We start from the raw sequence: 115,343 nt of genomic DNA, 5'->3' as shown, positions 1-115,343 counted from the left end.
CCTGCCTACGCCGGCCACCCCGTCCGTCTCGACGCCGAGCCCGAGCCCGACGAGCGGCTTTCGCGCTGGCTGTGGCTGGTCAAATGGTTCCTCATCATCCCGCACTCGATCATCCTGGTGTTTCTCTGGATCGCGTTCGTCCTGCTCACGGTCTTCGCCTTCTTCGCGATCCTGTTCACCGGCCGCTACCCACGCGGAATCTTCCGGTTCAATGTCGGTGTCCTGCGCTGGACCTGGCGGGTCCGGTACTACGCGTATGGCGCCCTGGGAACCGACCGGTATCCGCCGTTCACGCTCGGTGACGTGCCGGACTATCCGGCCCGTTTCGACGTCGCGTATCCGGAGCGCCTTTCGCGCCGCCTCGTCCTGGTGAAGTGGTGGCTGTTCGCGATCCCGCAGTACCTCGTGCTCGCGGCGCTCACCGGGACCGGCGGCTGGGGCGGCGGCCACCGGATCCTGCACGGTGACCACGGGCTCGGCGGGTCGCCGGGGCTGCTCGGCCTCCTGATCGCGGTCGCCGCCGTGCTTCTGCTGTTCAGGGGCCGCTACCCGCGGCCGCTGTACGACCTGATCATCGGCCTGGATCGGTGGACCGCCAGGGTCATCGCCTACGCGGCCCTGCTGACCGACGTCTACCCGCCGTTCCGGCTCGACCAGGGCGGCCCGGACCCCTCGCCCACGTCCACACCCCCGGCGCCGGACTGGCCGGCCGCGTCCACGGCCACCGTCACCGGCTCTTAACCGCTGCAGGACAGCGGGAACGGAACGTCTCAGCGCGGCCGCCGACCCGTATCGGGCCGGCGGCCGGGCGCGTGCGGAGAGGTTCAACCCCGCCCGGAGCGGCGCGATTTCCGGCTAGTCTGACAGCGCACAGAAGATCATAGACACGGCGGCGACCGCGCGTCCCGGAGGCGAGCCCGGTGTGATCATCAGGGTGACGGTGCGACACGCGACCACCGGGGCGAGCCGTGACGTCGAGATCACCGTGGAGCCCGCCACGCCCGTCGCGTCCATCCTGGCCGCGTTGCCGCTGCCGGCCGCCGGCCGTCCGTGCTACGTCGGTGAGCAGCTGCTCGACCCGGCGGCCACTGTGGGGGAGAGCCCGCTGCTCCAGGGCGCGACGGTCAGCATCGGCGCGCCCGGCCCGCGTCAGCGAGCGACGGAGCCGGGAGCAGTCGGTGCGCTGAGGGTCGTCGACGGCCATGACGCGGGGCTCGTCGCCTGGCTCGCGCCCGGCCGGCGCACGGCGGCCCGCGCCGGTGACGCCGACCTCGTCCTGCACTGCGAACAGGCGTCCCGCGAGCACGTCGAGATCGAGATCGACGTCCTCGGCCGAGCGGCAGCCGTCGACGCCGGGTCCTTCAACGGCACCTTCCTCGGCGGCGAGCGGCTGACCGAGCCTGCGTCACTGCCGGCCGGCGCGTTACTCACGGTCGGCTCCGACCGGATGGAATGGGTTCCGCTTCCGGCCGCCGGCCTGGTCACGAAGCCGGGTGGTGACGGCCGGCTTGACTTCGACCGGACGTTCGTCTCCCCACCGGCCGTCCAGCCAGCCGAGATCGTGCTGCCGACGCCACCGACCCGGCCGGCCACCTCACGGCTGGGTACGTGGCTCTCGGCGCTGCTGCCGGTGGCGATGGGCCTGGTGCTCGCGGTGGTCACGCACCGGACGCTGGTCCTGCTGATGTGCCTGCTGGGGCCGATCGGGGTGATCGGCACCCAGTTCAGCGACCGGCGCCAACGCCGGCTCGACCGCGAGCGTTATGACGAAGCCACGGCCGCCGTGGCCCGTGATCTCGCCGTGCGGCTCGCCGACGAGGAGAGGGTCCGCCGGGCGCAGGCACCCGATCTGGTCGACCTCACACTTGCGGCGACGGGCGCCAGCCGGCAGCTGTGGCCGCGCAACGCGGACTCGCCGGATGGGTTGTGCTTACGGCTCGGTGTCGGCACCGCCACGCCTTCGTTCGCGATCCGGGGCGAGCGCTGGGCCGGCTTCCGGGAGCCCGCGCTACGCGGGATCCCCCTGACGGTGGACCTGCGTACCGTCGGAGTGTTTGGAATCGTCGGGTCGACGGCTGAGGCGGCCTCGCTCGCCCGATGGCTGCTGATCCAGCTCGGCACGCTGCGCAGCCCCGATGACCTGCGCCTCGTGCTCATCACCTCGAACGACGACGCCGACCTCGCCTGGGCGACCTGGCTACCGCACGCAGGCGACGGCGAGGCCGGCGATCTCCCCTGCTGGCTGGGGAACACGGCCACGACCCGGGCCGACCGGGTCCGCGAGCTCCGCGAGCTGATCTCGATCCGGCTGGCCGAAAGACGCGGGAACACCCAGGTCCGCTACCAGGAGGACGTCGTCGTCCTGCTGGACGGCGCTCTCGCCTTGCGCAACCTGCCTGGCATGAAGGCGATCCTTCGCGACGGTCCCGAGGCCGGGGTCTACGTCCTCGCGGTCGACCGGACCGCGCCGAACGAATGCCGCGGCACCTGCGTCGTCGACGACCAGCTCGCCCTGGAGCTCACCCGCGGGCGCGGCGAGCCGCCGATCCGTGGCCGCGCGGAGGGCCTCGGCGCCGACCTGGCAGCGGAGCTCGCCCGCGCCGTCGCGCCGATGCGGGACCGGCTGAGCCTGGGTGGCACCTCGGCGAGCATTCCCCGGGAGGTCCGGCTTCTCGACCTGCTCGGCATCCAACGGCCGACCGCCCGTGCCGTCGCCGAGCTGTGGGCCACGTGCCCGGGACCGGCCACCCGCGTCGTGCTCGGCGCGGGCGCCGACGGACCCGTCACCGTCGACCTCGCCGCGCAGGGACCGCACGCCATGCTCGCCGGCGCGACCGGCACGGGCAAGAGCATCCTGCTGCAGACGCTGGTGACCTCCCTGTTGCTGGCGAACACGCCAGACGAGCTGAATCTGGTGCTCATCGACTTCAAAGGCGGCAGCGCGTTCCTTCCGTTCGAGAACTGTCCCCATGTGGTCGCGTTGCTGCGCTCGACCGGGGAGACGGCTGCCGAGGTGTTCGACGAGGCGGCCGCCCGGCGCGTGCTCGCCTCGGTCCGAGCCGAGGTCCACCGGCGGGAACGGCTGCTCGCCCGGTACGGCGGCGAGATCGACGAGTACTGGCGCGCCCTCCGCGTCGGAGGCCCGTCGACGCCCCTACCGCGGCTCGTCCTTGTGTTCGACGAGTTCGCCCGGGTGCTGGAGACGTCCCCGGACTTCCTGAGTGAGCTGGTCAACGTCGCCGCCAAGGGCCGGTCGCTCGGAATGCACCTCGTACTGGCCACCCAGTCGCTGCAGGGAAAGCTGTCCGCCGAGCTGAAGAACAACATCGACCTGCGGATCACCCTCCGGCAGAACGAGCCGGCCGACAGCGTCGAGGTCCTCGGCGTCCCCGACGCGGCGGCCATCCCTGGCCGGCTGCGTGGCCGCGGCTTGATCCTTTTCACCAAGGACGAGACCCGCGCGCCGCGGCCGTTCCAGTCCGGCTACCTCGGCGACCCGCCCCCCGCCGACGGCGCGCCGCCGGCCCGAGTCCGCGTCGTCGACTGGGGCGCGCTCGGCCTCCCGCGGCCGGAGGCGAAGATCGACCACCGTGGTGCCGCCACCGATCAGACCCTGACCATCCGCGCCATCGAGGAAGCGGCCGTCCACGCAGCCCTACCGGCGCCGTTTCGGCCCCTGCTGCCGCCGTTGCCCGCCGACCTGACGATCGCCGATCTGGCCGCCGCCGCGACGACACCGGTGGGCGCCACCGAGATCCCGCTCGGGCTGGCCGACGAACCGGCCGCCCAGGCGCAACCGCCGCTGGTCTTCGACCTTGCCGGCACGGATCGACTCCTCGTCGCCGGGGGACCGCAAAGCGGCCGCACCACGCTGGCCGGCGCCCTCGTCGCGGGCGTTGCCTCCCGATTTCGGCCCGACGAGGCTCATATCTACGTGATCGAGCGCCAACCGGCCGGACTAGACGCCTATGCGGCCCTGCCGCACTGCGGCGCCGTCGTCTCCATCGCGGAACCCGACCGCGTGCGCCGGCTGGCCGCCTGGCTGCACGAAGAGGTGAGCATCCGCCGGACCGCCCGGGTTGGCCCGGCTGGTCTCGCCGACGCAGGCCAGGCGCCCCTGACCGGGCGGCCAGGTGCGAGTTCGCGGTGGCCGTGGATCCTCCTGATCGTTGACGGCTGGGAGCACTTCGAGAATCGGGCCGACCCGAACTTCGTCGAGACGACCCCGCTGCAGGAGCTACGGGAGGTGATCGCGGCCGGTCCACCCGTCGGCATCCATGTCGTCCTGCTCGGCGGCCAGGACCTCGCCGGCAGCCGAACCGCGGCCCTGTACACCCGCCGGCTCCTGCTGCCGTTCGGAAAGGAGGAACTCCGCCGGCTGCACTATCCGACCGGCACCGCCAGCCCACCCGACCTGCCCGGCCGGGCCGTCGACGCCGCGACCGGCACGCACGTCCACCTGGCCCGCTCCCACCTCTCGGCGGGCCGCCTGACCGAGTACGTCACCCAGCTCCAGCTCGGCCCCGCACCTCGCGATGCCCGCGCATCGGGGCTACGACCGGCGCCTGGCCGGTCCGGTACCGGAAAGCCGGCCAGGACGGATCGTCCATCCCGGAGCAACCCTGCCGCCAACGGCCGACCCCCGGCCGGGGCCGGATCGGGCACCCACCGCAACGCATTCCTGCCACCGGCGGCGGTCGTTCCGTTGGCCGTTGGACTGCCGCGCGCGTTCCCGTCGATGCCGATCCGCGTGCGAGCCGACGAGCTACCGCCGCCGCATCCTGCGCCTTCCGCGACCTGGCTGCCGCTCGGTGTCGGAGGCAAGGAGGTGACGGCCGTCGGTGTCGACCTGTTCGGTCCGGGCCCGCACGCGCTGCTCGTGTCAGGCTCGCCCGGATCGGGCCGGACCACCGCGGCCGCGACCATCATCAGGGTCCTTCGGCGCGCCGGCGTCGGCGCGCTGGTCGTCGCGCCGCCGAGATCGCCACTGCCCGCCCTGCTCGGCGACGGTGATCAGGGCATCCGCCTCGTCCGCGCCGGCGACGTGAAGGACACCTGGCTCCGCGAAGCCGCCGCGGCCTTCGACGGTGGCCGGTTCGCCGTCATCGTCGACGACTGCGACCACCTCACCATCGAGCCCACGGTCGTCAACTTCGCCGACGCGCGCACGTTGCTGGAAGAAGCCGCCAGCCCAGCCGCCGCCGGACACCAAGCCCTCGTTCTCTGCGGCGACGCCGTTCCCATCCTCAACGGCCAGCGCCGCGCCCTGCTCAAGGTGACCAACGAGATCAGGACCTCCGGCGGCGTCCTCCTGCTAACTCCGACTTCGCCGCACACCGCCCGCGACCACAACCTCCGCCTGGAACCCGACCAACTCTTCGCCACCCCACCCGGCCGCGGCTACCTCACCATCCGGGGAGCCACAACCCTGATCCAGCTGGCAACCTGACGGCCGCACCTCATGTCCGCACCCGCACGACCAGCGAATCAACGGGCCGCGTGCGGGCCGTGAATCAACCCGATCACGAAGGCGGACTCTCGAGGGGCCTCCTACGAATGCCATTCAATGAGGTCCTCGACCGCCTGGCGGAGCCAGCCGAAGAAATTGTCAAACGTGGCACGGTCCGGCGCCCTGGGATCGCCGAAGTCGTGAACGATGACGACCCTCTCCGACTGTACATCCCAGCAGGCAACGTCGTCATTGTCCTGTCGCTCGGCGAAGGGCACCAGGTCTCGCCCCGTGAATCGCTCCCGCAGCCCGCTGTAGCGGTCTTGCAGCATTTCTCCGGTCGGAATCCACCACGGAGTTAGATCGGTCATCCCAATATTCAGGATGGCAATAAACTCCCGTGGGTAGGAGAATCCTGTGGGTAGCGTGCTCTCGTCGATGAGTTCGGCCATCGCACTAGCTTCCGTTCCATCTGGGCATGTCGAACGTCCCGTAGGGGTTTGTATCTCGAAAGCCCTCCCGCTGGCGCCCGATCCTGGCGAGGATCGCGTCTCCCCAGTTCGGAGCCGATCCTCTCGGGAACCTGAATCGTCGGATATTGTCCACCGGAAGTGTCTCGTTGAATTCGTGAATCTCGGCCTGGACGTCGATGCCTGCGTGGCGCGCGGCGAGAACTCTGGTGTTGTCGACGCTTGTCAGGACGCCGTCCGGCATGCGGACGGCGTCTATCGCGCCGCCGACCCAGCCGACAGTCCTCATGCTGTCGATGATTTCTCGGGCATCGTTGACGGATGACTGGCTGAAGCGAATGGTGTTGGGGTTCAGGCTGCAGGGGGCAAGGCCGTACGGGTCGAGCCAGGACAGCGGGTTCCTGACGTAGCTTCGCGGGTTCGGGGCCGCCGCCAGGCCGAGCGGGTCCGGGGTCTGATAGCCGGCGGTGAACGGATCGTAATAGCGGTGGAAGTTGTAGTTCAGGCCGGTTTCGGGGTCGTGGTACTGGCCGGGAAAGCGTAGCGGGCAGTCGGTCGTGGCGGGGGCCGGTGGTGGGGAGACGCCCCAGAGGGTTGTGCGGGAGTGCCAGGCCAGGTGGCCGTCGGGGTTGACCAGTTCGGTGGGGGTACCGATCAGGTCGGTGATGATGGCGTGGAACTGGGCGTCGTACCAGGCCTGACCGGGATCGTCTGGCCCACAGTCCAGGGACAGCGTCTGGTGGTCGATGGGGTGGCGTTCCGACTGGGTGAGGGGGCGGAAGGTGTTCGGTTCCCAGTCCCAGGTGGTGACCGTCGTGGCCGGGTCACCGGTGCCGTCCGACTTGGCGTGGACCGTGTGGTGCTGCTCGGCGAGGACGAGGCCGTCCCAGACGAACGCGGTCTGTTCGACGATGTCGTCGGCGCCGTTGAGTCGTTGTTTGGCGACGCGCCGACCGAAGGCGTCATACCGGTAGCGCCAGCGGGTGCCGTCCGCCGTGGTGACGCCGGTCAGGTGATCGTCGGCATCCCAGCTGTATCGCCAGGTGCCGGTCTCCTCGCTGTCGTAGGACTGCTGGCGAAGAATGACCCGGCTTTGGGCGTCGTGCTCGTACCGGGTCGCGCCGGCCTGGCGGATCAGCGTGCCGGAGTGCTCGCGCGCGCCCTGCTCGTCGGCGGTGCCGGGGCCGAGGGACGCCGGCCATGAGGCGCCGACGAGGTTGCCGGCCGGGTCATAGGCGTAACGCTCGGCCCAGGCCGCGCCCTGGACGCCGGTGACGCGGCGCATCGCGTCGAGCTCGAAGCGGTGGAAGCCGGCGCCGAGATCGTCGATCTCGGCGAGGTAGCCGTCCGAGGTGTAGGCGAAGTCGCGGCGCTGCAGAAGCGTGGCGGCGCCGCCTGGCTGACCGACGGCCGGGCGCCGGGACGAGCCGGCGACGAGCGTCTGGGAGCGCAGCCGGTCCCGGGTGTCCCAACGCTGGGTGAGCAGGACCTCGGCGCCGCCCGGGGCGTCGCGGGCGAGGAGGCGTTCGAGCTCCCGCCCGGCGGCGTCGTGGGTGAAGGTCAGTACCTGGCCGGCGGTGCGCAGCGTCAGCGGCCGGCCAGCCGGGTCGTACTCCCAGGCGCTCTGGACGCCCGACGGGGTGACCCGCCGGGTCCGGCGGCCGAGCGGGTCATACCGCGACGTCAGGCGGCGCCCGTCGCAGGTCTCCGCCGTGACCCGACCGAGAAGGTCGCGTTCGAGGACGACCTCGGCGTCGGGGCTGGTGGCACGTACAACTCGGCCGCGGGCGTCATAGGCGAACGTTGTGAGGCCGCTCGGACCGGATTTGCCGACGACGCGGCCGAGCGGGTCCCGGGTGTAGGTGACGGTCTCGCCCGCGCCGTTGGTGCGCTCCACCAGGTGACCGGCGGCGTCGTAGCCGTAGCGGACCGTCCGGCCGTCGAAGTCGCTTTCGGCGACGAGCTGGCCGGCGGCGTCGTACTCGTAGCGCCAGACCAGCCCCTGCGGGCTGGTGACGCTGGTCAACCGGAGTTCGGTGTCGTAGCCGAAGGCCATCCGGGTGCCGTCAGGACTCGTGCGCGCGGCCGGCAGGTCGAAGTGGGTGTACTCGGTGCTGGCGACGAAGCCGGCCGGGTCGACCTGTTCGACGAGGTTCCCCTCCGCGTCGTACCGGTAGGCGTCGGTGGCGCCGTCGGGGTGGATGCGGGCCGCCAGCTGGCCCTCAGGTGTCCAGGACAGACGGGTGACGTCGCCGAGCGGGCCGGTCGTCGCGACCACGCGGCCGAGGGCATCCCGGTCCCAGGAGGTGACCGCGCCGGTGGGGTCGGTCACGGCGATCGGCAGGCCCGCGCCATCGGTCTCGAGCTGGGTCAGCTGGCCGAGGGCATCGGTGACGGCGACCAGCCGGCCGTGGTCGTCGTGGACGAGCTCGGTGCGGCCGCCGGCCGGGTCGACGACGGCGACCAGGTTGCCGCGGGTGTCGTACTCGCGTTCCCAGCGGGTGCCGTCGGCGTCGACGGATGCCAGCGGCAGGCGCTGCGAGTTCCAGACCGTGCTGGTTCGGCTGCCATCCGGTCGTTCCACCGCGACGAGGTTGCCAACGTCGTCGTAGTGGTAGCGGACTGTGCGGCCAAGGGGATCGGTGACCGCGGTCCGGTTGTCGAAGCGGTCCCAGGTGAAGGTGGTTGTTCGCCCGAGGGGGTCGACTCGGCGCCCGGGGCGCAGCCGGTCGGTGAAGTGGTGCGTGGTGACGTGCCCGAGGGAGTCTGTCTCCGTCGTGACGTGGTGTTCGTCGTCGTAGGCGAGTGTTCCGGCGAGGAAGCCGTTCGAGCCGGCGGTGCGCACGACCCGGCCGGTGGCGTCGTAGGTGTACCGGTACTCGGTGCCATTGCGGTCAAGCCAGCGGACGATCCGTCCGTCGGGGTCGTAGTCGAACCGCAGCGCCCGGCCGGACGAGTTGATGACGTGCGTGAGCTGGCCGGTCGCGTCGTAGCCGTAGCGGACCACGGTCTGCTCGCCCTCGGCCGTGACCGCGCCGACGGCCACGATCCGCTGGCCGTCGGTGCGCACGGTGAGCTGGTAACCACCGGAGTGGCTGATCTGGGCGAGGTCACCGTCGGCGTCGTAGCCGAGCTCGACTCGGTTGCCGTTGCGGTCGTCCATCGCGGCCAGCGGTAACGCGACCCCGCGCTGGCCGTCGGCGGGAACGGCGAACCGGTAACTGTGCCCGGCCGCCGCGTCCAGCACCGTGTACTGGCCGGCCTCGTCGAGCGTCAGCTCCAGTCCTGGCCCCGCCGCGGGCAGCACGGGCGGGCCGCCGGGTGCCGGATGCGGGAACGCGAGCGCCATCCCGTCCGCCGCCGCGAAGCAGACGCCTTCGTCGTCGACCTCCAGGCGCAGGTCCACCGTCGAGCTCCAGCCGGCGCCGAACCAGCGGCCGGCGGTGTAGCCCGACTGGTAGGTGCGCCGCAACGCCCACCGCAGGACGCCGGGCAGCTCGACGTCCTCCTGGTCGAGAATCATCTGGCCGCTGGCCAGGTCGATGGGGTCGCGGCCGGTGACCCGGCACCACGCCGCCTTCGCGTACACCTCCGCGCGCCGCAGCGGGCCGCGGATCCGGCTTCCCTCCTCGATGCCGCGGGGCGTGGCGGTCCCGAGCCGCCGGCTGAGCGGACCCAGCCGCCGGCCGAGGCGCAGGGCCGTGGTAACGACCCGTGACCCGCCGCGGCCGGCGCGGACGGCCCGCGCGGCCTCGCCCAGCCCACGCGCGCCTCCGGCCGCGCCCCGGCCACCGGGGATGACGCCGACCGCGTCGATCAGCACCTCGCCGAGTGACGCCTGGCCGCGGCCATAGCGGCGCAGCGCGTCCGTCAGGACGACGGCGCCCGCGCCCAGGACGACGGCGCCCAGGGCCCAGCCGGCCGGGCCGGAGACGACCAGGACGGCGAGGCCGGCGACAAGCGCGACGTCCGCGCAGAACCCGACGAAGTTGTGCCAGGACGTGAACGGCTCGGTGACGACGTGGCGGGTGCTGTCCCAGGCCTTGAGGTACCAGGGCCGGTTCTTGATCCCGCTGTCCCGCAGCGCGGTGTCGATGCCGTCGGCGCAGGTTCTCGCCGCGCCGTCGCGGAGGCTGGCGGCGTCCCGGGCCAGCCGGGCCGCGAGATCACGGTCGTGCCGGGCGTCCTCACCCTGCCTGGCGACCGCCCGGACCTGGTCGGCGACGCCGGGGACGGCCAGCTCCGCGGTCGCCGCCGCGATCGAGCCTGGACTGAGCTCGTCGTTGGGCCACAGCAGCAGCGCCCGCTCGGCCGGCAGCATCGACTCGACGCGAGCCAGCGCGCCCTGGTAGCGGGTATGGGCGTCGAGCCCCTGGCGCAGCGCGGCACCGGCCTGGGCCTTCGCGCGGCCGAGCGTGGTGCCGTAGGCGGACAGCGCCGTGCCGCAGCCGCGGTAGGCCCGGGCGAGCTTGGCCAGCTGGCCCGGTAGGTCGTCGAACGCTCCGGCGTAGCTGGCCGCGTAGTCACCGCGCATCGCCAGGTCGCCGCCCCCGGCGGCGACGGAGCGCAGACGGCGGGTCCCGTCGTCCGCCGTCGTCGCGTCGCGCCCCAACCGGGTGGCGAGGGCCTGTACCGCCGCCGGATCTCCGGGTGTGGGATCGGCGTCGAGCCCCAGCACCTGCCAGTCGCTGCTCATCGGGTGCTCCCCTCGTGCGGGTGTGCGGGCTATCCGCCGGCGGCCTGGCCGAGGGCCGTGTCGAGCTGCTGGTGCTGGGCGATGGCGTCGGTGAGGAACCGGCTCATCCCCGCGAGCCCGGTGATGGCCTGGCGGGTTCCGGTGTCCCAGCTGCCGTATGACTCATGGAAACGACCAGATGCCAGTTCGGTACTGAAACCGCTGGTCACCAGGTTGTCGATCAGGCCTTTGAGGGTGGTCAGCTGGTTTTCCATATCGGTCTGCGCGCGAGACAGCGCGGTCGCCGTTGACCGGATGGCCTCGTAGTCAACCTGGATGTTTGGCACCGGAGATCTCCCATCGGCACGGAAAAGGGCAGGAGAGGGTAGGGACGGCCGTAAAGGCTGGAGGTGTCGGACAGGCAGACGGCGCCCGGCGCGTCGTCGGCGGTCGGGAAAGATGCCAGAAAGGGGGTACTAGACCGGTAGATCGCTGGTGGACCACTGAAGCGTGTCGCTGATGGCCTCGAACAGGTCGAGCAACGGGTCGGCGAGACCAACGTGTGGGCTGGTCAGAACGACGTTCAGCACGCCGGCTCGCAATTCCTCGTGATCGGTGGCAGGCACTGGAATGAGGGTCTGCATCGTGACGGTGTCGACCGTCGCGCCGCCGTCGAGCGCGGCGGGCTCGACGGCGCGGACCCGGACCGCCTCGCCGGCCGGGGTGGTGGCGATCTCGACGGTGCGCCACGGGCCACCCGGCCGGGACGGCGCGCGGGCGACCAGTGCCCCGGCGATCGCGCCGACGGTGTTGCCCGCTGGACCGTCGGCGCCGACGGTCTGGAACACCAGCAGCGTGGCGATCGCGCCGCCGCCCGGGTCGTCCCCTGGCGCCGCCGCGCAGTACACCGCGCCGCGACGTTCGGCCCGGTCGGCGGCCTCGCGCAGGAGCTTGAGCAGCGCGGAACGATACGGGCGCAGGCGTGGCTGGGCCGCCGTGCGCGCGTCTACCAGCCGGGCCAGATCCCCGGTCCGCGTCGCGCGGCGCACGTCGAACGCGAACCAGGAGTCCGGAACCCGCAGGCTGAACCCGCGCTGCCCGGTCGCCATCGTGGTCACGGCGCACCCGCCGCCGCCAGGCCGAGGGCGCCGCCCAGCCCGCCCGCGAGATCTGGCGCGGCGGACAGGGGTGCGCCGGCCGGGCCCAGCGCCCGCGCAAGACCCGCGTCGACGGCGCCGGTGCCGTCGATCAGCCCGTTCACGAGCCCGATTGCCCTGGCCAGCAACTGGTCGAGATTTCCCCGGCTGTCCGCGGAACCGTGCACGAACCTTACCAACGCGCCCTCAACCTCGGGTGCGCCGGTATTGCTGCGCGCCTCGTCGATATCGGAGCCGAGCGACGCCAATGACGCTCGAATGGAGGTCAGCTCGCCCGACAGCGCGATCGCTGCTTTCCTGTCGAGCCCGAATACGCTGGCCATCACGGCCCAGCCTTCATGCACTTCATAGACGACCTAGCACCCCCGCCGTGGCCGGAAACCCGGCACCGGTTGACGAAATGGGCCCGACAAGATGTCGGCAGATCTGCGTCCGATCAGAGAATAGCGCGGGCCGGGCCTCCTCATCGGCGCCCGCAACCGCTGCTCCGGCGGCCCAAAGCCGTGGCGGGCGTCGCGCCAACGGGCGCTCCGGTAGCCGACCGGCGCGACTCGGCGGCGGGAAACCGCTGGTAGACATGCCATTTCTGCCCGACGGGCGATCATCGTCGAACCCGCCGGACCCGGTCGAAACAGCCCCGCGGCGGGCCTGCCACTCCAACGCACGGGTCCGCCCGTGGGGCCCGTCTGGAGGCAGGTGGCCGTCGCGAGCCAACCGGCGCCCTCGAACGTGGGCCAGCGTCGGGCCGAGACGACGGACGGACGGGCGGGACCGGCACCAGGTGCCGGTCCCGCCCGTCGAGCGCCGGGTCAGGCGTGGGACGTCAGGCGTAGACGCCGTCGAGCCAGGCGCGCAGGGCCTTGTCGACGATGGGCTCGTCCGCGTCCGGGCTGAACAGGTGGACGGCGACCGCCACCGGGGCGCCGAACGCGTTGCGACCGAAGACCCGGTACATCGCGTCCTCGGTGTGGAACCCGAGGAAATGCGGAGTCAGGTAGTCGACGGCCGCGTCCAGCGTGGGAAGGCCCGGAATCGTTAGCTGAACCCGGTCGCCGACCGTGGCGTCCGCGAGGCCGGCGGCGCGGCGCAGCGCGTCGAAGCCGTCGGGCGTGACCGACGCCGCCGGGGCGTCGACGCTGACGTACCTGGCCGGCCGGCCGTTGTAGTAGCGCAGGTACCGGCCCAGGGTGTGCAGGTAGAAGTCGGTGTGCTTGCCCGCGCCGTCGTACTGGTTGTCCCAGTCGTCGACGAGCACGCCGCTGTGTACGTACCGGACCCAGGTGGTGCCACCGTCCCGGGCCTCGATCAGGTGCTCGAGCTGGTTGAACCAGCCGTCCGGGCCCTCGCTGCGCATGATCAGGTGATGCGGCGGCTCCCAGGCCAGCACGGTGCCGCCGAACGCGGCGGCGCCGCCGACCCGCGGCTCAGGAGCCTCCATCGGCCAGAGCCAGGCCGCGTTGCCGGTGGTGACCGCGTCCCAGTAGTCCTCGGGTGTGGTCCGCAGCTCGACCTCGCGCTCGATCGCGAACTCCCGCCCGCCGGCGGCGGGCTTGTCGTCTGGCGCGTCGTTGGTCGGCTCGTTCGGCATGTCAGCTCTCCTCGGTGCGGCCGGGCTCGGCCGGGTCTGGATCGGGATGCGCATCGGTGGCGACGTTCGGGGGCCTGAGGCTGGGATGCAGAGCGATCACGAGCCGGTGCGGCCTGCCGCCGGCGGCCGTCTCGTCGTGATACCTCGAGACCAGCGCCGTGACCGTGTCGGACAGCTCCGCCGCGAACGCCGCCCGGTCCGCGGCGGTGGCGAAACGGATCTCGCTGTCGACCGCGAAGGTGGCCAGCCGCTTGCGGGCGGCCGTCGCGCCGGCGAGCAACTGCCCCACCTCGTGGATGAGCCGCGCGGCAAGGGCAAGCATCCAGCGCGCCGAGCCCTCGTCGCGCGCTCGGTCGGGATCCGGGGCGACGTCGGCCAGCGCGGCCGGTGAGATCACGTACGAGCTGGCGGTCGCCTGAAGGACCCGTTCGGTGCAGTTCCCCTTGCGCCGCTCCTCGACCAGCTCCAGCAGCCCGTGCTGCTCCAGCGCGTGCAGGTGATAGTTCACCTTCTGCCTGGTCAGCCCGGTCCTGGCGGCGACGCTCGTCGCGGAGCCCGGCTCCGCGAGCGCGGCCAACAGCCGCGCCCGGACCGGGTCGAGCGAGGCCTCGGCCGCGCCCGGACTATCGATGACCGCTACGTCGAGCATGGAGCCATCGTCGGACCGACAAGAAATTTTGTCAACAAGCCCAAACTTGTCGGCTGCCGGGAAACGGGCCTGAGGTCACGGCGGCAGCGCCCCGGTGCGGGCCGGCACGCCCCGAAGTGTCGGTGGCGTGGGGCAGCATGGCAGCGTGGTCTCGTCCAGGACGGCTGATGGTCCGGCTCAGCAGCCGGCGGGCCGGGTGGCCACGACGGTACTGGCGCTGCGGGCCGGCGGCGTCGGTGCCGGGACCGCGGTCGCGGTGGTCGCCGTGCCCGGCGTCGGCGTGGCGCTGGCATTTGGGGACGGCGGCTGGGCCGGCCCCGCGGACCCGCAGGTGGTGCTGGCCGACGTGGAGGGGGCGATCGGCCCGCGGTGGGTGTGGTGGTCGGCGGGTGGCGCCGGGTCGCCGTTGGCCGGCGGATGGCGCCGGACGACGGAGCGCGGCCCGGCGCTGAGCTGGGACCTCGCCGCGGTGCACCGGATCCTGCGCGGCGGCCACCGTGACGACCCGGGCGCGGTCTGGGCGGCCGCGCGTGGCCTCCCGGCGCCGCCGCCGCCTCGACGTGCCCGCGGAGATGGCCAGCTGGACCTGCTGGCGATGGTCGAACAGCCAGACGATGACGACGTCGACGCGGACGGCCCGGTCGGGCCCGACGGGCAGCTGCGGCCCGGCTGGGTCGATGAGACGCTGCGCGCCGGCGCGCCCGGTGCGCCGGGCGCCCTGCTGGCCCGGGCGGCACGGTTCGCCCGGCTCGCCCTCGTCGTGATGGCGGCGCAGGAGCAGGCGTTGAGCGCGCTGCCGGACCCGCGCCAGCGGCCCGGGCGGCTGCCGCTGGCGCTGCTGACCGCGCGCGCCGAGTCCGCGGCCGAGGTGCTGGCCCGCGAGCTGGAACGCCACGGCCTGCCGGTCGACCGGCAGGCCGCGACGGCGACGATCAGCGAGATCATCGGCCCGCCGCCCGTCGGCGACGCGGGCGAGGCCGCGGCCAGACGGGCGCGGGACGCCCCGGTGCTGCGCCACCTGAGCTCATCAGTCGACCTGCGCAGCCCGGCGTCGGTCCGAGCCGGGCTCGCCTCGGTCGGGATCGACGTGCCGGACACGAGGTCCGGGCGGCTGCGTGCCCTGAGCGCCGCCCATCCGGTGATCGACGAGCTGCTCGCCTGGCGCAAGGCGGAGCGGATCGCGACGACCTACGGGCACCGGTGGCTCGCGGCCCACGTGGGCGCCGACGGCCGGCTGCGCGGCCGGTGGCATGGCAGCGACGGCGCGGCCGGCCGGATGACGGCCGACGCCGGGCTGCACAACCTGCCCGCCGAGATGCGGGTCGCCGTCGTGGCCGAGCCCGGCCACCGGTTCGTGCGCGCCGACCTGGGCCAGATCGAGCCGCGGGTGCTCGCCGTCGTCTCCGGTGACCCGGAGCTGACCAGGGCGACCAGGCAGGACGACCTGTACGCCCCGGTCGCGACCCGGCTCGGCGTCGACCGGCCGACGGCCAAGGTCGCGGTCCTCGCCGCGATGTACGGCCAGACCACCGGCGCGGCCGGTCAGGCGTTGCGCCAGATGCGCGAGACCTATCCTGTCGCGCTGGCCTACCTCGACACGGCGGACGCCGCCGGTCGCGCCGCCGCTCTCGGCGCCACGCCCACCGCGCCGCTGCGGACGTTCGGCGGACGGCGAATCCCGCTGCGCGCGCTGCCGGCCGGCGCGGACGGCGACATCGGCCGCGCGGCGGCGGCCTACGGCCGGTTCGCCCGCAACGCCGTCGTCCAGGGCGCTGCCGCGGAGCTGTTCAAGGCCTGGGCCGTGACGGTCCGCCAGGCGCTGATCCCGCTCGGCGCCGCGATCGTCCTGTGCCTGCACGACGAACTGCTGCTCCAGGTTCCCGAGCCGGCCGCCGAGGTGGCCGCCGCCGCCACACACCGGGCTCTCGACGCGACCGCCGCGTACTGGGCCGCCGGCAGTGCGGTCCGGTTCGTCGCCGACATCGCCGTCATCAGCCGCTGGTCCGACGCGAAGCCCGTCCTCCCAGTGCCGCTGTAACGCGGTGACGACCTTGTCCTCGATCATGGCGGGTCCCCTCGTCGCTCGGCGTGTACGCCGCCTCAGCCAGCCAGCCAGGCCTCCGAGCGGCGGATGAGGCACGGGACACACCAGGTCCGCCCCTAGGCTCGTGACGAGAACTTAGTAAGCACTTGCTCTCGTCTTTATCGTCGGCGGGGGCCGGCGGGGCCGGGCCTAGAGGGAAGCGGACCGCATCCGCGCCCGCGCCGCCGGGTGGGCCAGTCCCGCGAGAACGCCGGCCCGGTCGGCGTCGGACCGGTTCTGGCTCCACTTGGCCTTCGCGTCGAGGGACGTGACCCGCAGGCACACCCCGACGATGGCACGCAGCTGGCCGTCGATGAACCGCTCGGGCGCGTCGGTCACCGCCCACGGGTCGGCCCGCCCGGCCTCGTGGCGGTCGGTGAGCCGGGTGACGACCCCGCGCAGCCACTCCGGGTCGTCATGCACCGTGATCGTGCCGCGCAGCTGGACGGCCGAGTAGTTCCACGTCGGCACCACCCGGCCGTGCTCCGCCTTGCTCGGGTACCAGGACGGCGAGACGTAGGCCTGCGGCCCGGTCACCACGGCCAGCCCGGGGGAGCCGTCCCGGATCCGGCGCCAGTGCTCGCCCGCGCGGGCCAGGTGGCCGACGACCTCGCCGGACTCCCAGAGCACCGGCAGCAGGGTCGCGTCCGGCTCCCCGTCCGGGCCGACCGTCACGAGGGTCGCGGCCCCGCACGCGGCGACGAAGTCGCTGACCAGAGTCTCATCCTCGACTCTGTTCACCCTGGGCACATACATGCGGCCAGCGTACGAACCGCCGGGCGCGATCCCGACCACAAGGCCTGATTGGGCTGCGCCGGCGGCCCGGAGCCCGGCTCCCCGCCCAGTAGGGCCGGTCGACGGGAACCACGATTGGGAGGGACGGGCTGATGCCGGAGCCGGCCGCCGAGGTGCTGCGCGCGGACGGGGTGGACCTCGTCCGCGGCCTGTTTCGCGCATCCGATCCGGGCGGCCCGCCCCGAAGGTCGTTTCGTGGCCCGCGTCCAGCGGGCCCGCTCGCTCACCCGCGGCCGGTAACGGCGCGGCAGGCCAGGCCCGCTCGGGTGCGCCGGGCGGCGGGGCGGGTGGTCAGCTCCCGTTGCCGACGGCGTCGCCGAGCTGGTCGGCCGGCAGGTCCGTGGTGAGGCTGATCAGCTCGATCCGGTTGCGCGCCTGGTAGCGCTCCATCAGGCGGCTCACCTCGCGCTGGACGGTGCGGGTCGAGACGCCGAGATTCTTGCCGATGAGGTCGTTCGTCGCACCGGTCGCGATCAGGTGCAGGATCTGGGACTCGCGCTGCGGGTCGAACGTGTGCTCCGCCGGCGGCGGGGGCACGTTCGGTGACAGCGGCTGCCCGGCCCGGAACAGCGCGTCGATGAGGTGCGCGTACAGCGCCACCGTCGGATGGTGCGTGATGACGAGGGCACCCAGGCTCGGATCGTCGGGCTCGCGCTGCACGAGGACCGCCCGCCCGTCGGCGACCACGGCGCGGTAGGGCACGTCACGGCTGGCATGCACCTGGCCCAGCGGTGGTAACCGCCCGTTCGGCGCTCCGCGCGCGGCGGCGATGCATTCGGGCGTCCAGACGCTGGTCAGCCGTACCCCGCGCTTCGCCGCGCTGACGAAGGCCCGGATGACATGCGGGTTGGGGCCGAATCCCGCGTTGCCGTTGAGCATGAACCGCAGCGTGTCGGTGGACTGTTCGGCGAGCTCCGCGATCCGGATGCTCACCTCCCCGTGGGTGACGAGCTCGGTGCCGTCGTTGCCCACGAGTTTTCGGGTGCCCTGCCGATGTGCCGCCGGAAGACGACTGCGCAGCAGTCGGGAACGCTGCCGGGCCCGTTCGGCCGCGGCGGTCGCCTGTTCTGCCTGCTGACGGGCGTGCTCGGTGTCCAGCCACTGGGTCAGGTCCTCGGCCAGCCAGGCGCCTCCCACCGAGCGGATCTGGCCGCGGTTCGCCTGATCGCGCAGTTCGGCGGCCACGGCGGCGACGTCGGCGCCAAGGAAGCCCGCTATGCCGTCGGTGTCGGCATATGGGTGCAGGGCCACCTGTTCGTAGACCTGTTGGCCGAACGGGGTCAGGCCCAGAAAATCGAGGTTGGTCAACGTGGCGTCCGTGTTTCGCGTCGTTCGTTGGCTTCCGTGGTTCGTTGGCTTCCGTGGTTCGTCAGCTACCCGGCGTCGTAGTACAGGGGTGGCGGAATCGTGCCCCGTGCGCGTGATCCAGGGAAGGGGGAGTTGTCCCGATCTGGTCCCACCCAAGACGATCAATAGCACTAATAGGCCTATTGCGCACACCGTTCTCGGCCTGACTGCGCAGCGCCAGGGCAATTGTTACGAACAGGTTTCCGAGGCTTGGCCACATGTGGACAGGTGGCCAAAGCTGGCCACGCCCAAAACCTTCCCCTGAAGGGCAGGGCCGGGCTACTTTTCTGCGACGCGCCGGGACGGGCCTGGCACTCCCGGTAGAAATCCCCACGGATGGGTGCCGGCCGCCGCGACCCCCTCGACTGACCCTGACGGAAGGGACCACCCCTCGTGTCCCTGGTCCGGCCTGGCGCGCCTCTGCCCTTTTGCGGCCTTTGCCGTAATGGCGGCGGGCCGTCGAACGGGAGTTGAAGATGGAGCGCTGGCCGGTTCGGTACCGACTCGCGGCCGCGCTGGTCGTGCCGCTGCTGGCGGTCGCCGGCCTGAGCGCGGCCCTCGTGGTCGGCCAGCTGCAGGCGGCGCACGCCGCCGGGCGAACCCGGACCGCGGCCCAGCTCACGATCAAGGTGAACGTCCTGGTCCGCGCGCTCGCCCAGGAGCGGTACGCCACGTCGTCGTTCGTCGCCTCCGGCTATGTCGTGATGCAGGCCGACACCGCGGCGGCCCGCGGCCCGGTTGACGAGGCCTACCGCCAGGTCACGGCCGCCGCCTCGGGCGCGCCCGACGACGCGCGGCTGCACGCGTCCCTGGCCGCGGCCCAGCAGCAGATGAGCCAGCTGCCCGGCCTGCGCAGCCAGGTCGATGCCCGTACCGCCACGATCAGCCCGGTCTCGGACGGCTACGACAACATCGTCGGCGCGTGGCTCGGGGTGTCCTCGGCCCAGATCGGCCTCGGCACCGCGAGCTCGCAGCTCGTGCGGACGGCCACCGCGCTCGCCGCGATCAGCGCCGTCACGGAGCAGACCGCCCAGCAGCGCGGCTACGTCTCGCTCACCGTGTTCCTGCACGACCGGGTCGCCGACAACGTCGGGCGCATCCGGACCGCGACCGGCGCAGAGGCGGCCTGGCTGGCCGAGTTCGACGCCGCGGCCAGTGACGACCAGCGCCGCCTCTACGACCAGCGCGTCGGGCCGACCATCGACCCGGTCAACGCGCTGCGCGACCAGGTTCTGGCCGCGGCCGCGGCCGGGCGGCCCATCGACGTCCAGCCCGCCGTCTGGCTCGGCAACGTCAACTCGAAGATCGACCAGCTGCGGGCCGTCGAGGCTCAGATCAACCTGAGTCTGGCGGACCAGAGCAGCTCGCTGGTCTCCGCCGCCCGCGGGCGCGCCGCGCTCGTCGGTGGCGCGGCGGCCGCGGTCATGCTGCTGGCGATCGTCGTGTCCGTGGTGATCGCGCGGCGGCTCGTCCGGCAGCTGCGCGCCCTGCGGGCCGACGCGGTGACCGTCGCCGAGCAGCGGCTTCCCTCGGTCACGGCCGCGATCCGGGACCGTCGCCCGGTGGACCCGGCCGGCCTGGCCGGCGACCCGGACGAGCGGGCCGGCCTGGTTCCCGAGGACGAGATCGGTGACGTCTCCCGCGCGCTGCGCTCCGTCTACGCCGCCGCCGTGCTGGCGGCGACCGAGGTGGCCGCGCAGAACTCGCTGTCGTCGTCGATGCAGAGCCTGGCCCGCCGCAGCCAGACGCTGATCCACCGCCAACTCAAGCTGATCACGGTTCTGGAGCGCGACCAGCAGGATCCCGACATGCTGGAGCGGCTCTTCCGCCTCGACCACCTGGCCACCAGGATGCGCCGGGAGGTCGAGGGCCAGATCGCGCTGTCCGGCGGCCAGCCGAGCCGGGTCTTCCGCCAGCCGGTCAAGCTGATCGACACGATGCGGGCCGCCGTGGCGGAGGTCGAGGCCTACACCCGGGTCGAGGCGAGCGCGACCGTCGACGCCTGGATCGCCGGCCCGGTGGTCGGCGACGTCATCCACCTGCTCGCCGAGCTCATCGAGAACGCGTGCCAGATGTCGCCCGAGCAGACCCCGGTCGTCGTCACCGGCAACCCGGTCGGGGCGGGCATCGCGGTCGAGGTCTCCGACCGCGGCATCGGCATCGAGCCGGCCGCGCTGGCCGGACTCAACCAGCGGCTGGCCGACCCGCCGCCGTTCCACCCCGAGTCGGAGGCGGAAAAGCTCGGGCTCTGGGTGGTCGCGAACCTCGCCCGCCGGCACGGGATCGACGTGTCTCTCGCCCGCAGTGCCTATGGCGGGGTCAGCGCGGTCGTGGTGCTTCCGGCGAGTGTCCTCGCCGAGGCCGACGCCCCCGTCCTGGCCGGGCCGCCCGACGACGAGCCGCTGCGGGCCGCGCTGGCCCGGATGGGCGCGTTCGACCGGCTCGACGTCGTCGGCTCCGGCTACGACGAGACGCCGGCACCTGCCGCGGCCGCAGCCGGGTCGCCCGCTGACCCGCGTGCTGACCTCGGCGGTCACGATGATCTCGACAGTGAGGTCGACTTCGCCGGCTACGGCCACGACGCCCGGTACACCCACGACAGCGACTACGGCCACGACGCCGGCTACGACTACGGCCACGACGCCGGCTACGACTACGGCCACGACGCCGGCTACGACTACGGCCACGACGCCGGCTTCGGCGGTGCCGGCGGCCACGGCGATGACGGCGGCTGCGGCCACGACGGCGGCCACGGCGGTGCCGGCGGTGCCGGCGGTGCCGGCGGCGACGGCCTCGGCCGCCGTCGGGCGACCGGGCCGCTGGTCCCCGCGGCGGTCCGGGACAGCTTCTTCCTGCCCCCGCCGGTCCGCCACCCGGACCGGGACGACGCCCGCGCCACCGGCCCTGCCCCGGACACCCACTCCTGGCAGCCGGGACGGCCCGGGCTGCCGGCCCGCGCCGTCGCGTCGCCGCGGCCCGAACGGCCGGCGGCCTGGTCCGCCGCCCCGGTGCCGGAGCCGGACGACTGGCCCGAAGACGAGCCGAGGATCGGGCACCTACCGCGACGGAGCCGGGGCGAGAGCCTGAACGCCGAGCTGCGCGGCGGCCGGTATGCCACCAGCGGTGTCGCCGGGGGCGGACCCAGGGCCGGCGGCCCCGACCCGGAGAAGGCCCGCCGCCTCGTCACGGCCTTCCGCGCTGGCTTCCAACAAGGGCTCCCTGCCAGGTCGCCCCGCGACGACGAAAGGATCGGCGATGCCACCCACCGGTAACCTCGACTTCCTGCTGAACGACCTGGAACGCCGGATCGTCGACGTCCACTGGGCCGTCGCGCTGTCCGCCGACGGCCTGCAGCTGGCCCGCTCGGCCGCGCTCACCAGGGAGGGCGGCGACCACATCTCCGCCGTCGCCTCCGGGTTCCGCTCGCTGGCGCTCGGCGCGTCGCGGTATATGGACGGTGGCGACGTCCGCCAGACGATCGTCGAGATGGACAGCGGCTACCTGTTCGTCTCCGCGATCGGCGACGGCTCCTGCCTCGCGGTCGCCGCGAGCCCGGCCGCGGATCCGGGGGTCATCGCGTTCGAGATGGCCCGGCTCGTGACCCGCGCCGGGCAGGTCCTCTCCCCGCCGATGCGCGCGCACGCCTAGAGGCCGCGGTGACCCGGGACGAGGAACTGCCCGACGAGGAGGCGGGCCCGGTCGTACGCCCGTACGCCGTCACCGGCGGGCGGACCCGGCCCACCGCCCCGCTGGAGCTGGTCGCTCTGGTGGCCACCACCAGCCGCGGCGTGATGACCGCACGCAACCCGCCGCCCGGCATGCCCCCCGAGCAGCGCGACATCGCCTTCCTGTGCCGGCACCTGCAGTCGGTCGCGGAGATCTCGGCGCATCTGGACCTGCCCCTGGGCGTCGCCCAGGTGCTGGTCGCCGACATGGCCGCCGACGGCCTGGTCGCGGTGCACCGGCCCGAGCGCCCCGACTGGCGCCCCGACTCCGCCCTGTTGCGAAAGGTCCTCGATGGACTTCAGCGGCTCTAGCCCCGGCCACCTCGGCGGCCCTGGACGCCTCGGCAGCTCAAGCCCGCTCGGCTCCGACACCGTCCAGGAGCCGACCACGACCCCCTTGAAGATCATTATCGCCGGCGGCTTCGGGGTGGGGAAGACAACCTTCGTCGGCGCGGTCAGCGAGATCCCCCCGCTGACCACCGAGGCCCACATGACGGCGGCCGCGCTCGGCGTCGACGACACCTCCAAGGTCGCGGGCAAGACGACGACGACCGTGGCGATGGACTTCGGCCGGATCACCCTGCCCGAACAGGATGTGGTGCTGTACCTGTTCGGCACTCCCGGCCAGGACCGCTTCTGGTTCATGTGGGACGAGCTGACGCTCGGCGCCGTCGGCGCGATCGTGCTCGCCGACACCCGGCGGCTTGAGGACAGCTTCACGGCGATCGACTTCTTCGAGGACCGGCGGGTGCCGTTCGTCGTCGCCGTCAACCGGTTCGACGGCGCGATCGAGCACCCCGTCGGGGACGTCCGCAGTGCCCTCGACATCGACCATCCCGTGCTGTCCTGCGACGCCCGCAGCCGGTTCACCTCCCGAGCCGCCCTGATCGAACTCGTCCGCCATGCCCTCGACGCGACCCTCGCCGAGGAGGCGCGCGCGGCTCGGGCACCTCTCCCGACGCCACCCCTGCCAACGAGGACCTGACATGCGCCGCTGCACCCGCCCGTCCCCGGAGGGCTGAGCGATGAGCTCCGGCATCCGGGTCGCCGACCTCGAGCTCGAGATCCGCGTCGACCGCGCCCAGCGGATGGTCGTCGAAGACCCGCCGGGGGCCACCCTGCCGGCGGTCGTGCTGCGCATGCCGCCGTACCGGGCCGCCGAGCTCGCCCACCTGCTCGACCGGTGGGCCGCCGTCTGCGTGACCGCCGGCGGGTGTGTCCCCGAATGGGTGCTGGCCGCGCACGCGCTGCTCGACGTGGCCCGCGCGGCTGTTCCCGGCGCCAGTTACCCGGAGCTGGCCGACCTGCTGCACAGCCCGGCCCACGACGTGCTGCCGGACGGCTGGGTCGGGCCCGCTTGAGCGGGCAGCCAGACCGGCGTCCGCCGCTGTTCTTCGTGGGCGGGCTGGAAGGCCCGCCTCATCCGGGACAGGCACTGGCGAGCGCGCTGATCGACACGATGCCGTGCCGGGGACTGGATCTCCCGGGCCGCGACGGCGCCCGTCCGCCGCTGGACGACGTCCGGGCGATGGCGTCCTACTTCCTGCCCGGGGTGCTGCTCGTCCAGCCGTGGGGCGGGCCGTTCCAGCTGGCCGGGTACGGCTTCGGCGGCATCCTCGCCTACGAGCTGGGCCGGCTGCTGCGCGGGATCGGCCAGCCGGTCGCCCCGGTGATCCTGTTCGACGCCGCCCTGCCGCTGCCGGGCCAGCCGCCGCCGCGGCCGAACCCCCAGCTGGCGATCCGGGAGCTGGCCCGGATGCGGCACCTGCCCTGCCTGTGGCACGGCACCTGCCGCTGCGGCATCGACCACGCGACCCCGCTGTCCGAGCAGGGCGCCCGGATCGCCCGCGCGCTCGGTGCCCGGGACCCGGCGGGCTATGAGGACCACCTGCTCGCGGCGATCGGCACCTACACCGCCGCCCTGCGCGCCTACGCCGCCTACCGCCCGGGACCGTCGGACCTGCCCGTCGTGCTGGCCCGTCCCGCCGACCGGACGAGCAACTGGGGCCTGCCGTCCCAGCTGGCCCTGCACGACTCCCGCTGCCTCGGCTGGGAACGCGCCCCGGTGGCCGAGCTGCACCTGGCCGTCATCCCGACTGACCGCGGCTCGTTCTTCGCCGACCCGCACCACTGGGACCTGGCCAGCCTCGTCCACCGCCACCTGGCCACCCCGACCCCGCCGCCACCCCCCGGCCCGCCGCCACCCCCCGGCCCGCCGGCCCCTGAGCCGCCGCCTCGAGCCCGCCAGCCGACCACCGACCCCGGCGGGCGCGCCTTCTCCATCCCCTGACCACTCCCTGCGTCGACAGATCGGGCTGGTAGCTCGGCCGTACTCCACGATGTCGCCGCCCTGCACCCCCTTTTCCCGGAGGAGGCCGAGGGCGTCCTAGCCATTCCGGTGGCCCGGCTCGACGAGCGCGGCGACGGCACCGCTCACGTTGGCGGCGGCGAACGACGTTCCACTCCAACGGGCGTAGCCGTCGAACTTGGCGGTCGCGCAGCACAACGACAGGTTGAGGACCGCGATGTCGAAGTCGAGAACGTCGACAATCGCGTTCGCCACGGCCCAGGACGAGACGTTGAGGCCGTCATGGTCGAGCACGGTGCGCGCGACCAGCTCGGCCGTTGGCGCCCGCTGCGCGACAAGTCCCCCTATGGAAGTCCTGCGGAAACTGCGAGAGAACCAAAAGGAAAAGCGGTTGGGTGAACGCCGAGTCGAGGAGGGCCGGGTTGTCCGCGTAGGCCCGCGACTGGACGCCGTCTACCAGCGGATGGCCGGCGAGGCGGACCGCTACGAGGCGGACCGTGCCTGGACGAAACGGACCCGCGCGGACGTCGTCGAGTGGATCCTGCAGATGGCCCCCTTCAACCAGACGGATGGCTGCTGGCTACGAGGGACAGCGCCGGTCGGCCCGATGGACGAGGTGCGGGCCCTGCTGTTCGGCATCTACGCGGACGAGCTGGGCGGCGGTGACCCGGACCTCAACCATCCGAACATCTATACCGAGCTCCTGCGCAGCGTCGGCGTGGACCTGCCCGACCTGAGTCGCCCGTCGAGATCGCCGGCTCTGGCCGCCGGCGAGCAGCGCGTCCCCGGGGCGGAGGTGGAAGGCGGCTTCTTTCAGGTGGTCCTCGTCGGGATCGAGGGCCAAGGGGGGGTGTCGGCGAGGAGCGCGCCGAGGCGGCGGGCCTGTTCGGGGGCGTTGCCGAGGGTGAACTCCAGCCGCTTGGCGTGCAGGAAGTAGCGGTGGACGAAGTACTCCTCGGCGACGCCCATGCCGCCGTGGACGTGGACGACGGCGCTGGCGACCCGGTGCCCGCCGTCGGCCGCCCAGAACTTCGCGGTGGCGACCGCCTCCGTCGCGTCCTGCCCTTCGGCGAGCCGCCAGGCCGCCTGCCACAGGGTCAGCCGGATCGCCTCGACGTCGATGAAGCAGTCGGCCAGCCGGTGCCCGACGGCCTGGAAGGACCCGATCGGGCGGCCGAACTGGACCCGGTTGGTGGTGTACTCGGCGGCGGCCCGCATCGCCCGCTCGGTGACGCCGAGCTGGAGGGCGCACAGCCCGAGCGTCGCCCGGTCGCGCAGCGCCAGGGCGACATCGGTGCCAACCGCGCCGTCGGGCCCGCCGAGCAGCGCCTCGTCGTCGACGAGGACGCCGTCCAGCGTGAGCAGCCCGACGGCCTCGCGCGCCGTGGTGAGCTGGCGCTCGACCCGCACGCCGCCCGCTGCCGGGTCGACCAGGAAGACCGCGACCCCGCGCTCGGTCCTGGCCGGGACGAGGACCGCGTCGGCGACCGTGGCGAACGGCACCGCGGTCTTCACGCCGTCCAGCCGCCAGCCCGCCGGCGTCCGGGCCGCCGCCGTGGTGGGGCCGGCCGCGTCCGGGCCGCCTGGCTCGGCGAGCGCGACGGTGACGATCTTCTCGCCGCGTACGACGGCCGGCAGCCAGGCGTCGCGCTGCTCGGGTGTGCCGTGGGCGGCGATCGTGCCGGCGGCGGCCGACGCCGAGGCCCACAGCGGCACCGGGGCCAGCACCCGGCCCGCCGCCTCCAGCACGAGGCACTCCTCGAACACGCCGTAGCCGAGGCCGCCGAACTCCTCCGGGGCGCCGACACCCAGCAGGTTCGCCTTCGCGAGCTCCGCCCACAGGTCCCGGTCGAAGCCGTCGCCGTGGCCAGCGAGCACGTCGGCCTCGATCGCGGTGAGCCGCTCGGGGGTGACCATCCTGTCGAGGATCTGGGCCGCCAGGGCGGTCAGCTCCCGCTGTTCCTCGGTGTGGGCGAAATCCATGGCGGGCGCTCCTCGGTCAGCAGCGATGGCCTCTAAAGCTAGAACTTGTTCTAGCGCACGCGCTAGCATCGGTCACCACAGTCTGACGGCCCATCAGGTGGGTACCGCGTCGCTCGCGTCGCGGCGCCGCCTGCCGAGGAGCCGGGCCGGGCCGGCCGGACGGGAGAGCCGATGCGCGTCGCGTACAGCCAGGAGCAGGAGCGGCTGCGCCAGGAGCTGCGGGGCTACTTCGCCCAGCTGGTCACGCCGGAGCTCGGCGCCGAGCTCGCCACCGGCGAGACGACGCTGCTGGGAAAGGACGGCGCCTACTGCCGGGTGATCCGCCAGATGGGCAAGGACGGCTGGCTGGGTATCGGCTGGCCGGCCGAGTACGGCGGCCAGGGCCGGACCATGCTCGAACAGCTGGTCTTCGGCGACGAGGCGACGCTCGCCGGCGTCCCGATCCCGCTGCTGACGATGAACAGCGTCGGTCCGACGATCATGGAGTACGGCACCCAGGACCAGAAGGACTTCTTCCTGCCGAAGATCCTGGCCGGCGAGCTGCACTTCTCCATCGGCTACTCCGAGCCCGGTGCTGGGACCGACCTGGCGAGCCTGCGGACCAGGGCCGACCGGGACGGCGACGGCTGGGTGATCAACGGGCAGAAGATGTGGACGTCGGTCATCCAGGCCGCCGACTACGTCTGGCTCGCCGCCCGCACCGACCAGTCCCAGGCCCGCCACCGCGGCCTGTCGGTGTTCTGCGTGCCGACGGACGCACCGGGCTTCTCCTGGACGCCGGTCCCGACGATCTCCGGCGGGATCACCAGCCAGACCTTCTACACCGACGTCCACGTGCCGGCCGAGGCGCTGGTCGGCGAGGTCAACGGCGGCTGGAAGCTGATCACAGGCCAGCTCAACCACGAGCGGGTCGCGCTGTGCTCGGCGGCGGGCATCCAGCAGCTGCTGCTGTGGACCCGGCGGTGGGCGCAGGAGACGCCGGCCCCGGAGGGCGGCCGGATCATCGACCGGCCACTGGTGCGGCGCAATCTCGGGACCGTGTACGCCAAGGCCGAGTTCCTCAAGCTGATCAACTGGAAGATCGCCTGGGGAGTCGACCACGGGGCGCGGCTCGGGCCGGCGCAGGCGAGCGCGACGAAGATCTTCGGCACCGAGTTCGCGGTCGAGGCCTACCGGCTGCTGATGGAGTGCCTCGACGACGACGCCTACCTGGCCCGGCCAGGGCCGGGTGAAGGCCGGGACTCGCCAGGCGCGGTGCTCGCCGGCCGGCTGGAGCGGGCCTACCGGCAGATCCTGATGCTCACCTTCGGCGGCGGCACCAACGAGATCCAACGCGACATGATCGCGATGCTCGGCCTCGGCCTGCCCCGGCCGCCGCGGTGACCGCGCCGGACTCGGGTCCCGACGGCTCGTCGACAGGAGCGCCCGTGACCGGATCCCAGCCGCATGCCCTCGTCGAGCGGGACGGGCACGTCCTGACCGTCACGCTCAACCGGCCGCACGCCCGCAACGCCGTCACCCCCGAGATGATCGGCATTCTGGAGAAGGCGTGGGACGAGGTGAACGCCGACCCGGACATCCGGGTCGCGATCCTCACCGGGGCCGGCGGAGCCTTCTGCGCCGGCGCCGACCTGAAACAGATGTCCCGGCGGCCGCCCGGCGAGGCGTTCACCGGCGGCGGTGACGGGACCCGGCTCGCGATGGACATGTCCGTCATGAAGTGGGTCCTGAAGGGCTTCACCCTGGCCAAGCCGCTGATCGCGGCGGTCGAGGGGCCGGCGATCGCGGGCGGCACCGAGATCCTGCAGGGAACCGACATCCGGGTGGCCGGTGAGTCGGCCCGGTTCGGGGTCTCCGAGGTGCGCTGGGGGCTGTTCCCGCTGGGCGGGTCCGCGGTGAAGCTGCGCCGACAGGTTCCCTACGCGGTCGCCGCGGACCTGCTGTTGACCGGTCGTCACCTCGGGGCGGCTGAGGCCAAGGAGATCGGCCTGGTCAACTACGTCGTCCCCGACGGCACCGCGCTGGCCAGGGCACGGGAGATCGCCGACGCGATCGCCGCGAACGGGCCGGTCGCCGTGCAGGCCGTGCTGCGGACGCTGCGCGAGACCGAGTCGCTGCCGGAGGACGAGGCGTTCCGGATCGAGTCCGAGATCGGCATGCGGGTCTACCTGTCGGCCGACGCGAAGATCGGCCCGCGTGCCTTCGCCGACAAGCAGACCCCGCGTTTCACCGGGCGCTGACCGACGACGGAGAGGGCTCAGCCATGGAGTTCAACCTCGCAGACCTCTTCGAGCACGCGGCGGACCGTTTCCCGGAACGGGACGCCCTCGTCGCCGGCCCGGCCCGGCGCACCTTCCCCGAGCTGGAGGAGCGCGCGAACCGGATGGCGCACCACTTACGCGGCGCCGGGGTGGGACCCGGCGCGCACGTCGCCATCTACGCCTACAACGCCGCCGAGTGGGTCGAGACGATGGTCGCGATCTACAAGATCCGCGCGGTCTGCGTGAACGTGAACTTCCGGTATGTCGCCGAGGAGCTCGCCTACCTGCTCGACAACGCCTCGCCCGTCGCACTGGTCTTCCAGCGCCAGTTCACCGGCCGGGTCGCCGAGGTCGCGCCGAAGGTCGCCAGCCTGCGCCACCTCGTCGTCGTCGAGGACGGCACCGATCCCGCCGGGGCCGACGCCGAGGCGCTCGGCGCGGTCCGCTACGAGGACGCGCTGGCCGCCTCCCGGCCGGGCCGGGACTTCGAGCCGCGCTCCGGTGACGACCACTACCTGCTCTACACCGGTGGGACGACTGGCCTGCCCAAGGGCGTGCTCTGGCGCCAGGAGGACGTCATCTTCGCCCTGGGCGGCGGCATCGACCTGATGACGGGGGAGCGGGCCAGCAGGCCGGCCGACCTGACCGAGAAGGGCGCCGGCGGTGTCGTCACCTCGCTGCCGATCGCGCCGCTCATGCACGGTGCCACCCAGTGGTGCCTGAACACCGGGCTGAGCAAGGGCCAGCGCACGGTCCTCGTCGACGCGTTCGACCCGGTGGAGGTCTGGCGCCTCGTCGAGGCGGAGCGCGTCAACATGGTCATGATCACCGGGGATGCGATGGCCCGGCCGTTGCTCGACACCCTGGACGACGCCCAGCGTGCCGGGCTGGACCTTTCCTCGCTGTACGCGCTCTCGTCGAGCGCCGCGCTGTTCTCGCCGGTGCTCAAGGAGGCGTTCATGGAACGCCTCGGGTTGGTCGTCACCGACGGTGTCGGCGCCTCCGAGGCCGGGTCACACGGGGTGAGTATCTCGGCGAAGGGGCAGGCCGGCGAGCAGGCCGGCGTCCGGGTGAAGGCGATTGACGACGCGCTGGTCGTCGACGAGAACCTCCGGCCGTTGCCGGCCGGCGAGATCGGCCGGCTGGCCCGCCGGGGCAACATCCCGATCGGCTATCTAGGCGACCCGGAACGGTCCGCCCAGGTGTTCCGCGTCGGCCCGGACGGGCGTCGCTACTCGGTTCCCGGCGACTTCGCCCGCCTGGAGGCCGACGGCGGCATCACCTTGCTCGGGCGCGGCTCGGCCACCATCAACTCCGGTGGGGAGAAGATTTTCCCCGAGGAGGTCGAGAGTGCGCTCAAGAGTCATCCGGACGTGTACGACGTGATCGTCGTCGGAGTGCCACACGAGCGCTGGGGCGAGACGGTGGCCGCCATCGTCGCGCCCCGGCCGGGGAAGGCGCCGACGCTCGGCGAGCTGCAGACGCACTGCCGTGCCCACGTCGCCGGCTACAAGGTGCCGCGGGTGCTGCGGCTCGTCGAGGCCGTCCGGCGCACGCCGTCCGGGAAGGCCGACCTCGCCTGGGCCAAGCAGGCCGCCGGCGCCGCGCCGCCGGCCGCATGAGCGTCCCGCCGGCCGCATGAGCGTCCCGCCGGACACGCCCGTCCTCGTCGGCGCCGCCGCGGCGGCCCGGCTGCCCGACGCGATCGAGCTGATGGCGGCCGCCGCCGAGGCCGCGGCGCTCGACGCGGGCGTCCCTGGCCTGCTCGCCCGCGTCGACCGGGTGTACGTCGCGCGCGGCTCCTGGACCGGCCCGGACCCGGCCCGTTCGGTCGCGGCGCGGTTCGGCGCGGCGAAGGTCCACTCGGTCGTCGCCGAGCTCGGCGTGCTGCAGCAGACCCTCGTCACCAGGGGCTGCCTGGACGTCGCGGCCGGCCGGGCCGACGTCGTGCTGGTGCTCGGGGCCGAGGCGGCCCACAGCGCCGGCGGGGTCCGGCTCTCCGCCGGCCGGCTCAGCGCGGAGGGCCGCGGCGGGTGCAGCGAGGAAGGGCCAGACGAGGTGCTGGCCCCGCACGGCGACATCCTGCACCGGCTGGAGGTCCGCCGCGGCCTCTACCTGCCGGTCTGGCAGTACGCGGTGCTGGAGTCGGCGCTGCGGGCGGCCGACGGCCTCGGCCTCGCCGCGCACGCGGACGAGGTCGCGGAACTGTGGGCCGGCTTCTCCCGCGTCGCCGCCGGCAACGAGGACGCCTGGGCGCGCCATCCGGTGACCCCGGGGGATCTGGTCGCTTCGGACCGCAACCCGATGATGTCCTGGCCCTACACCCGTTCGCACTGCTCCCGGGCCGGGGTCGACCAGGGCGCGGCGATGCTGTTGTGCTCGGCTCGGACCGCGCTGCGCCTCCGGGTGCCGCGGGACAGGTGGGTCTTCCCGGTGGCGGCCGCCGAGTCCAACGTCATGACGCCGGTCTCGGCGCGGCCGGACCTGGCTCGCTCGCCCGGGTTCGCCGCCGTCGGACGCCGGCTCACCGAGCTCACCGGGGCCGCGCCGGCCGACGCCGAGCTCGTGGACCTCTACAGCTGTTTCCCGGCCGCGGTCCGTCTGCAGATCCGCGAGCTCGGTCTCGCCGGCCGCGCCGACCTCACCGTGACCGGCGGCATGACCTTCGCCGGCGGGCCGCTGAACAACTACGCCTTCCAGTCGACGGTGAAGATGGCCCAGCTCCTGCGGGCCGCCGAGCCGGGCGCCCACGGGCTGGTCACCTGCGTCTCGGGCCTGGTCACCAAGCAGGGCGGCCTGCTGTGGAGCACCGCCCCACCACCGGCCGGCTTCCGCGCCGAGGACGTCTCCGCCGAGGTCCGCGCCGCCGAGCCGCCGCTTCCGGTCGCCGAGGACGTCGTGACGGGCACCGGCCGGGTCGCCGGCTTCACCGTCGCCTGCGAGAAGGGGGCATCGGCGCGGGCCTTCGCCGTCGTGACCCTCGTCGACGGCACCCGCACCGTGGCGGCGAGTACCGCCCCTGATCTCCTCGACGCGATGACCTCGCAGGACTGGGCCGGACGTGTCGTGACCGTCCACGGTGACACGTTCGGTCCCTAGCCGGGGAGGGCGACGAGGCGCAGCGTGTCCGGGGTCAGATCGGCCAGGGCCGCGGGAGGCGCCGATCTCTACCCGTTGGGGCCGAACCGCGATCAACGGCCGGCGGGCCGCGCCTCGGCCGGCGGCGATCTCCGTCGCAGCGCGTCCCTCCACTACGGACGATCCCCGGGATCCTTCGTCGATCGTGGCGGAGCGGGTGACGCCCGATCGCCTACGCAGACGGAGATCTTCGGCCCTTCGCTCCCCGGCTGGCATGACATGATCGCCCGTTGCGCAGGGATAAAAGGCACGAAATCGGACACCGAACGCCCGCTTCCCTGCCCGGTTCGCGATCATGGCGGCTAAGGCCGCCGAAAGTCGCTGGAGATCGCCAGTTGGGTAGGGAGGCTGGCGTTGAGCCGGCCGGCGGCGCGGTGGGTTTCCGGGCGCGCGGTGCCGGCGCGGGCGCCACGAGGGCCGGCTCACGCCTTTCGGCGCCGCGCGCCAATCGGATGGCCGCCTCGGGCACAAGCCGGCGGTCACTTCCGCCTGGGAGATCATCAGGCTCCGCTGGGCCTAGCCGGGCAGGACGACCCGTCGCAGTGTGTCGGGGGTCAGGTCGGCCAAGGTCGCGTAGCCGTCCACGGCCATGATCAGGTCGGCCTCGGCCAGCAGTGTGCGCAGGACGTGGACGATGCCGTCGACGCCGCCGAGCGCGAGGCCGTAGGCGTAAGGCCGGCCGATCCCGACCGCCGAGGCGCCGAGGGCGAGCGCCTTCACCACGTCGGCGCCGGACCGGATGCCCGAGTCGAACAGGACGGGCAGGCCATCCGCCGCCTCGACCACACCCGGGAGGCACTGGATGGCGGGCAGGCCGCCGTTGGCCTGCCGACCGCCGTGGTTCGAGCAGTAGATCCCGTCCGCCCCGGCGTCCCGGGCCCGGCGGGCGTCGTCCGGATGCTGGATGCCCTTGAGGATCAGCGGCAGGCCGGTGAGCGAGCGCAGCCAGGCCAGGTCGTCCCAGGTGACGGCGTGCCCGAAGGTCGTGGCCCACTGCAGGACGGCCGCCTGGGCCGCCTCGGCCGGGTCGGCGCCGAGCATCTCGCGGAACCGCGGGTCGGTGAAGTAGTTCGCCAGGCAGTGGCCGCGTAGCTGCGGGAAGTTCGACGTCGCCAGGTCGCGGGGCCGCCAGCCGGTGACCCAGGTGTCCAGGGTGACGACGATCCCGGCGAAGCCGGCGCGTTCGGCCCGGGCCACCAGGCTCTCGGCGAGTTCCCGGTCCTTCGGCGTGTAGAGCTGGAAGAAGCCCGGCGTCTCGCCCAGCTCGGCGGCCACGTCCTCCATCGGGTCGACGGTCAGCGTCGAGGCGACCATCGGGATGTCGGCGCTTGCGGCGGCTTGTGCCGTCTCCAGGTCACCGTGGCCGCTCTGCGCGCACAGCCCGATGACCCCGATCGGCGCGAGGAAGACCGGCGCCGGCCAGCGCCGGCCCCACAGCTCGACGGACAGGTCCCGCTCGACCGCGCCGACCAGCATCCGCGGGATCAGTCCCCAGGTCTGGAACGCGGCCACGTTGGCCCGCTGCGTCGCCTCGTCGCCCGCGCCGCCGGCCACATAGGCCCAGACCGGCGCCGGCAACGCGCTCTGTGCCCGGCGTTCAAGCTCGTCGAACACCATCGGCAACGTCGGAACGACCCCGCTGAGCCCCTGCAGGTAGATCTCAAGCTGAAAGTCACCAAACGGCTGAGGAAGCCCCATCACGCCCCAGTTCCCGTTCGATCACGCCGCGAGCCCGCAAAGGTGCCGGCCAGACTCACTCGTCCAGCCAGGACCACACGGTCTGGGCAAGGCCTGGGATTTCGACGGTGACCGCGATCCACAGCAGATCCGTGTCGACTGCGAAGTAGCCGTGTACCAGGTGGTTTCGCATGCCGGCGATGGCGGCCCACGGACCGCTGGGTGGGCGGCTCGCTGAGCGTTACCTTTCGGCGACGCTCCATGTCTGCCGTCACGATCATCCCTCCAGGCGGAAGACCGACCTGTATCAGGATGACACAACGGCCGCCACGAACATCTGGCCGTTTGCCGGCTCGGCCGCGATTAGTCGGCCGTCTCGGGCTGGGGCTGCGGCACGCGTGGATAGGGGAGCCGCTCGGCCGACGCGAAGTGTTCGACGGCGATCTCGTCCGGGCCGGGGGCCAGGCGGTGGACGCGGCCGCGGCCGAGGACGGTCACCGCGCCGTCGGTCAGGTGGACGGCGGTGTCCTCGTCGATGCCCCAGCCCTCGGTGGGGCGCCCGGCGGCGGCCTCGGCCCGGGCCGCGGCGAGCAGGCGAGGGAGGGTACCCCACTGGGCGCAGTGGACGTCGACGAGGGCGGGCACGAGGCCGAGGCCGTCGGTGACGGTGACCTCGTCCAGGCGCTCCCCGGCCTCCTCGTCACAGATCGGCACGCCGTCTGAACGCCAGCCACCGATGACGGCCCGGTCGGCCGCGATGGCCGCGCCGGCGGAGTAACCCGCGAACGGGGCGCCGGTGCGGGCGAGCCAGGCGAGCACGTCCGCGCGGACGGGCGCGAACGCCGTCGCGTAGTCGGGGGTGAGGCCGCCGGCGACGAACAGCCCGGCCGCGCCGTCCAACGCCGCGACGTCGAGCCGCCCGCCGGACGGGATCTGCACCGGCACGGGCCGGCATGGGCCGGCGGCCGTCAGCAGCCGCGACCAGCGGCCGAACGGGTCGAGCCGGCGGGCGCGCCGGTAGGCGCGGAGCCACGGCGGCGCCGGCCGATCGTCGGCCTCGTCGACTAGCACGCAGGCGATCACGGCGCCGGGCCCGGCCGCGGCGACGAACGGGCCGAAGAGCGTCGGCGCGGCGGCCGTGTCCCGACCACCGCCGACCAGCGTGACGTCCACCCCGCCATGTTTCCACCGCGACATTTCCGTGGCGCTTCGTGGTCTAGGTGATGCTGCCCCGCGGCCGGCCCCGGCTCAGTACTCGACGTGGACGGCCGGGGCGTCGGGGGCGTGCAGGACCGGGCCGTAGCGCTCGGCGAAGAGCTTGGCGACGAGCTCGCCGCGGCTGCCGGCGCCGGCGTTGGCGAAGATCGTCTGCGGGTGGTTGCGGACCGCGCGCGGGGACAGGAACAACTCGGCGGCGATCTCCGGGTTCGACAGGCCGCGGGCGGCCGCCCTGGTGATCTCCTGCTCGCGGCCGCCCGGGCGGCGTCCGTCGACGGGCCGCGCTTACCTGGACTTCGCCGGACGGCGCCGGTCGGGTGAGGCGCTGTTCGGCGCGGCCTACGAACGGCTCCGGCAGGTCAGGGCCGCCTACGGCCCTGCCGACTTGATCAGGTCGAACCACCCGGTTGAGCGCTGACCGCCGGTGCCGACCGTCGGCACCGGCGGATCAGCGAGCCGCACAATGCGGGCTTTTATCTCAATCAACTTGATTGAGAAACTGGACTGTGTGGCATTCGTCTCACTTGGCTGCCGAAAGAGTAGCGCCCTGTCGCAAAGCTGCGTCGGTTAGCATCGGTGCCGCGGTGCAGGTCACCGATATCGCCACGGATCGGACAGCGATCACGGATCGGACGGACGCATGCCGGACAGCTCTGCGCCCCCCAGCGACAGTCTGGCCTCATCCCTGAACGTCGAGGTGCCTCATTCGGCGCGGATGTGGAACTACTGGCTAGGTGGCAAGGACAACTTCCCAGCCGACCGCGCTGCCGCGGACCGGGTCGTCGAGGTCTTCCCGCAGATCACCGAGATCGCGTGCAGCTCACGGCTGCTACTCAACCGGGTCGTGACCCATCTCGCCGGCACCCTCGGCATCCGCCAGTTCCTCGACATCGGCACCGGCCTGCCTACGGCGGACAACACCCACGAGGTCGCGCAGCGCATCGCGCCGGAGAGCAGGGTCGTCTACGTCGACAACGACCCGCTGGTCCTCGTGCACGCCCGGGCCCTGCTGGTCGGCCGCCCCGAAGGCGTCACCTCCTACGTCGACGCGGACGTGCGCGACCCGGAGAAGATCCTGCGCGGCGCGGCCAAGGTCCTCGACTTCGACCAGCCGATCGGGCTGATCCTGTTCGGCGTCATGGCCAACGTGATCGACGACGACGAGGCCCACGCGATCGTCGGGAAGCTCGCCGGCGCCCTGCCCGCCGGGAGCTACCTGTCCCTCAACGACGGCACGGCGAGCCCGGCGCGGGACGCGGCGATCCGGCGCAACCCCGAGAACGCCCCGTACCGGTCCAGGACGCCGGAGGAGCTCGTCCGGTTCTTCGACGGCCTGGAGCTGCTGAAGCCCGGCGTCGTCTCGACCCCGCTGTGGCGCCCCGGCCGGCGGGCCCGCGGCAAGGCGCTCGACTCGTACACCGGGTTCGCCCGCATCCCGTGACCCGGCGCCAGGTGGGCAGTGCGCGTCGCCTGGTCACACTTTGTAGACAATGTGTGACGATCGGCGTCTCGCGGCTGGACTGTCTGGTAGTTTCGCGCGCCATGTCAGCTCGCGCGGGCTCAGCTCGGGTACCCATGGGCACTAACCAGCGATCGCAGGTCGAGATGACCGGCGAGGAGATCTCGGCCTACCTGGCGACGCGGCGCACGGCGACGCTGGTGACCCTCGGGCCGACCGGCCAGCCGCACGCCGTCGCGATGTGGTTCGGCGTCCTCGACGGGGTGCTGTGGTTCGAGACCAAGGCGAAGGCGCAGAAGGCGCTCAACATCCGGCGCGACCCACGCGTCACCGTCCTGCTGGAGGACGGCCTGACCTACGACACGCTGCGCGGTGTCTCGATGGAGGGCCGCGCCCAGATCGTGACGGACCCGGACGCGCTGTGGGCCGTCGGCGTCAACGTCTGGGAGCGCTACCACGGCCCCTACACCGACGAGGTCAAGCCGCTGGTGGAGTTCATGCTGCACAAGCGGGTCGCGGTGCGCGTCGACGTCGAGCGCACCCGGTCCTGGGACCACCGCAAGCTCGGCCTGAGCCCGATACCGTTGGGCGGCACGACGGCGCCTCAGGTCTCCCCGGCCTCCTAGCTAGCCAGCGCCGCCAGCTCGCCGACGGGCGCAAGGTGACGCACGCGCAGGACCGGGCCCACGCGCGGGCCGGGTCCTACTGTTGGCCGTCGGGATGCCAGCGTTCCTGATGGATCGCCTGGCGCAGTGGGCGCCGCTGGGCCCAGCCGTGGCGTTCGAGGTCAGGGGCGCGCTCAAGGTGGGTGACCGGGCCCAGGCACAGCCACGCGACGGGCCGGACATCCGCCGGGATGGCGAGCAGCTCGCGGACGAACGCCTCCCGGTAGAAGGAGACCCACCCGACGCCGAGGCCCTCGGCCGTGGCCGCGAGCCACAGGTTCTCGATCGCCAGGCACGCCGAGTACAGGCCGGCGTCGGCGATGGCGTGCCGGCCGAGGACCGCCGGCGCGCCTCGTCGCGGGTCGTAGGTCACGACGAGCGACAGGGTCGACTCCAGTACCCCGTCGATCTTTATCCGGCCGAAGCCGGCGGCCTTCGGCTCGTCCAGCGACGCGGCGAACACCGCGCGCTCGCGGTGGACGTGGGCGTGGAAGGCCCGCCGGGTCCGCTCGTCGTTGATGAGGATGAAGTCCCAGGGCTGGCTGAGCCCGACGCTGGGCGCGGCGTGCGCGGCGGTGAGCACCCGGTCGAGCGTGTCGCCGGGGATCGGCGCGCCGGTGAACTGGCCGCGGACGTCGCGCCGCCGGTGGATGACGTCGTACACGGCTGTCGGGTCGTACCCGGTTGTAGGCATGACAGGCTCCCGCCGTCCGGCCGCCCTGCCGGCTACAACACCGGGGGCGGCACCCGTGCGGGGCCGGTCTTCGGACTCCCGGATCGACGCCGGCAGTCCGCCTTCCCAGGCCGTGAGGCCCAGTGGCTGCGCGTAGCGCGTGGACAGCGACTTCCCGGTTACCGCGGCGGGCCCGTGCCGGACTCGCACCGGCTTCCCGATTCTCCCCGGTTGCCCGGGGCACCCCACAAACGATGCCGTCGCGCACGCTATCAGGGCGTGGGGGCCATCGCTGGGTTTGAGGCCGTACCGTCGACCACAGCTGTCGACCGCAAGCCGCGGACAAAAAAGGGGGGAGTACGAACTCCCCGCCACTCTTAACGTATAGCGCACCTGGGGGCTTGCGGCAAGACCCGGGTCGTACCGCAGAATCGGCGGTCGAGCCAGAACCTGCGGATATTGGGGACGCTGAATGCGTGTGCTGCTGTCGACGTATCGGGCGGGGCCGACCGGTCGGGTGGGGCTGAGGTGACCCCGCTGACCACGAGTGCGTTCGACCTTCCGGCTCAGCTCGCGGCCAAGGCCGTCCCGGCGCTGACCGACGGTGACGAACGGCATTTCGCCCAGATCGCCGAGAGCCTGGCGGCGTCGATCGCGGACCTCTCCGACCGCCTCGACGCCGAGCGCCGGGCCCCGGGCGGCAAGGGCCGGGCGGCGATGGACCGGGACCTGGAGGTCCACCGGCTGTCCGCCCGGCTGCGCACCCTGCGCCGGTTCGGCCTCGATCTCTGCCTTGGGCGCATCGTCGGCGCTGACGACCCGGAACCGGTCTACGTGGGCCGGCTTGGCCTGACCGACAACGATGGCCGCCGGCTGCTGCTGGACTGGCGCTCGCCCGCGGCCGAGCCGTTCTTCGGGGCGACCCATGCCAACCCGATGGGCCTGGCCAGCCGCCGGCGCTACCGCTGGACCCGCGGCCGGATCAGCGACTACTGGGACGAGGTGTTCACCCCCGACGGGTTCGAGGGGCATGCGGCGCTGGACGACCAGTCCGCGTTCATCGCGAGCCTCGGCACCAACCGCACCGCCCGGATGCGCGATGTGCTCGGGACGATCCAGGCCGACCAGGACGCGATCATCCGGGCGGGCTCGCGCGGCACCCTCGTCGTCGACGGCGGTCCTGGCACGGGCAAGACCGTCGTCGCCCTGCACCGGTCGGCCTACCTGCTCTACTCCGACCCGCGCCTGGGCCACCGCCGGGGCGGCGTGCTGTTCGTCGGCCCGCACCAGCCCTACCTGGCCTATGTCGCCGATGTCCTGCCGAGCCTCGGCGAGGAGGGCGTGCAGACCTGCACCCTGCGCGACCTCGTCGCCGAGGGAGCCACCGCGACGACCGAGGCCGACCCGGCCGTGGCTCGCCTGAAGTCGTCCGCCGACCTGGTGAAGGCGATCGAGACGGCCGTCCGGTTCTACGAGGAGCCGCCGGCCGAGGGCATGACGGTCGCGGTCGACGGCGCCGAGATCTGGCTGAGCGCCGACGACTGGATCGAGGCCTTCGAGACGCCGGAACCGGGCACCGCGCACAACGACGCGCGGGACCAGATCCTGGAGAAGCTGCTCACGATCCTGGCCGACAAGCACGACAGCGACCTCCCGTCCGCGCTGGTCAGACGGTCGCTGCTGGCGAACAGGGAGCTGCTCAGGACGCTCAACGGCGCGTGGCCGCTGCTGGAGGCGGCCGACCTCGTCGCGGACCTGTGGTCGGTCCCCGCCTACCTGCGCCGGTGCGCGCCCTGGCTCACGCCCGAGGACGCGCGCAAGCTGCGGCGAAGCGGGGACACCAGGGCCTGGACGGTGTCCGACCTGCCGCTGCTGGACGCGGCCCGCCAGCGGCTCGGCGACCCGGCAGCGTCCCGGCGCCGGCGCCGGGAGAAGGCCGCGGCCGCCGCCGAACGTGACCGCATGGCCCGGGTCGTCGAGACCATCCTCGACGCCGACGACGACGGTGAGGGCGCGGTGACGATGCTGCGCGGGGAGGACCTGCGCACCGTCCTGGTCGACGAGGCCGCGCTGCCGAGCGCCGGCCGCGACCAGCTCGCCGGGCCGTTCGCGCACATCGTCGTCGACGAGGCCCAGGAGCTGACCGACGCGGAGTGGCAGATGCTGCTGCTGCGCTGCCCGTCCCGCAGCTTCACCGTCGTGGGGGACCGCGCCCAGGCCAGGCACGGCTTCACCGAGTCGTGGCGGGACCGGCTGACCCGGGCCGGCCTCGACCGGATCACCCTGGCCTCGCTGACCATCAACTACCGGACGCCGGAGGAGGTCATGGCGGCGGCCGAACCGGTGATCCGCGCCGTGCTGCCGGACGCCAACGTGCCGGCCTCCATCCGCGCGGGCGGCCAGCCCGTCGTCCACGCCGCCGTCGGGCAGCTGCGCTCCATCCTCGACGGCTGGCTCGCCGAGAATGCCGACGGGATCGCCTGCGTCATCGGCGCCGGCGACGCCCAGGCCGAGGCGCTCCCGGCGACGGCGCGGGTTCGGTGGCTGACTCCCGAGCTGTCCAAGGGCCTTGAGTTCGACCTGGTCGTTCTCATCGACCCGGACACGTTCGGCGCCGGCATCGAGGGAGCCGTCGACCGCTATGTCGCGATGACCCGGGCGACCCAGCGGCTCGTCATCCTCACCAGCTGAGCCGGACTCCCTCAGGCGCCCTTGTGGACGTGGCCGTCCTTCCTGACGAACCGGACGTCCTGGGGTGACGGTGATGTCTTGCGCAGGAAGAGGACCGCCAGCGAGAAGCGCTCCGTGCCGTCCGGGGGGCGCACGACGCGGGCGGTCTCGACGAAGCCGGCGTCGCGAGACAGGGCGGCGGCGGAATCGGCCGGCCACCGGTAGGCGGTGGTGACCTTGTGGTCGAACGGCTGGGGTGAGCCGTCGGGCTGGTCCGTCGTCTGGAAGCCCACCAGCAGCTGGCCGCCGGGGGCCAGCAGCCGGTGGAACTCGGCGAGGATGCCGGGCAGGTCGGTGGGCGGGACGTGGATGATCGAGTACCACGCGACGATGCCGCCGAGGGTCCCGTCGGCCAGGCCGAGGTCGGTCATCGCTGCGACCTCGAAGCGCAGGTCCGGAAACGCGCGACGGGCGATAGTGATCATCGCGGGGGAGAGGTCGACGCCGAACGCGTCGAGGCCCAGGCCGCTCAGGAAGGCCGTCAGATGGCCGGGACCACAGCCGAGGTCGGCCACCGGCCGGGCCGGGCTGGTGTGGGCGAGCTCGGCGAACGCGGTCAGCAGGGCCCGCTCGAGGGGCCTGGAGGCCAGCGAGTCGGCGAACAGCGCGGCGTACTGCTCGGCGACGGCGTCGTAGGCGGCACGGGTCGCGTCGAGGTACGCCGGCTGCGTCATGACCGAGAACGGTAGCCATTGCCCCGGAACGGCGAAATGCCGCTGCCCCTGCTCGGGGCAGGCGAGCGTGCGGTCCGGCCGACGGCGCTACGGCCGGCTGTCCCGGTGCGCGTACTTCGCGCGGCCGTGCCGCGACGGTCATGACGTCAGGGCCGGCCCGCCTCGACTGTCAACCGTGAACTCGTCGCGTGTGTACGGGGACTCGAAGTGTTTACACATCTTGTTGGAAGCCGATCACGCCGGTATGGTCGGGCCTGTGGTGTTCGACGGGCAGGAAGAGCTGACAGCCGCCGCGGTGGCGCGGCGCGTCGGCGTCGGCCGTGCCGCCGTCTCGAACTGGCGCCGGCGCTACGACGACTTCCCGCGGCCGGTCGGCGGCGGTCCCGGCAACCCGACGTTCCGCTGGGCCGACATCGCGGCCTGGCTGGAGCAGTCCGGCCGCGCCGAGCAGCTCGCCAAGGCCGGCCGCACCGAGACCGGCACCCAGGCGCTTGACGGCCCGACTGGCGGCTGGACGACGCGCTTCGAGGACCGCGAGCAAGCCGTCACCACGCTGGAGTCCGGTGACCTGCTGGCCAAGGTGGTCGTCTCGCTGCTGCCGCCGGCGACGACGGCCGGTGCGGCCAGCGGTGACGATCACTCCGCGCCGGCGGACGACCTTCCGGCCGTGTTCGACCCGGCCTGCGCGAACGGTGCCCTGCTGGCCGCGGCCGCGGACCGGTTCGACAACCGGGCCCGCCTGCTCGGCCAGGAGATCGACGAGGGCCTCGCGCAGAGCGCGACGCTGCGCCTGCGCGGCCACCCACTCGCCGGGCCGTACGACATCCGCCTGGGCGACTCGCTGCTCGGCAACCGGTTCGCCGAACTGCTCGGCCGCGCGGCCGCGGTGGTCTGCGAGCCGCCGTTCGACCGGCCGGACTGGCCGGCCGGCGAGCTGACCACCGACCGGCGCTGGGAGTTCGGTATCCCCGCGCCCCGCGATGGCGAGCTGGCCTGGGCGCAGCACTGTTACGCCCACCTGCGCCCGCACGGCACCGCGGTCATCGCCGTCTCGCCGCGGACCTGCGTCTCGCCCTCGGGCCAGCCGATCCGGGAGGCGATGGTCCGCTCCGGCGCGCTGCGCGCCGTGATCGCGCTGCCGCCGAAGATGAGCTCGTCCGGCATCGACGTCAACCTCTGGGTACTGCGGCGGCCACACGGCGAGTCCGACACCGCTCCCGTCGACATGGTCGACCTGACCGGCTTTCCGGACATGGCCGAGGTGCCGCAGCAGTTCGGTGTGTGGCAGCGGCTGTTCGAGCTGGCCGCCGCCGCGCCGGTCGGCGCTGGCCGGCCCCGGCCCGGCCCGGCGGTGGCCCGGTCGGTCTCCCGGCTGCGCCTGCTCGACGGCGAGACGAACCTGCTGCCGTCCCGGTACGTCAGCACGCGCGCCGAGCCGAGCGCCGACGACCTGGCCCGGGTCAGCGGCCAGGTCGAGGCGCTCTACGCCCGGGTCGGCGCGGGCCTGCCCCGGTACGCGGCGGCCGGCGGCGGGGCCGGGTTCTCGGCCGTGACGCTGGCCGAGCTGGAACGCGCCGGAGCGCTGGTCATCCGGGCGCGCCGCACCGAGCCGCGCGCGGGCGACGTCCTCGTCTGGCCGCGCACCCCGGCCGTCGTCGTGGCGTCCGGTGGCGAGAGTGTCGCCGCGATGGCCAGCCACGTGATCGAGCTCGACCAGGCCCGGCTCGACCCGGCGTTCGTGGCCGCGTTCCTGCGGCCCGAGGTGGACGCCGTCCCGATCCACAAGGTGCTCGGAGTGCTCGGGCGCGAGGACCTGCGCCGCTGCCGGATCCCACGGCTGCCGATCGCCGAGCAGCGCCGCTACGGCGCCGAGTTCCGCCGGCTCAGCGAGCTCCGGGAGGCCCTGGCGACGCTGGCCAGGCTGAGCTCGACCATGATCGATCAGACGCTGCACGGGCTGACGGCTGGAACGCTGACCCCCGACCGGCGCTCGTCCCGACCCACGCCGACGCAGGAAGACCGAGAGGACAGCCTGTGACTTCCCCGGGGCCGCACCACTGCGAGCTGGCCGCCGACATCTGGGCGGTGGCCGACCTGCTGCGCGGCGACTACAAGCGGCACGGGTGCGGCGGCGTGATCCAGAAGCTCCTTCTCGAGGTGACGGCATGAGCACAGGTCTCGGCATGGCGCTTCCCGCCGCCTGGTCATGGCTGCCGCTCAAGTTCGCGGCCGCGCAGCTCGGTCGGGGCACGGCGCCGAACTATGTGGACGACGGGCTCACTCGGGTGATCGGTCAGGCCTCGAACCAGCTCTCCGGGCTCGACTGGCAGCGCACTCGCCTCCACGGCCACGAAGGCAGTCCACGGCTGCTCAAGGGATACCTGTGTCCGGACGATGTGCTGATCAACTCGACCGGAAATGGCACCCTCGGCCGCGTCGGCTACTTTGAGGGCGGGCCGGACGGCAGGCCGTGTATCGCCGACGGCCACATCACCGTCGTGCGGGCCCGCCGCGAGGTGATCGAGCCTCGGTACCTGTACTACTGGCTGGGCAGCAGCCTGTTCTACGACTACATCTACGCCTCGCTGGTCGTCGGCGCGACCAACCAGATCGAGCTTTACCTGGAGCGGCTCGCGGCCGCTCCCGTCGCGCTGCCCCCGCTCGGCGAGCAGCGCCGCATCGCCGACCTCCTCGACGCCGAGACCGCGCGGATCGATCGCATAGCCCAGCTACGCAGGAGCTACCGGGCGCTGAGCGAGAGCCGCTCCAGTCAGATCGTCGACGGCGTCGTCGCCGGCGTCCGCGAATCCCTGGCGGAGATCGGGTCGGGCGCGGACGGCGGCGACTGGGATGCGGCGAAGGTGTCGCACCTGTTCAGCATCACCCCGGGCTTCGCGTTCGACAGCGCGAACTTCCGGCAGGAGGGCGGGACGCGGCTGCTGCGCGGCATCAACGTCGGGATCGGCCGGGTCGGCTGGGACGCTGAGACCGTGTCCTGGGACGCTCGGGCGCGGCCGGTCGAGAGCCGCTTCCACCTGCGCGTCGACGACCTGGTTGTCGGTATGGACCGCACGTGGATCGGCGGCGGTACGAGGGTCGCGCTGATCCGTGAGCGCGATACTCCGGCGCTGCTGTTGCAGCGGGTGGCGTGCCTTCGCCCGCGCGGCGCCGCGTCGACTCGATACCTGCGGTGGGTGCTTGGCTCCAGCCATTTCAGGCTGGCGCTGGAAGGCGAGACGACCGGCGTGTCCGTTCCGCATATCAGCGGCGACCAGATCGGTTCGTTCAGGTTCGCGCTTCCGCCTTCGCGCGACCAGGAGATCCTCGCCGGCCTGCTGGACGAGCAGGACGAGCTACAGCGCAGGCGGTCCGAGCTCGTCGACCGGCAGCTGGCCAGGCTGATGGAATACCGGCAGGCGCTCGTCATGGCCGCGGTGACCGGACAGATCGACACCTCGACGGCTCGCGGCGCGGTGCCGATGAGCGCTGCCGCCGCCTGACACCGCCCCCTCGACCCATGCCGACGCAGGAAGACCAAGAGGAGAACCTGTGACTTCCCCCGGGCCCAGTCACTCCAAGATGGCCGCCGACATCTGGGCGGTGGCCGACCTGCTGCGCGGCGACTACAAGCGGCACGAGTACGGCGGCGTGATCCTTCCGTTCACGCTGATGCGGCGCCTCGACGCGGTCATGGCCGACACCCGCCAGGCCGTCCGCGACAAGGACGCTTCGCTGACCCACCTGAACAAGCACCCGGTCCTGGTGAGCACCGCCGGGCGGCAGTTCTACAACGTCTCCCAGCAGGATTTCGCGACGGTCGCCGCCGACTCCACCAACCAGACGGTCGTGGCGAAGAACCTTCGGGACTATGTGAACGGCTTCTCGCCGAACGTGCGGGCCGTTCTGGAGGCCTTCGGTCTGGACAACCAGATCGGCAGGCTCGCCAGCGCGAAGCTGCTGTACCAGGTTGTCGGCCGGTTCAAGCAGATGACGGACCTCGGCAGCCTGTCGAGCCACGACATGGGCTACGTCTTCGAGCACCTGATCCGCAAGTTCGCGGAGGACTCGAACGAGACCGCCGGTGAGCACTTCACTCCCCGTGAGGTCATCGAGCTGATGGTCAACCTGCTCGTCGCCCCGGACGCCGACACCGTCGCCGGGCCGGGCCAGGTGATCAATGTCTACGACCCCTCCTGCGGGACCGGCGGCATGCTGACCGCCGCCGCCGACCATCTGCGAAGCATGAACCCGGGCGTCAACGTCTTCCTCAACGGCCAGGAGGTCAACCCGGAGTCCTGGGCGATCTGCCAGTCGGAGATGCTGCTGCGTAACCAGAGTGGGGACATCGCGCTCGGCAACTCGTTCAGCGAGGACCGGTTCCCCGGCCGGCGGTTCGACTACATGCTCGCCAACCCGCCGTTCGGCGTGGAGTGGAAGAAGGTCAAGGACGAGGTCGAGGGGGAGGCCGAGCTCGGGTACGCCGGCCGGTTCGGCGCCGGCCTGCCGCGCATCAACGACGGGTCGTTCCTGTTCCTCCAGCACATGATCTCGAAGATGGAGAACGCCGAGGGCAAGGGCGCCCGCCTCGCGATCGTCTTCAACGGCTCGCCACTGTTCACCGGGGCGGCCGAGTCCGGCGAGTCGAGGATCCGCCAGTGGATTCTGGAGCGCGACTGGCTCGAAGGCATCGTCGCCCTGCCTGACCAGCTCTTCTACAACACCGGGATCTCGACGTACTTCTGGATCCTCTCGAACCGCAAGCCGGCGAAGCTGGCCGGCAAGGTGATCCTGCTCGACGCCCGCGACCAGTGGGAGAAGATGCGCAAGTCCCTGGGGGACAAGCGCAAGCAGATCTCCGCCGCCCAGATCACCCACATCACGACGCTGTACGGCCGTGCGTTGGAGGTAGCCGCCGAGCCCGCGCATCCGGACCACGCCAAGGTGAAGATCTTCGGCACGCGCGACTTCGGCTATCACCGGATCACCGTCGAGCGGCCGCTCAGGCAGCGTTTCGAGATCAGCGAGGACACGTTGCTCGCCCTCACCGAGGCGAAGGCGCTGCTGAAGTGGGACGGTCGCGAGAGGCTGGTCGAGGCGCTGCGCGACGCGATCGGTTCCGTCTGGTGGACGAAGGACGAGGCGACGGCCGCGCTGCTCGGTGCCGCGATGGCCGGGGGAGCGAGCCTGCCGGGTACCGCGGCGCATCTCAAGGCGTTCTGGGGCGCGGTCGCGGTCTCCGATCCCGAGGGCGAGGTGCAGCGCGACAGGACGGGCGCCCCGCTGCCCGACCCGGACCTGCGCGACTTCGAGAACGTCCCCCTCGACGAGGACATCGAGACCTACTTCGCCCGCGAGGTCACCCCCCACGTCCCCGACGCCTGGATCGACCACCAAAAGACCAAGGTCGGCTACGAGATCCCCTTCACCAGGCACTTCTATGTGTACACGCCGCCCAGGCCCCTGGCTGAGATCGACGCTGAGCTCCGCGAGCTGGAAGCCCAGATCCAGAAGCTCCTCGGCGAGGTCACGTCGTGAGACTCAAGGATACGGGCTATATCAACCGGTACGTCCTGTCCGAGTCGACCAGCCCGGATTTCGCCTTCAAGTACATCGACATCTCATCGGTCAGCTCGGCTGGTGCAATAGAGATTCCAGTCGAGCGGACAACATTTGCTTCCGCTCCCTCTCGGGCGCGTCGCCTCGCGCCCGCGGGAAGCACAATTGTTTCGACCGTCCGCACCTACCTTCGGGCGGTGGCCCATGTTCCGGTCGCCGAGGAACCGCTTGTCTTCTCGACAGGCTTCGCGGTGGTCGAGCCACGACCAACCGTCGACGGCCGCTTCCTCGCTTACACATGTCAATCGACATGCTTCATTGAGGAGGTGGTCGCACGGTCTACGGGTGTGAGCTACCCGGCGATCAACCCGGGTGACCTCGGGGCCATATCGGTGCACCTGCCGCCGCTTGATGAGCAACGCCGCATCGCCGACTTCCTCGACAGCGAGATTTCGAAGATCGACCGCTTCAGGGAGCTGCGCGCGAACACGATTCGATCCTGGTCCGAACGGCTGGCAGTCGTTCTGGACAACCGTATTCGGGGCCAGGACCTGCCAAATCTCACGCCCGCGGACTATGCGCCCCTCGGCGCGGTTCCCGACAGTTGGGGGCAGGCACGCCTGCGGAGCGTGGAGTGCGACGTGCAAACCGGCCCGTTCGGGAGTCAACTCCACGCCGAAGATTACATCGACGGCGGCTGGCCGATCATCAACCCGGCCAATATTGGCCCGACCGGCCTCCTTCCGGACTACAGCACGACCGTCAGTGACGAGATTCGCGCGCGCCTCGGGCGCCACGTCCTCGAGCCCGGGGACGTAGTTTTTGCACGGCGCGGGGAACTGGGACGGGCGGCGGTCGTCGGCGAACATCAGGGCGGCTGGCTGTGCGGGACAGGCGCCCTTCGGGTCCGCTTCTCCAACGATGATTTCCACCCGGAATATATGCAGAGGTACCTGGCCATCTCGGCGATTCGACACTACTTTGAGAAGTATGCGGTAGGTAGCACGATGGCGAATCTCAGCACGGCGATACTGCTGGGGACGCCCCTCTTGATACCCCCGCCAGAAGCCCAGGAGTCAATCGTCATGGCGTGCACCTGGGACGAGGAACGACATCGGGGTGCCCTGACCGCCTTCGCGCGGCAGAACGCTCTCGCCGCAGCGCGGCGGCAGGAGCTCATTACGGCCGCCGTGACTGAGCAGATCGATGTGACGACGGCGCGGACAGGGGCTGTGGCATGACGCCGGGGGCGTACACGGAGCTGGCGTTCGAGGCCCGGGTGGAGCAGGAGCTGCTCGACCGGGGGTGGAAGCGGGGCCAGCCGACCCTCGGGTTTGACGCCGTGCAGGGGATCGACACGGCCGAGCTTCTGCGGTTCATCGGCGCGACCCAGCAGAAGAGCTGGGACCGGCTGGTTGAGCTCTACGGCGACAAGGTGGTGGCGCACCGGCAGTTCTCGCAGCGGGTGGCGTCCGAGATCGACGCCCGCGGCGTTCTGGACGTGCTGCGCCAGGGTGTGCGGGATCGTGGGGTCCAGATCGACCTGGCGTACTTCCGGCCCGGGCACACGCTCGCCGTCGACGCGCTCAAGGAGTACGAGGCCAACGTCCTGACGGTCGCCCGGCAGCTGCGTTTCAGCGCGAAGAACCCGCACGAGTCGGTGGATCTGGCGTTCTTCGTCAACGGTCTGCCGGTGGCGTCCGTCGAGCTGAAGAACGGGATGACCGGGCAGTCCGCGGAGGACGCGATCGCGCAGTACCGGAAGCGGGACCCGCGGGAGCTGTTCTTCGCGAAGCGCGCCCTGGTGCACTTCGCCGTCGACCCGGACCGGGCCTTCGTCGCGACCCGGCTGAAGGGAGCGGACACCCGGTTCCTGCCGTTCAACCTCGGCTCGAACGGCCCGGGGGAGTCCGGCGCGGCCGGCAACCCGCCGGCCACGGAGGGCTCCTACCGGGTGGCCTACCTGTGGGAGCAGGTCTGGAGCCCGGACAACTGGCTGGAGATGCTGCAGCGGTTCGCGCACGTCGATGCCAAGGGGACGAAGAAGGGCACGAAGACCAGCGTCCACGAGCTGGACCGGATCTTCCCCCGCTACCACCAGTGGCACGCCGTCCAGAAGATGGTCGGCCATGCCCGCGCGTCCGGCGCCGGCCAGAACTACCTGGTCCAGCATTCCGCCGGCTCGGGCAAGTCGAACACGATCGCCTGGCTCGCGCACCGCCTGTCGACCCTGTTCGACGAGAAGAACCAGAAGGTGTTCGACAAGGTCGTCGTCATCACCGACCGGGTCGTCCTCGACCGGCAGCTCCAGGACACGATCTACCAGTTCGACCACACCCCTGGCGTCGTCAAGAAGATCGACGAGGACTCGGCGCAGCTCGCCGCCGCGCTGGCCGACGCGACGTCGCAGATCATCATCTCGACGCTGGAGAAGTACCCGTTCATCCTCGACAAGGTCGCCGGCAAGGGCCTGCGCGCGAAGCGCTATGCCGTGATCATCGATGAGGCGCACACCTCGCAGACCGGCGAGCAGGCGGCGAAGCTCAAGCAGGCCATCGGTGCGCGATCGGACCGGGATCCCGACGAGGACGAGGCGACCTACCAGACCAGGGTCCGCGGCCGGCAGCCGAACCTGTCCTACTTCGCCTTCACCGCGACTCCGACGTCGGCGACGCTGAAGCTGTTCGGCACCCCCGACCCGACGCGCCTGGACGACGGCGGCGAGCCACTGCTCGCGCCCTTCCACATCTACTCGATGCAGCAGGCGATCGACGAGGGCTACATCCTCGACGTGCTGAAGAACTACCTCACCTACGAGGCGATGTGGCGGCTGAGCAGCGCCGCCGTCGAGCAGCAGGAGTCGGAGATCTCCAACCCGGAGGTCGAGAAGAAGAAGGCCCGGCGCAAGCTCGTGCAGCTGGTCGAGGCGCACCCCGGCTCGGCCGCGCAGAAGGCGAGGCTGATCGTCGAGGACTTCGACAAGAACATCTCCGGCCGGCTCGGCGGCCGGGCGAAGGCCATGGTCGTCACCGACGGCCGTCAGCAGGCGCTGAACCTCTTCCAGGCGATCCGCCGGTTCGTCGACGACGCCGGGCTCACGAACTGCCGCCCGCTGGTCGCGTTCTCGGGCACGCTGACCGACGAGGAAAGCAGCCACGAGTTCACCGAATCGAAGATCAACGGGTTCCCGGAAGGCCAGCTGCCGGCGAGGTTCGCCTACACGAAGGCCGACGACCCGGACGCGGCGGCGCGCAACCAGGACGAGTACCGGATTCTCGTCGTCGCGGACAAGTACCAGACCGGCTTCGACCAGCCGCTGCTGTGCGCGATGTACGTCGACAAGCCGCTGACCGGCGTGGCCGCGGTCCAGACGCTGTCCCGGCTGAACCGGACCCACCCGCTCAAGAGCCAGGACGACGTCCGGATCGTCGACTTCGTCAACGACGCCGAGGACATCCAGACGTCGTTCAAGCCCTGGTTCGAGGGCGCACTGACCGAGCAGCCCGACGCGAACCTGCTGTACAGCAAGCAGACCGAGGTCATGGGCTACCAGATCCTGGACGTCTCCGAGCTGGAGTCGTTCATGCGGGTGCTCGCGGCGGCCGGCCCGGACCGGATGCCCGGCGCGGCCGAGCGCAAGCTGCACGCCGAGCTGCACCGGCTCCTCGACCCCGCCGTCGACCGGTTCAGAGCGCTGGAAACCGTGGCGGAGCGTGAGCAGTTCCGCGACGCGCTGACGAAGTACTGCCGGGCCTACAGCCTGCTCGCGCAGATCCTGGACTGGGGCGACCCGACCCTGGAGCGGCTCTATCAGTACGGCCGGATCCTCCTACGGCGCCTCCCCGGCCGGGAAGCCGCCGCCGTCGACATCGGCGACTCGGACCTGACCCACTATCGCCTCGAGTTCACCGGCCGCCACGACGTGTCGCTCTCGCCGTCCGGCGACCAGGTCGTCCGCGGCCACGCGGCCGACGGCGGTGGTTTCGTCGAGCCGGAGCTGGCCCGGCTCGCGGACGTCATCAACGACCTGAACGAGCATTTCGGCCTCGATCTGGGCACGTCCGACCAGATCCTGCTCTTCCAGCAGGTCGCCGGCCTGGTCGAGGATCCTCGGATGCAGCAGGTCGCGCTGATGAACGACGAGGCGCGGTTCGGCCAGGTCGCCGACGGCCGTCTGGACGACATCGTCGCGGTCAACGCCGAGCGGAACAACGAGTTCATGAAGCTCTACTTCGACAATGCCGAGTTCCAGCAGGCGTTCAAGCAGGCGGCCCGGACCCGTGCCTACCGGATCATCACCGACCCGGCCCGCGACGAGGCGCTCGCCCGGCTGCGCACCGAGATGCTCCGCGAGACGACCTGACCAGCTCTTCCCAAACAGGACAACTCGCGGCAGGTCCGGCGCGGTAAAACCGTAGAAGGATGCGACACCTCGGCAGGGTGAGGCGTGACTGACCCGCACACGACGGAAAGCGCGAACGCCCCCGACGAGCGGATCCGCCTCGCCGGTCGCTACCGCGTCGACGGCCTGCTCGGCAGCGGCGGCATGAGCGAGGTCTTCTACGGCTACGACGAGCGCCTGGACCGTCCCGTCGCGATCAAGCTGCTCCGGCCGCCCGGGAGCCCACCCGGCCCACCGGGCAGCCCGGAGCGGTTGACGTTTGACGAGCAGCAGGCCATCACCCAGAAGCGGTTCCTGCGGGAGATCCGGACGACGGCCGGTCTGGAGCACCCCGGCATTCCCGCCGTCTTCGACACCGGCGTCCATACGTTTCCGGACGGCAGCCGGCGGATCTGGCTCGTCATGCAGCTGCTACGCGGGTCCACCGTCGAAACGCTCATCGAAAGCGCTGACTATGAGAAGGCCCCGCTTGGCATCGCCCAGGCGGCAGGCGTCACGGCTCAGGTCGCGGCCGTGTTGGCGAGCGTCCATGCGGTCGACATCGTCCATCGGGACATCAAGCCGGCGAACCTCATGCTGGTCCCCGGTGGGTTCGTCAAGGTTCTCGACTTCGGCATCGCGATCCTGCGCGGCGCCGACGCCCCACCGCGCCTGACCCAGGTCGATCACACCATCGGCACCCCGGACTACATGTCGCCCGAGCAACACCTCGGCAGCGTCATCACCACCGCTTCCGACATCTACTCGCTTGGCTGCCTGCTTTTCGGTCTTCTCACCGGCGAACGGGTCTTCTACGGCACTGGGAGCGGTGAGTCGCTGCGCTCACTGCACGTCCAGGCCGCGCCGCCGTCGGTCCAGGCGGATCCGCAGGCAGCCCTCGACCGTCTTCGCGCCTACCTCGACCATGTCGACCCGGCCGCGGAGGACCCCTGCGCCTCCTCGAAGCTCGCCGTACCGCGGCGTTCATGCTCGCCGCCACCGGCCAGGCGCAGGCGGCGCTGGCCGCCTTCACCGGCCTTCGCGCGGCCCTGGCCCTGGCCTACGGCTCATCCGCCGACGCCGAGCTCCAGAACCTCGACAAGATCATCAACCGTCTCGGTGCGGCCTAATGCCGGCCCCGACCAGGTCGCCCTGTTCGACCGGTTGGCTTCGGTGAGCCTGCGGAATCCGTACACAGGCTGACCGGAGTCCATGGCGGTTCGCGATGTCCGCCGCCCAGCACCTGCGGCTCCGCGGTCTTCGCCGGGCGCCGCGGTCAGGACCGGTTGAGCGCCCACGCGGCGGCCAGGGCCAGGCCCGTGGCGACCAGAACCAGCGCAACCCCGCCGAGAAAGAAGAACCCGACCGTCTTCGCCAGCGCCACCGCGACCGGGACGGCGGCCGCCAGGACGAGAGATCCCCGGGCCGTCACCGGAGCCCGCAGCAGCGTCAGCCACGTCCTCGGCGCGCCGTATCCTTCCTGGCTCAGGTCCGCCAGCATGGCCGGGACCAGCCGCAGCGTCCCCCAGGACAGCCCGGCGAACGCGACGGACAGCCCGAGGGCGTAGAAGAAACCGATGGTGTCGCCGAACGCGTCGAAGGACGCGCCGGCCCCGGCCGCGGCACAGCCGAACGCGAGGTACCAGGGCACAGTGCGGTCCTGTCCGGCCTGGCCGACCAGCCGGCGGGCCTGCGCCATCCGCTCGGCCCGCCGGCGCGTGTCTACGGGCCGAGCTTCCCACCGCCGCCCGAACGACGGCCGTGGGTCGCGATGCGTGATCGTCGATGGGACACTGGCCGCATGTTGCCCGACCGCGCGGCCACCGGGGTGGACCTGCCCGTCCGGGACGTCCTGCCCGCGCTCATCGCCGCGCTGACCGGCGACGGGCGTTCTACTCGCGGCCCCGGCGCCGCCCCGGACGGAGCCGATGCGGGCGGGGCCGCCGTGCTGGTGGCGCCGCCCGGCACGGGCAAGACGACGCTGGTCCCGCTGGCGCTGGCGGACGAGGTCAGCGGCCGGGTCCTGGTCGCGGAACCGCGGCGCGTCGCCGTCCGGGCGGCGGCGCGGCGGATGGCTTCCCTCGCCGGCGGCGACGCCGGCGGCGACGCCGGCGGTGAGGTCGGTGGGGCGGTCGGCTACACGATCCGCGGCGACCGCCGAGTGGGGCCGTCCACCCGGGTCGAGGTGGTGACGACGGGGGTGCTCGTCCGGCGGTTGCAGCGCGACCCGGAGCTGCCCGGGACCGGCGTCGTGATCCTTGACGAGTGCCATGAGCGGCACCTCGACGCCGACCTGGGCCTCGCGTTCCTGCTCGACGTCCGCGCGACGTTGCGCCCTGACCTGATGGTGCTCGCGACCTCGGCGACCGCCGACACACGGCGGCTCGCCGGCCTGCTCGGCGGCTCCGGGCCGGCGGCGCCCGTCGTGGGCACGGATGCCCCGCTGTTCGACGTCGACGTGGTCTGGGCCCCGGCACCGGTTGCGATCACGGCGGCGCACGGCCTGCGGGTCGACCCGCGGCTGCTCGACCACGTCGCCGCGACCATCGGGCGGGCCCTGCGGGAGACGTCCGGGGACGTGCTCGTCTTCCTGCCCGGGGCCGGCGAGATCGCCGCGGTCGCCGGCCGGATCGCGGGCCACCGGGACTCGGTGGACGTCGTCACCCTGCACGGCCAGCAGTCCGGCCAGACCCAGGACGCCGCGTTGCGGGCCGGACCACGCCGCCGGGTCGTGCTGGCGACCGCGGTGGCGGAGAGCAGCGTCACCGTGCCCGGGGTCCGGGTCGTGGTCGACGCGGGCCTGGCCCGCTCGCCTCGGATGGATCACGCCCGTGGGCTGGGTTCCCTCGTGACCGTGCGGGTATCGCGGTCGTCCGCCAGCCAGCGGGCCGGCCGCGCCGGTCGGGAGGCGCCGGGCCGGGTGTACCGCTGCTGGTCCGCCGCCGAGCACGACCGGCTGCCCGCCCAGGCCGAACCGGAGATCGCCGTCGCCGACCTGACCGGCTTCGCTCTGGACCTCGCGGTCTGGGGCAGTCCCGGCGGAGCCGGGCTCGAGCTGCTCAGCGACCCGCCGGCGGGCGCGATGGAGGCTGCTGGGGCAACCCTGCGCGCGCTCGGAGCGGTGGACGCCGCCGGGCGCGTGACGCCGCGGGGACGGGCGATCGCCGCGGTGGGGGCGCACCCCCGGCTGGCGAGGGCGCTGATCGACGGCACTCCTGCCGTCGGCGCCCGGCGCGCGGCCGAGGTGGTGGCGATCCTGTCGGGGGAGGGACCGGCGGGCGCGGGGCCGTCCGACGACCTCGTGGCGGCCTGGCGCCGCCTGCGCGCGAACGCCGACCGGGCCGCGTCCGCCCGGTGGCGGGACGAAGCCCGGCGGTTGCGCCCGGCCGCCGAGCCGGCCGCCCCCGCCGGCAAAGCGCCTGATGACGGGGTCACCGACGACCTCGCGGCGGGGCTCGTCGTCGGGCTCGCCTTCCCGGAGCGGCTCGCCCGGGCGCGCGACCAGGGCGGGGCAACTTACCTGATGGCCGGTGGAACAGCCGCGGAGCTGACCGGCGGCTCGGCCCTCACCGGCGCGGAGTGGCTGGCCATCGCGGTCGCGGACCGCGGCGCCGGGCGAACCTCGGCCCGCGTGCGCCTGGCCGTCACGCTCGACGCGGCGACCGCACGCGAAGCGGGCGCGGCCCTCCTGGGCAGCGTCGACGAGGTCGGCTGGTCCGGCGGTGACGTCGTCGCCCGCCGGGTCGACCGCCTCGGCGCGATCGTCCTGGCCGAACGCCCGCTGGCCCAGCCCGATCGGTCACTCCTGGAAGCCGCGGTCCTCGACGGGCTGCGCCGGGAGGGGCTCGCGGTGCTGCGGTGGACCCGCGACGCGGTCGGGCTGCGGGAACGGCTCGCCTTCTGCCACCGCGTCCTGGGTGATCCCTGGCCGGACGTGAGCGACGCGGCGCTGCTGGAGGCAGCGCCTGCCTGGCTCGGGGCGGAGCTACGGGACGCGCGGCGTCGCGCGGACCTGGAACGCGTCGACGCCGGGGCGGCGCTGCGACGCCTGCTGCCCTGGCCGCAGGCGGGCCGGTTGGACGAGCTGGCGCCGGAGCGGGTGGAGGTGCCGAGTGGATCGCGGGTGCGGCTCGACTACGGCGATACCGGCGGTCCGGTCCTGGCCGTGAAGATCGCCGAGGTGTTCGGCTGGGAACGGGTGCCGGCCGTCGCGGACGGTCGCGTTCCCGTCGTCCTGCACCTGCTCTCGCCGGCGGGCCGCCCGGTGGCCGTCACAGGCGACCTGGCGTCGTTCTGGCGGTCCGGCTACCCGCGGGTCCGCTCGGAACTGCGGGGGCGCTACCCGCGTCACCCCTGGCCGGATGACCCGACCACGGCGCCCCCGACCCGCCGCGTCGCTCCCCGCGGCCGCCCGAGGTAACGGGCCTCGTCTCGCGGCGGCGAGCGACGTTCACGGCAGCGATGGCGATCGCGGTCGCCGTCAGCTGGCGGCGCGGCCCTGCTTCGGACCAGTCAACGGTGCTGCGGAACTGGAGTGAACTCCAGGTGCAGTTCGGTCAGGCCGCGCATCAACCAAATGGGGTCATAGGTGAAGCGCCGGGCCTCCAACGTCCGTTCAATGTGCGCGACGCCAGGATCAAGCCCGGTCCGGGCGGGATCTCGTCAGGATCAGGCTCGGAATGACAACCATGGCTGACGCTCCGGCCGGGGTGTTGCCAGGCTGCTGGCGTGCCAGCCGATCCGGTTCGCCGGAGGGCGCTGCCCGGTGTCGGTGGGGGAGCGTCCCCCGGTCCGGGCTCCGCCGCCGCTGACGTCCTTCGGGCGGTCGGACTGGCCGTCCACTCGTCGCGAGGAAAGCAGCCCGCCATGCCCAACGCCGCCGCGACGGCCACCACAGACTCGCCCGCAGGCCCCGTCGCCATGCCCGGACCCCGGCATGCGGATGGGGCCGGGCATGAAGCCGGGCATGAAGATGCCGCAGAGCGGCTGTGAGCAGCCCGCGGGCCACGCTCGTGCCCTGGGCTTCGCGCTGATCGTCAACGGGGGCTTGTGTCCGCCTTTGACGGCATGTAGCGCCGCCCGTAGCGTGCGCGGTATGGACCCGTGGGCGCCGGATCCGAGCGAAGACCGCCGCTGGGTAGACAGGGAGTACGAGTCGGAGAACTCCGCCGACTTGGACGCGGAGTACTACAGGCAGGACCCGCCTCGCCCGGACCCGGGACGTGGGTGGCAGGACCCGCCTCACCCGGGCACGGGGCGTGAAGGGCAGGACGCGGCTCACCCGGGCAGACGCCACAGGGCCCGCAGGTCGTGGAAGTTCATGACGCTCGTGACGGCCGTGGCAGCGGTCGTCGTGGTCGGCGTCGCCGCGACCATCGTGACTGTGATCGCGCCGGGCAAGAAGAGCCATCCTGTCGTCGGGTTCGTGCCGACGGGAACCACCCCGGAACAGGACGGCGAGCAGATCACCACCGCGTTCCTGAGCGCGTGGGGGGCCGGGAACCTCGGGTTGGCGGCCGGCTACACCGACAGCCCGCGGGCCGCCGAGACGGCGCTCGCCGCGTACCGCCAGGGCCTCCATCTCGGGACGCTGAGCGGCTCGCCCACGGGCGCCACCGCGCTGACCGAAAGTACGCCGACCGCGACCGTGTCGACGCCGCGGGTCAAGGTCGCCATCGCAGTGACCGCCCAGGTCGCGGCCCCGGCAGGTACCGCGACGATCAGCGGTACCTGGAGCTACCACTCGTCGTTGGTCGCCTATCAGAAGCCAGACTCGCCAGCGTGGTCCATCGCGTGGGCACCTGACGACCTCGCACCGAACCTCACCGCGACCACCCACCTCGCCGCCGTACCGATGGCTCCGAAGGCGACGTCCATCCTCGACTCCACTGGCAACAACCTAACCTCTTATCAGGACGCGGGCCTGAACACGATCGCGGGAGTACTGAAGGCCAGCCCGCCCAAGGACCTCGGGCAGCCGGGACTCGCCGTCGAGATCCAGTCCGCGGACGGCACGCCGGTCAAGGACAGCCAGGCAACGATCTCCGCGCCGGTCGACGCCACCCTGGCCACCACCATCAGCGCCAAGGCGGAGCAGGCCGCCCGCAGCGCCGTCGCGGAGCACCCGCAGAGTTCGCTCGTCGCCATCCAGCCGTCGACCGGCCAGATCCTGGCGATCGCCAACAACGCCGGTTACAACGACTTCGCGCTTACCGCCGCGGTGGCACCAGGTTCGACCGGAAAAATCATCACCGCGGCCGCGCTGATCAGCCAGGGGGTCCTTACCGCGAGCACCCCGGTCGCCTGCCCCGCCGTCTACACGGTGCAGGGCATCAGCTACCACAACGACAAGAACGAGTCCGAGCCGGCGTCGACGCCGCTGTCCTACGACTTCGCCCAGTCCTGCAACAACGCCTTCAGCCAGTGGTGGCAGAACGAGAGCGACGGCCGCCTCGCCGCGGTCGCCAAGGAATACTTCGGCCTCAACCAGCCCTGGGACATCGGTCTCGGCAAACCGGGCACCTATTACAACCAGCCGGCGAGTGCCAGTGGCTCCGAGCTGGCCCAGAACATGTTCGGCCAGGGCCACATCACCGCGTCTCCGCTCGCGATGGCCTCGGTCGCGGCCACTGTCGCAGCCGGGACCTTCGAACAGCCCATCCTGCTGCCCGGTGCCGCGCAGACCACTGCGACGCCCCTGCCCGCCGGTGTCGACTCACAGCTGAAAACCATGATGCGCGATGTGGTCACCGAGGGCACGGCCGCCGGCCTCGGGTTCGGCCCGACCGTCTACGCCAAGACAGGAACCGCGGACGTCGACAACCAGGGGCAGCCCAACAGCTGGTTCGTGGCTTTCGACCCGGCCCAGGACATCGCGGTCGCCTGCCTCGTCCTCAACGCCGGCTACGGTGCGCAGTTCGCCGCCCCCGAAGTCCAGCACTTCCTGTCCAGCTACTAGGCCGGCGGATTCGTCATCGGCGGATTCGTCATCGACGGCGGGCGGCCCTGGCGGTGCGCTCACGTCTGCCGGCCTCGCCCGCGCGGCGGGTGCCGCCCGGATGATCGCCACCGGTGGCCAGGGTGGTGAAGAATTCGAGGGTCGCCGAGGTCTTGGTCTGTTGCGGGCCGTTGAGGTCGACGCCGTGCGCGCGCAGCATCGCGGCGGTGTGCGCGGCGGTGTCCAGGGTGTGGTCGGGTGCGCAGCGGGTCGACAGTTCGAGCAGCTGGGTCTGGTCGGGGAAGGTCCATTGTTCGGCGAGCAGGGTCCGGTCGAAGCCGGCCGGGGTGAGTTTGTGGCGGCGGGCGTCGACGGGGCCGAACGCGGTCAGGTCATCGATCGACAGGTGGCGAGGCAGGCGCGGGGTGAGCACGGCACGCTGCCGGGGGGAGAACAGGGCACGCAGGGGACGGCCCTGCGCGATGGCTGCCGCTACGTCCTGGGTATCGAGTCGGGTCTTGAGCGCCGCGGAGCAGACGTAGTTTCCGGGCATCCCGTCGATCTCGACGACGCAGTTCTTGGACCGGCGCAGCGAGTCGGGGATGTCAGCGGGGGCGATCGGGCGCAGTTTGACCACGGAGTCGTCGCTGCGGTGGCGGATGCTGCGGACACGGGCGATGACGCCGTGGCGGTGCAGTTGCCGGTCGGGTGTGTCGAGGTAGTAGACCCGCTGGCCGGGAGCGTGGGCGAACTGGACGCCGAGGGCCGCGCAGGTCTGCTCGTGGGCGCCGCTGGGCACGAGCAGCTTCAGCTCCACCTGATCGGTGTGGGGCGCCAGCCGCAGAAGCTGGTCGAGGTCGTCGTCTGGCAACTGCCAGAACGTCTGCGCGGCCCGCAGCGGCCCTGATGACCGTCGGCCCCCACCGTGCGAACGTCGGCCGGTCGTCGTCTTCATGCGCCTGCTCATCGGGTGACCGAGGACAGCGCCGGTAGGCGCGCCCGTCGCAGGAGGCAGGCCGGCCCGAGCGAGACGACGCGCGGTTGACCGCCAGGTCTCCAGGTTTCTTCCGCCGACACGGCCCATCCCTTCGCCGTTCATCAGACGGACCCTTCGCATTCACTTAAACCGCCTGTGAGCTTACGCCCAGCGACCCCGCCCGGAGGCGGGTCGGTCGGCCGCGCCATTCCCCAGCCAAACGGTTCAGGCATGTGGTGGTGGCTGGGTCAACAGGACGGCGGTGTAGCCGCGCAGGACGAAGGTGGGGCGTTGGACCGGTTCGGCGGCCAGCGCCCAGGTCGGGGCGTGGTCGAGGAGCGCGGCCAGGGCTGCCTGCAGCTCGATGCGGGCCAGCGGCGCGCCGAGGCAGAAGTGCAGGCCGGCACCGAAGCCCACATGGGGATTGGGGTCGCGGCCCGCGTCGAAGGAGTCCGGGTCGGCGAAGACCGCCGGGTCGCGGTTGGCGGCGCCGAGTAACGCGGCCACCTCGGCCCCGGCCGGGATCGTGACGCCGGCGACCGTGACGTCCGCGGTGGCGGTGCGGATGAACAGGTGCAGCGGCGGGTCGTAGCGGATCATCTCCTCGACCGCGGCCGGGATGAGCGTACGGTCGGCGCGCAGCCGGGCCAGCTGGTCCGGCTGCCGCAGCAGGGCCACCACCCCGCCGCCGAGCGCGTTCACCGAGGCCTCATGGCCGGCGTTGAGCAGCAGGATCGCCGAGGCGACCAGCTCGTCGGCGGACAGACGGTCGGTGCCGTCGCGCGCGGCCACCAGATGGCTGATCAGGTCGTCGCGCGGGTCGTCGCGGCGGCGCGCGGCAAGCCGGCGCAGGTAGCCGGCGAACTCGCCGGCGGCCGTGACCGCCGCGGCCTCGGTAGCGGGCGACGGCGCCACCTCGTACATCCGCACGATCGCGGCCGACCACGGCCGCAGCCGGTGCCGGTCCTCGCGGGGCACGCCGAGCAGTTCGGCGATGACCGTGACGGCGAGCGGCTCGGCGACGTCGGCGAGCAGGTCGAAGTCCGGCCCGGCCGCGGCCAGCAGCGCCGTGGCCTCGGCCGCCACCGCCGGGCGCAGGCGCTCAACGTGGCCGCGGCTGAACGCCTGCGCGACCAGCGACCGCAGCCGGGTATGCGCCGGCGGTTCGTTCTCCATCATCTGGTTGCGGTGCAGCAGGTTGAAGGGCGCGAAGAAGGCCGCGGGCTCCTTGTCCTGCCAGAGCCGGCCGAGGCTGCGGTCGCGCAGCACCGCGCCGGCCGCGGCGTGGCTCGCCGCCAGCCACCGGCCCGTACCGGCGTGCCAGCTCACCGGAGCGTGCTCCCGCAGCCGAGCGAGCGTCGGGTACGGGTCCCGCAGGAACCCCGGATCGGCGAAGTCAATCTCCAATCGTGATCCTCCTCCACGCCCGCCACCGTGGGAGCCCACCGTAGAACGATCCCCGGGACTCGCCCGGTGCGATCAGGACACCCAGGCCAGGCTGCTCGCGGCGGCGAACGCCACGCTCGCCGGTGAGGTCTTCGACCACGCCGGGCACCTCCTACCGCCGGACTCTCCGCGTCAGCCACACGCTGACCCGCCACCACGGCACCGTCGCCACCCTCGTCACCGATCTCACCACCGGCAGGCTGGTCGACCTGACCCGCGCCGAGGACGAGGCGTTCTGACGCCTACCCCGCCAGCACGGACGCCGACATGCTGATCGCGACGGACCGGGGTCGCAGGCCTGCGTTTGGCAAACCGGGCCCGCAGCCGATCACACCCTGCGGGGACCGAGCGGGTCAGCCGAGGAGACCCTCGTGTCCCCATCGGGGAGTAGGGCCGGGGTCGCCGAGATCGGTGCCGACCGGGTCCTGCGAGACGACCTGGGCTATGGCGGTGCCCCAGCCGAAGTAGTCCATGAGCACCGCAGCCAGCTCCGGCCGGCCTGGGAGTACCTCGTTGATCGCGGCGGCCATGAGCTCGAGCCAGCGCTGGCGGTGTTCGTCGCGGATGCCGAGCCCGAGGTGGCTGCGCAGCAGCGCCTGATGGCCGCCGAGGCGGGCCGAGAAGTCCGCAGGGCCGCCGAACACCTCCGCCAGCCACACGGCGACGTGATCGAGGTGGGTAGGGGTGAAGTGCGCGAACACGGGCGCGAGCACCTCGTCGGCGAGCACCCGGTCGTAGAACGCCGCGGACAGGCGCCGCAGGCCGTCGAGACCGCCCACCTCGTCGTAGAGCGTGGAACCCACGATTGCCTCCCGAGGCTGGGCCGACGCGGCGCCGGGGCTTCCACCGTGCCGGATCTTCGTTGCGAGCCTACCCCGGCCGGAACGCCTCGGATTGGTGGGTCGGGAGGCGTACACCGTGGGTCTGGCAGACCCCGCTCGGGGTGCGCACACGGCGCTGCCAGCACCGCCTGCGGGCGGTTTTGCCGGATCGGCACACGGGTCTGGCGACAGGGACCTCGTGGGCGAGAGTGGTAGCGCAGCACCAGCACGCCAGCGGCTCGGCGGTGTCTGGCGCTGTTGCCGTCACTGGGGTCGTCGTGTGGGCCTGCCCTCCCCTCCGGTCAGGTCGCCGTCATCCTGACGGGCAGATCCTCGCCTCCAGCATCAGACCCACCATCATGGCGACCCATGGTTGCCGTCCCGGTACGCCTTGCGACAATCCGGTCCTAGCGCGACCCTGGAGGAAGAGCTGTGCAGACCGGGGGACATCGGCGAGCACGAGGGGGAGGGGCGCGCCATGTCGGTACAGGTGCTCACGCTGGGAGGCGAGCGGCAGACACTGTCGGATGAGACGGTGGAGGAGATCCGCGAGATCTTCCGGGGGACGGTTCTGACCTCGGACGATGTCGGGTACGACGAAGCGCGGATCATCCAGAATGCCATGCTCGACCGCAGACCAGGTCTCATCGTCCGGTGTACCGGCGCAGCCGACGTCGTCGACGCCGTCAAGCTTGCCACGGACCGCGACCTCCTCGTCGCGGTCCGGGGCGGCGGCCACAGCATCGCGGGGACCTGCACGACCGACGACGGTTTGATGATCGATCTGTCTGCGATGCGGGGTGTCTGGGTGGACCCGGATCGGCGGCGTGCGCGGGTTGCGGGGGGTGCGACCTGGGGCGACGTGGACCGCGAGACGCAGCTGCACGGGCTCGCGGTACCTGGCGGGGTCGTGTCGACCACGGGTGTGGCTGGCCTGACGCTCGGGGGCGGAATCGGCTGGCTGCACCGCAAGTACGGGCTGGCCTGCGATGCACTGCGCGCGGCCGAAGTCGTGACGGCACGTGGCGACATCGTGCGATGCAGCGCGTCCGAGCGCGAGGACCTGTTCTGGGCGCTGCGCGGCGGCGGCGGTAACTTCGGCGTGGTGGTGTCGTTCGAGTTCGAGGCCTATCCGCTCGGCCAGGTCGTCTGGAACGGCTTGGTGGTCTACCCGGCCGACGCTGCCGCCGAGGTGCTGCCGAGATGGCGGGACTGGGCGTCCAATGTCCCCGACGAAGTCACCAGCCGGGCCATGTTCTGGTCGTTGCCAGCGATGCCGGCATTCCCGCCCTCCGTACACAACCGCGATGTGTTCATCACGGCCGCCTTGTACGCGGGCGACCCGGACGAGGGCCGACTGGCGTGTCGGGAGCTCGCCGAGCTCGGCAGGCCGCTCGCAGACATGAGCAGGGCGGTGCCGTACCGGACGGCGCAGTCCGCCCTCGACCCCCTCTTCCCGAAGGGTGAGCTGCAGAGCTACTGGAAGTCCGTCTACCTGGACCAGTTCGACGAGGAAGCGGCCGCGTTCGTGGTTCGCGTCGGCCAGAACCGCCCGGACCCGAAGACGTTGGTGCATGCGCCTCTCCTGGGCAATGCCAGTGACTGGTGCTTGATCGCGTCTGTCAGGCGGCCTTGGCTTGTTCCGGCATGTGGTCGCTGTCGGTGATGTGATCACCGTTGGTGATCAGTGAGAGCGTGGCGGGCGTCTGGTTGCGGATCGGCCCGCAGATCCGGACCGTGTAGGTGACCTTGCGGGTGGTGATGCCGGGGCGGGCGGTCGGGAAGTCGGAGGCGCTCTTGGCGGCGCGGTCGCGGGTGCGGCCGCGGCCGAGGGTGTGGCGGCGGCGACCGAGGGTGTGGAGGGCCTGCCGCTGCCGGGTCTGGATGATCTCGTCGGGGAGGCCCGCGGTCGCGCAGCCGAGGTGGCGGAGGGCCGCGTGCCGGGCCGCCTTGTAGGACAGCGCGCGCACGAGGACGGGCTGGCCGGCGTGGGCGCCACGGGCCGCGGGGGTGGCCTGGGCGGCGACGGTGCGCTGTAGGGCCCGGATGAGGCTGGTGGCGAGGATCCAGGCGGGGATCTCCTGGGCGGCCTCGAACGGGTCGGTCGCGCGCAGCATCGGGCCGCTGCCCGGCCCGGAGCGGTGGAGGGCCGCTTTCTGCTCGCGCAGCGGGGTCTCCGTGGCGCCCCAGCGGGCGTGGTAGGCGTCGGCGGCCTGCGCGGCGGACAGCGCGGCGGGGTCGGTGACGTTGGTGGCCACCGCGAACGTCTCACCGGTGTGGACCCCGCCCGCGAACACGTCGTACTCCACGACCCGCCAGCCGGCCAGGACCTTCTCGGCACCGAGGTCAGCGAGGAACGACCCGTCGGGCAGCCAGTCCCCGACCCGGCGCACGGTGATCCCGCCGGGCAGCCGCACGAGCAGCTTCATCCCGTCCGCGGCGAGGCGCTCCAGCCGGTCGGCGCCGGGAAAGTTGCGATCACCGATATGCAGCAGGTCAGGCCGGCGCAGCCCGGGCGCCTCGGCGACCTGCTCGAGCAGGGCCTGCTCGCCGACGTCCTTCGCCCCGCTCGACGGGCCGTAGGCGTAGGCGAGCGGCGCCTTCGTCCCGGCATCGTTGTCGAGCAGGAGCCGCACATGCGGGTACGGCGCCGGGTCGGTGCCCGCCCCGAACAACGCCCGGTTGTCCGCGGTGTCGGGCAGCCGGACCAGTGTCCCGTCGAACCCGGCGAGGCGGAAGCTCCCCGCCGTCAGCGCCTGCGCGCCGTCGGTGCCGGACAACTCGCCACGCACCGCGGCGAGCAGCCGGGCACACAGCTCGTCGAGCACCGCGCCGGGCAGGGCGCGCCGCGCCCTCGAGAACCCCGACCCCGCCGGGACCGCACCACACGCGGTGAACGGCACCTCCGCCAGCTCACCGAACAGGGCCGCCAGCACGTCATCCCACGACGTGTCCGCCATGACCATCCCCAGAATCAGCGCCCGCGCGAGCACCGGCCGGGTCAACACCCGCGCCGTATCCCCCTCCTGCCCACCGGCCACCTCGTCGGCGGCCAGGGCCGGGCCGGCCGCCGGGGCGTCGTTCCCCGCGGCGAGCTCACCGACCAGCCTGTTGATCGCGTCAGGACCGAGCAGCCGGTCGATCTCGGCCTCCAGCAGCCCGAGACGCACGAAGTCCGCCGCCCGGCCGACCACCCGGATCTGGCCGTCGTCATACGTCCTCGCGACACCGCGCAGCACAGGCCGGTAGATGACGATGTCATCGCCCTGCCCGACCGGCCGCGCCCCGTCCGCCAGCGTCAGCAACGACCGCCGCTCCGCCACCGGCGCCTGCCCACCCCCGCGCCGCCCCGCCGTCCGCGCCCGCCCCACCGCCACGTCCCCGGCACGCAACGCGACCAGCCCCGCACCGGCAAGCCCGCCAGCCACCCCAGGCAGCACGACCGACGGCACGACAGAGTAGAAAGACACAGCGGACTCCGGGCCAGGGAAAATGGATTCGACACCCGATCTCTACCCGGAGATCCGCCCACATCGCCGCAACCCGGACGTTCCCCGTTCAGCCGGGCGTGTCACACCACCCGGCCACCCGCGGCCACCCCACCCCTCGACCGTCACCCACCGTGACCGCCGGTCAAGACCCAGCCAGACCACTCCGCAAACGCGATCAAGCTCCGCTCACTGGCATTGCTCTCCTGGGTGGTGCCATGTCGAGAGTCGGGGCGGCCGAAACCGCGTTCGGTGATCGCAGCGCACGGTACATCCTGAGCATTGACGGAAACTGGCTGGACCCAGCCGACAACGACGCGAACGTCCGCTGGGTGCGCGATACCTACAGCGAGGCCGTCACCTTGCGGGCCACGTCGGGCACCTACCTCAGCTTCGGCGGCGACGCCGATCTGAACGACGCCGACCGGGCACGGGCCTGGGGGCGCAATGTCGAACGCCTTCGGCAGGTCAAGCGCACCTACGACCCGGAAAACCGCTTCCGGCTCAACCCCAACATCCCCCCCGCCGAGAGCTGAGCCGCCGCCCAGTTGAACAGGAATGGAACGACCTGTTCCACCTCGTGCGCGCCGCCGAGATCAACCACCTCGCCACACAGCCGACCGCTGACCTCGCCGCCGAACAGCGCTCTCTTACCGACGCGTTGAGCCGGCCGGGCAGTGTCCAGACACCGACCATTCCGACGGGGACCGAGGGCGCCAGCTGGTGCGGCCGGCGCACCGTTGCCTCTGGTCGGGACGCCTCGGCGACCCCCGCTCAGCGAGCCCGGATCCCGGTCTGCTGGCCCTGACCGTCGACGAGGTACGGCGGACGGCCGAAGACGTGTTGGCGCAGGCGGGCGGCGTCGAGGGGTGCGGGCCGCACGGGTATGGACATCGTCAGGACGCTCCGAACGGTACGGCGGCGGCCGTCGGTCCGGCGGGCGCCGGGTGCTGCCACAGGCCGCGCCGGCTGAGCTCGGGCAGGACACCCTCCCCGAACCAGTACGCCTCCTCGAGATGGGGGTAGCCCGACATCACGAACTCGGAGATCCCGGCAGCCGCGTACCGCTCGATCAGGTCGGCGACCTGTTCGAAGCTGCCGACGAGCGCTGTTCCGGCGCCACCACGGACCAGGCCGACGCCGGCCCACAGGTTCGGATAGATCTCCAGGTCGTCCCTGGTCCCGCCGTTGAGGGCGAGCATGCGCTTCTGCCCCTCCGACTCGCTTTTGCGAAGACCGTCCTGGACCCGCCTGATCTGGTCGTCGGATGTCCCGGCCAGCAGCCGGCCGGCTTCCGCCCACGCCGCCTCGGCGGTGTCGCGCGCGATGCTGTGCAGCCGGATGCCAAAGGTCAGGTCACGGCCTTCCCTCGCCGCCAGCTCGCGCAGCCGGCTGACCTTCTCGGCCACCGCCGCGGGCGGTTCGCCCCAGGTCAGGTACACGTCGACGTGGCGCGCGGCGACCCGCAGCGCGGCCGGGGAGGAACCACCGAAGTAGATCCGCGGCACGGGGTGGGGGAGCTGGGTGAGCGAGGCGTTCTCGACCTCATAGTGCTTGCCGGCGTAGCTGACCGGGAGCCCGGTCCACAGCCCGCGAACGATCTCCAGGAACTCGGCGCACCGGTCGTAGCGGGCGTCCTTGTCGAGGAAGTCGCCATACATCCGCTGCTCATGGCTCTCGCCACCGGTGACAACGTTGAGCAGCAGCCGCCCGCCGGAGAGGTTCTGGAACGAGCCCGCCATCTGCGCCGCCAGGAACGGTGCCAGCAGCCCAGGCCGGAACGCCACCAGGAACTTCAGCCGCTCCGAGACCTGGCTGAGCATCGCGGTCGTGATCCAGGCGTCCTCGCACCAGGCGCCGGCCGGGGTGAGAGCCGCGTCGAAGCCGAGCTGCTCGGCGGCGCGCGCGACCTGGCCGAGGTAGGGCACCGAGGCTGGCCGCCCTCCGGCGCTCTCCACGACCGTGCCGTGCCCGCCACCGACGATGTGTCGGCCGTCCCCGCCGTTGGTGGGAAGGAACCAGTGGAAGTTCAGCTCGCTCATCGTCGACCTTCGTTCCGAGAGACGTCGTTGTCCGTCACAGCTGCCCGTGGTTCGGTGGTGTGGTCCCGTCGATGGCCCAACGGCCGAGATGCTGGACCTTCCACGCGGCGGCGTCGTGCAGGGTATGGGTGCGCGCGTTGCGCCAGTGCCGGTCGAGCCCGAGGCCGGCGGCGGCCGAGCGGGTGCCCGCGACCTCGAACAGGCGATTGCTCGCCTCCAGCGCGGCGCGGGCCGTCGCGGCGCGGGCGGCCGCGACCGCCAGGCTGGCCGCCGCGGCCGTGCCCGCGGTCAGGTTCGCGTCCGCGGCCTCGATGCTTCGGGCCGCGGCCTCCAGCAGCGCCTCGGCCGCGCGGACGGCGAGCTCGACCTCGCCGAAGGCCCGCACGACCAGTGGGTCGTCGGCGGCCCGCTCGACACCCGCGTCAGGGTGCGGCCTGCTCTTGGTGCGCACGAACACGGCGGCCTCGGTGACGGCCGCCCGGGCGATGCCGGCGTCGATCGCCGCGTGCAGGAGCTGGGCGAACGCGCCATAGGTCTGCGGCCCCTCGAAGGTCGCCGAGTAGGGCGTGATCCAGTCGTCGGTCACCGCCGCGTCGGACAGGACGACGCTGCCGCTCGCCGTGGTCCGCTGGCCGAGCCCGTCCCAGTCGTCGATGACCTCGACACCGGGCGCCTCCCGGGCCACCCACGCGACGTGCAGCGGGCCGTCGACACCCAGGTGGGCCACGACGGGGATCCAGTCGGCCAGCAGCGCCCCGGTCGCGTAGAACTTGCGTCCACGCAGCAGCCACCGCCCGTCCCCGCCGGGATGCAGCGTCGTCCGGAACTCGCGGGCGTGCCGGGTCCCCGCCTCCGACTGGGCGTTGCCGAACCGCCTGCCGGCGAGCACCTCGGCGAACAGCCGCGCCTGCTGGTCGGTCCTGCCCTGGTGACGAAGCTGGTTGACGTAGACGAAGTGGCTCTGCGGGATCTGGCCGATGTTCGGGTCGGCCGCCGACAGCAGCCGGAACACCTCCGCGACGGTGGGGACCGAGACCTCGGCGCCCCCGTGCGCGGCTGGAACCGTGATCGCCAGCAGTCCCGAGGCGCTGAGCCTGTCGAGCTCCGCGACCGGGAGAATCCGCTCGGCGTCGCGACGGACCGCGCCGGCGGCGAAGTCGCGCGCGAGCTCGTCCGCGACGGCGAGCGCCGCCCGGTCCGAGAGAACCGGTACCGGCGGGGTCTGCACGAGCTGGCTCATAGCGTGCCCTTCTTCCGGTGGGCTCCCGTCCGCGCGGGTACGCGGCGCTGGGGCTGGTGGCGTGCAGGAGGGAGCCGCCGGCGCGGGATCTCCACGCCCTCGACGACCGTGGTCCCGCTGCCCGTGAGCCGCTGGCCGAAGCTGTCCCAGCCGCCGGCGCCGTCGACGCCGCCGGTCATGCCTGCGCCAGGCGGGGCAGCGCGGTCAGCAGCCGCTGGGTGTAAGGGTCCTGGGGGTTGTCGAAGACGTCACCGGCCGGTCCCTGCTCAACGACGCGGCCACCCTTCATCACCAGGATCCGGTCCGAGACGTGGTGGATCACGCCCAGGTCGTGGGAGATGAACAGGTAGCTGACCCCGAGCTCGTCCTGCAGGTCGGTGAGCAGGTCCAGCACCTGGGCCTGCACGGACACGTCGAGCGCCGAGACCGGCTCGTCGCACACGAGGAGGCTGGGCTCGGGAGCCAGCGCGCGGGCGATCGCGACCCGCTGCCGCTGCCCGCCAGACAGCCGCAGTGGCGCCGCGCCGAGATGCTGCTCACCCAGGCCCACCTGGTTGAGCAGGCGGACGGCGCGGCCCCGGGCCTCGGCCTTGGACGACGGTGGCCGCCTGCCGGTGCGCAGCGCGTCGACGAGCAGGCGTCCCACCGGCCAGCGCGGGTCGAAGGAGCTCAGCGGGTCCTGGTAGATCACGCCGATGTCCTTGCGCAGCGGACGCCGCGCGGCGGCCGACGCGGCCGTCCAGGCCTCGCCGTGCAGGAGGACCTCGCCGGAGGTCGGCGCGAGCAGCGCGAGCGCGATCCGGGCCGTCGTCGTCTTGCCCGACCCGGACTCGCCGACGATGCCGAGCGTCTCGCCGCCCAACAGCGTGAAGGACACGTCGTCGACCACGGTCCGCTCGATCCTGTCGGGACCCCGGTACACCTTCGTCAGTCCGCGCGCCGCCAGCACCGGGCGGCCGGAGCCGACCGGCTGGCGGGCTCGCGGCACGACGGCCGGCCGCGCCGGGGTCCCGGCCGGCTCGGCGAATCCGGTCCGCTGGGTCGGCGGCCCGTTCGGTTGGCGATCCGCCTGGCCGGCGGTCCGCGCGGCCTGTGGGGAGCCCGGTGGCCGGACCAGCCGGGTCCCCCGGGTGTGCTCCGACGGGATCGCGTCCAGCAGAGCCTTCGTGTACTCGTGCTTCGGTTCATGCAGGACCTGGTGCGCGGGCCCGTGCTCGACGATCTCGCCGGCGCGCATGACGGCCACCTCGTCCGCCAGGCGGGCCACGACGGACAGGTCGTGGCTGATCAGGATGATCGATGTGCCACGTTCCTTCGACGCGGCCAACAGGTCGAGGACCTGTGCCTGCACCGTCACGTCGAGGGCCGTGGTCGGCTCGTCCGCGATGACGAGCTTCGGATCCAGCGCGATCGCCGAGGCGATCAGGGCGCGCTGCCGCAGGCCGCCGGAAAGCTCGTACGGCCGCTGCCGCGCCCGGACCTCCGGCTCCGGGACGCCCACCGCGCCGAGCAGCTCGACGGCTCGCCGTGCCCGCCGGCGGCGGTCGCCCCAGCCGTGCAGCCGCAGCGGCTCGGCCACCTCGTGACCGACGCGACGCAGCTGGTCGAGCGACACGAGCGCGTCCTGGAGCACGAACCCGATGTCGCGGCCGCGGATCGCGCGCCAGGAGCGTTCTGACTGCCGGGTCAGGTCGGTGCCCGCCAGCTCGATCCGGTCGGCCGCCACCCGGGCCTGCGGGCCGGGGAGACCGACCAGGGTGCGGGCCGTGACGCTCTTGCCGGACCCGGACTCGCCGACGATGGCCAGGCAGCGGCCCGGCCGGGCGACGAACGAGATGCCCTTGACGACCTCGGCGTCACCGAAGGAGACCCGCAGGTTGTCCACGGTCAGGAGGGCTTGCCGCTGTTCGGCAGCCACGGCGACCTGCTCGGCTGATGTAACCGTCGTCACCGCGCGGCCCCTTCCAGTCGGCGCTGCAGCGTCCGGCCCAGGGAGGTCACCGCGAGCGTCACAAGGACGATCACCAGACCGGGCAGGACTTCCAACCACCACGAGGTGGTGATGTAGAGGCGGCCGGCGTCCAGCAACGCGCCCCACTCCGGGCTTGGCGGCGCGACGCCCAGCCCGAGGAAGGCGAGCCCTGACGCCCAGACGATGGACTGCCCGATCCCGAGGGTGAGCACGGCGACGAGTGGCCGCATGGCGTTCGGGAACAGGTGCTGGCGGATGACCGCCCAGCGGCTGTGCCCCAGCGCGCCGGCGGCCTCGACGTAGCCGGCCTGGCGGACGCTTCGGACCTGGCCGCGCACCATGCGGGCGTAGCCGGGCGCCGAGCCGATCCCGACCGCGACGAGTTCCGTCGTCAGCGACGGCCCGAAGATCGAGATCAGCAGCAGCGCGAGCAGCAGGACCGGGAAGGCGAACGCGACCTCCAGGACCCGGCTGATGACGACGTCGACCGCACCGCCGGCGAGCCCGGCGGCGAAGCCGAGCAGGACGGCGGCCGCCATCGCCAGCCCCGTCGCGCCCAGGCCGATCCCGAACGACTCGCGCGCGCCGTAGACGACTCGGGTGTAGAGGTCGCGCCCCGAGTCGTCGGTGCCGAACGGGTGATGCCAGGACGGCGCGCCCAGCGGGTGACGCAGGTCGATGGCGGTCGGGCTGCCGTGGGTGAGCAGCCCGGGCGCGACGACCGCGATCAGCGCGAACAGCAGGATGAGCGACGCCACGAGGGTGCCGGGGCGGGCACCGAGCCTCACCTTGCCCAGCCGGGCGAGGACGCTCACCGGAGGTGCCGTGAGGGTCGTCATGACGCCACCAGCCGCGGGTCGACCAGGCCGTAGGCCAGGTCCACCAACAGGTTGGCCAGGATGTAGACGGCGGCGACCACGAGGACGACCCCGGAGACGACGGGCACGTCCCGGCTGTTGACGGCGGCGACGAGGACCTGGCCGATGCCGGGGCGGCCGTAGACGCTCTCCGTGATCACGGCGCCGGACAGCAGTGCGCCGAGCGCCCACCCTGACAGCGTGATGCCCGGGATGACCGAGTGCCGCAGCGCGTGCTTGAGCCGCACGCCCGCGTCGGTCATGCCGCGGGTCCTGGCGGTGGTGATGAACGGCTGGTCGAGCACCTTCTCGAACTCGTCGCGGGTCACCTGGCCGAGGAAGCCCGCCAGCGGGATGGCCAGCGTCACCACCGGGAGGATGGTTCCCCGCACGCTCGTCCCGCCGATCACCGGGAAGATCCGCAGCTTCGCGGCGAACACGACCAGCAGGACGACGCCGACCCAGTACGGCGGCAGGCTCGCCGTGAAGGCCTCCCAGGTCGAGCCGAGCGCCGTCACGAACCGGCCTCGCTTGACGGTGAGCAGCGTGACCCCGAGGGCGAGCGCCCACGCCACGACCAGCGCGGCGGCGGTCAGCACCACGCTGGGCATCAGCTCGGCGCTGATGACCTGGGTTACCGGCCTGTACTGGGTGTAGGACGTTCCGAGATCACCGTGCAGCAGCCCGCCGACGTAGCGCAGATACTGGACGATCAGGGGCTTGTCGAAGCCCAGCTTGTGGTTGATCGGCGCGAGTTCGGCCGGCGTCCAGCGCTGGGCCCGCCCGTTCCGCTGGTTGAGGATCGCGGTGGCGCGGTCGCCCGGCACCAGCAGTTGGGCGAAGAAGGTGACCGAGGCCGCCGCCACCAGCACTCCGACCGCCGTCACGGCCTTGACCGCGGCCCGGCGGGCCGTCCGCGCGTTCCAGCGCGCGGACGGCCTCCGGGACTGAGCTGCCGTCGCGACTTCCACGACAGTGGTCACGACGGCCTCACTTCGTGAAGTAGGCGTCCTCGAAGACCGGCTCGCCCTGGCTCTTCTCGAGCCAGACGTCCCGCAGGTTCTTCGCGGCCGCGATCGAGGTGGTCTGGGTGTAGAGGCCGACCGCGGCCGCGTTGTCCTGGATGATCCCCTGGGCCTGGGCGTAGTACCCGTTGGCGGTCGAGGTGTCGGGCGCGCTGTTGCCCTGCTGGATCACGGTCGACAGCTGGTCGTTGTTGTAGAAGGAGGAGTTGTTGTAGTTCGGGTTGTCGGCCGTGCTGGGCCGCCAGACGATCCAGAGGATCGCCGGGCTCGGGCTGGTCCAGTACCAGGGCTGGGCGTCGTAGCTGTCCGGCTTGCTGAACTTGCCGGCGAACGTCTCGGCCTGGGTTTCCGGGACGAGCTTGACGTTGAACCCGACCTGCTTCCACTCCTGCTGCAGGTCCTGCAGCACCGTGGCGCCCTCGCTGGTGAACACCGAGCCCGCCGGGTAGGCGAAGGTAACGTCGAGCTCCTTGCCGTCCTTGGTCCGGTAGCCCTGGCCGTTGCGCTGGGTCCAGCCGGCCTGGTCCAGCAGCTGCCCGGCCTTCGCCGGGTCGTAGGCGTACTGCGTGGCCGTTTCGGCGTCGTACCCGGGAGTCGCCTGGCTGACCGACGGGTTGCCCTCGTACGGGATCACGCCGTGGAACCCGGCCTGCACCGCGGACTTGCGGTCGGCGCCGTAGGCGAACGCCTGCCGCACGAGCTTGTCGGTGAACACGCCTCTGCTGGTGTTGAGATAGACCGAGACGGGCTTGCCGGGCGTGATGTACTGCTGCACGCCGAACTGCGCCTGGGCAGCCTTCCAGTTCACCGTTGGAACGTCGTAGATGACGTTGGCCTCGCCGGTCGTCAGGGCGGCGTAGCGCTGCACCGGGTCCGGCAGGAACTTCCAGTCGACCTCGTCGACGATGGCCGGTCCCTTGTGCTTCGCGGTCGCCGGCCAGGACGTGTAGTTCGGGTTCTTGACGAGGATGACCTCCTGGCCGTGCTTCCATTCCTTGACCTTGAACGCGCCCGAGCCGATCGGGTCATCGCAGTTCACGGCGTCGCCGCGCTTGAGCGCGGTCGGCGACTGAATACCGAAGTAGGCCTGCGACAGCATCGTGAGGAGCGGCAGGTACGGCTTGTTGAGCGTCACCGCGAGGTGCGTGGCGTCGATCGCCGTGGCCGACTTGAAATACGGGTCGATGGAGACCTGGGCGGTGCTGTTGCCACCCTTCTCCCAGTAGGCGAAGTTGTCGGCGATGGCCTGGGCGTCCAGCGGTGTCCCGTCGGTGAACTTGACCCCGGGCTTGAGGGTGAAGGTGTAGGTCAGCCGGTCCGCGGAGATCGTCCAGCTGTCCGCCAGCCAGGGCTTGATCGAGCCGTCGTCGGCCTCGGTGACGATCGAGTCGAGGATGTTGCGGTCGAGGTAGGCCTGCTGGACCCACCCGCCGGCCAGGCACGGCGGCTCCTGCTCGTGACCGTAGACGATCGTTCCGCCCTTGACGGGGGACCCACCCGCGGACGTGGCCGCGCTGCCGCCGCAGCCCGCGATCACTGCGCCCAACAGGGCGGCACTGGCCGCTGGCAGCGCGGCGCGTCGTGCTCGCCAGATTCGATTCATCGCTGTCTCTTCCTTGCGGTGGAGTTGTCGGTTGGGATGGTGGGCCCGGTCGGCGCGGCGCGCCGCTCGGTGATCGGAAGGTGCGCGCCACCGCGATAGCGGGCGCCGAAGTGGCGGTCGGGAAGCCGGTCCCCGTCGCCGAAGATCCGGTCGCGCAGGGACTCGTCCTCGTCGTAGCTGGCCCGCAGCCGGCCGCGGGCGCGCAGCACGGGTACGACGAGCTCGATGAAGTCCCTGGCGGTGTCGTACGAGTGGTACTGGAGCAGGTTGATGCCGTCGATGCCGACGTCGTCGAGCCACGACTCGATCGCGTCCGCGACCTTCTCGGGGGTGCCGACGGTGAAGAACGGCCCGCGGCCGATGTCGCTGAAACCGGCGAGCAGCTCCCCGACGCTCTGCTCCGGGTCGAACGCCCGCCAGCGCCCGATGCCCCCGTCGCCGTCGGCGACGTCCTTGATCTTGGTCTCCGGCGGGTACGCCGTCGGGTCGAACGGAAGGCTGGCGTGCGCGAGATACCCCTCGACGCTGGTGAGCCGCTCGTACGCGGCGAGCTTGGCCTGGGCCTCATCGTCTGTCCGTCCGACGATCACTGCACCGATCGCGACGAAACGGACGTCGTCCGCCTTGCGGCCCGCCGCGACCGCGGCGGCGCGGACGTTCTCGATGGTCGTCCGGACGAAGTCCGCGCTCGGACCGCCGGTGAAGACGAGCTCGGCGTGCTTGCCGGCGAACGCGGTGCCCGCCGCCGACGCGGTCGCGGTGAACAGGACCGGGGTCCGCTGCCGGCTTGGGGCGGGCAGCTGCGGGCCCTCGACCTTGAAGTACTTCCCGTCGTGATCGATCGGCCGGATCTTCTCCGGATCCGCGAAGGTGCCGTTCTCCCGGTCCGAGACGATCGCGTCGTCATCCCAGGAGCCCTCCCACAGCTTGTAGAGCACGTCGAGGTACTCGTCGGCGATCTCGAAGCGGGTGTCGTGGTCGATCTCCCCGTCCAGCCCGAAGTTGCGGGCCGCGTTCGGGAGGTATGAGGTCACGATGTTCCAGCCGACCCGGCCCTTGGTGAGGTGATCGAGGGTGCTCAGCCGGCGAGCCCACGCGAAAGGCGGCTCGTACGTCGTCGAGAACGTGATGCCGAAGCCCAGGTGCCTGGTCACGGCCGCCATGGCCGGGACCACGAGCGATGGATCGTTGTTCGGGATATGCAGGCCTTCGCGGACGGAGGTGCCCGCGCCGCCCCGGAAGACGTCGTAGGTGCCGATGACGTCGGCGAGGAACACGGCGTCGAAGCCGCCGGACTCCAGCAGTTTCGCCAGCTCGGTCCAATACTCGATGTCGTTGAACCGTTCCCGGTTGTTGTCCGGAAGCCGCCACAGACCGTGTGTGATGTGGCTGACGCAGTTCATCTCGAAGAGGTTGAGAATGAGGCGCTTCTTCTCGGCCATCGCCGGCGCTCAGGCGGGCTGGGGCGCGAACGCGCCGCGGTAGCGAGTGGCGGGATGGCGCTCGGGCAGCCGGTTCCCCTGGCTGAACAGCTTGTGGCGCAGCGTTCCGTCCGCGTATTCGCGCTGCGCGAGCCCGCGGTCCCGCAGGACGGGGATCACGTGGTCGACGAACTCCTCGTACGTGCCGGGAATCTCGGCGTTGACGAGGTTGATGCCGTCGACACCGGCCGCCTGCCAGAGCGCGAGCTGGCCGGCGATCTGCTCGGGAGTTCCGACGATGCGGCTGTTAGTCGCCGTGTAATGGGCGACATCGCGCAGTGTCGGCTGCCGGTCCGTTACCAGGTCCTTGATCCAGCCGACGATGCTCTGCACGCCCTCGGTCTTCAGCTCGCCGACCGGGGTGTCCAGGTCCTCGAAACCGAAGTCGATGCCGACCGCCCCGGACATGTGCGCGAGCTGGGCGTCGTAGTCGATCCATTCGTCGAGCTCAGCGGCCTTGCGCCTGGCTTCCTCCTCGGTGGCGGCCGGCACGACATACAGCCCCTGGAAGAACTTGAGGTCGTCCGCGCGCCGTCCGTAGGTGACCGCACGGGCGCGGATATCGGCTGTGTCACGGGCCGCGGCGTCGAGGCTGGGCGACGCGATGAAGACGGCCTCGGCATTCTTCGCCGCGAACGTCCGGCCCGCCTCGGAGGCGCCGGCCTGGAACAGCAGCGGCGTCCGCTGCGGCGACGGACTGGTCAGGTGCGGGCCCTCGACCTGGTAGCGCGGGCCCCTGTGGTTGATCTTGTGAACCTTGTTGAAGTCGGCGTGGACGCCGGTCTGGCGGTCCTGGATGAGCGCGTCGTCCTCCCAGGACCCCTCCCAGAGCTTGTAGGTGACGTCGACGTACTCGTCCGCCCACGCGTACCGCTCGTCGTGCTTGGTGAGTCCCTCGAGCCCGAAGTTGCGAGAGGCGTTGGGAAGGTAGTTGGTGACGATGTTCCACGCGATACGGCCCTTGCTCGCGTGATCAAGCGTGGAAATCCGGCGGGCGAAGTTGAACGGGTGCTCCTGGAGGATCGACGCGGTGAAAGCGATGCCGAGGTGCTCGGTGGCATAGGCGATCGCGCTGGCCAGGACGGAGGGATCGTTGCTGGGCACCTGAAGCCCGGCCTCGACGTACTTGCGCTCGTCGCCGCGGTAGGGGGCGTAGAGGCCGACCACGTCCGCGAAGAAGATCGCGTCGAACGTGCCGCGTTCCAGGGTCCTGGCCAGATCGACCCAGTGGTCGAGGCTGTTGAAGTCGGTCTGCCGGGCGGTTGGTCTACGCCAGGTGCCCTGGATGATGTGGCCGGTCGTGTTCATCACAAAAGCCGCGAAGTGCAGCGGACGGGGCGCGTGTGACATGCAGCTCTCCACGGGAAGGGTGCCGGAGACATGAGGCTTCGGCGGGCGGCCGGGCGCAAGGCCTCAGGCGTCAGGGGTGACGCTGAGCGACCGAGAAGGTGGGCTGGGCCGAGCAGTCAGCTGGGCGGTGTGACCCTGGCCGTTCGTCGCGCGCCATACGTGGCGGACGGATGGCGCAGCGGAAACAGAGGGGATCTTGGCGAGGTCCCGGAATCGCCGGTCAGGTCACCGACACAGACAGCTGGCAGTACGGAGAAGATCGACGTGCCGACGGGTGGCCAGCTCGGTCAAGCCCATGGCGATCTCCTCTCCGCACTGCGGCGCGCGCTGTCGCGACGCGTTGTCAACCAAGACGATAGACTTAGTCGCCCCGCGTTGGCAGGTGTCCGCTGGCAGGAGTTGGCTATCGCACCCTCGGCTTCCCCGATCAGGAGTAGCACGTGCGTATCGAGCAGCTCGAGTACATCGCCGCCGTTACCAGGTTCGGCTCGCTGCGGCGCGCGAGCGAGCAGCTGCATGTCTCGCAACCCGCGCTCAGTGAGGCGATCAGCAAACTGGAGCGCGAGCTCGGCGTCACCTTGCTCGACCGGCGCCGTTCGGGTTCCCGGATCAGCGTCGCCGGGCGGGAGCTCCTGGCGCCGATCGTCGACGTGCTGGAGTCGGTCGACCGGCTCAGGGCCGCGGCCGGTGACCAGCTCGCCACCCGCCGCCTGCTCAGGATCGGGACCGTGAATGCGGGCACCGCGTCGCTGTTGCTGCCGGCGGTCCGTGCCTTCCAGTCGCAGCATCCGGGATCGACGGTGGAGATCCTGAGCCTGCGGCAGGACGAGATCGAGACCAGCCTTGCGGACGGCGTGCTCGACCTGGGTCTTGTGAACCTCCTCGACGGTGACGACGTCCCGCCGGGGCTGGAGTTCACGCACCTGCTCAGCGGCAGGCCGATCGCGGTGATCCCAGCTGGGCATTCGCTCGCCCAGGCAGACGAGGTGACCGTCGACGATCTGAGGGGCGAACGCTTCGTCGCGATGCGCGCCGGCTACATCATGTATCGGTTCGCGCACAGGCTCTTCGGATCCCGGCTGCCGGCCGAGTGGCACTCCACCGACGGGGCGGAGATGGGCAAGATGATGGTCGCCGAAGGGATCGGCCTCACGGTCCTGCCTGACTACAGCGTCATCGGCGACCCCTTGGAGCGCGCGGGGCTCATCACGGCCAGACCGATCGCGGACGAGCCGACGACGGTCACGATGGTCGCGCTCCACCGGCGCCAGGCCAGAGTTTCCGTCGTGGTCCGCGACCTGCTCGCGCACCTGTTGGCGCAGGCCCGTCGGCCAGCGACGTCGGCCAGCGTCTAGCCCGCGGCCCGCGCTCAGGTGCTCCCGGTGCGCCCTTCGGGGAAGCGCCGCGCCGGCCGGTTGTCCACTCCGCATGCGCCTCCGCCCGCAGTGGCATCAAGGCGGGGGGTCAGTCAATCCGTAGAGGGCCACTCTCCTCGCCAGATCGCCGACGTCCTCGGTCACGGCAACCCGTCGATGACGCTGAGCACCTACATCGGCCGCAAGGTCTCCAACCCGGGCGCCGCCGAAACCCTCTCCATGCTGGCCTTCGACTGATCGGTCGCGGTCCTGGTCGGACCGTCGGTCTGTCCGACCAGGACCTGCTCACGCAGGGACGGCGGAACGTTTCGCGGCGTAGCGGATCTCAACAGGGTCGATGGCACTGGTCGTATCCTGTGGTCTGTGAGCATCGAGCGCGACGAGCTCCGCAGACTGATCGACCAGTTGCCTGAGTCACAGGTCGCGCCGATCCTCGCGATCGTGCGCGAGAGCGCGCCGACCGAGGACGGTGGCGACGAGTGGCCGCTACCCGACTTCGTGGGAGCACTGTCCAGCGGTAAAGGTGATCTTGCCGCGCGTTCGAGCGAGATCCTCCGCGACGAGCTGGGACGCGACCCCCAGTGATCGTCCGGGACACCGGACCTCTCCTCGCCGCCGCCGACGCGGATGACACGGGGCAGGCGGCGGCGCTGGCCGTGTACTTCGAGTTCTTGGAGCTCAATGCCTCGCCATTGCTGTGGCCGCGTGCCCTCTGTTGGCGCTGCTGTTGTCAGCCGGGCTGCTCAAGCGTTCTTTGAAACGGCACCGCTTCCAAGCTGCCACATTTCATAGTTACCACATTCCGCCGTGATCTCGGCTGTCGCCTGAGCCGCGGTGAAGAAGTCGTCGACCACAGGCGAGATGTGCGATGCTGCCACCGCGAGGCACACCTGGTCGGGCGCCAGATCCGGGATGGGCACATAGACGACGTCCGGATGTGAGTAGAACACGGTCGCCGAACGGGCCAGGAACGAGATGCCCCGGCCGGCCGCAACATGCTCGAGCGTCTCGTCCACCCCGCGCACCAGGTACCCGGCGTTAGGGTGCGGGCGCCTGGTGGGCTGCGTGCTCGGGTCGGCATGCCAGACCAGCGGCTCGCCGGCCAGGTCGGCCTCAGTGATCTCCTCCTTGCCGGCCAACCGGTGGCCGGCGGGCAGCACCGCCACCCGCGGCTCGGTGTACAGCGGGGTGACGCGCAGGCCGGTCTCGTCGATGGGCAGCCGCACATAGCCGACGTCAATGCGGCCGTCGAGCAGCATCGGGGCCTGGTCGTCCCATTCGATCCGCTGCACGTCCACGACCACGTCCGGGTGCCGGGCCTCGAACGCCCGCGCCGCCGGGATGACCGGGATGCCGGCCCGGAAACCGACCGTCAGGCGCTGGCTGCCGCGTGCGGCCACGGTCACCCGGCGGCGGACCGCGTGCGCGGAGGCCAGCAGCGGGCCAGCGTCGGTCAGCAACTGCCTGCCGGCGTCGGTCAGCACCACGCCGTGGCTGTCCCTCGTGAACAGCGGAGTGCCGAGATCCTGTTCCAGCGCGCGGATCTGCCGACTGAGCACCGGCTGCGCGATGTGCAGCTCATCGGCGGCGCGGCCGAAGTGCAGCGTGTCGGCGACGGCGACGAAGTAGCGCAACTTGCGCAGGTCCAGATCCATGGAGCCTCCCGGTCCGGCGATGCCTTCAGGGTATCGCAACGGCTGAAAGAGGTCTTGGACACCTGCTTAGGCCAGTGGCACCGTGGAATTGAGCGCCGTTCATTGCGTCATTCAAGGGCGTCGACGACACCACCGTTACAACAACCGGATGGGCGTGGCGTTCTGTCCAGCTATCCAGCTCCAGAAAGCAGGCACTCGATGAGCAGCATCAGCATTATCGGCCTGGGGGGCATGGCCCGCGCCATAGGCGCCCGCGCGGTCGAGGGCGGCAATGCCGTCGAGGTCGTCGGTCGCGACGCGGCCAAGGCCAAGGACTTGGCCGCCGCGCTCGGTGGCGGCGCCACGGTCGGGACGTTCGGCACTGCCCCAGCCGGCGACATCGTCATCCTCGCCGTGCCGAACGCCAGCGCCGTGCCGGTCGTCGCCCAGTACGGGAACGCGCTCGTCGGCAAGGTCATCATCGACATCACCAACCCCATTAACGCCGACGCCACCGGGCTGGTTAGCCCCGACGGCACTTCCGCCGCGCAGGAGATCGCCAAGGCCGCCCCGGCGAGCGCGCACGTCGTGAAGGCGTTCAACACCGTCTTCGGCCACGTACTGGCCCCGGGCCGCCCGCTGGACGTGCTCTTCGCCGGCGACGACGCGTGGGCCAAGGCGAGCGTATCGGCGTTCATCGAGAGCCTTGGGTTGCGACCCCTGGATGCCGGAGGCCTGGAGATGGCGCACTGGCTGGAAGGGGCGGGCCTGCTGATGATCAGCCTGGCCCGCCACGGCGTGGGGGACTTCAACTTCTCCCTCGGCGTCAGCAGTCTCAGCTGATCACACCCGCACCACCACTTCTCGCGCCACATCACTGACAAGGAGCAGCAGCATGCGCGTTTTCGTCACTGGCGGGACCGGCCATTCCGGTTCGTACATCATCCCCGAGCTCATCGCCGCCGGGCACGAGGTCACCGGCCTGGCCCGGTCGGACACGGCCGCGGCGGCGCTGTCCGCGCATGGCGCGAAGGTGCGTCGCGGCGACCTCGAGGATCTCGACGGGCTCAAGGAGGCGGCCGCGGACTCCGACGGCGTTATCCACGTCGCGCACAGGGCATGTGGTACCTGGGTCCTCGGGGGGTCGCCGGTCTCCCCGGCGGGGCCTGCTGCTGCCTTCAGCAGGCGGGCAGCCAGTTCCGTAAAAGCCAGCCCAGGTGCCGGGTGTGGCTGGTGTCGTGTACCGGCGGGTGCAGCCGCCCGACCGGCAGCGCGTCCGGCCGGGCCGCGGAGTGCCAAGTCAACTTGACATTTCCTCCCGTCGTTGGTCGTCGCTGGCTGTGGCGGGGATGGCGTTGTCGATGAGGACGGCGGCGATGGCGGCGGCGGTCGGGAAGGCGTCGGCGTTGAGGACCCGGGTGCGGGCCGCGGCGCCGTCGATGAGCAGCGCGAGCTGCTCGCCGAGCTGTTCAGGGTCGGCGGCGCCGGCCTCGCGGGCGGTGTCGGCGAGCCGCGCGGCGACGGCTTTCTTGTAGTCGTGTGCGTACTGGGATGCGGGGTGCTGGGGGTCGTGGAGTTCGACGGCGGCGGCGATGTAGGGGCACAGGGGGGTGGTGGGGGGGATGTCGAAGGCGGCGAGGAGCCGTTCGCGGGGCGTGAGGTCGGTGCGGTCGAACACGCCGGACAGAACGGAGGGGTCGAACCGGCGCAGATACTCGGCGACGAGTTCGTCCTTGCCGGTGAAGTGCTGGTAGGCCGTGCGCTTGGACACCTGGGCCGCCGCGCACAGCTGGTCCATGCCGGTGCGGTTGATGCCCTGCTCGCGGAACAGTTGCTGGGACGCGCCCAGGATGCGCTCGCGGGCGCCCCGGCCCCGGCGGCGGCCGTTGGGGCCCTTCTCCAACTCCGTCATGGGGCCACGATACCCCGGTCGGGTAACGATCGGTGTACATAGTTTGCGTCCCGCTCGCCCTCCCGGTACGGTAAGCACACCGAGCGGTGTACATAACACCGTCACTCCATGTGCATACGGCACCACCGACCAAGGAGCGACTATGGGAAAGCTTGACGGCAAGGTGGCGGTCATCACCGGCGGCACGACCGGCCTGGCGCTGGCCGGCGCGAAGCTGTTCGTCGACGAGGGAGCGCACGTCTTCATCACCGGCCGCCGCCAGGACGCCCTGGACGAGGCCGTGAAGCAGATCGGCCGCAACGTCACCGGCGTCCAGGGCGACGCCGCCGACCTGGATGACCTGGACCGCCTGTACGACACCGTCAAGCGGGAGAAGGGCAGTCTCGACGTGCTGTGGGCCAGCGCCGGCGGCGGCGAGCCCGCCCCGCTCGGCGAGATCACCGAGGCCCACTTCCACGCGGCATTCTGGCTCAACGCCCGCGGCACCCTGTTCACCGTCCAGAAGGCCCTCCCGCTCTTCAACGACGGCGGCTCCATCCTCATGACCGGCTCCAACGCCTCCCTCGGCGCCTTCCCCGGCTGGAGCGTCTACGCCGGCAGCAAGGCCGTCCAGCAGGCCTGGGCCCGCGTCTGGCTCAACGAGCTCAAGGACCGCCGCATCCGCGTCAACGTCCTGACCCCCGGCCAGGTCGCCACCGCCAAGCAGGAAGAACTCTTCGACGAGGCCACCAAGCGCCAGTTCGAGTCCCTCATACCCCGCGGCCAGATGGGCCGCCCTGACGAAATCGCCACCGCCGCCCTCTTCCTCGCCTCCGACGACTCCAGCTACGTCAACGGCATGGAACTTGTCGCCGACGGCGGCACCACCGCCATCTGAACCGAACAACACACAACCGTGGCAGGACATCTGATGAGCAGCATCAGCATCATCGGCACCGGGAACATGGCCCGCACCATCGGTGCGCGGGCGGTAGCGGGCGGCAACACGGTCGAGGTCATGGGCCGCGATCAGTCCAAGGCCGCTGACCTGGCCAAGGCTCTCGGCGGCGGCGCCACGACGGGAGAATGGGGAACCGCCCCGGCCGGGGACATCGTCATCGTGGCCCTGTTGTACGACGGCGTCGTGCCGGTCGTCGCCCAGTACGGAGACGCTCTCGCGGGCAAGGTTATCGTCGACATCAGCAATCCCTTCAATTCCACGTTCGACGGGCTAGCCCACCGCGAGGAGACCTCGATCGCGCAGGCAGTCGCCAAGGCGGCCCCGGCCAGCGCCAGCGTGGTGAAGGCGTTCAACACCATCTTCCGTCATGTCCTGGAGAAGGGCCAGCCCGACGTCTTCCTCGCTGGCGATAATGCGCAGGCCAAGGCAAGTGTGGAGGCGTTCATCGAGAGCCTCGGGCTGCGCCCGCTGGACGTCGGCGGCCTGAAAATGGCGCACTGGCTGGAAGGAGCGGGCGTGGTCACGGTGGGCCTCGCCAACCCAATGCCAGTGACTGGTGCTTGATCGCGTCTGTCAGGCGGCCTTGGCTTGTTCCGGCATGTGGTCGCTGTCGGTGATGTGATCACCGTTGGTGATCAGTGAGAGCGTGGCGGGCGTCTGGTTGCGGATCGGCCCGCAGATCCGGACCGTGTAGGTGACCTTGCGGGTGGTGATGCCGGGGCGGGCGGTCGGGAAGTCGGAGGCGCTCTTGGCGGCGCGGTCGCGGGTGCGGCCGCGGCCGAGGGTGTGGCGGCGGCGACCGAGGGTGTGGAGGGCCTGCCGCTGCCGGGTCTGGATGATCTCGTCGGGGAGGCCCGCGGTCGCGCAGCCGAGGTGGCGGAGGGCCGCGTGCCGGGCCGCCTTGTAGGACAGCGCGCGCACGAGGACGGGCTGGCCGGCGTGGGCGCCACGGGCCGCGGGGGTGGCCTGGGCGGCGACGGTGCGCTGTAGGGCCCGGATGAGGCTGGTGGCGAGGATCCAGGCGGGGATCTCCTGGGCGGCCTCGAACGGGTCGGTCGCGCGCAGCATCGGGCCGCTGCCCGGCCCGGAGCGGTGGAGGGCCGCTTTCTGCTCGCGCAGCGGGGTCTCCGTGGCGCCCCAGCGGGCGTGGTAGGCGTCGGCGGCCTGCGCGGCGGACAGCGCGGCGGGGTCGGTGACGTTGGTGGCCACCGCGAACGTCTCACCGGTGTGGACCCCGCCCGCGAACACGTCGTACTCCACGACCCGCCAGCCGGCCAGGACCTTCTCGGCACCGAGGTCAGCGAGGAACGACCCGTCGGGCAGCCAGTCCCCGACCCGGCGCACGGTGATCCCGCCGGGCAGCCGCACGAGCAGCTTCATCCCGTCCGCGGCGAGGCGCTCCAGCCGGTCGGCGCCGGGAAAGTTGCGATCACCGATATGCAGCAGGCCAGGCCGGCGCAGCCCGGGCGCCTCGGCGACCTGCTCGAGCAGGGCCTGCTCGCCGACGTCCTTCGCCCCGCTCGACGGGCCGTAGGCGTAGGCGAGCGGCGCCTTCGTCCCGGCATCGTTGTCGAGCAGGAGCCGCACATGCGGGTACGGCGCCGGGTCGGTGCCCGCCCCGAACAACGCCCGGTTGTCCGCGGTGTCGGGCAGCCGGACCAGTGTCCCGTCGAACCCGGCGAGGCGGAAGCTCCCCGCCGTCAGCGCCTGCGCGCCGTCGGTGCCGGACAACTCGCCACGCACCGCGGCGAGCAGCCGGGCACACAGCTCGTCGAGCACCGCGCCGGGCAGGGCGCGCCGCGCCCTCGAGAACCCCGACCCCGCCGGGACCGCACCACACGCGGTGAACGGCACCTCCGCCAGCTCACCGAACAGGGCCGCCAGCACGTCATCCCACGACGTGTCCGCCATGACCATCCCCAGAATCAGCGCCCGCGCGAGCACCGGCCGGGTCAACACCCGCGCCGTATCCCCCTCCTGCCCACCGGCCACCTCGTCGGCGGCCAGGGCCGGGCCGGCCGCCGGGGCGTCGTTCCCCGCGGCGAGCTCACCGACCAGCCTGTTGATCGCGTCAGGACCGAGCAGCCGGTCGATCTCGGCCTCCAGCAGCCCGAGACGCACGAAGTCCGCCGCCCGGCTCGACCAGCCGGATCTGGCCGTCGTCATACGTCCTCGCGACACCGCGCAGCACAGGCCGGTAGATGACGATGTCATCGCCCTGCCCGACCGGCCGCGCCCCGTCCGCCAGCGTCAGCAACGACCGCCGCTCCGCCACCGGCGCCTGCCCACCCCCGCGCCGCCCCGCCGTCCGCGCCCGCCCCACCGCCACGTCCCCGGCACGCAACGCGACCAGCCCCGCACCGGCAAGCCCGCCAGCCACCCCAGGCAGCACGACCGACGCCACGACAGAGTAGAAAGACACAGCGGACTCCGGGCCAGGGAAAATGGATTCGACACCCGATCTCTACCCGGAGATCCACCCACATCGCCGCAACCCGGACGTTCCCCGTTCAGCCGGGCGTGTCACACCACCCGGCCACCCGCGGCCACCCCACCCCTCGACCGTCACCCACCGTGACCGCCGGTCAAGACCCAGCCAGACCACTCCGCAAACGCGATCAAGCTCCGCTCACTGGCATTGGGGGCAGGACCGCGTCTCCCAGCAGTACCCCAATCCCGCCGCGGCCTGCGCAGACCGCTGATATATGATCTTGGGGTTCGCGCGCATCAACCTGCCTCCGCTAGTGTGGCCGAGGAACTTGAAAAGGAGCGTGGCACGACCATGCGCCGAAGCCCTCACACCGACTCCGCCCAGTCTCCCGGCACCAAGCGCCCATCCGGCTGCCGCCCCTGCGGTGTTTATCGTGGCGTTGAGCGCGAAGCTCTTGACCCAGGTCTTGTTGAGCTTCCCATTGGTTTTGCTGTCGCCGACAGACCGGCCGCGATGATCCCGACGCCGGCGCAGGCACCCGCGGATGCGACGACGCAGACCCCGAACGAGGCGATACCTGCCGCGAACGCCACTCTCTTCCAGGTGATGTGCTTGCGCCATTTCCACTGGCCCTATCGGTGCCGCCGTGTGACTGCCCAGCGCCACGACCGACAGCAGATAAACGCCGATCACGACGATCAGGACCGAGACTCCGACGAGGGGCCAGGCTGGGTCCAGCGCAACATTGAGGGCCTCGATGTCCCCGGCTCGTCCCACTCCCCGCCGCTCTCGCTCGATGGCGGAGAGGAGTCTTGGCCCATCAGGACCGATTCACGGCCACCACAGGCCGAAAACAACGATCAGCGGGTCCGCTGACGGGCGCTACCAGAAGATCAGTGTAGGTTGTATGCAACTGTTCTGTTCCTATCACACCGATCGGACATGCGCGGGCTCTGTTGTGCGGGGCTGGCCGCCGCCGACGATCAGCTTCACGACAACGGCACCAGCTACCTGACCGGCCGAGAACTACTCGCCGGCAGGGGGCGGGTGACGCGCTGCCTCAGCCGAGGACGCGGCGCGCGGCGTCGGCATGGCCGCCGTCGTTCAGGGTCTGACGTAGCTTTTCCCGCTGCGACTTGCTCAACAAGGCGACCGCGTCGATGATCTTCTGGGAGGTCCACGGTCGGCGGGCGGCGACGACCTGCCAGTAGAGCGCCAGTTCAGGGATCAGGAATTTGACCGGGTCCGTGCCGGCCTGGCTCAGATCGGCGAGTGGGATAGGTGACTGGGCGTCCCAACGAGGCTTCCAAGCATCCTGGTCGACGTCGGCGAGCAGGATGCGCAGCTGCCACGGCTGCCGGTCGGCCTGCCGGGCCCACAGTTCGTCAGTCCCTGTACGGCTGAGGTCGTCGGTCGGCCGGTGCCGGCGCGGCCAGCTGCTGTAGGACCAGATCTCCCAGCCTGGCAGTAGTGCCTGCAACATCCCTGCCTTGGGCACGGTCACGAGGATGGTCATGTCCGGCCCGGCCGCAGCGCGGGCCAGCCCGCGGTCGACAGCGCGGTCACCCGCGATCCACCACGGTCCCGGCCACCTGGTGAACAGCTCCGTGGCTTCGGCGAGGGACATCGGGCTCCAGCCGGGGAACCGCCGACGCCGTCGCACGAAGGTCCCGACGAAGAAGGCCCCGATCCCGAGCGCGGCAGCACCGGCTGCCGCAGGCCCAACGTAGTAAGGAACGTTGTTCCCGCCATGTACCGCATAGGGGTTGCCTCGGTTGTACACGATCCGTAGCCGACCGCCGACCGGAACGTCCGTTGGCGCATCGAGCTCCGTCACGATCACTCGACCGTCGCCCGTCGTGAAACGAACAGTGCTCGGACCACGCCCCACGCCGGGTTTGACGACCTCAGCGATCGTCGAAACGCCTCTGTGCGCGAAGACGTAGTCGGACCGCAGCCACCCCAGCGCCAGCCCAAGACCTCCCACGGCCACGAGCACACCGAGCAGGAGGCGCCTACCATCGGACAGGTTCGTGGCGCGAACAGGCGACTTGATCACCGAACCCCTCCGATCACGGTCGCACAAAACGGGGAGCAGCGGCTGGGGTATCAATTGGCATTTAGGAGATCCTCGTCGCGACGGCTGCAATTGGGGTTTGCTGGATTAAATTTCCTTCGTGCATCGCAGGAACCCATGGTCACCAATACGGATCCCACGAGGCACGGCTTCCACTGACGTAGGTCGCCGTTGTGTTGGCCGATGAGACGCCCGCCACGTACTTAGGATACGACCACGGCCTGCCCTTGGTCCGCCGGTAGGCCGCCACCGCAAACCTTTCCACACGACTGAGCCTGGGAGCTCGGACGCTCCGAGGTCGAACTACCCGACGCGCGAGGACAGCCATTCCATAACGATCGATGGCCGCACCGACCCCCGCTCCAACCGCCATTCCCAAACCGACGCCAGCAGCGTTCCTAAACTGACCGTTAAGTGAGTAGCCGATGACCTGCGTCAATCCGCACGCCATGCCAAGCTGCCCTGGTGCAAAGTTCGTGCAGAGCGTGATCAGCTTATTGTTCGCAAGATTTAGGCCGGCCTTTTGAAGCTTCTTCCACATCTTCCGAAGGTGGGGCCATTGTCCGTCTACGTCGGTGCAGTTGATGGGGTCGGCGTTGCAGTAGTCGTAGGCGTTGGCGGAGCCGCCGGGGACGGGGTCGGTCTGGAGGAAGCGGCCGAGGTCGGGGTCGTAGAGGCGGACGCCCATGAGGGTGAGGCCGGAGAGGGTGTTGCGGGAGCGCTGCTTGCCGCCGAGCCAGCCGTAGGTGGGGTAGGCCGCGGAGGTGAAGTACGGCAGCCCGAACTCGGTGTTGTCCGCGTAGCTGGCCAGTGACGTCGCGCTGGTCGAGTCCGCCACCGTGGCGACGATGTCGCCGTGCAGGTTGGCCAGCTGCAGGGTGACGGTGCCGGCGTTGTCCTGGCTGGCGGCCAGGCTGCCGTCGATGCCGACAATGTTGCGGGTCCAGGCGGTCCCGGTCCCGATCCAGGCGGGATCGTCCCCGGACGAAGATGTGTAGTGGTTGATCGAGGTCGAGCTGCCGTCGGTCCAGGAGCGGATGCGCCGGGCCGGGTCGGTCGCGTAGGTGCGGGTCGTGGAGCCCACTGTCTCGGACGCGACCTGGTCGTTGACGTAGTAGCCAATCGTGGCCGACGTGCCGTTGGGTGGGTAGGGGTCGGTGGTGGTCCGGCCGAACAGGTCGTAGGTGTAGCCGCTGTTGGTGAGGCGGTCGGCCTGGTCGTAGCCGAAACCGAAACCGGTGGGTGACGTGCTGGTCGAGCAGGTGCCGGTGTCACTGCCCCCTGCGTCGGGGTAGCTCGTCAGCGAGGCGCGGTTGGACTCGGCGTCGTAGGCATAGACACGAGTGCTGCACAGGGCCGTCCCGCTGCCGAAGCTGGCGGTATCCGCGACCGACGCCAGCCGGCCGGAGGGGTCATAGCCAAGAGTTCTGCCACCCTGTGGCGTGCTGTCGAGCCGAACCTGGCCGTAGATCGAGTTGGCCTGCGCGAACGTCATCCAAGGAGTGGTGCCCATGGTGTAGGTCAGCGCGTTGGCATCGCCGGAGTTGTCGTACCGGGTCTTCGCGACCAGACCGCTTGGATAGGTCTCCGTCGTCATGCTTCCGTCGCCGTTGTAGGTGGCGGAGAAGGTGGACGGGGCGGAGCCGGCGCCGACGTTGAGGGAGGTGACCAGGCCGCGGTGTTCTCCCGCGACTCCGTCATACGTGTAAGTGTAGGTACCCTTCCCGTCGGACGAGGTCGCCACCCGACCGTCGATGTCATAGCTACTCGAGGCCGAGTTGCCATCGGCATCCGTTTGCGACGTGACCCGACCCCAGGAGTCATAGCCCGTGGTCAGCGTGATTCCGCTGGCGGTTGTGGTCGTTGCCAGACCGGTCGCGGGATCGAAGCCGTAAGTGGCGGTCGGAAGGGCAGTACCGCCGTTGGCCGCGGGGCTCGCGGCGATCGCCTCGGAGGTCTTTCGGCCCGCGCTGTCGTAGGTGTCGGTCGTCGTCCGAGTCGTCGTCGTGCCCGAGACGGTGACGCTGTCGGTCGACGTCAGCGGCTCGGCGAGATCGTTGTAAGTGTTGGTGGTCACGGGCAGCGGGTTGCCGGTGCTGGGCTGGGCGGCCGGACCGGAGGTGCAGGCCAGGCCGGTCCACGAGGCGTTGACGCAGCTACCCGTCCCAGTCGCCGTGTAGTACGTGGTGAGGGTGGTGTAGGCGTCGGTGCCGGTGTTGTTCGCCTTGGGCTGGCGGCTCTCGACGACGTTGCCGGCGGCGTTGTAGTAGGTCGTCTTGACGATGTCGGGGGTGGTGCCGCCGCCCATCCAGGTCGTCACGGTGGTGGGCTTGCGCAGGGTCCAGCCGGAGGTCGACGGGTCGGCCCCGGTCTTGGCCTCATAGCCGTTCACGGTCTTGCGGGGGTCGACGTCCGTTCCGGTGAGCGTCCGGGCTGTCGTCGTGACCGTGGTAGGCAGGCGGTAGGGGTCGGGTGCGGACGGGGCGCCCTGGTCGTAGTCGGTGTGGACATGCTCGCGGGCGGAGTACCGGCCGCCGCTGTTGTCGATGATCGGGTGCGTCGGGCCGTAGGTGTCGGTGACGAGCACGCCGTCCGACGAGTAGACCGTCTGGTCGTCCACCAACTGCGAGCGGGCGGCCGAGGTCGTGAGCGCGGCTACCGACGGGTCCGTGTCGGCGGTGGGGCTCAGCGCCTGGTCGCGGTTCTCCGCGGACAGAGAGCGGACGACGTTGCCGTTGGCGTCGTGTTCCGTCGTGCTGATCTGCCAGGCGTTGTTGCCGTAGCTCGCCGCGTTGACCGCTCGGCCGTCCGTGTCCAGGTAGGTCAGGGACGCGTAGGGCCAGTCCGTGGCGGTGGGCGGCGAGGCGGGCACGTGGTCGGCCGCGAAGACGCCCGCGCCGTAGATCGGCAGGTCGGTCTGGGCCCAGTTCGCGGCCTGGCCGGAGGACAGGTCGATGGGCGCGCCGGTGCCGGTGACGGGGATGTCGTAAGCGACCGTCTGGGTCGCGGTCGCGCCGACCGGGGTCGGCCGGGACGCCGTCAGCAGCCGACCGCTGCCGTCGTAGGCCATGGTCCAGGTCGCCTGGCCGGGCGGTGTGACCGTCGTCAGGCGGTTCAGGCTGTCGTAGCCGTAGGTGGTCGCGAGCCCGGTCCGGGGATCCTTGGCGGAACGCAGCAGGCCGTTCGAGTCGTAGGCGTACTGGGCGACCGTGACCGCCGGGTTGCCGTTGAGCGACATCGCTATCGCGGTCAGCCGGCCGACGTAGTCGCCCCAGGTCGCCTGGGTGGTGCCGGTCGCGGTCGTCGAGGACGCGTAGGTCAGCGTCAGTGCGCGGCACCCGGCGACCAGAGTGATGCACGTGATGCCGGCCGGGACCGGCGCGAGGATACGCGTGGTCCGGCCGGCGGAGTCCGTGGTGAAGGACGAGGTGGTACCCGAACCGGGCTCGACCACGCTGGCGACCGGCCAGGTCGTGGCGCCGTTGACGGTCACCGCCTGGTAGACCGTCTGGGTGCCGTCGTCGTCGGTCGCGGTGAACTGGGTCGCCGAGTTCTTGACCAGCTTCGACCCGTCCGACCCGGAGTCACCGACACCGGTGTAGGCGTACGGGTAGGCGCCGGTGCCGGACCGGAGGTAGACGTCCTGGACCCCGGTCTCGTCGGTCAGGGTCACGTAGCCCTGGGAGTCGGTGAAGTCGGCCAGGGACTCGTCGGCGCGGCCGGCGTCCGGGCCCGGCATGGACGCCGTCCAGCCGGGGCCGAACACCCCGGTCGCGGCGGGTGTCGTCGCGGCGACGGCGGGCCGGACCTCGAACATGACCCACGAGTTCGTCGCCGTCGTCGGCGCCGTGGTGGAGATCGTCATCGTCTGGCCGAACGTCGTCGACGGCGCGGTCCGGTACAGGGCCGCCCCGGTCGCGTCGAACTGGGAGTAGCTACCGGCCAGCGTGACGCCGGTGCCAGGTGTCGGGGTGCCCGCGGCGTTCCAGTCGGCCACGGCCGCGAACGCCATCGACCCGGCCGTCGTCGACGTGACGGACTGGTTGAGCACGCCCTCCGCCGTCGTCGCGGGACCGATGTTCGTCGCGGCGATCGGGTTGATCAGGTTGGCGCCGGTCAGCACGATGACCTTGAGGAACTTCGTGCACACGTTGTTCGACGCGTGCAGCGTCACCGTGCGCGCCGAGGACCCGGTCGTCTTCGCCCACCAGGCGACGGCCTCGTCCTTGGTCGCGCTCGCGCCGGAGCTGCCGATCTGGGTCCAGGTCAGGCCACCGGAGTCCGAGAGCGACGGCCCGTTGCTCGCGCCCGAGGCGTTGGACGCGGTGTCACCGAACGCGAGCAGCAGCGCGTTCGCCGGCGCGGTGAACGACGCCGTCACCGCGTTGCCGGCCGCGGTGCAGCCGTTGCCGGCCCAGCCGACCGCCGCCGGCGACGACGGGTCGACAACCAGTCCACCGGCACTCGACAGTGTCGTGTCCGTACGGCCGACGGTCAGGCTGCCGGTGTAGGTGGGCATGGACACGTCGGTGGCGGAGACCGCGAAGTCACCGGTCAGCAGCGCCACCGTCCCGGGGCCGACCGGTGCGGTCGCGTCCGCGTCGGCGAACGCGCGGCGGGAGTACTGCACCGTGCGGGCCGGGGTGCACGACACCGTCGAGGACGAGTCCGTGAAGCAGGCGCGGATCTGGTCCGCGCCGTCCGGGACCGAGTAGTTCGCCATCGTGGTGCCGAGGTCCCACGTCAGCTTGTCGAACAGGGCCGAGCCGTTGCGGGCCACCGGCCAGGCCGTGGGGTGCGTCGAGGTCCCCGCGATGACGACGTCGGAGGTCGGGATGTCCACCCAGGTGGTCGACGTGTTGGAGCCCCAGTGGTACTGGTAGCGCACCGACACCTGGCTCGACGGTGCCTGGCCCTCGAGCGTGGTGTACCGCTGGATCCGCGCGCCTTCGTCCGGCTGCGCTAGCGCGCCGGTGCCCACGCCGAAGCTGTACGAGACGACCGACGACAGGTTGCCCGACGTGTCCTTGGTACGCACGTAGAACTTGTGCAGACCGGGTGTCGGCCCGAGGGTGGCCGTGGTGGTCGAGGTCGTCTCGGTGGACGGCGACGGCTGGTCCAGGCCATACAGGAACGACTTGGTGTCGCCGCCGGGTGAGGTCCAGGTGAAGGTGCCGGACGTCGCCGAGCCCCAGCCGCCGGACGGCCAGACCGTCGAGCTGACGGCCGACGGCGCGGCCGGGGCGGTCGTGTCGACGGCGAACGGGATCCACGTCGACCAGGCCTTCGAGTAGTCCGTCCCGTCGAACCCGCGGGCCCGCCACTCATACGACCCGCCGTTCGCGAGCAGGCCCGATGGCACGGTCCACGCGCCGGTGCTGTTCGCCGCGATGTTGGAGACGGATCCGTTCGCGATGTCGGTGGTGGCGTTCGCGTTCCAGACCTCGAAGTCGACCCGGACCGCCGTGCCGTCGGGGTCGTACGACCCGCCGTAGAGCGTGGGCGTCGTCGTGTTCGTCAGCACCGGGGACGGGCTGACGGCGCACGGCGCCAGACAGGGCGCCGTCGACCGGCCCGAGACCGTCGCCGGGTAGGAGTTGTAGGTGACGGAGATGTGCGGCGCGAGAATCGTGTCGCCCGAGTAGAACCACTTGAACTGGTTGGTGTCCGACTCGTTCGACGCCCGCATCGTCAGCGCCTCCGGCGAGGCGAAGCCGTTGCTCGACCACGCCGAAACCAGCCCGGTGATGTCGATGTTCGTCCCGCCCGAGCCGGTGCACGAGCCGCCGTTGTTGAACGTCCCCGAGCCCCAGACGACGCCGTCGGCGGTCGGCTGGCTGTTCCAGGTCGTGCCGGGGCCCATCAGGCCGGAGCCCTCGACGACCATCGGCTCGACCGTGCACGTCTGCGAGCCGCCCTGCCACAGGTTCAGCACCGCCGACGTGACGTGCTTGCCCTTGATCGCCGAGTCGTCGAAACGCAGGAACGAGCGGTTCACCGAGTTGCCGTTGAGGTTGCCCAGGCGCAGCTGCGAATACGTGTCGTAGTTCGTCGTCGGGTTGGCGCTGTTCACGTCGGTGTCGAGGTTGTCCGCGAGCGTCGCCGCTGGGTCGATCGTCACCGGGTACTGCCGCGCCTTGTCCGTCAGCCACGTCTTGTCGGGCTTCAGCGTCAGCGTCGGCGCGTCCGCCTTGGCGGTGTCCAGGGTCGCGTCCACCGTCCTCGTCGCCGTCGGCTGCCTGCTCGTCGGGTCGACGTGCGCGTCCCACATCAGCGGCGCCGGCGACCGGGCCGTCACCTTCCCGCCCGCGGACAGCTGCGTCTCCCCACCCGGGGTCCGTGACGCCGTGACCCCGTGCAGCCGCATCGGCACCCGCAACGCGGCCTGGGCGGCGGCGGGCGTGTAGGCGACGATCTGCAGGTCGTAACCGGTCGCGGTCACCGTCACGACCAGGTCAGTGTCCGCGGCGACGCCCTTGTACGTGGCGGTGTTGTCCTTCAGCACCGGCGCCGGCAACGCCGACGCCCAGCCGAAGGCGACGGTCCGGTCTCCGTCGATGAGCGTCGCGACGTCACCGGCGGACTGGCTGCCCGCCGACAGGACGATGCCCGCCTTGGTCACCTTCGGCGTCACCTTGCCGTCGGCGACCACCAGGGTCGTGTCGACGTCCGCCCAGCCGTCCCCAGCTCGCACGCGCCGGATGCCCGAGTAGGAGTCGACGGTCATCGTCCCGTCGGGGTTCACGTACGCCGTCGTCGACTCGGTCCGCAGGCCGGTCACCTCGATGCGGCGTTTCTGCGCTCGCGCCGTCAGCTGCGCCGAGACCAGGTCCGGCCGCTCCGCCGGCCCCTGGTCGGCGGCCGGCGGCGTGACCGCCCGCGCCGGGGACCGCAGCGCCGGTACGGACGCGACCGCCGTCGACACCAGAGCGGTCGCCAGCAGCACCACCAGAACGCGCACGGACCACACCCGACGCACCAACAGGGTCGCCAACACACCGACTCCGATCCCGAAACCAGCAAGAAGGGCACAGGACAAAGCCAGCACGGAAACCAGACGCGAACTCCGGTGACCGCGATGGGACCACCGAAAATGAAGGACCAATAGGAGTCAGCGCAAGGACGAGCCCCACCAAATGATCAACTAGCTCGCCACGGAAAGTAGAAGCCGAACGATGGCCAGCAACCCAACCACCACCAACCCCGGACCAAACACGCAGGTCTCCGACGGCCCGTGCGCCATTAGAACCGGCACTCTGTCGCGACGTGAGGCCTTCCTGCGGTCACTATCCGTACATAATATGATCCACGTCACACAATTTCTGTTAACGTGGCCGTCACATAGCCCCCCGGCGGCACGCGCCCGAGTTATCTACTACCGAGTAGATAGACGTCATCCGTGACGAAGCATCTAGCGCGGAGCAGAGAAGGTGTGGTACTGCTGTCGCCCGCGAACAAATTTCCTAACCACCGACATCGCCAGCGGTAGGAAGCCGCCGGCAGGCGACCCAGCAGAAACGGGGTCAAGCGGGGGGGCGGTACCAGCAACGAAAGTGAGAGCGCGACAGCTACTCTCTTGGAGACCCAACAATGAGTCCCTCGATCCGCCACCCGCCGTCATTTCGGGCCGCTGCCGTCGCGCGCGTCCTCCGTATACGCGCCAGTCATACCTCCGAATCAGCCGCCGTCCGGGCCGTCGCGGCAATGCCAGTGACTGGTGCTTGATCGCGTCTGTCAGGCGGCCTTGGCTTGTTCCGGCATGTGGTCGCTGTCGGTGATGTGATCACCGTTGGTGATCAGTGAGAGCGTGGCGGGCGTCTGGTTGCGGATCGGCCCGCAGATCCGGACCGTGTAGGTGACCTTGCGGGTGGTGATGCCGGGGCGGGCGGTCGGGAAGTCGGAGGCGCTCTTGGCGGCGCGGTCGCGGGTGCGGCCGCGGCCGAGGGTGTGGCGGCGGCGACCGAGGGTGTGGAGGGCCTGCCGCTGCCGGGTCTGGATGATCTCGTCGGGGAGGCCCGCGGTCGCGCAGCCGAGGTGGCGGAGGGCCGCGTGCCGGGCCGCCTTGTAGGACAGCGCGCGCACGAGGACGGGCTGGCCGGCGTGGGCGCCACGGGCCGCGGGGGTGGCCTGGGCGGCGACGGTGCGCTGTAGGGCCCGGATGAGGCTGGTGGCGAGGATCCAGGCGGGGATCTCCTGGGCGGCCTCGAACGGGTCGGTCGCGCGCAGCATCGGGCCGCTGCCCGGCCCGGAGCGGTGGAGGGCCGCTTTCTGCTCGCGCAGCGGGGTCTCCGTGGCGCCCCAGCGGGCGTGGTAGGCGTCGGCGGCCTGCGCGGCGGACAGCGCGGCGGGGTCGGTGACGTTGGTGGCCACCGCGAACGTCTCACCGGTGTGGACCCCGCCCGCGAACACGTCGTACTCCACGACCCGCCAGCCGGCCAGGACCTTCTCGGCACCGAGGTCAGCGAGGAACGACCCGTCGGGCAGCCAGTCCCCGACCCGGCGCACGGTGATCCCGCCGGGCAGCCGCACGAGCAGCTTCATCCCGTCCGCGGCGAGGCGCTCCAGCCGGTCGGCGCCGGGAAAGTTGCGATCACCGATATGCAGCAGGTCAGGCCGGCGCAGCCCGGGCGCCTCGGCGACCTGCTCGAGCAGGGCCTGCTCGCCGACGTCCTTCGCCCCGCTCGACGGGCCGTAGGCGTAGGCGAGCGGCGCCTTCGTCCCGGCATCGTTGTCGAGCAGGAGCCGCACATGCGGGTACGGCGCCGGGTCGGTGCCCGCCCCGAACAACGCCCGGTTGTCCGCGGTGTCGGGCAGCCGGACCAGTGTCCCGTCGAACCCGGCGAGGCGGAAGCTCCCCGCCGTCAGCGCCTGCGCGCCGTCGGTGCCGGACAACTCGCCACGCACCGCGGCGAGCAGCCGGGCACACAGCTCGTCGAGCACCGCGCCGGGCAGGGCGCGCCGCGCCCTCGAGAACCCCGACCCCGCCGGGACCGCACCACACGCGGTGAACGGCACCTCCGCCAGCTCACCGAACAGGGCCGCCAGCACGTCATCCCACGACGTGTCCGCCATGACCATCCCCAGAATCAGCGCCCGCGCGAGCACCGGCCGGGTCAACACCCGCGCCGTATCCCCCTCCTGCCCACCGGCCACCTCGTCGGCGGCCAGGGCCGGGCCGGCCGCCGGGGCGTCGTTCCCCGCGGCGAGCTCACCGACCAGCCTGTTGATCGCGTCAGGACCGAGCAGCCGGTCGATCTCGGCCTCCAGCAGCCCGAGACGCACGAAGTCCGCCGCCCGGCCGACCACCCGGATCTGGCCGTCGTCATACGTCCTCGCGACACCGCGCAGCACAGGCCGGTAGATGACGATGTCATCGCCCTGCCCGACCGGCCGCGCCCCGTCCGCCAGCGTCAGCAACGACCGCCGCTCCGCCACCGGCGCCTGCCCACCCCCGCGCCGCCCCGCCGTCCGCGCCCGCCCCACCGCCACGTCCCCGGCACGCAACGCGACCAGCCCCGCACCGGCAAGCCCGCCAGCCACCCCAGGCAGCACGACCGACGCCACGACAGAGTAGAAAGACACAGCGGACTCCGGGCCAGGGAAAATGGATTCGACACCCGATCTCTACCCGGAGATCCACCCACATCGCCGCAACCCGGACGTTCCCCGTTCAGCCGGGCGTGTCACACCACCCGGCCACCCGCGGCCACCCCACCCCTCGACCGTCACCCACCGTGACCGCCGGTCAAGACCCAGCCAGACCACTCCGCAAACGCGATCAAGCTCCGCTCACTGGCATTGCCTCGCCAACCACGGGGTGGGGAACTTGGACTTCGCCCTCAGCATCACCGAACTTCCCGTCTGAGCAAACGGTTGACGGATCACCGAAAGACGCGCCAATGAAGCTTGGTTTCACACTTCCCATAGTCGGGCCCGCCGTCAGCAGCGCCGCTGGCCTGAGCGCGTTCTGCCGCGGTATCTACGACCTTGGCTACGACACGCTGCGGGTCGGCGATCGGCCCTGGGAACTGCGCACGAGCGGGGAGTGAGGACGATTCGCTGGATCCTGGCCGCTCAGTCGTTCGGCATCCCTGCCAGTGATTTCCTGCGTGTAGACACTGTGCTGCTCTAGCGCGGTGCGGGTCTTCCTTGCTGGGGATCGGAGTTCCATGGCTAGAGGGGACGGGTGAGCAATACGACTTCTCTTCTGGCCGGACGAGGACAAGGCCGGCGGCACTACTCACCGCACTTCACGCTGAACGCAGACCAGGAGAGCACCAGCTGTGGAAGGGCCCGTCGCCGCATCACGGCGACCGGCAGTATGCGGCACCGAGGCCATGCGAGGTAGGCCTACCTCCTGGTGATGTCGAGCCTGCTGTCCATATCGAGGTGAAATCTCCCGTACGGGCCGACGTGGGACCAGAACAGCGGGGACGGCCCGCGCCGGTCCGCGCCGATAGGGGCGCCCCTTGCCAGGATGTGGGTCCGGCATCGCGGCGACGTGGACCATGCCGTCGAGGACGGCGACCTGGCGACACTGCACCAGGGCCTCGGGCTCCATCCAACTCGCGTCAGACGCGAACACGGCAACCGACGCCAACGCCGTCGTGGCCTTGGCCTTGGCGGAATCCTGACCAGCTTCCTGGCCTGCGGGTAGCTGAGACACGAAGAACGCTCTACTTCCTCTGGGGCGGAGGGTGACCGACAGCGTCACGGCGCGGGATCAGCCCCGTGAAGACTGGAAAGGACCTGTTGCCGTCGGTCAGAGCGTCATACGTTCACCTTCCCGGAACGCACCATGCCCGGCAAACGCTTTCTGCCGCCACGTTCCGGCGGTGCGATGCCGCAAATCGGGTCGGCGGGTGCCCGCTGTTACTCGTCTCGACTTCGACTATAAAGATCAAAATCGTGGCGCATTCATGATCTTTAGGCGCGAGAGAGCTCGCTGGGTGGGCGGCGTTGCTGAGCGATGGTCCCGCACGGCCGCCTCGACAGTTTCGGTCGAGCAACGGGACGTCGGCGAGGGGAGTCTGTGGACAACCGAACGCGATCCCAGCCATTCGTACATATCGCGATGCTATGAACGAACGAATGCGGTGGATCGGCGGACCGTCTGTGCCGACCCGGCTGTGATGAACCGGCCGCGCCGGCGACTGGCGGGCCTGCGCCGCGGTACTGCGTCCGACCGGACCACACCGCGCAAGGCCGCCGTCGCGCAGTCCGACCCGGCGGAGGCCGGCGAACGGCCGACGAGCCTCACATCAGGCTGGTTGCCAGGCGCCGTCGCGCCAGAGGTGGTGGGTGGCTTCGCCGCGGATGATGGGGTCGGCGAGTGCGCAGCAGGTGGTGACAAGGTCGTCGAAGAGTTCTGGGGTGGTGGCTTCGAGTCGCTGGCGGCGTCGCCAGGCTCGCCATTTCGGCTGGGCGTAGGCGCCGAAGCCAGCGAGCAGCGGGGCCAGCGGGGTGAGGGTGAGGCGGCGGTGGTCGGCGACGATCTGGAGGGCCTGGGCGAGGTCGGTCCCGATGATCGTGGTGTGGGTGGTGATGGTGGCGATGTCGACGAAGTCGCGCCAGCGGGTGTTGACGGTGCCGCGTTCGAGGGCGGTGGCGATCTTCTCGGCGAGGATCATGTGTGCCGGGTAGCCGAGGACGGTCATGTGGCCGCCGAGCAGGAGTGGTAAGGCGATGGTGACCGGGTTGGGCCAGATCGGGTCGCCGAAGTTGACGTCCAGGTGGAACGGGATGTCCGCGGACGCGAGGTGGGCGGTGATCGAGACGCGGACGCCGGCGTACTGGTCCTCGTCGCGGATGTCGCGTCCGGTGATCGTGGCGAGGTCGTATGCGAGGCCGTCGTCGCGGGGCTGCGCGGCGATTTCGCGGGCGACTGTCACGATCTCATCGACCTCGTTGGACAGCCGGTTGGCTTGTAGGTCGATGTCGCGGGTCGGTCGGCGGGCGGCGTAGGCGGCGAGCAGGACTCCGCCTTTGAGGACGAGGTCCTGGGCGTAGCGGGACGCGGCGAGCCGGGCGAGGAAGCCTTCGAGTGCGTAGAGGGCGAGGTACTCGGCGGTGTCGCGGCCGCCGCGGCGGGCGGCGTTCTGCAGGTCCAGGTAGGCGCGGCCGTCGGCGGTGGCCCGGGTGGGGCGGGTCGGGGTCATACGAGGATCTCCAGGGTCCGGCGCAGCCGGTGGATGGTGGCGGGGAAGTGCGCGGCGACAGTCAGCAGGGCTGACGGGTGGTTGCCGGGCTGACGCAGCCAGCGTTTGAGTGCCTCGATCGCGACGTCCTCGCCTTCGAGATGGCTCAGGCGGAAGACATCCACGATCGTCCGCTCGGGCGAGTAGACCGCCGCGTCGACCCCGCCAACCGCAAGCGCTACCCGGCCGATGTCGAAGGTCTCCGGGGTGAAGCGGTGCCAGGTCACGTGCGCGAAGCCTGCGGGTGGCCGCACGTTGCGGGGCAGTGCGATGTCATGGGAGGCGGGTATGTCGTCGCTGAGCCCGTGGCGCGCGAGCGCGCTGGCCAGGCAGAGCGTGGCGCGCGGTTGGCGGGCCGCCGCACCCGCGAGCGGGGCCAGTGCTGGGTCGACGGCTCCGAGTTTGACGTAGATACCTCGGCCGAGCTGGTCGACCTCACCCGTCGCACGCAGGCGACCGAGCGTCCTCGTGGAGACGCCCGCCGCGAGGGCCTGGTCGAGGCGGAACACGGCTGGCAGGGCGTCGAGGCTCACCGCTGCTCCTAACTGTTGCCAGCACCATCATAGCTATGAACAGTTAGTGCCCGATCGGCTCGCCGCCGGAGCTGACCCTGGAGCGTCCCTTAAGCATCTTGCTTAGACTCCTCTGATTGCTCTAATCTCTCTCTCTAGGGAGGGAGGTCTTCGTGTCGTATTCGGTCGAGGTGGATGATCAAACCTACCGCTCGCTTGCCCTGGCGGCGCGCATAGGTGGCTGTACGACAGGCGAGGTGGTGGCTCGCCTGGTAGCTGAGACGAGCATGCCGACCTTGCCTGCGTCGACGGAAGCGGAGGGAAAGCAGCATTCAAAGACGGCGGACGTGGTGGCGGTCTACGCCGACTACGAGGGGCACCGCACCCAGGGTAGGTACGATCTGAAGACCTCTCGGATCGACATCACGTCTGGGCCGATGAGGGGACAGAGCTTCAAGTCGCCTACCGGCGCGGCTCGTGCCGTGGTGGCCCACTACAAGCCGAGCGTCAGCCCGCACCGCAACGGCTGGTCATTTTGGGTTCTCGACGATGGGTCAGGAAGGTTCCTGCAGAGCATCCGAGGAACCTCATGACGCCCGGCCGCGATGCCGGTCCGGTGCGTGCGACGGGCACCTGATGGTGACGGATCCCGTCCGGCGTTCCCGCGCTCGCTCGGCTGCGGAATGCCTCCTGGGCCGCACCCTGCCGGCGAAGGGTCGGATGCACACATGTGTTCAGACAGCACAGCGCCCTCGGATCGTGGGAGTGAGGGGAGCGCCGCCACCGACCCACTGGTTACCCGTCGTGAGATCTCTCAGCGTGCGGGGATCAGCCGCGAGACGGCTCGACGAGGCGGCCCGCTGCGGTGAGGAGTTCAGCGACCCCACTCGGGGTGGGTAAGAGCTGGACCGGATTGATCTTCACGGCGATGCGTTGGCGCTGATTGACCTGAAGCCGACCGCGTTGACCGACAGGCCCTCCTTGATCGCCGCGGTGGCGGCGCAGGTCGCGCGCAGCATCGGCAGGCCCCGGTCCTCAAGCGCGAACGGCCCGCTCGCGGCGCGGCGGGCCACGTGGCTGCCGAGCAGGAGCCCGACATGCTCCGCCGTACTCGAGGCGACAAACCACCAGTGGGCAAAATCGCCTGCCGCCAGCTGCCGCCACCGGACATCCCAGGCGTCAATCGTGCCCACCAGAGCGGCGCCTGGCATCGCGCGGGACAGCCAAGCTAGCTGCGTCGTCTTCCCGACGTTGTCGACGCCATTGAGCGAGACAGACAGCTCTCCGCCGGCCGGCCCGGTCACCGCGAACTCCGGTAGGTCTTCAGCGACCGCCACCGCGGTAGCCGGCGCCGGCCGGTCGCGACGTCTAGGACCAGGTCGTCATAGGCGACAGCAAGCTCGGTCAGCTGCGAGCGCGCAGCCGAGAATGCCCCCCACCGCCAACTATCGGTCAGCCGTGGCCGTCGGCGCCCCCGTTGCTCGCCCGGAACCGTCGCGGCGGTCGCGTGGAATTCGGGCCTGGCAGATTGGCCGCGACCGTAATAGAGCCGTCCAGTACCTCGCTACCTAGCGTAGCCGATCAACACGCAGTGCGATCTTCGCGAGGCCCTGCGGTGCCCCCGGCTATCACTGGGGCCGGTCGGCCAGGAGAAGCTGGCGCCATTCGGCGAAACGTCGGCGCAGTTCGGCGACGGCGTCTGGCTTGAAGTCGTACTCGGCGAAGGCGGTGTCGGTGATCTGTGTGAGCGCGCCGAGCGCGTCGGCGAACAGCTGGCGGTCGAACCCTGGGTCGGTCTGCGCGGCGAGGTGGAGCAGGTGCTCGCGGGTGTACCGGCCGCTCGTGATCGCGGCGTCGACGTCGAGGAAGTCACGTGGCATTGCCCGGCCGAACAGGGCGCACATCTTGTTCGCGACGGCGTCGTCGGCGTGTAGAACCGGGCCGATGTCGAGCTGGATCGGGTCGTGCGCGCGCCAGTCCGCGGAGATCTCGACCTTCTCCGCCCGGTCGTCGACCGGGTCGGTCACCATCAAACGGACGAATGTCTCGCCACGCATGGCAACCGACGTCCCGTACCCGGCTTCTTCCAACGCGGTGATGACGGCCGTGACCAGGTCGGGGAACCTGTCACGCTGCCGCCAGCTGGTGAACAGGTCGACGTCACCGCTCGGGCGGCTGCCGATGCCGTGTGCCGCGACGGCATAGCCACCCGCGAGAGCGAGCCCGAACGGGCCGCCGGCGGCGAGGGCGACCCGGGTTATGCGCTCGTGGCCTTCGTCCATGTGGCTACGCGGTCGCGGTGATCCGGGTGATCTCGGCGAGGACGGGGAACTTCAGCTCCCAGGCCCGGCGGAGCTGAGCCGGTAGCCACAGGACTGCCCACAGGCGACGCAGGACAGCGGCGTTCAGGAAGGCGTAAAGGTCCTGGGGGCTGGCTGCTTCGACGAGCACCGCGCGGTAGAGATCGACAATCCGCCCGGGTGCGTCCAGGTCGTATTCCGCATGGCCTGACCAGTCCAGGTGCGCGGGCAACCGGACAACGCCGGACACCGGGCCACGGAGCAACTCGAGGCTGCCCGCGACGGCGTAGGGACGCCGGTAGCGGGGCGACGAGACGTCACCGGAGTCAGCCATGGTCACAAGCCTATAGCCACCAGGGGCGAAGCATCGGACGTGTCGTACGGGTACCGCTGAGCGCCTGCCAGGGCGGTTCTCGCCGCAGCGGCCACCAACGCCCAGGGCAGTCTGTGTCCTGTCAGCGGCCCGACGACGGCCCATCCCACGCTGGGATACCAAGGGCGGGATGGCGGGACGGGCTTCACCAGCGCCGACGGTGATCCTGGAGCTGTGCCAAGCGAGGGTCGCATTCCTACGAGAATCAGCCGTTGTTCAAGATCGAGATCGCGTGTCATGGCCGGAGGCGATGACATATTCGGCGCGCTCACCGGCGCGGGACCTGACCCGGTCGCCCACGGGCCCGGAACCAGCGGTCGGCGGGGCGGGGCGGAACGCCAGCTTGGTGTCCATGTCCCCGTATGACTCCAGGAACCGGGTCGCGGTCGGCAACTGCCGCAGGACGGCCGTCACGTCGGCGACGTCCTAGCCCGCTGGCCGGGAAGTCGGCGAGGTTGTTGGTGACGATCACGTCGGCGCGGCCTGCCCAGGCTGCGGCGACCACATGCCGGTCGTCGGGGTCGGGCAGGTCGACGGTGGGTACGAGCGGCTCCCAATCCGTGACAAGCGCGTCCGGGAAGGTGGTCGTCATCTGCCGGAAGAGGCGGGTGAGGTAGGCGCCGATTTCTTCCGGCGAGGTTCCACGCTTGCCCAGCAGTGTGCGCAGTGTCCGATCGAGTTCGGTGAGGATCTCCGTGGACCACAGCGGCCGGTAGGCGCCGGTGCTCGCGATCTCGAGCAGTACGTCACGTGTCCTGCTGGGCACGAGGACGCAGGTGTCGAGTAGCGCGCTGAACACCTGAGGTCAGCCTTCGGTCTTCTTGCGGGCGGCCCTGAGAGCCGTGCGTGCCTCGTCCGGGTCGACGTCATAGAGGCCGAGACGTTCGGTGTCGGTAACCAGGTCCGCGAAGGCGAGCTCCGCGGCGTTGCGTTGGCGGCGGCGGTACTCGAGGAGGTCATCGAGGCGGACCCTGCGGTGGCGGCTGGGCTTCTCGAACGGGATGACACCGTTCTCCAGCAGCCGGACCAGGGTGGTGCGCGAAATGCGCAGCAGGTCGGCGGCTTCCTGGGTGGACAGCAGCAGATGGTGTGGCGCCACCGTGACGGCGAGGCCGGCCTGCATCGCCGCGGCGACCTGCACGAGCACGTCGAACATCGGCTCGGGAAGCTCGACGCTGAGCCCATCTGGGCTGGTCAGCCGGGGACGTGGCTCGGCTGACTGCCGGCCGCGGTCCCGCAGGGCGGCGAGAAAGTCGATGATCTCGCCGGGGTCCTCGTCCGGCAGGTAGGTCTCGTCATGGAGCGGTTCGCTTCTGGCTGGTGAGGTCATCAGCTACCTCCAAAGACGATCGAAGCGATCGACATGCTCGTTTCGATCGATTCTACCTCGCTGATTCGTGGACTCAGTGCCCATGGGTGGGCGTCGCCGCGCTGGCAGGGGTGCGGGGGAAGCTCGGACCGACCTGCGGCGATGTCCTCGGCGGTGACCTTCGCGGTGACGTCGGCGATGCCGGTCAGGCCCCCTCCTGACCGCAGCCGCGACGGTCTGAAGGTCCTGAGCCCGGCAGCAAGTCTGGAGTGGCGATGCCCGGGCGCGGGGTTGTTGATTCGGTCGGCTGTTGCCGTCGCATAGGTGCGAACGGCGAGCGGTCTGTGTCGGAGCGTGTCAAGATGGCTGCTCGTGTCCCCTGGACCCGGGAGGCCCGTGCGCGGGCTGCGCGCTGGACGTCGGGTGGCTGTGCAGGCCGCGCTGGTCACGCTTCTCACCGCTACCGCGATCATCCTCGCGGAGCGCGGGACGGACGTTCCGAAGGACAAGGCCGCCGTCCTGTGGCAGCTGGGTTTCGGCATCTTCTCGACGGTGCTGACGGCGCACACGATCGTGTTCGCGGTGAGTGCCGACGCGGAGTCGGTGTGGCCGTCGTTCCTCGATGTCGTCGTCGCGATCGCGTTGCCGGAATGGCTGGTCGTCGGGTTCGCGTCGATCCTGGTTTCCTCGGCGGGTGACATCGGGGGGAATCCCGGGGTCATCAACGCTGGGCTGGCGCTGGTCGTGATCCAGTCGGTGCTCGGGATCTACACGTTGCTCAAGTCGTTACAGGCGCTCGGCGGTGAGGGGCGGCGGCGTTTCCTCGCGACGTTGGCGACCAGGGACCTGCGGCGCGCGGCCCGGCGTGGCAGTCCGGTCCGGCTGAAGAACCGGCACCTGATTCAGGATTTCCTGTCCGGGGTCGAGACGGCGATCGACCGGGGTGACGTCGCGAGCCTTTCGCAGCGGGCTACTGAGATCGGCATGTACTGCCGTGCGGACAAGGACCCGCGGGTGGTGCGCTGGCGGCTGGTGCTGCTGACGTACCTGGTCGAGCGGATCGGCCGGGCGGTGCTGTATGACAACCTGACCGGCGACGCGGCGCGGGTCGCGTTGCCGCAGTTGATCGATGGGACGTTGCAGTCGAGCTACCGGCTCGCCGAGCTCACCCTGCCGGCCGCTGCGGCCGACCCTGAAGTTCGGGTCACCGAGTTGGAGGCCGCGGTCAGTCTTGGCCAGGTGTGTCGGGTGATCGGCTGGCTGCAGCAGGCAGCGCATGAGCTTCTCCAGCAGGATGCACACAACGTCGGTGCTCGGCAGATCGTCGCATCGGTCCAGTCCGGCCGTAAGCGGATCGTGCAGTTCGTCGACCCGGACCCGCCCGGGTTCTTCCGGGACCATGGCGATCCGTGGCCGGCGGGGCTCAGCGACCCCCGGGCGTTGCTGGTGTGGCTGTCGGCGCTGTGCGAGTTCGGCGGCTCCTGGGTCGGCAGTGGGCTGTACATCCTCGCCGAGGTGCTGACCGGGGAGAAGTTCTACGGCAACTACTGGCACGGTGACTGTGTGCTGAGCGAGATCGAGCGGCGCATCGGCCAGTTCGGCGAACGCCCGCACCGCCGCCCCGGTCCGATGGCCGAGGAGACGCTGCGGGCCTGCGGCGGGCTGAATGCGGTGTCGCTCGAACTCGCGGCGACGGTGATCGCCGGGCTGCGGAACTGGCGGTTCACCCCGCCGCCCGGCTACGAACAGGACCCGGCGTTCTCCACCGACCGCCGCTACCTGAACTCCCAGCTGTCGATGTTCTCCACCCACGACTGCCTGCCCGACGCCGAGGCCGCGTTCGACTGGCTCGCGCGCACGCTGTCCGACCTGCCTTCCGAGCCGTCGCTGTGGCGGCTGGTGCACGCGGACTCTGCTCGCTGGGGTCTGACCGAGAGCCTCGAAATGTACAGCCCGGCCGATCGGCCGGCCGCGGCCGTTCTGACGGCGCTCGTACGGCTGCTCACCCACCGGCCGGCCGAGGCCCGCCGGCTCGCTGACCTGTTGCCGCTGCCGATGCTCAGCGGCGCTCTGCAACTCGCCCGGTTCAGCCTGACGAGCGAGCCGGCCGCCGAACCGGTGATGCTGACCTGGTCGCAGGCTGGACACGCGCGGCTCGGTTCGCGAGAGGCCCAGGTCGGCGAACTCCTGGGCATCCTGGAAGCGGTGATGCAGTGACAACCGCGCCGGGGTCCATGACCCTCGCGCGCTGGGAGGAGGCACTGGCCCGCGTGACCTCCGCGCCGAACGTCCTTGTCATCCAGGTCGACCCGGTCTGGTTCATCGACCCAGCCTGGGCCGGCGTGCGCGACCGGCTCGACCTGCTGCTGTTCCGCCGCACGCTCGGCGCCGCCGGCCCGTTTGCCCTGCGCCGGATGATGCTCTATGACCCGCCGAGCGACACCGGCGGCGACGCCATCCGATACCAGCACGCTGCCGCCGAGCATGGTGAGTGGATTGGTCGCGTCCGCCGCCAGCTCGCGGCCTGCGGCGCGGCCGGGAGCGCCGGCAAGGCCATGCCCGCCGGCCAGGACTACGAGGTCCGCCAGCTCATCCTCGACCGCGTCGGCGCCGCGCCACCCCCACCGATCCCCGACGGCATCTGGTTCGGCGACGCCCCCGCCCCAGCCACGGCGGCCTGGGCAACACCTGGGCTGATCCCGCTCGACCCCCACGAGGACCAGATCATCGGCCCGCACCGCGACCGCAACCCGCTCTGGCAGGGAGCCTTCCTTGACTGACACCCTCCCTGACAACACCGCCACCCAAGCGCCGACACCCAAGATCGACCCGGCCTTGGGGCTCAATCTTGTGCCCACCCGCGAACTACAGGCACGCCGCCAGCCCGTCACCATCTGCATCCCGGCACATAACGAAGCCGAGACCATCACCGAGGTCGTCACCGAGAGCCGACGCGCTCTCGACCTGCTCAGCGCTGAGGGCGAGGTCATCGTCGTGGCCAGCGCCTGCGCTGACGACACCGCCGCCCTCGCCGGTCAGGCCGGCGCGCGCGTCGTCGAGTGCGGCATCGGGAAGGGCGTCGCGCTCAAAGCCGGCCTGGCTGCGGCGAAGGACGGCATCATCGCCATGGTCGACGGGGACTTCCGCTACCACGGCCCCGAACCCATCGCCGCCACCCTGCTACGACCCATCCTCGCCGGCACCGCCGACGCCACCATCGCCGACCTCTACTGGCGACCCCTCTACCCGCAGCTCAATTACTACGGCTTCTTCGCCCCGCTTGCAGGCCGGCTCTACCCTGAGATGCTCGCCAAGGTCGGAACCACCCCCTGGTCTGGTCAACGAGCCGCGAGCAGCGAGCTCTGGCGGATCGACCTGCCCGACGACTTCACCGTCGAGACGGTGATCAACCTGGCCTGGAACGACGCCTCCGCCCGAGTCCGCCCCGTCCTCGCCGACGACTGGACCAACCCACAGCGGCCAAAACCCGACCTGCTTGGTGCTGAGCTGGAGTTCCTGCTTACCCACGCCGTGGGCACGGGCCGCCTCCGCGCCGAGCAGGAAGACTCAGTGCATAGCTGGTTCGGACAGGTTCACGACCGTATGGCTGCCTACCATCCAGGCGACGACGACCCGACGCAGTTCGAGACCACGCTCTTGCGGTTCAGCATCCAAACGCTGAATTCCCTGCTTCAGGGCTGAAGGCGCCAGCTGCGGCCCACGTGGCGATCAGTCGTGTGCTCCCAGGCGGCCGTCGATGCGGCCGGTGCCCAAGGCATCAGCCGTCGCGGTTACTCAACGTTGCCTTGAGCGGATCCCACCTGCCTGCATCCTCACTCAGTGAGACGTCCGCCCGGAGCCAACCTTGTAACCAGACGAGTGGACGGGAGCGCGGTCTCGGAACGCGGCGGAACGACTGTCCGCCCCATACCGAGACCAGGGATCGACGCGGACGTCGGTGGACGGGCGCGGCCGACTTTGAGGCAGAAGTCAACCGCGCCCGCCGGCAGCCACAGTATATGCGGTCCACATAAGCCGCCAGCTTGGCCCCGGTGAAAGCTATTCGCCGTACCTCGACCTCGCCTGCATCTGCCGGACCCAGATCCGAGTTCTTAGTGACGAAAAGCGGGCGCGTCCTGCAAGCGAAATGTTAGACGATTCAGTTCGTCATCGACCACTTTAATAACGAAGGCGTATTTTCCAGGCCGTGGAAGCTTAATTCCGGGGAGATTGAAAGCGAAAGGTACAAGTTGCTCATCCCCTGGCCGCAATTCAACCGGGCGACCGACGGCGAATGTTCCTTCGATCTTCCTGACCGCTTCGTCCGGCCGTTCAGCGTTACCAAGTGGTAGTTCGAGTGGCTCGCCGTCTTCGTGCACCAGTTCCAGCGAGAATGGGTGACTTTGATTGGTCGCCGTGTAGGGAACGCGGAATGTGCCGGCGACGGCGAGCACTACGGCAGCGGGCCAGGTTCCCGCCTGGTTCCCGATCGACCAGATGCCGCCCCCATTGACGAAGAGCCGGTTCTCGGCCACCACCGCGTGCTCGGCGATCACGGCGTCCACGCGGATCATGCCGTCAGTCATCGGACTCCCTTCGTATGACAGACCTGGTACCATGTCATACACCCTACTCCCGAGGCCAAGGATTGTCATGCGTGAAGGCAACCCCGATGATGCTGAGCACTGGGAGTGGGACGAGGCCAACGAGCGCGAGCTAGCCGGCCATGGTGTGACACCGACAGAGGTGGAGGAGGTCTGGGAGGACGGGAGTCCGATCATGAAGAACAAGAAGAGCCGTTCGGCTGCCTGGAAGATGGTCGGACGTACCCAGGGTGGACGGACCCTGTCGATCTACTTCAACTACGATCCGACCAGGTTGTCTATACGCACAGTGACCGGATGGGACTCTCCTGCTGGAGATCGGTCAAGGTATCTGGGGGAAAAATGAAGATTAGTGATGACGCCGACCCCAACCAGCCTGACATCGACGAAATGGGAGAATGGGAGCAGGCGAAGCGTCCGGCCGGGGGCCGCCGCCGCCGCTTGGACTCTATGATCTCGGTCCGCTTGGCACCCTCAGAAGTTGCCGAGGTCCGCGCCGCGGCGGCAAGGCACGGCCTGACCGTATCCGAGTTCATACGTCGCGCATCTCTCGCAGCGGCGAGCGAAAGCGTCGCTCCGGTCCAAACCTATAATCGGGTGACCTACGGCCTGTCATCCGGGCTTACTACAAACAGCAGAGTTTTGTCCGGTCTCGTCGTTCCAGAGCTACTGCCGCTGGCATGAGAGGTGTGCCGCAGGGTCTCCAGGCTAGTTCGATCATGTCCGCTAGTTTGGCCACTACCTACACAGGCCGCACGGCACACTGCCCGCCGCTTATTAGACCGCCGGTATACGCTCAACCCGTCGTCGCGACCGACAGTGCACGATCACCACACAGATTTTCGTTGGCAAGCCGACCCGTACCGCAGGCACGCTAGCGCCCAATGCCACTGACGCTAGTTCGATCTTGGATCGCAGGGCGCAGATCTTGATGTCTCGGTGTGTCGGTTCGGGGTGTTCGGCCCGCCTATGGCCATGATCGGGGCCTGTGGAGTCGTATGTCCCCGCCCCACCGCCGGGCCCCATCGCCAACCTGATCTCACTGGGAGTTCTCGCGAACTACGTCTCGCGTGACGTGGTCGACGAGGCCGTCGAGGAGGCCGGCAAGGCCGCGCAGCGCTCGGACGTGAAGCTCACCCCGTCGTTCGTCGTCTACTTCGTGATGGCGCTCGCGCTGTTCGCGCACGACGACTACGAGGAGGTCACGCAGCAGATGGCGGGATGCCTCGCCGACTGGGGCGCGGGCTTCGACCCGACCTCGGGCGGGCTGACCAAAGCCCGCCAGCGACTCGGCGCCCGCCCGCTGCAACTGCTGTTCTCGAAGGTCGCGCGGCCGGTCGCCGAGGAGGAGACCGCCGGGGCGTTCTTCGGCCAGTGGCGGGCGGTGAGCATCGACGGGTTGATCTTCGACGCGGAGGTGTCGAAGGCGAACGTCGAGGAGTTCGGCCTGCCGGGCAGTGCCGAGGGCCGGGCGGGGGTGACCCAGGTCCGGGCCGTCACGATCTGTGAGTGCGCGTCGCACGCGCCGCTGCGGGCCGCGCTCGGCCCGGCCGGCTCCGGCAAGGGCACCGGCGAGCGCACCCTGGCCCGGCCGCTGCTCTCCCAGCTCGACCCCGACTGGATCCTGCTCGCGGACCGGGGGTTCTACAGCTTCGCCGACTGGTGCACGGCCGACGACACCGGGGCGGCGCTGCTGTGGCGGGTCGGCGCGGACCTGCGCCTTCCCGTGCTGCGCGAGTTCACCGACGGCTCCTACGAGTCCGTCGTGATCGACCCGAAGGCCCGCGGTAAGGCCCGCGAGGCGCTGCTGGCCGCGGCGCGGGCGGGCGAGCCGCTGGACCGGGCAAGGGCCCGCTACGTGCGGGTCGTCGAGTACGACGTCCCCGACCGGGAGGGCTCCGGCTCGCACGAGCTGTTCGCCCTGATCACCAACATCCTCGACCCCGCGGACGCCGACGCCCGCGCGCTCGCCGGCCTGTACGTGTGGCGCTGGGAACACGAGATCGGCAACAAGCAGATCAAGACCTACCTGCGCGGGCCGGGGAAGATCTTGCGCTCGCGGTCCCCAGACCTCGTCTACCAGGAGATCTGGGGCTACCTGCTGACCCACTTCACGATCGCGGCGCTGATCTGCCAGGGGGCCACCGCGGCCGGGATCGACCCGGACAGAGTCCGCTACACGCGCACCATGCGCCTCGTTCGTCGACGGGCCGGTGACCCGTCTTCTTCCCCCTGACCACGAGGCGCGGGCCCTCGCCCGCGTCCACGCGGACATCACCCGGCCCGAGAAGCTCAACGAGCGCCGCGAGCGCGGCTACCCCCGGGTCGTGCGCCGCGCCCGCCACAACCACTACAAGGTCAAAAGCCCTGGGCAGCACGGGATCCGCTACGACGCGCCGGCCACGATCAGGCTCGCCAGAACGAGCGGACCCGCGCCGCAGCAGCGGGAACGGACCCGGACACGCCGCCGACCCGCCACCGCCGTGCGGCGGGTGCGCGCCGACCCGCGTGGCGCCGCGCTCCGCGGGCCCCGCCGCCGCACGGGGGCCTCCCAGCCGCCCACTGGCCGGATCTTCAACCGCCGTGCTCGGCAGCGCCACAAATCATGATCGAACTAGCGGAAGTGGCATTGCATGGCTACCGACCGTAGCCCTCCTTACAGGTCCCGTCGCCGTCGCCGGGCCTGATCGAGGCGGAAGACGGCGAGCAAGGCGTCCAGGCTCGCAGCCTGTTCCTCACTGTTGCCAGCACCACCGTAGCTATGGACAGTTAGTGCCACCCGTGTGTGCTGACCAGTCTGACCGTCGGCCGGCTTCTCCTCATCGGCGGGCCCATCGTGCCGCTCCAAGGTCCGCGTGAGGCGACCTTTCGCAGTCGTCGGTGGTCGCGACGGCGTAGGTGCTGCGTCAGGCTGGCTGAGAGGGTGAGGGCAGGCAGGGGGCGCCGAGGTCGGGCCGGTCGAAACTGCCTTCGGTGGCGGCGAGGGACGCTGCGAGGAGGGGTTCGGGGAGGTCTGTCTGTTCGGCGTGCCAGCGGATCCAGTCGGGCAGGAGGGCGCTGGTCTCCTTGGTGACGGGGTCGTCGATCCAGTCGCTGATCAGGGCGCGGATATGGCGGACCCGGTGGGGTGAGACCGCGTGGAAGGTGCCCGGCAGCTGGACTTCGATCCACTCGTCAGTGAGGGCGTTGACAGCCTCCGGATCGGGCTGGTTGCCGTGGCGGTCGGTGTACCAGGTGGTGAACGCGCTGGCGAGCGGGTCTGGGTCGAGGTCGCGGAAGAGGTTGGTCTCGCGCGGGAGTGGGGTGCCGCGTCGGCGTAGCGAGTCGGCGAGGTCGTCGAGGCGGCGACTGACGCGGAACCAGTTGTCCAGCGCCGAGTCCGACTCGCTGCCCTGGAAGACCTCGCCCCCGTGGTCGGCGTACGCCAGGAAGGCCAGCGCGTCGCCGCTGCGCGCCGCGACGGGTTCGGCGTTGCTCGCGGATTCGCCGACGAAGGCCCGCCACGCGGCGGCGGCCTGGGCGACGTCGTCATAGATTCCGGCGTTGACGACGGTGGCCAGATCGCAGGCGTCGACGTCGAACAGGAACACCGACGGGTCGATCCCGTCCGGGTAGGTGAAGCCGGCGATCACGCCGAACCGGCTGCCGTAGGCATCGCGCAGGTGGAAGACCTCGCCGGTGGCGGACTGGCGGCGCATCGCCGTCAGCCAGCGGGGCTGGCCCGGCCCGTCGGCGCGGGCGACCTCGGCGGCGAGGCGTCGGGCCGCGGTGGTCGCGTCGGCGGCGAGCGGGGCCACGCCGATCGCGGCCAGGCCGTGCAGCAGCCGCCACGGCCCTACCCAGCCGGCGCCTGCGCCGTCGAGCCCGTCACGGACCCGGGCGGCGGTCGCGTCGGTGAGCTGGGCGAACCAGCGTTCGACCCACAGCCCCCGGCGAATGTCGCGCACGGCGTGGCGGATCTGCCGGCCGACCAGCTCGACCGTGGCCGCGTCGAGTGCGCGGGGTCCGTCGGCGGCCAGGAGCGACTCGGTGCCGTCGAGGACCGCCGCGACCGCCGGGCCGAACCAGGCCGGCTCCTCCCGAGGACCCGCGAACAGGCCCACCCGCGACGCCTTCGCCGCTGAGGCCGGCTGCCTCCTGCCCGCTGGCGACGAACCACTATCGGGACGGGCGGACGATCTGTTCTTGGCCTTCTTCGGCTTACGCCCACGCGACACCGGCGACATGTGCCTGATCGTAGGGACTGCGCCATCCGGGCCGACCAAGGACCATGGCGTGGTCCCAGACACTCCAGGCCGAGGCGCTGCTGGTGGGCCTGGCCGCGCGCATGCGGCTGCGGTGGCAGAGTGGCCGTTGCGCCGCGCCAGCCATGGTCTTGATCGGGCTGCGGCGCATCAAGGCCTCGCATACGGTCCGCGGGCGAGCGGTGGCTATTCCTCGCCGAGGATCCGTAGGCCGTGGTGGTCCTTGAAGTAGACGTAGTCCTTGAGGTTCAAGGTGGCGAGCGGCAGGTTGTGGGTGAGGCAGCAGGCCGCGATCCACATGTCGTTGACCGGGCGGGGTTGTCCTGCCCTGGTCGCGGCCGCGGAGAGCCGGCCCCAGGTGGCGGCGACGGCCTCGTCGCCGGGCAGGACTGGGATACCCGACAGCCAGTCGGCGAGTTCCTGGCGTCGGTGGTTGCCCCAGGCTCTCAGATCGGTCCATTTGGTGAGCTCGCCGAAGGTGACGAAGGTGATCAGTGGTCGGCGGCCGATCAGGCGGGTCTCGACGGGCCCAGTGAGCCTGCGTTTGTGGCTCAGGGAGGCGACGTCGGTGTCAAGGACGACGGGCTGCATGACGGCGGCTTAGGCGACGTCGCGTCGGCGCTCGGCGTAGGTGAAGGCGAGGAACTCGTCAAGCTCCTCGTCGGAGTCGAAGGTGTCAGCGGCCAGGTCGTCGAGGGACCGGATGGGCTGGGTGCCCTTGGCGGCCAAGAGCTCCTCGGCGGTGACCTGGGGGCGCACCGGCGGGTAGAGCGGACGGTCGGCTTCCGGAGTGCTCATGACGATGGCCTCCTGGCTGGTGTCTCCGTCTCGCTACGGACTGGCTCATGATACGGCGGCGCGCTGGTCCCCGCCGTGACCGTCGGTTGTCGGTGAACCACTACTTCCTGTCCACGGACGGACGCCGGGAGGTCGGCGACCCCGCTGCGAGAGCACCGCAGCGGGTATCCGCGGCGACCGTGTCATGTCGGGTGTGAATGTCACCGGGCCCGACCGGACGCAGTGGGCATCCGCGGGGGGACCGCGTTCGTGGCGATGTCATTCGGTGATGGCTTTCGCGGTGACGTCGGCAATGCCGGTCGGATCCACGCGACCTGGGTGGCGAGGGCCGGTCGTTCACGAGGGCCTCCGCAATGACTGGCCTTGTCCCGGTGACGGTGGCGGTGATGTTGGCGGTGACTTCCGTGGTGATGTCGGTGAGGCCTGTCGTGCCATGGGGCCGGGGTCTTGGAGGCGAGGGCCGTCACGAGGGCGTTCACGAGGGCCGCCACGAGGATTGGGTTTGTCGCGGTGAGGGTGGCGGTGATGTTCGCGAGGGCTTTCGCGGTGACGTGCGTCGTCAGGCTCGGGTGCTGTTGGGGCGTGTCCCGGCTGGTTCGGGGCCGTCGTCCTGCGGCGCCTGGAGCAGTCGATGCCGTGTCCCCTTGGGTCTTTTCCTCCTGACGGCGCTCGGCGCCGTCGCGGTCCGCGCGGTGTGGCTTTCGGTGGTCGCCGGTGATCGCGACGGTGAAGGTGCTGCGGGTCCGGGCGCGTCGGGCGCAGGACGTCGATCAGGCGGCGGGGGCGGTGGTGGCCTATGTGCAGGGTGGCCAGCCGGAGGATGCACTGGCTGGCTACTACGGCCGGGGTCAGGCGTGTGGCCGGGCCCGGGGTCGGCTGGCGGGGCTGGTCGGGCTGCGTGGGGAGGTCTCGGGTGCCGGGTTGGAGCGGCTCCTGCGTGGCCGGCACGCGGTGACCGGTCTGCCGTTGCTGGGTGGGCCGGGTCCGGCGAGCCGGATGTCCCGGGCCGCCATTACCAGGCAGCAGGCCGGCGCCGCGGACGCGGAGTGGTTGACGTTGGCGGAGGCCGCGCAGATCGCCCAGGTGAGCGCGGACTATCTGCGCCGGCTCGTCAAACGCACGGCCATGGCAGGCGCCGTCGTGTCAGCCGCCCGGACTGGTGATCTCGACGAGTCCGGCGGCGATGCCGCGGTGTCGGGCGGCTCGACTGGCGCCGAGGCCGCGGCGGCGGCCGGGAAGCCGGGCGAGCAGTTGGCCGGTGTGCGGGGATCGGATGGCCGGTGGCGGGTGCGCCGGGCCGACCTGGAGCGGTGGAACGCGGGCCGGGTGCCCCCGGCGACGGTGTTGGGCTACGACGTGGTGTGCGCGGCGCCGAAGTCGGTGAGCCTGCTGTGGGCATTCGGCAACGAGGCGCTGCGCGCGGACGTCGGCGCCGCGTTCGACGCGGCGGTGGAGGCGACGATCGCGTATCTGGAACGGCACGCGGCGTTCGGCCTGGTCGCCGGCCGCAACCGGCACTCGCTCGGTCTGGCGGTCGCGTCCTATCTGCATGACGTGTCCCGCAACACCGAGGCGCACCTGCATGTTCACAACATCATTATCAACGCCGTCGCTGTCCCGGCCGACGGCGAGCCGGCCGGCGAAGGGGTGGGGGCGACGGGCTGGGACTGGCGGGCGATCGACGGGGAGATGCTGCTCGCGCACATCCGGACCGCCGGCTTTGTCGGTGCGGCGGTGCTGCGCCGTGAGCTGTCAGCGCGGCGGGGTCTGGGGTGGGAGCCGGTGCGTAACGGGGTGGCGGAGCTGGCCGGGTTCCCGGCCGAGTTGCTGGCGGCGTTCTCGACGCGGCATTCCGAGGTGGAGGCGGAGTTCGCGCAGCTGGTCGCCCAGGGGCTGGAGCCGTCGGGGGCGACGAAGGCCGCGGCGCAGCGCGGCTCGCGTAAGGCCAAGAAGGTCCTCGCCGACGCCGCTGTCCACGCCGCCCAACTGGAGACGCTGAGGGCTGCCGGGTTCACCGTCGAGGCGGTCCGTCAGCTCGCGGCACCCACGCCTGCCCGGCCGGCGCCGCTTGGCGAGCCGGAGGTCGACGACCTGTTCGATCTGCTGGCCGGCGCGGTGGGGCTGACGGAGAAGACTTCGACGTTCCTGCGCCGGGACGTGGTGCGCGCGGTCGCCGAATGGGTGGGCGAGCGGGCCGACGCGGACACGATCGAAGCGCTGACCGACCGTTTCCTCGCGGACCCTCGGGTCGTCCTCGTGCAGGCGACAGCACCCGGGCAGCGGCGTCGCCAGCAGCCCGAACTCGTCTTCACCACCGAGGATCTGCTGGCCGCCGAGGATTCCCTCGCCGCGCTGATCCGCGACGGCCAGGTCATCGCCGGCGCGCCACCCCGCCTGCTGGTCGACCCCTCCTACCTGAAAGCGCGTCTCGCCGCGGCTCGCCAGTCGCGCCCGGCTGGTCGTGGACCCGAGCCGAGCCGCGTGGGCGCGGCGGGCGCGGACCGTGGCGGCGGGGTGGTGGTGCTGTCCGGGGAGCAGGTGGAGCTGGTGCGCCGGCTGCTGTCCGGGGGCGATCTGGTCCGCCCGGCAATCGGGCCGGCGGGCACGGGCAAGACCGAGGCGATGCGTGTCCTGACCGGTCTCCTGCACGCTGCTGGGCGGCGGGTGTTCGCGACCGCGCACGGCGGCCGCCAAGCCGAGGAGCTCGCCGACCGGATCGGTATCCCGGCCCGGGTCG

94 protein-coding genes, 3 pseudogenes and 1 riboswitch (1 of these 98 only partly in view) are annotated in these 115,343 nt (G+C 71.2%); of the genes and pseudogenes, 46 read left to right on the top strand and 51 right to left on the bottom strand.

Annotated features, from left to right (window positions below; translation table 11 throughout):
• Window positions 1-741, top strand: the 3' portion of a protein-coding gene (locus FRADC12_RS06290; protein ID WP_232303644.1) for a DUF4389 domain-containing protein. The gene continues 54 nt to the left of window position 1, outside the view; the window shows 741 of its 795 coding nt (coding positions 55-795); its start codon lies beyond the left edge, outside the window; its stop codon occupies window positions 739-741.
• A 193-nt stretch (window positions 742-934) separates the two neighbouring features.
• Window positions 935-5,449 carry an FtsK/SpoIIIE domain-containing protein gene (locus FRADC12_RS06285; RefSeq protein ID WP_232303643.1) on the top strand — a complete coding sequence of 1,505 codons (4,515 nt, stop codon included), beginning with the start codon at window positions 935-937 and terminating at the stop codon, window positions 5,447-5,449.
• Window positions 5,450-5,550: 101 nt separating this feature from the next.
• On the opposite strand, the gene FRADC12_RS06280 is transcribed toward FRADC12_RS06285, so the two are convergent.
• The 7 genes from FRADC12_RS06280 to FRADC12_RS06250 form a co-directional block, all read right to left on the bottom strand.
• Entirely contained in the window at window positions 5,551-5,901 is a 351-nt protein-coding gene (locus FRADC12_RS06280; protein WP_045875931.1) for a hypothetical protein, read from the bottom strand.
• 4 nt (window positions 5,902-5,905) lie between these two features.
• Entirely contained in the window at window positions 5,906-10,615 is a 4,710-nt protein-coding gene (locus FRADC12_RS06275; protein ID WP_232303642.1) for a DUF6531 domain-containing protein, read from the bottom strand.
• A gap of 29 nt (window positions 10,616-10,644) precedes the next feature.
• The gene (locus FRADC12_RS06270; RefSeq protein ID WP_052710730.1) at window positions 10,645-10,941 is read right to left on the bottom strand and encodes a WXG100 family type VII secretion target; all 297 of its coding nucleotides are present in this window, start codon (window positions 10,939-10,941) and stop codon (window positions 10,645-10,647) included.
• 129 nt (window positions 10,942-11,070) lie between these two features.
• Window positions 11,071-11,703, bottom strand: coding sequence for a hypothetical protein (locus FRADC12_RS06265; RefSeq protein ID WP_045879164.1), 633 nt, complete (start codon window positions 11,701-11,703; stop codon window positions 11,071-11,073).
• A 5-nt stretch (window positions 11,704-11,708) separates the two neighbouring features.
• Window positions 11,709-12,074, bottom strand: a complete 366-nt coding sequence (locus FRADC12_RS06260; protein WP_157488729.1) for a hypothetical protein — start codon at window positions 12,072-12,074, stop codon at window positions 11,709-11,711.
• A gap of 500 nt (window positions 12,075-12,574) precedes the next feature.
• Window positions 12,575-13,339 carry an SRPBCC family protein gene (locus FRADC12_RS06255; RefSeq protein ID WP_045875929.1) on the bottom strand — a complete coding sequence of 255 codons (765 nt, stop codon included), beginning with the start codon at window positions 13,337-13,339 and terminating at the stop codon, window positions 12,575-12,577.
• Between the two features lies 1 nt (window position 13,340).
• Window positions 13,341-13,988: a helix-turn-helix domain-containing protein gene (locus tag FRADC12_RS06250; protein ID WP_045875928.1), complete on the bottom strand. Its 648-nt coding sequence runs from the start codon at window positions 13,986-13,988 to the stop codon at window positions 13,341-13,343.
• A 196-nt stretch (window positions 13,989-14,184) separates the two neighbouring features.
• On the opposite strand from FRADC12_RS06250, the gene FRADC12_RS06245 reads away from it, so the two are divergent.
• Entirely contained in the window at window positions 14,185-16,026 is a 1,842-nt protein-coding gene (locus FRADC12_RS06245; RefSeq protein ID WP_045875927.1) for a DNA polymerase, read from the top strand.
• A gap of 195 nt (window positions 16,027-16,221) precedes the next feature.
• Here the strand turns inward: FRADC12_RS06245 and FRADC12_RS06240 are convergent, their stop codons facing one another.
• Together FRADC12_RS06240 and FRADC12_RS06230 are read right to left on the bottom strand one after the other, a co-directional pair.
• Complete coding sequence (locus FRADC12_RS06240) at window positions 16,222-16,812, bottom strand: FMN-binding negative transcriptional regulator (RefSeq protein WP_232303641.1); 591 nt, start codon at window positions 16,810-16,812, stop codon at window positions 16,222-16,224.
• Window positions 16,813-17,157: 345 nt separating this feature from the next.
• Window positions 17,158-18,174, bottom strand: a complete 1,017-nt coding sequence (locus tag FRADC12_RS06230) for a LuxR C-terminal-related transcriptional regulator (RefSeq protein WP_045875924.1) — start codon at window positions 18,172-18,174, stop codon at window positions 17,158-17,160.
• Between the two features lie 515 nt (window positions 18,175-18,689).
• Here FRADC12_RS06230 and FRADC12_RS06225 point away from each other — a divergent pair.
• The 6 genes from FRADC12_RS06225 to FRADC12_RS06200 are packed head-to-tail and all read left to right on the top strand — an operon-like array spanning window position 18,690 to window position 24,228.
• Window positions 18,690-21,485, top strand: coding sequence for a sensor histidine kinase (locus FRADC12_RS06225; RefSeq protein WP_052710729.1), 2,796 nt, complete (start codon window positions 18,690-18,692; stop codon window positions 21,483-21,485).
• Window positions 21,469-21,861, top strand: coding sequence for a roadblock/LC7 domain-containing protein (locus FRADC12_RS06220; RefSeq protein ID WP_045875923.1), 393 nt, complete (start codon window positions 21,469-21,471; stop codon window positions 21,859-21,861). The genes FRADC12_RS06225 and FRADC12_RS06220 overlap by 17 nt, the downstream gene beginning before the upstream one ends.
• 8 nt (window positions 21,862-21,869) lie before the next feature.
• Window positions 21,870-22,250 carry a DUF742 domain-containing protein gene (locus FRADC12_RS06215; RefSeq protein WP_045875922.1) on the top strand — a complete coding sequence of 127 codons (381 nt, stop codon included), beginning with the start codon at window positions 21,870-21,872 and terminating at the stop codon, window positions 22,248-22,250.
• Window positions 22,231-22,923 (top strand): GTP-binding protein, encoded by a 693-nt coding sequence (locus tag FRADC12_RS06210; RefSeq protein ID WP_084010486.1) that lies wholly within the window; start codon window positions 22,231-22,233, stop codon window positions 22,921-22,923. Before FRADC12_RS06215 ends, FRADC12_RS06210 begins: the two co-directional genes overlap by 20 nt.
• A gap of 40 nt (window positions 22,924-22,963) precedes the next feature.
• Window positions 22,964-23,299, top strand: coding sequence for a hypothetical protein (locus FRADC12_RS06205; protein ID WP_045875920.1), 336 nt, complete (start codon window positions 22,964-22,966; stop codon window positions 23,297-23,299).
• Complete coding sequence (locus FRADC12_RS06200; RefSeq protein ID WP_232303640.1) at window positions 23,296-24,228, top strand: thioesterase domain-containing protein; 933 nt, start codon at window positions 23,296-23,298, stop codon at window positions 24,226-24,228. The genes FRADC12_RS06205 and FRADC12_RS06200 overlap by 4 nt, the downstream gene beginning before the upstream one ends.
• Before the next feature lie 96 nt (window positions 24,229-24,324).
• Here the strand turns inward: FRADC12_RS06200 and FRADC12_RS30970 are convergent, their stop codons facing one another.
• A complete protein-coding gene (locus tag FRADC12_RS30970) occupies window positions 24,325-24,540 on the bottom strand; it encodes a S8 family serine peptidase (protein ID WP_045875919.1) in 216 nt (71 codons plus the stop codon).
• Between FRADC12_RS30970 and FRADC12_RS34235 the strand changes: the two are divergent.
• Window positions 24,464-24,973, top strand: a pseudogene (locus FRADC12_RS34235) (iron-containing redox enzyme family protein); the annotation flags it as partial. The gene FRADC12_RS30970 and the pseudogene FRADC12_RS34235 overlap by 77 nt on opposite strands.
• Window positions 24,974-25,059: 86 nt before the next feature.
• On the opposite strand, the gene FRADC12_RS06185 reads toward FRADC12_RS34235, so the two are convergent.
• A complete protein-coding gene (locus FRADC12_RS06185) occupies window positions 25,060-26,229 on the bottom strand; it encodes an acyl-CoA dehydrogenase family protein (RefSeq protein ID WP_045875917.1) in 1,170 nt (389 codons plus the stop codon).
• Window positions 26,230-26,400: 171 nt separating this feature from the next.
• On the opposite strand from FRADC12_RS06185, the gene FRADC12_RS06180 reads away from it, so the two are divergent.
• The 4 genes from FRADC12_RS06180 to FRADC12_RS06165 are packed head-to-tail and all read left to right on the top strand — an operon-like array spanning window position 26,401 to window position 31,589.
• On the top strand, window positions 26,401-27,612 hold the full coding sequence (locus FRADC12_RS06180; RefSeq protein WP_045875916.1) for an acyl-CoA dehydrogenase family protein: 1,212 nt from the start codon (window positions 26,401-26,403) through the stop codon (window positions 27,610-27,612).
• 44 nt (window positions 27,613-27,656) lie between these two features.
• Window positions 27,657-28,469, top strand: coding sequence for a crotonase/enoyl-CoA hydratase family protein (locus FRADC12_RS06175; RefSeq protein ID WP_045879161.1), 813 nt, complete (start codon window positions 27,657-27,659; stop codon window positions 28,467-28,469).
• A 23-nt stretch (window positions 28,470-28,492) separates the two neighbouring features.
• Window positions 28,493-30,112: an acyl-CoA synthetase gene (locus FRADC12_RS06170; RefSeq protein WP_045875915.1), complete on the top strand. Its 1,620-nt coding sequence runs from the start codon at window positions 28,493-28,495 to the stop codon at window positions 30,110-30,112.
• 16 nt (window positions 30,113-30,128) lie between these two features.
• Entirely contained in the window at window positions 30,129-31,589 is a 1,461-nt protein-coding gene (locus tag FRADC12_RS06165) for a TLP1 C-terminal extension domain-containing protein (protein WP_045875914.1), read from the top strand.
• Between the two features lie 555 nt (window positions 31,590-32,144).
• On the opposite strand, the gene FRADC12_RS06160 is transcribed toward FRADC12_RS06165, so the two are convergent.
• The 4 genes and pseudogenes from FRADC12_RS06160 to FRADC12_RS29300 form a co-directional block, all read right to left on the bottom strand.
• On the bottom strand, window positions 32,145-33,326 hold the full coding sequence (locus FRADC12_RS06160; RefSeq protein ID WP_045875913.1) for an alpha-hydroxy-acid oxidizing protein: 1,182 nt from the start codon (window positions 33,324-33,326) through the stop codon (window positions 32,145-32,147).
• 55 nt (window positions 33,327-33,381) lie between these two features.
• Window positions 33,382-33,522, bottom strand: a pseudogene (locus FRADC12_RS29305) (HepT-like ribonuclease domain-containing protein); the annotation flags it as partial.
• A 146-nt stretch (window positions 33,523-33,668) separates the two neighbouring features.
• Window positions 33,669-34,478 (bottom strand): type 1 glutamine amidotransferase family protein, encoded by an 810-nt coding sequence (locus FRADC12_RS06155; protein ID WP_052710728.1) that lies wholly within the window; start codon window positions 34,476-34,478, stop codon window positions 33,669-33,671.
• Window positions 34,479-34,553: 75 nt separating this feature from the next.
• A complete protein-coding gene (locus tag FRADC12_RS29300; protein ID WP_084010483.1) occupies window positions 34,554-34,763 on the bottom strand; it encodes a response regulator transcription factor in 210 nt (69 codons plus the stop codon).
• A 400-nt stretch (window positions 34,764-35,163) separates the two neighbouring features.
• Between FRADC12_RS29300 and FRADC12_RS06145 the strand changes: the two genes are divergently transcribed.
• Together FRADC12_RS06145 and FRADC12_RS06140 are read left to right on the top strand one after the other, a co-directional pair.
• Window positions 35,164-35,964: an SAM-dependent methyltransferase gene (locus FRADC12_RS06145; protein WP_045875910.1), complete on the top strand. Its 801-nt coding sequence runs from the start codon at window positions 35,164-35,166 to the stop codon at window positions 35,962-35,964.
• A 164-nt stretch (window positions 35,965-36,128) separates the two neighbouring features.
• Entirely contained in the window at window positions 36,129-36,608 is a 480-nt protein-coding gene (locus FRADC12_RS06140; RefSeq protein WP_232303639.1) for a pyridoxamine 5'-phosphate oxidase family protein, read from the top strand.
• Window positions 36,609-36,684: 76 nt separating this feature from the next.
• Here the strand turns inward: FRADC12_RS06140 and bluB are convergent, their stop codons facing one another.
• On the bottom strand, window positions 36,685-37,341 hold the full coding sequence (gene bluB / locus FRADC12_RS06135; RefSeq protein WP_045875908.1) for a 5,6-dimethylbenzimidazole synthase: 657 nt from the start codon (window positions 37,339-37,341) through the stop codon (window positions 36,685-36,687).
• A gap of 44 nt (window positions 37,342-37,385) precedes the next feature.
• A riboswitch (cobalamin riboswitch) is annotated at window positions 37,386-37,583 on the bottom strand.
• A 265-nt stretch (window positions 37,584-37,848) separates the two neighbouring features.
• Here bluB and helR point away from each other — a divergent pair.
• On the top strand, window positions 37,849-40,011 hold the full coding sequence (helR, locus tag FRADC12_RS06130; RefSeq protein ID WP_045875907.1) for an RNA polymerase recycling motor ATPase HelR: 2,163 nt from the start codon (window positions 37,849-37,851) through the stop codon (window positions 40,009-40,011).
• Window positions 40,012-40,022: 11 nt separating this feature from the next.
• Here helR and FRADC12_RS06125 read toward each other — a convergent pair whose 3' ends face one another.
• Entirely contained in the window at window positions 40,023-40,724 is a 702-nt protein-coding gene (locus FRADC12_RS06125) for a class I SAM-dependent DNA methyltransferase (protein ID WP_045875906.1), read from the bottom strand.
• 256 nt (window positions 40,725-40,980) lie between these two features.
• Here FRADC12_RS06125 and FRADC12_RS06120 point away from each other — a divergent pair, with 256 nt between their 5' ends.
• From FRADC12_RS06120 to FRADC12_RS32040, 7 genes are all read left to right on the top strand, one after another.
• Window positions 40,981-42,762: an N-6 DNA methylase gene (locus tag FRADC12_RS06120; protein WP_198152799.1), complete on the top strand. Its 1,782-nt coding sequence runs from the start codon at window positions 40,981-40,983 to the stop codon at window positions 42,760-42,762.
• Window positions 42,759-42,893 carry a type I restriction-modification system subunit M N-terminal domain-containing protein gene (locus FRADC12_RS32885; RefSeq protein ID WP_232303638.1) on the top strand — a complete coding sequence of 45 codons (135 nt, stop codon included), beginning with the start codon at window positions 42,759-42,761 and terminating at the stop codon, window positions 42,891-42,893. Before FRADC12_RS06120 ends, FRADC12_RS32885 begins: the two co-directional genes overlap by 4 nt.
• Complete coding sequence (locus FRADC12_RS06115; protein WP_084010482.1) at window positions 42,890-44,224, top strand: restriction endonuclease subunit S; 1,335 nt, start codon at window positions 42,890-42,892, stop codon at window positions 44,222-44,224. Before FRADC12_RS32885 ends, FRADC12_RS06115 begins: the two co-directional genes overlap by 4 nt.
• Window positions 44,225-44,273: 49 nt before the next feature.
• On the top strand, window positions 44,274-46,259 hold the full coding sequence (locus FRADC12_RS06110) for an HsdM family class I SAM-dependent methyltransferase (protein WP_232303637.1): 1,986 nt from the start codon (window positions 44,274-44,276) through the stop codon (window positions 46,257-46,259).
• Complete coding sequence (locus tag FRADC12_RS28165; RefSeq protein WP_084010481.1) at window positions 46,256-47,521, top strand: restriction endonuclease subunit S; 1,266 nt, start codon at window positions 46,256-46,258, stop codon at window positions 47,519-47,521. The genes FRADC12_RS06110 and FRADC12_RS28165 overlap by 4 nt, the downstream gene beginning before the upstream one ends.
• Entirely contained in the window at window positions 47,518-50,643 is a 3,126-nt protein-coding gene (locus FRADC12_RS06100; protein ID WP_045875903.1) for a type I restriction endonuclease subunit R, read from the top strand. Before FRADC12_RS28165 ends, FRADC12_RS06100 begins: the two co-directional genes overlap by 4 nt.
• Window positions 50,644-50,727: 84 nt before the next feature.
• Window positions 50,728-51,864, top strand: coding sequence for a serine/threonine-protein kinase (locus FRADC12_RS32040; RefSeq protein ID WP_052710725.1), 1,137 nt, complete (start codon window positions 50,728-50,730; stop codon window positions 51,862-51,864).
• 73 nt (window positions 51,865-51,937) lie between these two features.
• Here the strand turns inward: FRADC12_RS32040 and FRADC12_RS06090 are convergent, their stop codons facing one another.
• Window positions 51,938-52,360: a hypothetical protein gene (locus FRADC12_RS06090; RefSeq protein WP_045875902.1), complete on the bottom strand. Its 423-nt coding sequence runs from the start codon at window positions 52,358-52,360 to the stop codon at window positions 51,938-51,940.
• Between the two features lie 102 nt (window positions 52,361-52,462).
• Between FRADC12_RS06090 and hrpB the strand changes: the two genes are divergently transcribed.
• Together hrpB and FRADC12_RS06080 are read left to right on the top strand one after the other, a co-directional pair.
• Window positions 52,463-55,081, top strand: a complete 2,619-nt coding sequence (gene hrpB, locus FRADC12_RS06085) for an ATP-dependent helicase HrpB (protein WP_045875901.1) — start codon at window positions 52,463-52,465, stop codon at window positions 55,079-55,081.
• 900 nt (window positions 55,082-55,981) lie between these two features.
• Window positions 55,982-57,619, top strand: a complete 1,638-nt coding sequence (locus FRADC12_RS06080) for a penicillin-binding transpeptidase domain-containing protein (RefSeq protein WP_232303636.1) — start codon at window positions 55,982-55,984, stop codon at window positions 57,617-57,619.
• Between the two features lie 28 nt (window positions 57,620-57,647).
• Here FRADC12_RS06080 and FRADC12_RS06075 read toward each other — a convergent pair whose 3' ends face one another.
• Window positions 57,648-58,553 (bottom strand): CYTH domain-containing protein, encoded by a 906-nt coding sequence (locus FRADC12_RS06075; protein ID WP_198152798.1) that lies wholly within the window; start codon window positions 58,551-58,553, stop codon window positions 57,648-57,650.
• 246 nt (window positions 58,554-58,799) lie between these two features.
• Window positions 58,800-59,981: a cytochrome P450 gene (locus tag FRADC12_RS06070; protein WP_045875898.1), complete on the bottom strand. Its 1,182-nt coding sequence runs from the start codon at window positions 59,979-59,981 to the stop codon at window positions 58,800-58,802.
• Window positions 59,982-60,103: 122 nt separating this feature from the next.
• On the opposite strand from FRADC12_RS06070, the gene FRADC12_RS30965 reads away from it, so the two are divergent.
• On the top strand, window positions 60,104-60,259 hold the full coding sequence (locus FRADC12_RS30965) for a hypothetical protein (protein WP_157488727.1): 156 nt from the start codon (window positions 60,104-60,106) through the stop codon (window positions 60,257-60,259).
• Window positions 60,260-60,373: 114 nt separating this feature from the next.
• Here the strand turns inward: FRADC12_RS30965 and FRADC12_RS06065 are convergent, their stop codons facing one another.
• Entirely contained in the window at window positions 60,374-60,823 is a 450-nt protein-coding gene (locus tag FRADC12_RS06065) for a group II truncated hemoglobin (RefSeq protein ID WP_045875897.1), read from the bottom strand.
• Between the two features lie 496 nt (window positions 60,824-61,319).
• Here FRADC12_RS06065 and FRADC12_RS06060 point away from each other — a divergent pair, with 496 nt between their 5' ends.
• Window positions 61,320-62,507: an FAD-binding oxidoreductase gene (locus tag FRADC12_RS06060; RefSeq protein ID WP_232303635.1), complete on the top strand. Its 1,188-nt coding sequence runs from the start codon at window positions 61,320-61,322 to the stop codon at window positions 62,505-62,507.
• Here FRADC12_RS06060 and FRADC12_RS06055 read toward each other — a convergent pair.
• Window positions 62,464-64,311: a hypothetical protein gene (locus FRADC12_RS06055; RefSeq protein ID WP_157488726.1), complete on the bottom strand. Its 1,848-nt coding sequence runs from the start codon at window positions 64,309-64,311 to the stop codon at window positions 62,464-62,466. The two genes, FRADC12_RS06060 and FRADC12_RS06055, sit on opposite strands and share 44 nt — an antisense overlap.
• Before the next feature lie 236 nt (window positions 64,312-64,547).
• Between FRADC12_RS06055 and FRADC12_RS06050 the strand changes: the two genes are divergently transcribed.
• On the top strand, window positions 64,548-64,865 hold the full coding sequence (locus FRADC12_RS06050) for a BBE domain-containing protein (protein ID WP_045875896.1): 318 nt from the start codon (window positions 64,548-64,550) through the stop codon (window positions 64,863-64,865).
• A gap of 360 nt (window positions 64,866-65,225) precedes the next feature.
• On the opposite strand, the gene FRADC12_RS06045 is transcribed toward FRADC12_RS06050, so the two are convergent.
• The 10 genes from FRADC12_RS06045 to FRADC12_RS34805 all read right to left on the bottom strand — a co-directional run bounded on the left by FRADC12_RS06045 (window position 65,226) and on the right by FRADC12_RS34805 (window position 76,196).
• Window positions 65,226-66,371 (bottom strand): LLM class flavin-dependent oxidoreductase, encoded by a 1,146-nt coding sequence (locus FRADC12_RS06045; RefSeq protein WP_045875895.1) that lies wholly within the window; start codon window positions 66,369-66,371, stop codon window positions 65,226-65,228.
• A gap of 34 nt (window positions 66,372-66,405) precedes the next feature.
• Entirely contained in the window at window positions 66,406-67,611 is a 1,206-nt protein-coding gene (locus FRADC12_RS06040; RefSeq protein ID WP_045875894.1) for an SfnB family sulfur acquisition oxidoreductase, read from the bottom strand.
• On the bottom strand, window positions 67,608-67,790 hold the full coding sequence (locus FRADC12_RS06035; RefSeq protein ID WP_045875893.1) for a hypothetical protein: 183 nt from the start codon (window positions 67,788-67,790) through the stop codon (window positions 67,608-67,610). The genes FRADC12_RS06040 and FRADC12_RS06035 overlap by 4 nt, the downstream gene beginning before the upstream one ends.
• Window positions 67,787-69,562: a dipeptide ABC transporter ATP-binding protein gene (locus FRADC12_RS06030; protein WP_045875892.1), complete on the bottom strand. Its 1,776-nt coding sequence runs from the start codon at window positions 69,560-69,562 to the stop codon at window positions 67,787-67,789. The genes FRADC12_RS06035 and FRADC12_RS06030 overlap by 4 nt, the downstream gene beginning before the upstream one ends.
• Window positions 69,559-70,422, bottom strand: a complete 864-nt coding sequence (locus FRADC12_RS06025) for an ABC transporter permease (protein WP_045875891.1) — start codon at window positions 70,420-70,422, stop codon at window positions 69,559-69,561. Before FRADC12_RS06025 ends, FRADC12_RS06030 begins: the two co-directional genes overlap by 4 nt.
• The gene (locus tag FRADC12_RS06020) at window positions 70,419-71,423 is read right to left on the bottom strand and encodes an ABC transporter permease (RefSeq protein WP_198152797.1); all 1,005 of its coding nucleotides are present in this window, start codon (window positions 71,421-71,423) and stop codon (window positions 70,419-70,421) included. Before FRADC12_RS06020 ends, FRADC12_RS06025 begins: the two co-directional genes overlap by 4 nt.
• A 7-nt stretch (window positions 71,424-71,430) precedes the next feature.
• On the bottom strand, window positions 71,431-73,068 hold the full coding sequence (locus tag FRADC12_RS06015; RefSeq protein ID WP_045875890.1) for an ABC transporter substrate-binding protein: 1,638 nt from the start codon (window positions 73,066-73,068) through the stop codon (window positions 71,431-71,433).
• Complete coding sequence (locus tag FRADC12_RS06010; RefSeq protein ID WP_084010479.1) at window positions 73,065-74,510, bottom strand: NtaA/DmoA family FMN-dependent monooxygenase; 1,446 nt, start codon at window positions 74,508-74,510, stop codon at window positions 73,065-73,067. The genes FRADC12_RS06015 and FRADC12_RS06010 overlap by 4 nt, the downstream gene beginning before the upstream one ends.
• Before the next feature lie 9 nt (window positions 74,511-74,519).
• Window positions 74,520-75,899: an LLM class flavin-dependent oxidoreductase gene (locus FRADC12_RS06005; RefSeq protein WP_045875889.1), complete on the bottom strand. Its 1,380-nt coding sequence runs from the start codon at window positions 75,897-75,899 to the stop codon at window positions 74,520-74,522.
• Between the two features lie 225 nt (window positions 75,900-76,124).
• On the bottom strand, window positions 76,125-76,196 hold the full coding sequence (locus tag FRADC12_RS34805) for a putative leader peptide (RefSeq protein ID WP_502685304.1): 72 nt from the start codon (window positions 76,194-76,196) through the stop codon (window positions 76,125-76,127).
• A 143-nt stretch (window positions 76,197-76,339) separates the two neighbouring features.
• On the opposite strand from FRADC12_RS34805, the gene FRADC12_RS06000 reads away from it, so the two are divergent.
• The 3 genes from FRADC12_RS06000 to FRADC12_RS05995 all read left to right on the top strand — a co-directional run bounded on the left by FRADC12_RS06000 (window position 76,340) and on the right by FRADC12_RS05995 (window position 77,860).
• Complete coding sequence (locus FRADC12_RS06000) at window positions 76,340-77,254, top strand: LysR family transcriptional regulator (protein WP_045875888.1); 915 nt, start codon at window positions 76,340-76,342, stop codon at window positions 77,252-77,254.
• A gap of 90 nt (window positions 77,255-77,344) precedes the next feature.
• Entirely contained in the window at window positions 77,345-77,512 is a 168-nt protein-coding gene (locus tag FRADC12_RS32035) for a hypothetical protein (RefSeq protein WP_232303634.1), read from the top strand.
• Between the two features lie 126 nt (window positions 77,513-77,638).
• Complete coding sequence (locus tag FRADC12_RS05995) at window positions 77,639-77,860, top strand: hypothetical protein (RefSeq protein ID WP_045875887.1); 222 nt, start codon at window positions 77,639-77,641, stop codon at window positions 77,858-77,860.
• A gap of 158 nt (window positions 77,861-78,018) precedes the next feature.
• Here the strand turns inward: FRADC12_RS05995 and FRADC12_RS05990 are convergent, their stop codons facing one another.
• Window positions 78,019-78,930, bottom strand: coding sequence for a LysR family transcriptional regulator (locus FRADC12_RS05990; protein ID WP_045875886.1), 912 nt, complete (start codon window positions 78,928-78,930; stop codon window positions 78,019-78,021).
• Between the two features lie 198 nt (window positions 78,931-79,128).
• Between FRADC12_RS05990 and FRADC12_RS05985 the strand changes: the two genes are divergently transcribed.
• On the top strand, window positions 79,129-79,752 hold the full coding sequence (locus tag FRADC12_RS05985; protein WP_045875885.1) for an NADPH-dependent F420 reductase: 624 nt from the start codon (window positions 79,129-79,131) through the stop codon (window positions 79,750-79,752).
• A gap of 52 nt (window positions 79,753-79,804) precedes the next feature.
• Window positions 79,805-79,975 (top strand): annotated as a pseudogene (locus tag FRADC12_RS32880) (NAD-dependent epimerase/dehydratase family protein); the annotation flags it as partial.
• 112 nt (window positions 79,976-80,087) lie between these two features.
• Here the strand turns inward: FRADC12_RS32880 and FRADC12_RS33760 are convergent.
• Entirely contained in the window at window positions 80,088-80,213 is a 126-nt protein-coding gene (locus FRADC12_RS33760; RefSeq protein WP_255355260.1) for a hypothetical protein, read from the bottom strand.
• Entirely contained in the window at window positions 80,210-80,821 is a 612-nt protein-coding gene (locus tag FRADC12_RS05980) for a TetR/AcrR family transcriptional regulator (protein WP_045875884.1), read from the bottom strand. Before FRADC12_RS05980 ends, FRADC12_RS33760 begins: the two co-directional genes overlap by 4 nt.
• 142 nt (window positions 80,822-80,963) lie before the next feature.
• Here FRADC12_RS05980 and FRADC12_RS05975 point away from each other — a divergent pair, with 142 nt between their 5' ends.
• Window positions 80,964-81,698 (top strand): SDR family NAD(P)-dependent oxidoreductase, encoded by a 735-nt coding sequence (locus FRADC12_RS05975; RefSeq protein ID WP_045875883.1) that lies wholly within the window; start codon window positions 80,964-80,966, stop codon window positions 81,696-81,698.
• Between the two features lie 33 nt (window positions 81,699-81,731).
• Window positions 81,732-82,325 (top strand): NADPH-dependent F420 reductase, encoded by a 594-nt coding sequence (locus tag FRADC12_RS05970; RefSeq protein WP_045875882.1) that lies wholly within the window; start codon window positions 81,732-81,734, stop codon window positions 82,323-82,325.
• 9 nt (window positions 82,326-82,334) lie between these two features.
• On the opposite strand, the gene FRADC12_RS05965 is transcribed toward FRADC12_RS05970, so the two are convergent.
• From FRADC12_RS05965 to FRADC12_RS05945, 5 genes are all read right to left on the bottom strand, one after another.
• Complete coding sequence (locus FRADC12_RS05965) at window positions 82,335-83,927, bottom strand: hypothetical protein (protein WP_045875881.1); 1,593 nt, start codon at window positions 83,925-83,927, stop codon at window positions 82,335-82,337.
• Window positions 83,833-84,183, bottom strand: coding sequence for a hypothetical protein (locus tag FRADC12_RS30960; protein WP_157488725.1), 351 nt, complete (start codon window positions 84,181-84,183; stop codon window positions 83,833-83,835). The genes FRADC12_RS05965 and FRADC12_RS30960 overlap by 95 nt, the downstream gene beginning before the upstream one ends.
• A 1,069-nt stretch (window positions 84,184-85,252) precedes the next feature.
• Window positions 85,253-86,029, bottom strand: a complete 777-nt coding sequence (locus FRADC12_RS05955; protein ID WP_157488723.1) for a hypothetical protein — start codon at window positions 86,027-86,029, stop codon at window positions 85,253-85,255.
• A 361-nt stretch (window positions 86,030-86,390) separates the two neighbouring features.
• A complete protein-coding gene (locus FRADC12_RS32875; RefSeq protein WP_232303633.1) occupies window positions 86,391-93,230 on the bottom strand; it encodes a DNRLRE domain-containing protein in 6,840 nt (2,279 codons plus the stop codon).
• A 773-nt stretch (window positions 93,231-94,003) separates the two neighbouring features.
• Window positions 94,004-95,851, bottom strand: coding sequence for a hypothetical protein (locus tag FRADC12_RS05945; RefSeq protein WP_157488647.1), 1,848 nt, complete (start codon window positions 95,849-95,851; stop codon window positions 94,004-94,006).
• Between the two features lie 317 nt (window positions 95,852-96,168).
• Between FRADC12_RS05945 and FRADC12_RS30945 the strand changes: the two genes are divergently transcribed.
• Window positions 96,169-96,318: a hypothetical protein gene (locus FRADC12_RS30945; RefSeq protein WP_157488722.1), complete on the top strand. Its 150-nt coding sequence runs from the start codon at window positions 96,169-96,171 to the stop codon at window positions 96,316-96,318.
• Window positions 96,319-97,530: 1,212 nt separating this feature from the next.
• On the opposite strand, the gene FRADC12_RS05940 is transcribed toward FRADC12_RS30945, so the two are convergent.
• On the bottom strand, window positions 97,531-98,427 hold the full coding sequence (locus FRADC12_RS05940; RefSeq protein ID WP_045875878.1) for a nucleotidyl transferase AbiEii/AbiGii toxin family protein: 897 nt from the start codon (window positions 98,425-98,427) through the stop codon (window positions 97,531-97,533).
• On the bottom strand, window positions 98,424-98,999 hold the full coding sequence (locus tag FRADC12_RS05935) for a type IV toxin-antitoxin system AbiEi family antitoxin domain-containing protein (RefSeq protein WP_045875877.1): 576 nt from the start codon (window positions 98,997-98,999) through the stop codon (window positions 98,424-98,426). Before FRADC12_RS05935 ends, FRADC12_RS05940 begins: the two co-directional genes overlap by 4 nt.
• 152 nt (window positions 99,000-99,151) lie before the next feature.
• Here FRADC12_RS05935 and FRADC12_RS05930 point away from each other — a divergent pair, with 152 nt between their 5' ends.
• Window positions 99,152-99,571: a hypothetical protein gene (locus tag FRADC12_RS05930; protein ID WP_045875876.1), complete on the top strand. Its 420-nt coding sequence runs from the start codon at window positions 99,152-99,154 to the stop codon at window positions 99,569-99,571.
• Between the two features lie 327 nt (window positions 99,572-99,898).
• Here FRADC12_RS05930 and FRADC12_RS05925 read toward each other — a convergent pair whose 3' ends face one another.
• The 5 genes from FRADC12_RS05925 to FRADC12_RS05905 form a co-directional block, all read right to left on the bottom strand.
• Window positions 99,899-100,282, bottom strand: a complete 384-nt coding sequence (locus FRADC12_RS05925; protein WP_198152795.1) for a hypothetical protein — start codon at window positions 100,280-100,282, stop codon at window positions 99,899-99,901.
• Window positions 100,283-100,606: 324 nt separating this feature from the next.
• Complete coding sequence (locus FRADC12_RS05920) at window positions 100,607-101,260, bottom strand: nucleotidyl transferase AbiEii/AbiGii toxin family protein (RefSeq protein WP_045875875.1); 654 nt, start codon at window positions 101,258-101,260, stop codon at window positions 100,607-100,609.
• A gap of 4 nt (window positions 101,261-101,264) precedes the next feature.
• Entirely contained in the window at window positions 101,265-101,612 is a 348-nt protein-coding gene (locus tag FRADC12_RS05915; RefSeq protein WP_045879152.1) for a hypothetical protein, read from the bottom strand.
• A gap of 307 nt (window positions 101,613-101,919) precedes the next feature.
• A complete protein-coding gene (locus FRADC12_RS05910) occupies window positions 101,920-102,450 on the bottom strand; it encodes a PIN domain-containing protein (RefSeq protein ID WP_052710722.1) in 531 nt (176 codons plus the stop codon).
• A gap of 6 nt (window positions 102,451-102,456) precedes the next feature.
• A complete protein-coding gene (locus FRADC12_RS05905) occupies window positions 102,457-102,981 on the bottom strand; it encodes a helix-turn-helix domain-containing protein (RefSeq protein WP_045875874.1) in 525 nt (174 codons plus the stop codon).
• Between the two features lie 402 nt (window positions 102,982-103,383).
• Between FRADC12_RS05905 and FRADC12_RS05900 the strand changes: the two genes are divergently transcribed.
• Genes FRADC12_RS05900 through FRADC12_RS05890 form a run of 3 tightly spaced genes read left to right on the top strand, consistent with a single transcriptional unit; the run spans window position 103,384 to window position 106,662 of the window.
• Window positions 103,384-105,177, top strand: coding sequence for a hypothetical protein (locus tag FRADC12_RS05900; RefSeq protein WP_045875873.1), 1,794 nt, complete (start codon window positions 103,384-103,386; stop codon window positions 105,175-105,177).
• Window positions 105,174-105,740, top strand: coding sequence for a hypothetical protein (locus FRADC12_RS05895; RefSeq protein ID WP_232303632.1), 567 nt, complete (start codon window positions 105,174-105,176; stop codon window positions 105,738-105,740). The genes FRADC12_RS05900 and FRADC12_RS05895 overlap by 4 nt, the downstream gene beginning before the upstream one ends.
• Window positions 105,733-106,662, top strand: coding sequence for a glycosyltransferase family 2 protein (locus FRADC12_RS05890; protein ID WP_045875871.1), 930 nt, complete (start codon window positions 105,733-105,735; stop codon window positions 106,660-106,662). The genes FRADC12_RS05895 and FRADC12_RS05890 overlap by 8 nt, the downstream gene beginning before the upstream one ends.
• 410 nt (window positions 106,663-107,072) lie before the next feature.
• Here the strand turns inward: FRADC12_RS05890 and FRADC12_RS30940 are convergent, their stop codons facing one another.
• On the bottom strand, window positions 107,073-107,546 hold the full coding sequence (locus FRADC12_RS30940; RefSeq protein WP_157488721.1) for a DUF6941 family protein: 474 nt from the start codon (window positions 107,544-107,546) through the stop codon (window positions 107,073-107,075).
• Between the two features lie 67 nt (window positions 107,547-107,613).
• On the opposite strand from FRADC12_RS30940, the gene FRADC12_RS30935 reads away from it, so the two are divergent.
• The 4 genes from FRADC12_RS30935 to FRADC12_RS32030 all read left to right on the top strand — a co-directional run bounded on the left by FRADC12_RS30935 (window position 107,614) and on the right by FRADC12_RS32030 (window position 110,173).
• The gene (locus FRADC12_RS30935; RefSeq protein WP_157488720.1) at window positions 107,614-107,910 is read left to right on the top strand and encodes a hypothetical protein; all 297 of its coding nucleotides are present in this window, start codon (window positions 107,614-107,616) and stop codon (window positions 107,908-107,910) included.
• The gene (locus FRADC12_RS34800) at window positions 107,862-108,248 is read left to right on the top strand and encodes a plasmid mobilization protein (protein WP_502685230.1); all 387 of its coding nucleotides are present in this window, start codon (window positions 107,862-107,864) and stop codon (window positions 108,246-108,248) included. The genes FRADC12_RS30935 and FRADC12_RS34800 overlap by 49 nt, the downstream gene beginning before the upstream one ends.
• A gap of 304 nt (window positions 108,249-108,552) precedes the next feature.
• Complete coding sequence (locus FRADC12_RS05885; RefSeq protein ID WP_084010477.1) at window positions 108,553-109,800, top strand: IS4 family transposase; 1,248 nt, start codon at window positions 108,553-108,555, stop codon at window positions 109,798-109,800.
• Window positions 109,778-110,173, top strand: coding sequence for a hypothetical protein (locus tag FRADC12_RS32030; protein WP_052710721.1), 396 nt, complete (start codon window positions 109,778-109,780; stop codon window positions 110,171-110,173). Before FRADC12_RS05885 ends, FRADC12_RS32030 begins: the two co-directional genes overlap by 23 nt.
• Before the next feature lie 297 nt (window positions 110,174-110,470).
• Here the strand turns inward: FRADC12_RS32030 and FRADC12_RS05875 are convergent, their stop codons facing one another.
• The 3 genes from FRADC12_RS05875 to FRADC12_RS05865 form a co-directional block, all read right to left on the bottom strand.
• A complete protein-coding gene (locus FRADC12_RS05875; RefSeq protein ID WP_045875870.1) occupies window positions 110,471-111,667 on the bottom strand; it encodes a hypothetical protein in 1,197 nt (398 codons plus the stop codon).
• A gap of 327 nt (window positions 111,668-111,994) precedes the next feature.
• Entirely contained in the window at window positions 111,995-112,399 is a 405-nt protein-coding gene (locus FRADC12_RS05870) for a type II toxin-antitoxin system VapC family toxin (RefSeq protein WP_045875869.1), read from the bottom strand.
• A 9-nt stretch (window positions 112,400-112,408) separates the two neighbouring features.
• On the bottom strand, window positions 112,409-112,606 hold the full coding sequence (locus FRADC12_RS05865) for a hypothetical protein (RefSeq protein WP_045875868.1): 198 nt from the start codon (window positions 112,604-112,606) through the stop codon (window positions 112,409-112,411).
• A gap of 714 nt (window positions 112,607-113,320) precedes the next feature.
• On the opposite strand from FRADC12_RS05865, the gene mobF reads away from it, so the two are divergent.
• Window positions 113,321-115,343 (top strand): MobF family relaxase (mobF, locus tag FRADC12_RS05860; protein ID WP_045875867.1); only part of this gene is annotated, 2,023 nt, incomplete at its 3' end.

Origin of the sequence: Pseudofrankia sp. DC12, assembly GCF_000966285.1 — a bacterium.
Classification (GTDB): Bacteria; Actinomycetota; Actinomycetes; order Frankiales; family Frankiaceae; genus Pseudofrankia.
Note: the sequence above shows the minus strand (reverse complement) of the source record. Positions and strands in the feature narration are given on the sequence as shown.

Bases quoted from the DNA above. Each gene is read 5' to 3' on its own strand.
- FRADC12_RS06265 (WP_045879164.1), bottom strand. From the start codon at position 11,703: ATGGCGACCGGGCAGCGCGGGTTCAGCCTGCGGGTTCCGGACTCCTGG.
- FRADC12_RS06010 (WP_084010479.1), bottom strand. From the start codon at position 74,510: ATGGCCGAGAAGAAGCGCCTCATTCTCAACCTCTTCGAGATGAACTGC.
- FRADC12_RS05865 (WP_045875868.1), bottom strand. From the start codon at position 112,606: ATGAGCACTCCGGAAGCCGACCGTCCGCTCTACCCGCCGGTGCGCCCC.
- FRADC12_RS05940 (WP_045875878.1), bottom strand. From the start codon at position 98,427: ATGACCCCGACCCGCCCCACCCGGGCCACCGCCGACGGCCGCGCCTAC.
- FRADC12_RS06185 (WP_045875917.1), bottom strand. From the start codon at position 26,229: ATGGATTTCGCCCACACCGAGGAACAGCGGGAGCTGACCGCCCTGGCG.
- FRADC12_RS06210 (WP_084010486.1), top strand. From the start codon at position 22,231: ATGGACTTCAGCGGCTCTAGCCCCGGCCACCTCGGCGGCCCTGGACGC.
- FRADC12_RS30935 (WP_157488720.1), top strand. From the start codon at position 107,614: ATGCGTGAAGGCAACCCCGATGATGCTGAGCACTGGGAGTGGGACGAG.
- FRADC12_RS05975 (WP_045875883.1), top strand. From the start codon at position 80,964: ATGGGAAAGCTTGACGGCAAGGTGGCGGTCATCACCGGCGGCACGACC.
- FRADC12_RS06045 (WP_045875895.1), bottom strand. From the start codon at position 66,371: ATGAGCGAGCTGAACTTCCACTGGTTCCTTCCCACCAACGGCGGGGAC.
- FRADC12_RS06250 (WP_045875928.1), bottom strand. From the start codon at position 13,988: ATGCTCGACGTAGCGGTCATCGATAGTCCGGGCGCGGCCGAGGCCTCG.
- FRADC12_RS06115 (WP_084010482.1), top strand. From the start codon at position 42,890: ATGAGCACAGGTCTCGGCATGGCGCTTCCCGCCGCCTGGTCATGGCTG.
- FRADC12_RS05970 (WP_045875882.1), top strand. From the start codon at position 81,732: ATGAGCAGCATCAGCATCATCGGCACCGGGAACATGGCCCGCACCATC.
- FRADC12_RS06080 (WP_232303636.1), top strand. From the start codon at position 55,982: ATGACGCTCGTGACGGCCGTGGCAGCGGTCGTCGTGGTCGGCGTCGCC.
- FRADC12_RS06180 (WP_045875916.1), top strand. From the start codon at position 26,401: ATGCGCGTCGCGTACAGCCAGGAGCAGGAGCGGCTGCGCCAGGAGCTG.
- FRADC12_RS05905 (WP_045875874.1), bottom strand. From the start codon at position 102,981: ATGACCTCACCAGCCAGAAGCGAACCGCTCCATGACGAGACCTACCTG.
- FRADC12_RS06205 (WP_045875920.1), top strand. From the start codon at position 22,964: ATGAGCTCCGGCATCCGGGTCGCCGACCTCGAGCTCGAGATCCGCGTC.
- FRADC12_RS06125 (WP_045875906.1), bottom strand. From the start codon at position 40,724: ATGACGCAGCCGGCGTACCTCGACGCGACCCGTGCCGCCTACGACGCC.
- FRADC12_RS05915 (WP_045879152.1), bottom strand. From the start codon at position 101,612: ATGGCTGACTCCGGTGACGTCTCGTCGCCCCGCTACCGGCGTCCCTAC.
- FRADC12_RS06165 (WP_045875914.1), top strand. From the start codon at position 30,129: ATGAGCGTCCCGCCGGACACGCCCGTCCTCGTCGGCGCCGCCGCGGCG.
- FRADC12_RS05990 (WP_045875886.1), bottom strand. From the start codon at position 78,930: ATGGATCTGGACCTGCGCAAGTTGCGCTACTTCGTCGCCGTCGCCGAC.
- FRADC12_RS06280 (WP_045875931.1), bottom strand. From the start codon at position 5,901: ATGGCCGAACTCATCGACGAGAGCACGCTACCCACAGGATTCTCCTAC.
- FRADC12_RS06090 (WP_045875902.1), bottom strand. From the start codon at position 52,360: ATGGCGCAGGCCCGCCGGCTGGTCGGCCAGGCCGGACAGGACCGCACT.
- FRADC12_RS05985 (WP_045875885.1), top strand. From the start codon at position 79,129: ATGAGCAGCATCAGCATTATCGGCCTGGGGGGCATGGCCCGCGCCATA.
- FRADC12_RS30945 (WP_157488722.1), top strand. From the start codon at position 96,169: ATGAAGCTTGGTTTCACACTTCCCATAGTCGGGCCCGCCGTCAGCAGC.
- FRADC12_RS05920 (WP_045875875.1), bottom strand. From the start codon at position 101,260: ATGGACGAAGGCCACGAGCGCATAACCCGGGTCGCCCTCGCCGCCGGC.
- FRADC12_RS34800 (WP_502685230.1), top strand. From the start codon at position 107,862: ATGGGACTCTCCTGCTGGAGATCGGTCAAGGTATCTGGGGGAAAAATG.
- FRADC12_RS06060 (WP_232303635.1), top strand. From the start codon at position 61,320: ATGTCGGTACAGGTGCTCACGCTGGGAGGCGAGCGGCAGACACTGTCG.
- FRADC12_RS06025 (WP_045875891.1), bottom strand. From the start codon at position 70,422: ATGACGACCCTCACGGCACCTCCGGTGAGCGTCCTCGCCCGGCTGGGC.
- FRADC12_RS06075 (WP_198152798.1), bottom strand. From the start codon at position 58,553: ATGAAGACGACGACCGGCCGACGTTCGCACGGTGGGGGCCGACGGTCA.
- FRADC12_RS06040 (WP_045875894.1), bottom strand. From the start codon at position 67,611: ATGAGCCAGCTCGTGCAGACCCCGCCGGTACCGGTTCTCTCGGACCGG.
- FRADC12_RS06170 (WP_045875915.1), top strand. From the start codon at position 28,493: ATGGAGTTCAACCTCGCAGACCTCTTCGAGCACGCGGCGGACCGTTTC.
- FRADC12_RS06100 (WP_045875903.1), top strand. From the start codon at position 47,518: ATGACGCCGGGGGCGTACACGGAGCTGGCGTTCGAGGCCCGGGTGGAG.
- FRADC12_RS05965 (WP_045875881.1), bottom strand. From the start codon at position 83,927: ATGACGACGGCCAGATCCGGCTGGTCGAGCCGGGCGGCGGACTTCGTG.
- FRADC12_RS06225 (WP_052710729.1), top strand. From the start codon at position 18,690: ATGGAGCGCTGGCCGGTTCGGTACCGACTCGCGGCCGCGCTGGTCGTG.
- FRADC12_RS06255 (WP_045875929.1), bottom strand. From the start codon at position 13,339: ATGCCGAACGAGCCGACCAACGACGCGCCAGACGACAAGCCCGCCGCC.
- FRADC12_RS06140 (WP_232303639.1), top strand. From the start codon at position 36,129: ATGACCGGCGAGGAGATCTCGGCCTACCTGGCGACGCGGCGCACGGCG.
- FRADC12_RS05980 (WP_045875884.1), bottom strand. From the start codon at position 80,821: ATGACGGAGTTGGAGAAGGGCCCCAACGGCCGCCGCCGGGGCCGGGGC.
- FRADC12_RS06015 (WP_045875890.1), bottom strand. From the start codon at position 73,068: ATGAATCGAATCTGGCGAGCACGACGCGCCGCGCTGCCAGCGGCCAGT.
- FRADC12_RS06145 (WP_045875910.1), top strand. From the start codon at position 35,164: ATGCCGGACAGCTCTGCGCCCCCCAGCGACAGTCTGGCCTCATCCCTG.
- FRADC12_RS06050 (WP_045875896.1), top strand. From the start codon at position 64,548: ATGTCGAGAGTCGGGGCGGCCGAAACCGCGTTCGGTGATCGCAGCGCA.
- FRADC12_RS30940 (WP_157488721.1), bottom strand. From the start codon at position 107,546: ATGACTGACGGCATGATCCGCGTGGACGCCGTGATCGCCGAGCACGCG.
- bluB (WP_045875908.1), bottom strand. From the start codon at position 37,341: ATGCCTACAACCGGGTACGACCCGACAGCCGTGTACGACGTCATCCAC.
- FRADC12_RS06005 (WP_045875889.1), bottom strand. From the start codon at position 75,899: ATGTCACACGCGCCCCGTCCGCTGCACTTCGCGGCTTTTGTGATGAAC.
- FRADC12_RS06160 (WP_045875913.1), bottom strand. From the start codon at position 33,326: ATGGGGCTTCCTCAGCCGTTTGGTGACTTTCAGCTTGAGATCTACCTG.
- FRADC12_RS06220 (WP_045875923.1), top strand. From the start codon at position 21,469: ATGCCACCCACCGGTAACCTCGACTTCCTGCTGAACGACCTGGAACGC.
- FRADC12_RS05870 (WP_045875869.1), bottom strand. From the start codon at position 112,399: ATGCAGCCCGTCGTCCTTGACACCGACGTCGCCTCCCTGAGCCACAAA.
- FRADC12_RS06035 (WP_045875893.1), bottom strand. From the start codon at position 67,790: ATGACCGGCGGCGTCGACGGCGCCGGCGGCTGGGACAGCTTCGGCCAG.
- FRADC12_RS06260 (WP_157488729.1), bottom strand. From the start codon at position 12,074: ATGGCCAGCGTATTCGGGCTCGACAGGAAAGCAGCGATCGCGCTGTCG.
- FRADC12_RS06275 (WP_232303642.1), bottom strand. From the start codon at position 10,615: ATGAGCAGCGACTGGCAGGTGCTGGGGCTCGACGCCGATCCCACACCC.
- hrpB (WP_045875901.1), top strand. From the start codon at position 52,463: ATGTTGCCCGACCGCGCGGCCACCGGGGTGGACCTGCCCGTCCGGGAC.